Source organism: Maribacter halichondriae (genome assembly GCF_027474825.1).
Taxonomy (GTDB): Bacteria; Bacteroidota; Bacteroidia; order Flavobacteriales; family Flavobacteriaceae; genus Meishania; species Meishania halichondriae.
On sequence record NZ_CP107030.1, the window covers coordinates 115,344 to 230,686 of the forward strand.

Consider the following 115,343-nt stretch of genomic DNA (forward strand, 5'->3'; position numbering starts at 1 on the left):
TTATTCTGAGCGAAATGGCGGGCTCGGCCAATGAAATGAACGAATCGCTATTGATAAATCCGAATAATTTTGAACAGATTGCCGATGCACTTTTCGAGGCGATCAATATGCCCAAGGAAGAACAACAGGCGCGGAACGAACTATTACAAAAACGATTGGAACGTTACGACGTCGAGCGATGGGCCAATGATTTTATGAACTCCCTGAGAGGCCAAAAGGATAGGGATGCCGCCAATGTTTCAAAACGCATGACCGACAGCCGGCTGAGTACCGTTTTGGAAGAATATCGAAAGGCAAAAAAGCGATTATTATTCTTAGACTACGACGGCACATTGGCAGGTTTTCATAACGACCCCCAAAAGGCCGGGCCAGACGAAGAACTCTACAAATTGCTCGATGCTCTCAAAGAACAGCCAGGAACGGTCCTTTTTATAATCAGTGGCCGCGACAAGGATACGTTTACGAGATGGTTTCTACCCAAGAAATATAATATGATCGTTGAACATGGAGTATGGATTTCTCGGGATGGCGAAGATTTCAAACTGTTGGAAAATGTCAAAAATGATTGGATGGATAAAATACGCCCGGTTTTGGAGTCTTTCGTAGACCGAACACCTGGGAGTTTTATCGAAGAAAAAAACTACTCCCTTGCGTGGCATTATCGAAAGACCGATCCCGATTTCGGCAATTTGCGGGCAACAGAACTCTCCACCGTATTGACGAGCTTAATTGGTACCGATGACCTCAGCGTACTCAACGGAAATAAAGTCATGGAAGTCAAAAGCAGCAACGTGAACAAAGGTCGTGCCTCTATGCGTATGTTGGGAGAAAACGATTACGACTTCGTTTTTGCCATCGGTGATGATTGGACCGATGAATTTATGTTTCAAGAACTTCCGGAAAGTACAGTTACGGTCAAAGTCGGAAGACAGAAAACCTCGGCAAAATATTTTGTGGAAAACACTATGAAGGTTCGTGAGCTTTTTGAAATCGTTTATAAAAGCATAAATTTAGGGCAAACCCTGAACGATGAAAAAATTGCTCTACGTAAGTACCTTCTTTCTGGCCATAACGATGTATGCCCAACCGAACACTGAGGTCTATCTTCTTGATATCACTGAAGTGGATGGAAGAATTGAGCTTTCAAACCTTATAAATATCTCAAATAATGAGGGTTATGACAATCAGCCTTCATTTTATGATGACAATACCGTCCTTTTTTCGTCCACCCGTAATGGGCAGACCGATATTGCCAAATACAATATGGGTTCCATGGAAATTTCTTGGTTGACCGACACGCCAAGGGGCAGTGAATATTCCCCATTAAGAATTCCCGCATCTGATGATGTTTCCGCGATTCGTTTGGATACCAGCGGATTGCAACGCCTGTATCAATATGACATAAATACGGGTAAATCGGAAGCTATTCGCAAAGACGCGAAAGTCGGGTATCACTTGTGGTACTCAAAAAACATTCTTGTGAATACTATTTTAGTTGAAAATCGTATGGACCTGGTGGTTTCCAATTTTAAGGATGGCACCAATTATACGGTTCAGAAAAATGTTGGTCGTTCATTGCATAAGAATCCTAAGGCCGAGGAGATATACTATATCAGCACTGAAGCGGATATGACTGCGGTTAAATCACTTCATCCGGTAACGGGCGCTACGAAACCAATTACTTCCTTGCCCGCCGGAACAAATGATATTTGCATGTTGCCGGATGGAAACATACTTTTCCCCAGCGGCAAGACAATCGTTAGTATTAACCCTGATACAAAGGAAAGCCCAAAGGCCTTACATTTATTTCAAGAAGAGGAAATCAACAATATTTCCCGCATGGCGATTAGTTCCGATGGAAAACACATGGCAATCGTTTCCGAAGAATCTCCGGCAATAATTGTCCAAAAACAAGTGGAATCGTATAATGCAGGTAACCTTGACGCCTTTGTTAATTGCTATTCCGAAAACGTTGTGGTCCGAAATTTTCCAAACGATACACTTTATGTAGGCCATGAAAAAATGCGCAAGAATTACAGCAGTTTATCTCCGGATAAAAAAGTGTATGATGTAGAAGTTGTAAAACGTATCGTCATTGGCAATAAAGTGATCGATCAAGAAAAAGTTACAGGAAATGACAAGATTCAAATGCAAGTCGCACTCTATGAAGTAGCTGACGGAAAAATTTCGAGTATGACTTTTATCTTCGATGATGACAACGCGTCCAATCCCGAAACAATTGTCCAAAAACAACTTGATGCATATAATCAAAGGGATATTGAAGGCTTTTTAGAGACGTATACCGAAGATGTGGCATTGTATAATTTTCCCGCAGAAAAGAGGTCCCAGGGCCAAAGTGAAATGCGCAAAGGCTATACAGGCTTTTTTGAAACCACTCCCGATTTGAATTGCGATATCAAAAACCGCATTGTCATCGCCAACAAAGTGATTGACGAAGAGTTTATTACAGCCAACGGGAATAATTTTAGCGCTGTAGCCGTCTACGAAGTGGAAAATGGCAAGATCGCCAAGGTGACCTTTCTACGCTAAACGAAAGCATTGAAGCCAAAACCCCATATTCTTCCGATAATCATTTTTTCACAATTCGCCTGTACCTCGCTTTGGTTTTCGGGCAATGCGGTAGTCGATGAACTCGCCGCAAAAACAGGGTTCGGAAATGAGATTATCGGCTATATTCTCTCTTCCGTACAATTGGGCTTTATTGTCGGTACGCTGACCTTTGCGCTATTCATGGTGGCCGACCGTTTTTCGCCTTCAAAAGTGTTTTTGGTCTGTGCTTTTCTGGGAGCGTTATGCAATCTGACCTTGCTTTTGGAGAACAATTCCAAGGCACTACTTCTAATCTCACGTTTCGCCACAGGCTTCTTTCTGGCGGGAATCTATCCCGTTGGCATGAAGATTGCCGCGGACTATTATGAGCGGGGCCTTGGAAGGGCTTTAGGATTTTTGGTCGGCGCCTTGGTTTTCGGCAAATCCTTCCCCTATCTCATCAAGGCGATGCAATGGGGCGATGATTATACCATGGTCATTAAATCGGCTTCGGCCACTGCGGTTTTCGGGGGTGTACTTCTATGGTCTTTAGTGCCTGATGGGCCTTTTAGAAAACCAAGCCTCCGGTTGCAATTGCAATCGGGGCCCAGACTTTTCAGAAATACGGGATTTCGCAAGGCCGCTTTAGGCTATTTTGGCCATATGTGGGAGCTATATGCTTTTTGGGCATTTATCCCTTTTACTTTAGCGGCCTACAACACCTTGGGAAACCATTCCATTTCTATTCCACTGTGGACCGCTATCACCATTGCCCTTGGTGGATTTTCATGTATTCTAGGAGGTTATTTATCCCTGCGCTATGGGAGCAAAAAAGTAGCAGTGATCGCGTTATTTCTTTCAGGGCTGTGCTGTTTGTTGTCGCCGTTGCTGTTTCAATTTCCCACAATGATTTTTCTGATTGCTTTTTGCATTTGGGGTATGGCGGTAACGGCCGATTCACCCCAATTTTCATCATTGGTAGCATCTTCCATAGCTCCTGAACTCAAGGGAACCGGACTCACATTGGTCAATTGTATCGGTTTTGCCATTAGCATTGTCAGTATCGAATTGCTATCGGTTTTGGCAAACTCCATCCAACCAAATTATATATTTATCGTCCTTGCTATAGGGCCCGCTTTGGGATTATGGCAGCTGTTCAACAAATCCAATTAATTTTTAATACATTGTATCCTAAAGGAAAAACGTGCTGACAAGTTGAGCAAAACATGAAATTTCTCCATAACATTAGTCGAATTGAAGCTTTTAGCGATGCCGTATTTGCATTTGCGGCGACATTATTGGTGGTTTCCGTGGGATATGAGGAAAGCTCGTCTGTCATAAAAATTGATTGGTTGGTCTTTCTTGGTTTTGGGGTCAGTTTTTTTGTTCTGGTCGCGCTGTGGTGGCTTCATTATAATTTTTTTAGAAGAACGAACTATATGGATGGTTGGATTATTGCCGTAAACGCCATTCTACTTTTTGTGGTGCTTTACTATATTTTCCCGTTAAAATCGTTAATCAATTCCATGACGGGATTGCAACGATTGTCCTTTGACGAAATATCATCCTTATTTCAATTATATAGTTTGGGATTTTTGCTAATTTTTTCTTGCTTCTCCCTAATGTATTATCGAGCTTATAAAAAAACAAGGAATCCAATTTAAATATCGATTTGTTATTCTATGCCCGACACTTCGCGATTTATATTCTTGTTTCCTTGATTTCGATGCTAATCGCCAAATCTCAAATTGGAGTCAAATGGGCGTCGCCAGGTCTTATTTATATGCTTTTGGGGCCTTTATGTTATTGGCATGGTGTATCCTTTAATAAAAATTTCAAAACAGAAATCTCATGAAAAAATGTTTCACGGTAGTATTCTTCATTTTTTGTGTTTGCAGCTATGCACAAACCGACCAACGCATTTATGATATCATCGATTCGGTCTCCGCTGAACGCATTGAGGCGGATGTGACCCAACTGGCCAATTTTGGCACAAGACATACGCTAAGCGATACGGTATCGCAAACCCGGGGTATCGGGGCTGCACGTCGATGGATAAAATCCGAATTCGAAAAAACGTCCTCGGCATGCAATGGTTGCCTTGATGTATTTTATCAAAAAGATTTAGTGGAAAAAGGTACCAATGAACGCATTGTACATGATGTTTGGGTCGTCAATGTGGTCGCCGTTCAAAAAGGAACGAAATACCCGAATCGCTATATTATCATGAGTGGGGATATCGATTCACGGGTCAGCGATCCCACGGATTTTACTTCCGAATCCCCTGGTGCAAACGACAACGCGAGTGGAATGGCGGGTACGTTGGAAGCGGCCCGAGTTCTTTCAAAATACCAGTTCGAGAATAGCATTATCTATGTCGGGCTTTCTGGGGAAGAACAAGGACTCTTTGGCGGAAAGGGCCTAGCGGCGCATGCCAAGGAAAAAGGATGGGAAATCATCGGCATTCTCAACAACGATATGATCGGAAATATTACAGGGGTCGATGGCATCACAAGCAGTACCGATTTTAGAATTTTTTCCGAACCTATCCCACCCACCGAAACGGAAAAAGAACGAGCCGCACGCAGATTCTATGGTGGCGAAGTCGATGGCATATCACGCCAATTGGCTCGCTATGTGCATAAAACGACCAAAGAGTATATGCCCGAAATGAACCCCATGATGATCTATCGATTAGATCGTTTTGGCCGTGGTGGACATCACCGTCCATTCAATGATGCTGGTTTCCCAGGAATCCGTATCATGGAGGCTCATGAAAATTATACCCAACAGCATCAAGATATTCGAACCGAAGATGGTATCAACTATGGTGATGTCTTGGAGCATGTCAATTTCGATTATGCCAAAAAACTGACCGCCGTCAATGCCATTAGTCTGGCATCATTGGCATGGGCACCACCCGCCCCGAAAGAGGTAAAAATAGGAGGTATCGTAGAACCTTCTGCGAAGTTTCAATGGAGCAATGTCGATGGTGCCGTGGGCTACAAAATACACTGGAGGGACACCACCTCCCCCACTTGGGATCATAGTCGTTATGTCGGTGATGTCACTGAATATACCTTGGATGGCATCGTTATTGATAATTATTTCTTCGGGATTTCTTCGGTCGGAAAAGATGGGTTCGAAAGTCCCGTAGTATTTCCAAATGGAGTATTCAGGTAAAAAGCTCAAAATGACGAGTACTAAATTCCAATACATCTGTTGGAATTTGGGATTTGTCTATTGGAATTTTAAAATTTTGACTTCTAAAAATAGGATCGCAATGAAATATGTTTCCTTTTTGTTTCTAGTGCTAGTCTCAGCATCCGGGTTCACCCAAAATTTTACCGAACAAGACACCCTTCGTGGAAGCATCACTCCAGAACGTGCCTGGTGGGACCTCAATTACTATCATTTGGATATCGAGGTAAACCCCGACGAAAAATTTATCACGGGCAGCAATACCATTCGCTATAAGGTTTTGAATACAGAGCAGGAGCTACAGGTAGATCTGCAGCCACCGCTAAAAATTGAAAAAGTAACCCAAGACGGCAAGGAACTCGATTTCAAATCGAAAATCAATGCCCATTTCGTCAAGTTGGAAAAACCGCAAAAAGAAGGAGACTATAATGAAATCGTGGTGCACTATTCCGGTCAACCAAAAGAAGCGGTCAATGCGCCATGGGACGGGGGTTTCTCATGGAAAAAAGATGAAAACGGGAAACATTTTATCGCGACCTCTTGCCAAGGACTGGGCGCCAGCGTCTGGTGGCCTAATAAAGACCATATGTATGACGAGGTCGATAGTATGCTAATCAGTGTGAAAGTGCCCAAAGATTTGATGAACGTATCCAATGGGCGACTTCGTAAAATCGAGGAAACGACCGACACCAAAACCTATCATTGGTTTGTGGGCAATCCCATCAATAATTACGGGGTCAACGTGAACATCGCCGATTACGTGCATTTCGGGGAAACCTATCAAGGCGAACAAGGCCCTTTGACCTTGGATTACTACGTTTTAAAGTACAATCTTGAAAAAGCCAAGGAACAATTCAAACAAACCCCGATGCTGATGGAAGCCTTCGAACACTGGTTTGGCCCCTACCCTTTTTATAAAGATGGTTTTAAACTGGTCGAAGTACCCTATTTGGGCATGGAACACCAAAGCTCCGTCACCTATGGCAATCAATATGGAAACGGGTATTTGGGAAAAGATCTCTCAGGTTCGGGCTGGGGACTAAAATTTGATTTTATCATTATTCACGAAGCAGGTCATGAGTGGTTCGCCAATAACATTACTTATAAAGATGCCGCCGATATGTGGGTGCATGAAGGGTTTACTTCCTATTCCGAAAATCTATATCTAGACTTTCATTACGGCCAAGAAGCAGCCGAGGACTACGTCATCGGGCTTCGCCAAAATATTCGACACGATCGTCCGGTTATCGGGGCTTATGATGTGAACAATTCAGGGTCGGGCGATATGTACTATAAGGGTTCAAATCTTTTACACACCATTCGGCAATTGGTCGATGATGATACAACTTGGCGTCAAATTTTACGCGGACTCAACAAAGATTTTTATCACCAAACCGTTACCACCAAACAAATCGAAGACTACCTCAGCAAGAAATCAGGACTCGATCTCTCCAAAGTCTTCGACCAATATCTGCGAACCACCGACATACCTGTTTTTGAATATGAAATGCAAGACGGTAATGTCATCAAATACCGCTATACCAATGTGGTCGATGGCTTTGACATGCCGTTACGGGTTTTTGTGGATGGTGAACCGTTATGGCTGACTCCTACCACCGAATGGAAAACGGAAAAAGCAGACCCAAATGCCACTACTTTTAAAGTGGACCGGAATTTTTATGTGGAGAAGAAAGAGCTTTGATTCACAAAAAAAACAGCTACAATTGGGCAACTCATCAATAATGTAGTGATCATGTCATCAAAAAATACTAATTTTTAAGAATTAATAAAAGTCAAAAAAAATGAAAATCAAACCATTCATCCTCACCCTCGGTGCTATCGCAATCCTTAGCAGTTTCCAATCGACTACGCCAAAAGATAATTCCGAAATTAAAAAGGGAATGATCAAAGTAACGCTTCTCTATCCCAACGGGGAAGGGAAAACATTCGACATGGACTACTATTCCAATAAGCATATGCCAATGGTGGCAAGTTTATTGGGCGATTCATTAAAATTGTTAGCAATCGATAAGGGACTAGCCGGCAGGACGCCCGAGGAACAAATTCCATACCTGGCCATTGGGTATTTATACTTTGACAAACTTTCGGCCTATGAAAATTCTTTCGGCCCAAATGCGGAAAAAATCGTCGGTGATATTCCTAATTATACCAATATTCAACCTGTTGTACAAATTAGTGAGATAGTTGAATGACCGAGCAAATGACGGGGCTCATGCATGATTGCTGGTTAGTGGCCAAGGTGTAACCATAATTTTTTGAATCCACGTTCCCGTAGGTGAGATTTGACTTCAATCCAGTATTTAGAGGGCTCCTCCCTTGATATCAAGGGAGGTTGATTCGCTTTAGCGAAGACGGAGGGATTGACCCTCAAAGACTAGGCCGTGTTCATTCAAACTTTCTTCCTGGCGTATAAGGCGCCCCCGCTGCCTCAAGGGCGGCTTCAAAAGTTTCCAATTCCTTAAAATAATTCACTAGATCGCCACGAAACTTCCCAAAATCGGTTTCAGCAATTTCGATGTTCTTTATTTGGGTTTCTGTTGGGGCTTGGCGGGTTTCCCAATGGCCATAAGCGACCCCACCGACGCGCGATTGAATCGATGGCTCGGTTGCCTCGTTGAATTTTTGACGCATGGGATCACTATACAATTCCGCTCGCAAATCTGATAATTTTTTATCCAAGGTGCTCAATCGTTCAAAAAGCTCGGGCTTTGCATTTGGGGTTTCCAACAGGGCCGCTTTCATGTGTTTCAACCGATTGCCCGCTTCGCCGAGTTGCCTTCCGGCACTTGAAAGCCGCCGTAAGAGTTCACTTGTTTTTTGTTGAAATTCGGCTACGGCATTAAAATCCGTTCCCTCAACCGTATTCGGCACAGGTTTTACGGTAAACTCTTGAGCGGCTCCTTGTGATTGTAGGTTTCCATTTTGGGCAATAAAAAGTTCCACCGAGTATTTTCCGGGGGCGACCAATGGCCCTTCGGCCTCTCCAGCCCAAGGTGGCCTAAATTCAGGCTCTGTCAATTCAATGGGATTTGGTGCGGGAAGTTTTAAATCCCAATTCGTACGGTGCAATCCCTTTTTGGCGGTGCCTTTTACCCAACGAATCGCATTGCCATTGGCATTCTTGACCAACAACAATACCTGCGGTTCATTTTCTTTGGCTTCATCGTTCAATCGTTCCCATCCCGGGAAGGGTATACTCAGATTCTTTTCACGCAAGGCTTTTTCAGAATCTTTACGCTGGGCCTTCGTAGTCTTTGGAACCTCATTCAAATAGTAAGTGAACACAGCTCCAAACGGCGGATTTTCAGTCCTGAAACTCGTAGTCCCTTGCCCGGGCATTCCTTTGGCCTGCATGGGTGCGCTAGGCACATACCACCAAGCATCACGCACGGAAAAAAGCATGTTCGACTTTTCATTTATGGCGTTGCTTAGTTCCCGTAATGGAGAATAATCGTCTAAGACATAAAAACCGCGTCCAAAAGTGGCCCCGACCAAATCATTATCCCTTTGGTGTAATTGCAGATCCCGAAAGGCAATAGTAGGCACTCCGCCATCCAACTTGATCCAATTTGTTCCTTTATTGGGCGAAAAATAGATACCGTATTCTGTTCCGACAAAGAGTAGGTTTTCATTGATATGATCTTGTTTCAAGACCCATACGATGGTTCCGGCAGGCAAATCACCTGAAATCGATTTCCAAGTGCGACCGCGATCTATGCTCATAAAAACATAGGGGCTAAAATCGCCGAATTTATGCGAATCCGCAACGGCAAAAACGGTATTGGCATCGTGCTTTGAAGCCTCGATATCATTGATAAACGAACGTGCCCGTACTTTGGGAAGTGCTCCACTTTTTCGCCAATTTTGGCCACCATCTTCACTTACGTGAATCAGACCGTCATCGGATCCCGTATAAAGCAGCCCTTCGACCTTAGGCGATTCTTCGATGGAAGTCAAGGTCGCGTATTTCGACATGGCACCCGTATCATACAGCGCATCGGAGCTCCAGACCCGATTGTCCATGGTTTCCAATTCGTAGCGATTCGTATCTGTCGTAAGATCTTTGCTGATGGGGGTCCACGAATTTCCTTTATTCTCGCTGCCCCATACCCTTTGAGAACCAAAGTATAGGCGTTCATGGTTATGTGGACTGATCAACAGAGGACTATCCCAATTCCATCGTTCGGGCGCGTCACCGGGCGCGGCTTGGGGTTTGATGTTCAGCACCTCTTCACTGCGTCGATCCAAACGGTGCAGTTCGCCTTGTTGAATTTCCATATAGACAATATTAGGGTCCTCTGGATCAAAGGCGGAATTGTAACCGTCGGCTCCTAGCGGTACGTACCAATCTTGATTTCGTACGCCCTCGGTGTTCATGGTCCGTGACGGGCCTATCAAAGTGCCAAGATCCTGTGCTCCCCCGACAATGTTGTAAAACGGTTCGGCGTTGTCAAGTCCCAATTTGTAAAACTGTGAAATAGGGAGGTTCGGAAAATGCCGCCACGTAGTGCCCTCATCAAAAGTTTCATATAGTCCACCATCAGTACCTGCCAGCAAATGCTTGCCATTATCAGGATCGATCCACAAGGCGTGATTATCGCTATGCTTTTCGCGCCCGGTGCCCAAGACCTTGAACTGGTTCCCTCCATCACGAGTAACATGGATAAAAACATCCATCTGATACACCAAATCGGGATTTACAGGGGAAGCCTCAATTTCCTGATAGTAGTGAGGGCCCGTTCCTCCCGAGGTATAACTATTCTGTTTTTTCCAGCTTTCTCCTTTATCGATGGATTTGTAAAAACCTTTTTCATCATCCCCTGCTTCAATGGTGGCATATACCAGTTCAGGATCTGCCGGAGTTACGGCAAGACCTATTTTTCCAACATCGCCACTTGGCAAACCCGTCTTGATCTGACGCCAATTCTCTCCATTATCGGTTGATTTATAAATTCCGGATTTTGGTCCGCCCGCCAAGAGTGACCAGGTCTGCCGTCGGCGCTGGTAGGCAGCTGCATAAAGCACATCAGGATTTGAGGGCTCAAATTCGACATCGGTTATCCCTGTATTTTTATCGATTTCGAGAACTAGATTCCATGTTTTACCGCCATCCCTTGATTTGTACAATCCACGTTCACCACCAGCAGACCATAACGGTCCTTCCGCAGCAACAAATATGACGTCACTATTTCTAGGGTCGACCAAAATTTTACCGATATGTTCCGATTTTGCGAGCCCCATTTGTTGCCAAGTTGTTCCTCCATCATTACTTCGAGAAACTCCGTCGCCCCAGGCCACATGGCGACCACTCACATTTTCACCGGTGCCTACCCAGACCACGTTCGGATTGTTGGGGTCGAGGGTCACGGCGCCAATAGAATAAGAAGGTTGATCATCAAAAATAGGTTTCCATGTGATGCCGTTATTGGTCGTTTTCCATAAGCCCCCGGAACCGACGGCGACATACCATTCACTGCGATCGTTGGGATTGACCGCAATATCAGCGATACGCCCACCCATAAGTGCCGGACCAATCTCGCGCAGTTGTAAGCCAGATGCGGCTTCTGACAACGCTTTTGTATTTAGGTTCTGGGCATTTGCAAAAGGAAAATTGAAAAAATAGAAGACCGATATTGTCAAGATAGTGGCAATGAATTTTTTAGGCATTTCGAAATTTATTTGGTGGATTAGCATCTGTCAATTGTTGTATTCGAGGTAAATATTCTATGGAGTAATTTAGGGATAAAAAATAAAAAAATCCCTTCTAAAATTAGGAGGGATTTTTTGTTTCATTGAATGTTCGTATTAACTCCCAAAATTCACATGGGTCACTGCGAGAACTCCCTCTGCGCGAGGTTGCAAGGCATCGGGTTTGTGTACAAAATAGAGTTCTTCGGCCTTTACATCGTCCATCTGGACATCAAAAATAATCGGTATCATGCCCGATTGAAATCCACCAGGACTGGCATTCACTTGTTGTACCGAGCCTCCTTTGCCAATCAGTTGGCCATCCGGTGCGTTCAATCGTACTTCAAAGTTTATGGGTGCGGAAGGTTTTTCTTGAAACCCTACGATCAGGGTGGCCGCTTTGACCCCTTTAAGATCTATATCTTCCAAAACAAACCATCCCTCTTCCGCCGGAACTAGTAATAAATCCATCCCTCCGAATGCTACGGGCGAAAATTTTTCAACCTTGGTCGCTGGAGAAAAAGGCACCGTACTACCTTGCAAAGCGACCGATTTAACGGCGGTCAAGGGTCGAATTCCGTTCACGCCCTTATCGGTATAGCTGGCCGTCAATATCATGGCATTGTCGGTCGGAGATGGTTTAGGAACTATACTTCCCGCTAACGGAAGTGACTTTTGTTTGGTGCCGGTGTCAGCCAAGGATCTTATGTATAGGGCAATTTGCCGCGTTTCATTTTCGGTAATATTAGGGTGGGCGGCCATAGCCACTTCGCCCCAAACCCCTGAACCTCCGGAAACGATTTTCTTTTGCAAATAACCAGTCGCTCGACGATCGTTCTTATATTTTTGGGCAATATCCTTGTAACTTGGCCCAATGGATTTTTCTGCCTCCTTATGGCAAGCCTTACAATCCATGCCTTGGGTCAACGCTTTACCTGTAACAGCCGCTGACACTTGTTGATGTCCCATCGACTGGTTCACCTGGTCCATTCCTTCCATGTAATCCACGGAAACAAAAACATTGCTCGGATCTATATCATCATTTCCATCAGGGTCGGTCACCGTCACCTTATAATTGATCGGTGTACCGGCGATAAAGAAGGTAGAATTTCCCCCGGCCAAGTCAATATTGATTTCCGGTCGCGAATTTCCCGCCACGATACTGGTGGCCTCGCTTTTTGCACTGGCACCCGCGGCATCTTTTGCCTCGACCGATAATTTATATTCCCCTGCATCCACATAGCTATAGGAAAGTTCCGGTACGTTGGTCTCTTTGGTCTCTCCATTGCCCAAATCCCAGATATAGGAAACCGCATCGCCTTCGAGGTCCTCGGCCTGCACTTTTGCATTTATGGTCAAAGGAAGTTTTCCGGTATCGGCATCGACGATCAAATGGTCGATAACGGGAGGTCTGTTTCCGCCATTGAATTCCACAAAGCTCAACGCAGAATCATCATTTTTGGTAAACCAGCCACTGCCGTACTCCAAAAGATAGAGCCGCCCGTCTGGGCCGAGTTCCATATCGATCAGGTTGTTCACCTTGATATCGGAAGCAAAGGGTTCCATTTTATTGAAAGTACCATCCTCGAACAATGTTACGGCCATCATCCAACCGCGCATCCATTCATAAATAATGGTTTTGCCATCATAATAGGAAGGGAGTCCGCCCCCATCGGGATACATATCTGAATAATAGGTCGGGCCGGCCATCGCATTACGACCCCCTGTGCCTACTTGCGGAAAAGCAGGTGTTTCGGCATAGGGGTAATAAATATATGCCGGGGTCGCTGGCGGAAGTTCCGTCAAGCCCGTATTGTTCTTTGAATCATTGATGGGTTTCATCGGGTCGAAAGCCGGACCCGATTGGCCGGTTTCATAGTCGTAATCGTGATAAGCATAATTATCTCCAATGAAAAGTGGCCATCCGAAATTACCTGCTTTTAGGGCAAGATTCATCTCGTCATACCCCATTGGTCCGCGTGTTTCAAGGGAATCTGCGCGTGCATCGGGACCAACTTCGCCCCAGAACAAGTGTCCCTTTTTCGGGTCTACGGAAATGCGATATGGATTTCGATGCCCCATCGTGTAAATCTCTGGACGCGTTTTTTCAGTGCCAACAGCAAAAAGATTTCCTTCCGGAATATCATAACTACCATCTTCGTTCACTTTTATCCGAAGGATTTTACCCCTTAAATCATTGGTGTTTCCTGAAGAACGCCGTGCATCATATTGTTTTTTTCCTGACAAATCATTTAAGGGAGCATATCCACTATTCACGTACTTTACGTCTTTTTCATTAAATGGAGTAGAATTATCCCCTGTAGAAAGGTATAGCAGTCCGTCACCCCCAAAAGCTATGGAGCCACCCGTGTGGCAGCAGATTTCACGATCGGAGCCGACATCCATAATTTTCTGTTCAGAGGTGAGGTCGAAATTACCATCCTTGAATGTAAAGCGTGACAGACGGTTTACAGATTCATCTCCCGTAGGTGCATAATAGACATAGATCCAGTTATTCGTGGCATAGTTGGGATCTTTTTGAATTCCCATTACCCCTTCCTCAGCATTGACACCGGGCGTATTCAGCGTCTTGTGATAGACATCCAATTTGGCCACTTCCTTCAGCTCTTTGGTCGCATCGGAATACAAAACAATTTCGCCACGGCGCTGGGCGACCAACACATCATTATTTGGTAAAATGGTCATTTCGGTAGGTTCAAAAAACTCGCCATACGACATAGTCACTTTTGAAAAACGATTGACATCCGGCGGAATTTGTGAGATGGCCTTGCCATAATCCAGATTTTCATTGTCTCCAATGGCATATTGAATGCCCCCTAAAAGATGCTTTAAGAACAAATCTTCGGAAAAGCTTTCGTCAGTATGGCCGCCGCCTGTGTAAAAAGCACGTCCGCCATCAAAATTATGGTGCCAAGCTATTGGATGAAAATCGCCGTTCTCTCCACCTTCATAACTTGATTCGTCCAAAGTCATCAATACATTGACGCCGGGATTGATTCGCTTGTAATTGTACAGTTCATCTTTGCGATGCCAAATGGAATCCGTGAACATTTTTGTGGAAATATGGCTGTTATCCTTTACGATAAAATCCGCTTCGGGCGTTCCGGAAGGGTGGCTCAGAAATTGCGCTCCGGCCAATTTGTTGTACCAACCCCAATCGTATTCGGTATCGGCAGCCGCATGAATTCCGACATATCCACCTCCTGATTGAATGTACCGCTCAAAAGCCGCTTCTTGCTTGGCATCGAAAATATTTCCCGTGGTGCTTAAAAAAACGATGGTAGAATATTGTTTGAGATTGTCCTCGTTGAACTTTTCGGCATTCTTTGTGGTGTCGACTTCGAAACCATTTTCAGCACCCAATTTTTGAATTGCGGCTATTCCGGCAGGTATCGAGGCATGTTTAAAACCCATGGTTTTAGAAAATACCAATACCTTGGGTTTTCCTTCGCGTTTGTTGCCGCAAGAGCTGATCAGCAAAGCGCAGAACATTACCAATAGGGGAAATACTTTTTTCATACAATTTGTTATTGAGTTAATTAATCTTCTAAAGTAGTGATTCCCGACTTTAATTGCCAAGTTGATACTGCAGAAAGTACTATTTTTAGTGAAAATGTTTTTTTTTGATGGTCAAAGGGGAAAAAGTAAAACGAGTTCAACGTATGAATGCATTGGTCTTTGAAAAATTTCAGGGCAAATTTCAAATAAAACAGGTTGAGGACCCCACGCCAAAACCGGACGGCGTTGTTGTAAAGGTATCCGCCACCGGATTATGCCGTAGCGACTGGCACGGCTGGATGGGCCATGACCCCGATATCGTCTTGCCCCATGTACCAGGTCACGAATTGGCGGGTACGGTTGCGGCGACAGGAAAAAATGTCAAGGAATTTAAAATTGGGGACCGTATCACGGTTCCTTTTGTATGTGGCTGTGGCGCTTGCCCACAATGCAATTCAGGAAACCATCAAGTCTGCGACCATCAATCGCAACCGGGATTTACCCATTGGGGCTCTTTTGCGGAATATGTCGCGTTGGATTATGCCGATACTAATTTGGTAAAACTTCCCAAAGAAATCGATGATGTAACGGCTGCCACTTTGGGGTGTAGGTTCGTGACCTCATTTAGGGCGGTCGTTCATCAGGGTAAAGTCAACGAAGGACGATTTGTAGCCGTACATGGTTGTGGCGGGGTGGGCCTTTCAGCCATCATGATCGCAGAGGCTTTAGGTGCCAGAGTGATTGCCGTGGATATCAACAATGAATCTTTGAAATTGGCAAAATCGTTGGGTGCCGAAGCAGTCGTAAATGCCAGCGAAACTCAAAATGTGGTAGAAAACATCAAGGACATAACCCAAGGCGGAGCCCATGTTTCCATTGATGCGTTGGGCAGTGCGACCACTTGTTTCAATTCCATTTTAAACCTTCGTAAACGAGGGAAACATATTCAAGTGGGCTTGATGACGGAAGACCATAGCCCACCGAGAATACCTATGGACAAAGTAATCGCGAACGAGTGGGAAATCATTGGTAGTCATGGCATGCAGGCCTTCAAATATGAGGAAATGCTGGAAATGATAATCGAGGGGAAATTACATCCCGAAAAATTAATTGCCAGAACGATAACTTTGAAGGAAGCCGCTACCGCGCTACCCCAAATGAATACGTTTGAAAAAACCGGTGTTTCGGTAATCAATTCCTTTTAAAATACATGAATAAAATACCCGAGCTTTATTTTAAAAACGACACCGAATTTCGGGAATGGCTACATGAAAACCATGCTGAAATCGATGGTATTTATCTGATTTTCTACACCATCGCCCATGAAAACGATAGCATGCGTTGGGAAGAAGCGGTACAGGTAGCCATTTGTTATGGGTGGATCGACAGTACCGTAAAAAGTTTAGGCGATGGCAAACGGCGACAATATTTTTGTCCGAGAAAACCGAAAAGTGTTTGGAGCAAAGTCAATAAAAACTACATAAAAAATCTATCTAAAAAAGGATTAATGCACAAGAGCGGATTAGAAGCCATCAAAATCGCTAAGGAGAACGGGTCATGGACGGCTTTGGATGATGTTGAAAATGGTATGGTTCCCGAAGATTTACAAAAAGCCTTTGATTCCAATCCGAAAGCTTTTAAGAACTACAAAAAGTTTACCAGAGGGCAGCGAAAAAGCTATCTATATTGGCTAAACCAAGCGAAACGAGAAGAAACGAGACAGAAAAGAATTGAAGAAATAATTCGACTTTGCGAAGCAGGTATAAAGTCGAGAAATACTAGATAGAATAAAATTATTAAAATTACCGAGTAACTAGAATTATTCCATATTTATAACATAAAATCAAAACTTATGGACAAAGCATTAGAAACCATGATAGCCAATATGTCAGAAAAAACGGGGAAATCACTTCAAGAGTGGACAGCCATTCTCAAAAAGAAAAACTTTGCCAAGCATGGCGAAGCTTTGAAGTTCCTAAAAGGAGAACATGGGGTTACCCATGGCTTTGCCAATACCATTATTGTTTTGTCAAAAGAAGAAAAAGTGGATGATGATGATCTTGTAGCCAATCAATACAAGGGAAAGGAAAATCTAATTCCTATTTACGAAAAACTGATTGCTATTATTAAGACCTTTGGCAATGACGTAATTATCACTCCGAAAAAAACCAGCGTAAGCATTATCCGAAAATGGCAGTTCGCACTCATTAAACCGGCAACAAAAACACGAATCGATTTGGGGTTGAAATTAAAGGATAAGCCCGAAACTAAACGGTTAGGAAATTCGGGGCCATTCGGTACCATGTGCACCCATCGCGTGCAACTGACACAAGTGGACGAAGTGGATTCCGAATTAAAAGAATGGCTGAAGGAGGCTTACGCGAAGGCGAACTGATTGCTTGTTGCAAACAGCGATTTACTTACTTTCTTCCATAAAGTCTGTAATAAATAAGAGCGGCAATACCACCGATAACGGCAAATCCTGTCAACATCCAAAAGACATTTTGGAAACCAGGTTCCCCTGGATTGGAATCCAACAAATACCCAAAAGCGAGGCTTGCAAAAATATCGGGGGTAAATCCAACCAAAGAAATAAGACCTACTGCTGTTCCAGTGAGTACAATCGGAATCTTTCCGTCTTGCATCACTGCAAAATATAAAGCCCGTGCGGAATAAACTCCTATGGCTACTACAATTACCGATAAAAAGAACAAAGCTGTTGTAGACGGGCCAATGATGCCGGTAGCAAATAACAGCCCCCCGATTATAGAGGCTATAAAACTAAAAACCAGCCACAATGTAATTTTAAAGCGGTCTACGATCAAACCCACCAAAATACCGGTCGTAGGTCTTAAAAACTGTAAAAATGTACCAAGTTGGGCAGATTCAACTTGGTCGTACAACATCACTTCATTGGCATACTGTGAAACAATATCTGTGATTTTATAAGCGACATAGGCACAAAGAATAATGACCATAAGTAACCAAACCGCAGGAAGCTTTAAAACCGACCCAATTTGTTTGACAGATATCTTTTGAAGGAGAATTTCTTTTTCGTCCACTCCAGATTTCATGAAAAACCAGGTCAAGATACCTATAGCAATGATGACAAGGGAAAAGGAATAAATGACATAGGCAAAGGCATCTTTTCGATCTGCAAAAGAAGTTGATCCAACATCATCAGCAACGAACAATGAAAATACAAAGACCCCTAGCAATCCGAAAAGAAATCCTGTAAGTCCGCGACCTCCATCCAACAAGCCGAAAGCCTTACCTTGTGAAGCGGCACCTCCCCAGACACGGGTAGCTTTGATCATCGGCGCCCAAAATAGAAAAATAGTAGTAAAACCCCAGTAGCCGAATAACACTTGTAGCACTTCAAACTTTGGGAACGTAGCAAAAACCAGTCCGCCTACAGCGGTCATCCACAATGCAATCGCCATCAATTTTCTGGGTGGGTACTTATCAGCTAAAATTCCTCCAAATGGATATGAAATCATAGCTACAATACCATAAACGGCCGTATTTATGCCCCATTCCATATTGCTCATTTGAAAAACATCCAAAACAGTAGGCCTGAAAATACGGGGCAATACAAAAGGAAGAATGAATACGGCCTCACCAGCCAAAATCAACAAGACGAGATAATACCAAGTGGCGGTCTGCTTCATAAGCGAGAAAGATACTAAGAACAGATGAAATGTGGAACAGGCTTTACTTTACACGACCAATTTATAATTTTACCCTACTTTTGTGCTAAGCGATTCGACAGGTGTACCGAGCAAGCGTGTTTCCGTTATTGGTTTTCCTTTTAATCGCCATAGTGATGTCAAAATTGCCCCAGCAAAATCAATTCCTCGACCTATCGGACTATGGTAGGCCAATCGCAAGACTCATTGCACAATCCCTTAAAAATACAAGCTTTACCCCTATTCATGTTACGCTGATGTTCATTATCTCAGGGGGTATAGCTATTGCCTGTATCTTTAATGGATACCATTGGGGCACGGTATTTTTCTTAGTGTTAAAATCCATCTTGGATGCTGCTGACGGAGAATTGGCGCGCCTGAAGAAAACACCTTCTTATACAGGTCGGTATTTTGATTCCGTTTCTGACATCATTCTTAACTTGATGATTTTGCTGACCGTTTGGCATGTTACACAAGGTTCCCTGGTCTATACTTTATTCGCATTTTTTGGACTTCAACTTCAAGGTACTTTGTATAATTATTATCACGTCATCCTTAGAAATAAATACCATGGCGATACGACCAGTCGCGTTTTTGAAAACGAAACACCCAAAGCATTAAAAGGGGAAAAACAACGGGACGTCAATATATTATTTGGTATTTACACCCTGTTATATGGTGGTTTTGACCGCATTATTTATAAGATGGATGGTAATGCCGTAGAGTCGAAAAACCTCCCGAATTGGTTCATGACAGCCGTTTCGACTTTCGGGTTGGGCTTTCAACTGCTAATTATCGGCCTGCTGCTGGTCGCGGGATTCGAAGATTATATCATTCCCTTTTTTATAGTTTATTCCGTTTTTATCTTCATTTTTATTGCCATTCGCAAGATGATTAATCCATAATTATTTTTACTTTTCAAGGATGAAGAACAACATACATCCTTTACCCTACCTTTTATTTTTTACATTATTTTTTCTGGCCTGCACCGCCGAAAAAAAGAACACCTACGACATCGCCATCCTGAACGGTTCGACCATTGATCTGGAAACGGGAGCCATTGCCCTAAACGATATTTTTATTTCGGATGGAAGGATTCAAAAAGTTACCTCCTCGGAAACCCATGAAAATTTTGAGGCCGGACAAACCATCGATGCGACAGGAAAGTATATGCTACCTGGGTTCTGGGACAACCACGTCCATTTTCGTGGTGGTGACAGTCTCATTGAGGCCAACAAGAATTTCCTAAAACTATTCATAGCCAACGGAATCACCACAGTTCGCGATGCTGGTGGCGATTTGACACCTTCGGTCATGCAATGGAAAAAAGAATACGCGAATGAAGATTTGGTGGGCCCGACCATTTTCACTTCAGGGCCAAAAATCGATGGCCCGGGGGCCACGTGGGCGGGGTCTTTGGAAGTGGAAAAAGACGATGATATATTTAATGCTTTAGATTCTCTTCAAAAAATCCCAGTTGATTTCGTCAAACTTTATGATAGCCGAATTTCGGGCGATATGTACCTGAAAACCATCTCCGAAGCTGAAAACAGGAACATGATAACCTCGGGGCATATGCCCTTTACGGTCACACTCGATGAAACTATCGGTGCTGGTATCGATGCCATTGAACATCTTTATTATATTATGAAAGGCTGTTCATCAAAGGAATATGAGATTACGCAACGGCTCCAAAACAAAGAAATAGGCTTCTGGGATGCAATGCCTTTGTTGATGGAAAGCTTTTCGGATAGTACCGCACAAAACACATTTCGAACATTAAAAGAGAATAACGTTCATGTTGTGCCCACCTTGCACATCGGTAAAACCTTGAGCTATTTGGATGAAGTCGACCATTCAAAGGACGATTACCTTATTTACATGACTCCTGGAATCATCGAAACCTATCAAGGACGGATAAATCGTGCCAAAAACGCTTCAGAAAAAGCAGTAGCCGACCGGAAAGCCTTGGGTACGTTTTTTGGGAAATTGTCAAAATCCTTGAACGATGCAGGTGTCGGGTTATTGGCAGGTTCCGATAGTGGAGCGTACAATTCCTTTACCTACCCGGGTATTTCATTGCATGAAGAATTGGAAGAAATGGTCGCAAACGGAATATCGCCTTTAGATGCACTCCGCACTTCAGCCTATAATGGTTCGAAATTCCTGAAAAAAAATTTGGATTATGGCTCGATCACGGAGGGGAAAGTATCAGATTTAGTGATTTTGGATGCAAATCCGTTGGAGGATATTTCAAATACAAAGACTTTGAATAAAGTTATTAAAGGGAATGTCATTTTTGATAAAAAGCAACTTCAAGAGTTGTTGGATTCGACGGTGGCAAAATAAGGGAGAACGGCTCCTTCCCCTAGCAGGAGAAGGAACAAAATGATTTTCATTAGAAAAAAATGATACAAAAAATAGCCCATATCGCCCTGGTGGTAAAAGACTATGACGAAGCCATAGATTTCTACACGAAGAAACTGGACTTCAAATTAATCGAGGATACCGAATTGAGCAAAGAAAAACGTTGGGTTTTGGTGGCCCCTCCGGGGGCAAACGAATGTTCTTTGTTGTTGGCAAAAGCGGCAACATCAAAACAAGAAGCCTCTATTGGCAATCAAACCGGCGGCAGGGTTTTCCTATTTTTGTTCACCGATGATTTTTGGAGGGATTATAATAACATGATTGAAAGAGATATCTATTTTACAAGACCACCGAAACAAGAGAAATATGGCATGGTCGCGGTATTCGAAGATCTTTACGGAAATCAATGGGATTTGTTGGAACCCAACGAGAATAACAAAGGCCAATTGTAAATTTTTTAAGTCAATAAACAATCAGGTATTGAGTGTCTACCGATGATTATAAAAAACAATATCCTTTTTCGGTTTCTATTTCTGCTGTTTTGCTTGCTGATTTTTCCATGGCCGTTAGGTAAACTTCCGGGATTTGGAGTATTGGAAGAATTCCATTCCCGATTTTTTGAACCGTTAATTACTTGGTTCGGCAATGATCTTCTTGGTATTGAGTCAAAAATCAGTAATTCGGTAATAATTAGTGGAGATAAGCTTTACGATTATCTTCTACTGCTATTTTTTATAATTCTTGCCCTGCTCGGTTCGTTTATTTGGTCGTTTATCGAAAAACGAAACCGACCTTACGAAAAACTGAACTACATTTTTGAAATTATACTGCGGTATTTTCTGGCATACCAAATGATTTATTATGGGATTTTTAAAATCATCCCCGTTCAATTTTTCGAACCCTATTTTTCCACATTGTTGCAATCCTATGGCAAGGCATCGCCAATGGGGATTTTTTGGACCATGATGGCCGTTTCAAAGGGGTACGCACTATTTGCCGGACTGGCAGAATTTATAGGTGGAGTGTTTTTGTTTTTTAGAAAAACAAAGCTGTTGGGGAGTTTGATTTCCATAGGTGTTCTAATAAATGTGGTGGCCGTAAATTTTTTCTATGACATTCCAGTAAAACTATTTTCTATTGAACTTCTAATCATTGCGATACTTCTGATTGTTCCCTATTTATCTAGACTTTCAAAAGTAATCTTGTCAAACCGAGCTGTCGAAAAAATAATTTTGCCATCATATTATGACAAAGGTAAATGGAAAACTATTCGCCCTTTTTTGAAATGGGGTTTTGTGGCCATATTTTGCTACACAACCCTAAGTACTGCTTTGAAAGCCTATAGTTTTCATAGAGAAAAAGAAAAAACCATTCCACTTTACGGACTTTATGAAATATCGACCCTTATTACCAACAATGATTCGATTACAACACAAGTAAAATATGCCGATACGTGGCGGTACCTGATTATCGAACACGATAATTCTGCTCAAATTCTCCAGACCGATATGTCTAAAAGAGCCTATGAATTCGAAGTAGACAGCATCGCCAAAAAATTTAATATGAAAAATTTCAGGGATTCAGAGGATGTGTATACTTTCAATTATCAAAAAACGGATACCACCTTAACATTTTCCGGTATTGTCAAAAACGATACCCTTTTCTATGAAACAAAGCGTATTGAAAAAGAAGACTTCTTGCTCATGAACAGGGGTTTTCATTGGATAAACGAATACCCATATAATAGATAATAAATCTAATAACATGAAAAAAATAGTATTTGTTCCACTCTTGTTACTGTATTTATCATGCGGTCTCATCCAAAAAAATAATGTCGGAACCGCCACTTTAATTTCCAATGTGAATGTTGTAGATGTTGCCAATGGCAAAATATTAGAAAGTCAAAATGTGGTTATTGATTCAGGGCAAATAAAAAGTATCTCCACGGATATTATGGAGCGCGACACCTTTGCCCAGGTCATCGAAGGAAAAGAAAAATATCTGATGCCTGGTCTTGCTGAAATGCACGCGCACATTCCCCCTGCCTCGACAGATCCCGAACGTATCGAAGATGTGCTTTTTTTATACCTCTCCAACGGAATTACCACCATTCGTGGAATGCTCGGAGACCCAATACACTTGGGTTTACGCGAAAAAGTAACAAATGGCGAGATTTTGGGGCCACGAATTTTTACATCGAGTCCATCGTTGAACGGCAATTCGGTCAAAACCAAAGATGAAGCCATCGAAAAAGTAACGGCCTATCAAAAGTTAGGCTATGATTTTTTAAAAATCCATCCGGGAATCCAACGTGAAGTTTTTGACCAAGTCGTTGAAACCGCCAATGAAGTTGGTATCCCTTTTGCGGGTCATGTTCCCGTTGATGTCGGTATTCGTCATGCGTTGGAAAGCAAATATGCCTCCATTGACCACGTAGATGGATTTTTGGAAGGACTCGTTCCCGAATCGGCTAACGTAAAACCTGAAGAAAACGGATTCTTTGGTTATAATTTTACGCCACTAGCAGATGTTTCCAAAATTGATGAATTGGTAGCCCTGGCCAAACAAAACGAAGTCTGGATCGTACCGACCCAAAGCCTTTTTGAAAGATGGTTCGCACCAGTCCCTGCGAGTGTTTTGTTGAGGCAACCTGAAATGAAGTATATGCCTACCGAAACCTTAGAAAACTGGAAACAACGAAAAGAGGAATCCATGGCACCGGAATCCGGATTCAATGAAGCCCAATGGAAACGATTCAATACTATCCGAAAACAATTGATCAAAAAGCTTCAGGAAAATGGCCATGGTATGTTGTTAGGTTCCGATGCACCGCAACTCTTCAACGTCCCCGGATTTTCTATTCACCATGAAATCGACGGCATGCAGGCCGCAGGACTTTCCAATCTAGAAATCATCCAATCAGGAACGCTAAATCCGGCCATCTATTTTGATATGGAAGACGTTTTCGGGCAAGTAAAAGAAGGCCTCGAGGCCGATTTGATACTTTTGAACACTAATCCATTGGAAGACCTTGACGCACTTCAAAATCTTTCCGGAGTTATCAGGCAAGGCAAATGGCTACCGAAAGTGAGCATCAACAAAAGATTGAAACAGATTTCAAATAAGAATACCATAAGGTCAAGCAAGACCGCTGTCAATCCGACCTTAGCAAGTCAATTGCAGGGCACTTGGAAATATTATAGCGAAAAAGGAAAAAAACCTGCTCCCTCGAGCACTTTTGAACGTATCAAGGTACTTTCCGATGGGCATTGGAATCTTAATGAGACCAACACGCTTACCGATAAGTTAGCGCACAAGCATGGGGGCATTTATGAAATAAAAGGCAACATTTATTATGAAACCGTAACCTTTGCCAACCAGAGTTCCGCTTACTTGTTAAACGAGACTTTAGAATTCGATCTTGAAGTAAAAGGGGATACCCTCACACAGACCGGGCTGAACAATGAATATGACGAAATATGGGTTCGAATAGAGTAGCTCAAAAAACGAAATACTAAAGATGACTATGCGAATAATGAAAATTATACCCGTAATACTATTTCTGACGGTATTCAATAGTGCCGCCCAAACGTTACTCAAGCCCGACCGTGTTTTTGATGGGGCAGAAATAAATGAGAACTGGGTGGTTTTAGTCGAGGAAAATACCATAACCTATGTTGGAGAAATTACAGGAACAAAGCTTCCTAAAAAAACGAAAACAATCGAGTTAAAGGGTACAACGCTAATGCCCGGCATCATTGAGGGACATTCACATCTCTTATTACACCCCTACAATGAAACCGAATGGAACGATCAGGTGCTGAAAGAATCTCCTGTAGAACGTGCCATTCGAGGTACGGTTCATGCTAAAAATTCTTTGATGGCAGGCATTACCACCATGCGTGATTTAGGGGCCGAAGGAGCCGGGTATTCCGATGTTTATTTGAAAAAGACGATAGAAGAAGGAATAATTTCGGGGCCAAGGTTGTTGGTCGCTGGTCCTGCTATTGTAGCAACAGGTGCCTATGGCCCAAAAGGATTTCATGATGGGGTGACCGTTCCGTTAGGTGCGGAACCTGTAAGTGGTATCGACCAAGCGACCGAATCCGTGCGCCGCCAAATGGGTAATGGTGCCGATTTTATAAAAATTTATGCGGATTACCGATGGACTACCGGGGCACCCAGCGAACCCACATTTCTACAGACTGAAATCGATGCTATGGTGCAGACCGCGACGACCGCAGGAAAATATGTAGTCGCCCATGCCAGTACACCTGAAGGAATGCGCCGTGCTGTACAGGGCGGTGTGGAAACCATCGAACATGGCGATGGCGGTACTTTGGAAATTTTCAAACTCATGAAAGAAAAAGGAGTAGGTTTTTGCCCTACCCTGGCCGCCGGGGATGCCATTTTACGTTATGGTGGCTGGAAAAAAGGAAACGACCCCGAACCGGAGCGGATTACCCAAAAGAAAAAATCGTTCAAACTCGCTTTGGAATCAGGGGTTGATATCGTTTATGGCGGTGATGTGGGTGTATTTCCGCATGGCGAAAACTACCGCGAAATGGAAATGATGGTAGAATATGGCATGCAAACCTTGGAAGTTCTGAAATCAGCAACCTCATTGAACGCTAAGATTTTTCATTTAGATAAACTCGGAAAAGTTAAAATAGGTTTTTTGGCCGATATCATTGCAGTGGAAGGAAATCCCCTTACCGATATTAAAAAGATGCGCAACGTTAAATTTGTCATGAAGGATGGTAATATCTACAAAAACGAATAGCGACCATCGGGATAAAACTTAGAATTCCCCATTCAAAAATGAACAATCTGAAAGAACAGGAGTATTGGTCGCAACGTTATAAAGAAGCCCGAACCGGTTGGGATATTGGCTATCCCTCTACCCCTATAAAGGAATATATCGACCAACTGAAGGATAAAACTATTTCAATTTTGATTCCCGGAGCGGGAAATGCGTACGAAGCCGAGTACTTATGGAAGCAAGGTTTTACGAATGTTTTTATCATGGATATTTCGGAAATCCCGTTAGAGGAATTTAAAAGGAGAAATCCTGATTTTCCGGAAGAGCAAATCCTTCATAAAGACTTTTTTGAACATGAAGGACAATATAACCTGATCGTGGAGCAAACTTTTTTCTGCTCTCTAATCCCAACTGATGAAAATAGAAATGCCTATGCTAAGCATATGGCCTCACTTTTAAAACCCACTGGAAAATTGGTGGGTGTTTGGTTTGATTTTCCATTAACGGGCGATATGGAAAACCGGCCATTTGGCGGAAATCGTGAGCTATACCTTAAGTATTTAGAACCCTATTTTAAGGGACAAACCTTTGAAAGGTGTTATAATTCGATTCCGCCAAGGCAAGAAAACGAACTTTTCGGAATATTTAAAAAGATATAATAGACTCCTCTTTCATTTTCGACGAAAAAGACCGACAATCCCTTTCCTCAATTGATAAAACATAAAAAATATCAAGGCCAACAGACTGCCGAAACCTATTGGGATGATGGCTCCAAACGTAAATGCTGAACCCAATACCCACCCTAATAAATATTCAGATTTATATAGTGGAAAAAAGAAAGCCAAAATAAATATGCACCCCATAATGTAATCTATTAAATCAATACCGTTCATAAAACAAATTGCAATTAATATAGCGATTAAAACAGCTGCAAGAAATCGAAGCACAACAGCTCGAAGGCTTTCAGAAGCCACGGTTATTTTACGTCGATCTATTCTTTTATGAATGCGATAAAGTAAAAACCAAGTGAAAAATGGAAGTACTATACCACCCAACCAATTGGGTATTCCAGGCATATTGGGGTCTTGCAAAACATAGTGGACTGGGATTCCGCCATGAAAATAATCCCATGCGACATGGCCCCAAACTAAAAAGGTAACTGCAATAGTCAGGGTTGCGCGAAGCTTAAACGGTAGTTTCATGATTGTTGTTTTGATTGATTAACTGGTAAGACATGAACAGGAAGAAATTGTTACACTTAAGAAGACTAAATTTTTCATTCTACCCCCGTTAACACTCCTTTAAGAGTTCTCCCCTTTGTTTTTGGTATATTTAAGCGACTAATTAAACTACACTTAAAATTGATGAAAAAATTACTTCCCCTCGTGATGCTTTTCGCATCCTTTACCCTAATTGCCCAAGAGTTTAAAATGGATTTGGTTCAAGACCTGAAACCCAGAAATATCGGGCCTGGTGGTATGAGCGGTCGGGTTACGGCCATTGATGCGGTTAATGCGAATCCGGATATTATGTACGTTGGTACGGCTTCGGGCGGACTCTGGAAATCGACTTCCGGTGGTATTAAATGGGAGCCCATTTTCGACAAAGAGCTTACGGCATCTATCGGTGCTTTGGCAATCCAGCAATCGAACCCTTCCGTAATCTGGGTGGGTACAGGCGAAGGAAACCCAAGAAACAGTCTCAATGGCGGTTTTGGCGTCTACAAATCGTTGGATGGCGGTAAAAATTGGAAATCCATGGGTCTAGAAAAGACCCGTCACATCCACAGAATAAAAATAGACCCGACCGACCCGAATACGGTTTATGTTGGTGCTATCGGCTCCCCTTGGGGTGAACATGCCGAACGCGGGGTGTATAAAACGACCGACGGTGGGGAGACTTGGGAGAAAATCCTTTTTGTGAACAACAAAACAGGTGTGGCCGATATGGTCATGGACCCCACAAACCCTAACAAACTCTTCGTTGCTATGTGGGAACACAAACGCGACCCATGGTTCTTCAAATCTGGTGGGGAAGGCAGCGGAATGTATATGACCCATGACGGCGGTAAGAACTGGAAGAAATTGACCGATGAAGACGGACTACCTAAAGGGGAATTAGGGAGAATAGGAATTGCCATCGCTCCTGGAAAACCCAACATAGTGTATGCCTTGGTGGAAGCAAAAAAGAACGCGCTTTACAAATCGGAAGATGGTGGCTTCAAATGGAAGATGATTAATAACAAAGCGGATATCGGTAACCGTCCTTTTTACTATTCCGAAATCTATGTGGATCCTCAGAACGAGAATAGAGTGTATTCCGTATTTACATTTGTGAATGTTTCCGAAGACGGTGGTAAAAGTTTCAAACAGCTAATGAATGCCTATGGCCGAGAGGTGACCAATGGTGTACACCCTGACCATCATGCTTTATGGATACATCCTGAAAACGGACAATTTTTGCTCAACGGTAACGATGGCGGGTTCAATATTTCTAAAGACGGTGGTAAATCTTGGCGCTTTGTGGGCAATATTCCCGTAGCACAATTCTATCATATCAATGTTGATAATGAATTTCCGTACAATGTTTATGGAGGGCTACAGGATAACGGCTCATGGCGCGGTCCGGCCTACGTTTGGAAAGCGCAGGGCATCCGCAACAGCTATTGGCAAGAAATAAGTTTTGGCGATGGATTTGATGTCGTTCCCGATCCTGATGATTCCCGTTACGGCTATACTATGAGCCAACAGGGTTATGTACAGCGCTATGATCACATTACCGGTAATAATTATATCGTACGCCCTACTCCACCAGATGCCGAAACCAAACTTCGGTTCAACTGGAACGCCGCAATCGGGCAGGATCCTTTCGACAATAACACGGTTTATTTTGGTAGTCAGTTCGTACATAAAAGTTCTGATAAAGGCTTGACTTGGGAAGTCATTTCTCCCGATTTGACCACTAACGACCCTGAAAAACAAAAACAAAGTGAAAGTGGTGGCTTATCCATGGATGCTACCGGTGCCGAAAACCACACCACCATTTTGGTCGTTGAACCTTCCCCAGTGGAAAAAGATATGCTCTGGGTAGGTTCCGATGATGGTCGAGTGCATTACACTAAAAACGGGGGCGAAACATGGATCGAGGTTACTCAAAATCTAAAAGGCTTACCTGCCGGAAGTTGGATTCCCCAAATCAAAGCCTCCAACAAAAATATAGGGGAAGCACTTTTGATTGCCAATGATTATCGCAGGTTCAATTATACACCCTACGCCTACCGTACCAAAAACTATGGTAAAACTTGGGAACGTATCGTTGATGGAAACGATGTTCAGAGCTATACGCTTTCTATAGTTGAGGATATTGAAAATCCGAATTTAGTGTTCTTGGGCACCGATGACGGACTCTACATTTCCTTTGACGGTGCGACCAACTGGCAAAAATGGACAGAAGGCTACCCTACCGTTTCCACAAAAGATTTGGTCATCCACCCTAGGGAGCATGATCTGGTGTTGGGCACTTTCGGTCGCGCCGTTTGGGTTTTGGACGATATTCGTCCGCTCCGTGCTTTGGCTTCAGACAAATCCATTTTGAATAGGGATGCTAAAATCTTTACCCCTCCAACCGCCTATCAAGCGGCCTACCAGCAACCTACCGGCAGTCGTTTTGGAGGTGATGCAATATACAACGCGGAGAACCGGAAGGCCGGTGCAATGATTACCTATTTTATCAAGGAAGGGAAAAAGAAAGAAGACAAAAAGGATACTGACGATGCTAAAAAAGAATCTGTAGAAAAAGATTCGACCGCAATGAATGATAAAAAAGAATTAACCGGAGTTCAGAAAAAAGATTCCGTGCAGTTCGATTTTTATGATGGAAATAGACTTATTCGTACCTTGAAATACAAAACTCCAGAGAAAGCTGGTTTCCACAGAATTTATTGGAATATGGATGAAAAAGGTCCTGATCGCCCATCTCGAAAAATCAGCAAAGACAAAAATGAGCGTGGCGGCACCAGTGTTAAACCCGGTTCCTATAAAATAAAGATGAGCTTTGGTGAAACGACAGATGAAGCCATAATAGAAGTGAAATCAGATCCTCGTTTGGAGGTGTCCACCACAGCTATCAATGAGGCCTATGAGAATTCTAAAAAACTAGCTTCAATGACTCAAACCGCAGCCGATGCAGTAAAACAGTTGGTGGAAAGCAAGAACGTCGCCGAGAAATACCAAAAAGAACTTAAGGAATTGGACGAAAAAAAATACAAAGACCATATCAAGGCTTCTAAAGATATTGTAAAGCAAATTGATTCCGTAGTCGCCCTTTATATCGGTAAAGAGGATAAGCGGCAGGGCATTACGCGAAACCGGGAAACCACCGTTATGCAGCGGTTAGGTATGGCAGGAGGTTATATAGAAAGTCGCCCTAAGGGATTGACCGAAACGGAGCGAAACCTTATCAAATATGCCGAAAACGACCTAAAAGCGGCCTTGGACAAGACCAATACGTTCTTTGCTGATAAATGGAAGGCATATCGAGATTCGATTCAAGCGTTGGAGGTTTCGCCGTTCAAGGAGACGAAGACGTTTAGTTTGGAATAGGAAAAGGGCCGGAAGCTTGGTGCTCGAATTTTTTTACTGTCACTTCGAGCGGAGTCGAGAAACTTAGGAACACGGGTCTCGACTCCGCTCGACCTGACAGTTATTAAGATCCGTACTTTTTACACCTAGCACCGAGCAAATAAACATCGACATAAAAACAACACATCATGAAAAAACTAATTATTCCAGTACTCGCAATCGCCCTGATATGGGCCTGTAAAGAAGAACCCAAAGAAACCACACCGAGCATAGCGGAGACCATGAAAACCTATACCATCGAACAAATGATGGACAACGAGGCCATCGGGGGTGGCAGTTTCTCGCCCGACAAATCAAAACTATTGATTTCAAGCAACCGTTCGGGTATCTACAATATGTATACCGTGCCAATAACGGGCGGACAAATGGAGCCGCTGACACAATCGGACAGCACATCGATATTTGCGACTTCCTATTTTCCCAAGGATGAACGAATGTTATTCCGTATGGACGGAAACGGAGATGAAATCTATCATATCTATTTGCGCGATACAGACGGAAGCCAAAGAGATTTGACGCCTTTTAAAGGTGCCAGGGCTTCGTTCTATGGCTGGACGGATGACAAAACTGGATTCTATTTCTCTTCCAATAAAAGAGACGCCCGTTTCAACGACCTCTATGAAATGGACTTGGAGACTTATACTCCCAAAATGCTCTATCAGAACAATGACGGGTATTTTGTGGGCGGATTGTCCGATGATAAAAAACACCTTCCGTTAATAAAACCAATAAATACCAATGATTCAGACTTATTTCTTTATAATATGGAAGATAAATCATTGGTCAAGATAAACGAGAATCAAAGTGCCAATAGTCCAGCAGATTTTGCTCCTGACGGAAGCGCTCTATATTACACTACTGATAACGGCGGCGAATTTGCCAAATTGATGAAATTCAATATTGCCGATAAAACTTCAGAAACGGTCATGACCCGAAGTTGGGATATTGCCGGTTCCTATTTCACTGAAAATGGCACCTATCAAGTTACTTATATCAATGAAGATGCTAAAAATGTCATTGAAGTGATGGATGTCGCTTCGGGCAAGAATATCGATTTACCTTCTTTTGATGGGATGGATATTACGAACGTAGGTTTTTCAGATGATGAAAAGATGATGCGCTTTTACGCAGGTGGCTCCCATACCCCATCAAATCTATATGTCTATGATTTGGAAACAAAAAAACAGACCAAATTGACCGATGTATTGAACGATGAAATTCAGGCACAAGATTTGGTCAATGCCGAAGTAATCCGCTACAAATCCTTTGATGGACTTGAAATTCCTGCGATTTACTACAAACCTCATCAAGCTAGCGCAGAAAATAAAGTGCCTGCTATGGTTTGGGTACATGGCGGCCCAGGTGGGCAATCACGCCAGAATTTCAATTCATTACTTCAGTACATGGTCAACCACGGTTATGCTGTTCTGGCCGTCAACAACCGTGGTAGCAGTGGCTACGGAAAAACATTCTACCAAATGGACGACCTCAACCATGGCGATAAAGATTTAAAAGATTGTGTAGAAGGAAAAAATTGGCTCGCCCAACAACCCGAAATCGATGGGGAGAAAATCGGAATTATCGGAGGGTCTTATGGTGGATATATGACCATGGCAGCCCTTACGTTCACTCCAGAAGAATTTGACGTAGGCGTTAATCTTTTCGGAGTGACCAACTGGATCCGCACGCTTCGTAGCATTCCACCTTGGTGGGAAGCACAAAAAGAAGCGCTTTACTTAGAGTTGGGAGACCCCAATAGTGCAGACTCGGTTCGTTTGCGGGCAATCTCCCCACTATTCCATACAGATAAAGTTACGAAGCCACTTATTGTGCTACAGGGGTCTAAAGACCCTAGAGTACTACAAGTTGAGTCTGATGAAATTGTCGCTGGCGTACGTAAAAATGGAGTTCCTGTAGAGTATGTACTCTTTGAGGATGAAGGCCACGGTTTTGTAAAAAAAGAAAACCAGATTAAAGCCTACAGTGAGGCGTTGAAGTTTTTGGACGTGTATTTGAAAGGAGATAAAGGTATTCCCATTGAAGATGGGGATCCAATGTAAATAGAAACAGAATAACGAACGCGTAAAATTTATGAAAAAAAAGATAGCCCTACTATTACTTACATGTATGATCACGACGATAACTGCCCAAGAAACGGGTGAGGATAAATGGGGGTCTTGGCACATGTATTTCGGTACGAACCAAATTTCCGAAAAATGGAGCATTCATACCGAGGCGCAGTTACGTTATTATGAACAGGGTAAAAACTTTAATCAACTGTTGCTTCGTACCGGTGCGAACTATCATATCAACCCAAATACCGTTGCCACTATGGGTTATGGATATATAACCACAGACAGCACTTTTGAGGAGCCCACAGATGATCTCGATTCTCGAGAGCATCGAATTTTCGAACAGTTCATCCTCAAGAACAAGGTGGGCAAATTCGCCTTTGAACACCGCTACCGTCTAGAACAACGTTTTATCCAGACCGGTGACCCCGATGATCTCAATTTTTCAAAAAGCACCCAACATCGTGCTCGATATCGCTTGCAGGTTACCCTACCTTTGAACAAAAAGGTTTTCCTGAACTTTTATGATGAAATTTTCTTGAACCTTCAGAACAACGTGTTCGGGCAAAATCGATTGTATGGAGCAATCGGATTTCATGTATTCAAAAATACAAGTCTTCAGATAGGATATCTCAAAAATCATTTTCCTACAGCCCATTTTGATAGATTACAGATAGGGGTCTTCTTTAATCCCGATTTAAGGAAGAAAGCCATAGACTAGTACCATGTTAAAAAGTAAGGTTTTCGAGATAACGGTTACCAGTAGTTATTATTCGCTTTTACTTCCTGAAAGTATCATTAATCCTTTTTTAGAAAAGAAAATTCGTAGAGTAAAGGCTGTAGCCTCCTTCGAGGGTAAAGAATTGATATTCCATGCGGCCATTCAAAAAAGAAATGGGAACTACTACATGATGTTCGGAAAGCGCTATCAAAAAGAATTGGGCATTTTTCCAAACGATTATTTTCGGTTGCAGCTATTTGAAGATGATAGTAAATATGGTGTTGATATGCCCGATGAGATGAATGCCGTGCTATCAAGCGACCCAGAGGCCCAGCAAATCTTTGAGTCCTTCACTGCTGGAAAAAAACGAGGACTTATCTATGGTATCTCGCGTTACAAAAACTCGCAGATGCGAATCGACAAGTCAATTTTGATATGCGAAAACTTAAAAAGAGGTATTCGCGATAGCCGGATACTGTTAAAATCATTTTGAATAACTCTTGAAATGCCCTTCAATAATTGCTAACTTTGAGGGCAAATCTTAAAAAATAAAGAGACATGAAAAAAATAAAATTAATGTCATTGGCACTTGTACTTATTGCAGGTTACGGTTGCAAGGAGGTCAAGAAAGAGTCACAAGAAACGGTAGATGAAGTAGAAGATGCAGTCGAAGAAATCAAAGAAGAGGTATCTGCGGAGATCATAAAATTCTCCATGGAGCCAAAAAGTGACAGTAATGTCAAAGGTGATGTTACTTTTAACGAAGAAAATGGGGAGGTCAAAATGACCGCCATGCTTTCAGGACTGACCCCTGGAGAACATGCGATACATATTCATCAAAATGCGGACTGCTCCGCCGCAGATGGCAAGTCGGCTGGCGGGCATTGGAACCCGACCAACGAACCCCATGGCAAATGGCTTGCCTCAGAAGGATATCACAAAGGCGATATCGGAAACTTTACAGCGGATGAGGAAGGTAACGCTAGGGTAGAATTTGCTACCGACCAATGGTGTTTGGGATGTGACGATGAGAACAAGAATATCATAGGCAAGGCCGTAATCGTGCACCAAGGTCAAGATGATTTTACATCACAGCCCAGCGGCGATGCCGGCGCGCGCGTCAGTTGTACGGGAATTATCGAATAATGTTAAAATTAAATTGCATAAAAAGCTGCCCAATGGGCAGCTTTTTCTATTTTAGTGGGGCTATGGAAAAATTACAATGAACCTAGACCAACTAATCAAACGCTTTCAAAACAAAGATGTCACCGCTTTCGAGCGGCTTCATGGTATGTATGCCGAAAACATCTGCGGGGTCATCAACACGATAGTTCGGAATGATGCCTTGGCGCAAGAAATTTGCCAAGATGTATTCATCAAGGTCTGGAACAATGCCGAAAGTTACAACCCCTCAAAAGGTCGTTTTTTTACTTGGATTCTAAATATTGCCAGAAATGCGGCAATCGACCAAGTACGCTCAAAGTCCTATAAAAACAGTAAAAAGAACCTCTCCGCGGATTACTTCGTAGGTATTCTTGACCATGGAAGTTCGACCGAAAGCAAAGTCGATGCGATCGGGCTTAAAAAACTGGTCAAAAATTTGAAGGAGAAATGTATACGGGTCATCGAACTGCTATACTTCAAGGGATACACTCAAAAGGAAGCCGCGGAAGAACTGGATATTCCTGTAGGAACCATAAAAACAAGAAATAGAAGCTGTATTGCGCAATTGCGTAAAAATTTAAAGCTTTAACCATGGATGTTCAAGCATACATAGCATCAGGAATTTTGGAGCTCTACGTAGCTGGGCTGCTCTCCGAGGAGCAAAACTTGGAAGTGCACGGCCACGCTTTGGAACATCCTGAAATTATGGACGAAATAGAACAGATAGAAGCTGCCGTTCTGGCCCTTGGAAAAACCATATCACCAGGACTTCCTCATAATTTTGAGGTCATTCGAGAGATCATTGATATCCAAAAAGAGACCAAAGTGGTTGAATTGGGCAAAAAAGATATCAATTGGTCATGGTATATTGGCTGGGCTGCATCAGTTTTAATGGCTATCGGACTGGTTTGGATGTATGCACAGAACGAAGGTCTAAAATCACAGATTCAAGTGGTGGAGAACGAAAAACAGACCTTGGAAGAACAGATCAACGATGCAAATACTTCGCTGGAAAAATCCAAGGAATTGCTGAATACTATCAGGGATAAAAATATCACCGTAGTACCCTTGGGCGGACAGGAAGTTTCGCCCACCTCATACGCCAAGGCCTATTGGAACAAGCAAGAACAAAAAGTCTTTATCGACGCCAAAGGGCTCCCCGAACCTCCGGATGGTTTTGTATATCAAGTCTGGTCCCTAAAACTGAATCCGCTAACTCCTACGAGCATGGGTCTTTTGGAGGATTTTGATTTGGATGAGAATAAGATTTTTGCTTTGAACAATCCCAATGAATCGGAAGCCTTCGGAATTACTTTGGAACCGGCCGGAGGTAGTGAGTCTCCAACTTTGGAGCAGTTGTATACCTTGGGCGCTGTTTCTTCCTAGATTTTTAAGTTTACTTTCCCCAATCCTGGGCTATCGCTTGGGTACAGCACCCCATTTTTTAATCTGAACAAATCTTGAAAAGGGTCATCCACTATATCCAAATGACCATCTAGATCGGCATATTGAATATTTGGTCGCGAAAGTGCGAAGTGCAGTCCGGCAGCAATACCGAGGGCACATTCGTCGATACAACCAACCATGGCTTCAAGTCCTGCGGATTTGGCAACGGAATTGATATGCATTCCCTCAAGAATTCCTCCGACCTTCATCAGTTTGATATTGACCATATCGACCCGTTCGTTTTGCGCCAGGCGAAAGGCATCCTTCAAAGTCTTGATACTCTCATCGGCCATAACCGGAAGATGTACCTGTTCGGTAACTGCCCCCAATCGTGCCTCGTTCTCTATTTGGGTGGGCTGTTCGAAAATTTCGATGCCTATAGAACGTGTCCGTTCCACAAAAGTGATGGAGTCTTCAAGGGAATACCCTTGATTTCCATCAAACCGGAAAATAATCTCAGGAAATCTTTCCCGCAACTTCAACATTTTTTCAATGTCTTCTTCTACCGCGCTTCCTCCCTTTATTTTTAAAATAGTAAACCCTTGCGCTACAAATTTTGTAGCATGTTCCAGTGTTTCATCCAATGGCAATATTCCAATGGTAATGCTTGTTGGAATATTATTGCGATATCCTCCTAAAAAGCGATAGAGCGGAACATCCGCCTTTTTCGAAATAAGGTCGTGCAGGGCCAAGTCGACCATGGCCAATGCAGAGGACTTATTTTCTAGCAATAACTTCAGCTCTGCTATTAGCAAAGCATATGTGAAAGGGTCTTTCCCTTTGAGGTTAGGAACGATAATATCTCGTATCGCCGTTTCTACTTGCTCCGGGGTCTCTCCTGTTACCACCACATCTGGGGCGGCGCAACCATAGCCATCAATTGAGCTATCGGTTTCTACTTTTAGAATAAAGTTCGTGGTCTTAGAAATGGTTTCGTAGGCAATGGTATAGGGAACCGATAAATTAAGGTCAAATCGACTGTAGGAAACATTTGCTATCCTCATTTCAACTCCTCTTTTAGAATTGAAATAAGTTTTTCGGCTCCGAATCGCAAGACATCAAAAGCCGGCAACTTGGTTTCTATGGTTATATTTTTACAAGCGTCAATAATCTCTTCATCGCTTTTCATACCTTCATGGTTCACGGTCACGGCGATTACTTTTTTACCGGAAATAATTTCAACGGCATGGATCTGTTCTTTTAGGGAATGCATTTTGTAACCTGGAAAACCATCATATTCCACCCGTGTAGGAGCATGTTGCATGATTACAAAATCGGGTCGGCCCGCAGCCAAAATTTCGAATCCACCGGGGTATGCGGGATTCATCAGACTCCCCTGCCCCTCTATAACGATTACATCGGGATTTTCATTCTTATATGCGCTCACTACTGCGTTTTCTATTTCGCCGGAGACAAAGTCGTTGATACAACTGTCCATGACCATGCTGTACTTGGCGCCTTGCATCCAAGCCGTTTGTCCCGTGCCGACCATTTCGGCCTTCAGCCCGGCATTTCGAAATCCGTGTACAAGAATCCATGCCGTGGTTCGTTTTCCCAAAGCAGAATCGGTACCCAGAACGGCCAGTTTTAAACAATCGACCTTTTCGATATCGCCTGTAAAAAAATGAAGCTTATCACGATCGGGCGTTTTACGAACATCACGAATACGGCAATTTTTTTCCTTGGCCAATTGGACAAGTTCAGGATCATTGGACAAGAAATCGTGCAGGCCGCTATCGACGTTCCAGCCCAATTGGAGCGCTTTTTTTATCGTTCCCTTGGCTTCGGATGGCAATCGCCCACCATCGGGTGCCAAACCGATTACCAACGATTTTGGCTCGTTACCTGATTTTGAAAGCTCGCCGACAGCCTCTTCCAAAGTGGCATACGTAGGAATTCCATTGGATTTTCCGTCCAAAACTTCTCCGGCATCATGACCTGCATATTCTGCGTCCAAAACACCGACTATTTCATAGCGCTCGGTAAAACGGACGAGTCCGTGAGCGGTTTTTCCGTTTGGCGTGTTAAAGGCGCCTTCACAGTATACAAGGGCTTTTCCGTCTATTGTTTTTTTCATAGATATTCTATTTATTTTTCATTCCCGTGAAGACGGGAATCTGTATTTTTTTCATTTCTGCCCTTCGACTTCAAAAAAGGATAGATTCCGGTGTATTTCTTATTAATTTTTAGCAGTTAAAACAGCAACGAAGCGTCCTGGCTCAAAATCATGTTTTTCATCCATTTCCAACAAGGCGATTAGGCCTGCCGTGGCAGCGGGAAGGATTCGAAAGCCTTCCTTTTTCATTAACAAAGCGGTCATTTCTTTCATTTTTTGGTCACTAATATTATAGGCTTCTCCCTGCGATTCTTTTAAGGCATACAGGGCTTCTTCCCCATCAAAACTGTGCCAGTTGATCAACGGTTCATTGTATTTCGTTTCTTTTATGACTTCGGGGTTCAAATCTTTACAATGATCCAATCCTAAAAGAAAAGATTGTACAATCGGATTTTTACGGGTCGAAGATGCCGCGATCATTTTTGGAATTTGAGAGGTCTTTCCTCTTTTATATAAACTTACAAAACCTCTGTAAATACCGGCGAACAAGGTTCCGTTAGAAACTGGAACTGCGCAATATTTCGGGGCATCGCCCAGATCTTCATAAATTTCGATGGCAATCTGTGAATAGGCGCTAATCTGCAAAGGAGTGTTCGACCCTCCAGGATTGGCATCGTACCAACCGTTTACCTCCGCCAATTTGCTACTTTGCACGACTACATCTTCATAGCTTCCAGGCAATCGAATGATTTCGGACCCCAAAGCTTCCATTTCCAAAATGCGATCGGTATGATACGATTCAGGAATATAGATTTCACATTTCATCCCCGCCAAGTTCGCCGCTAGAGCCACTGCTACCCCATAGTTTCCACAGGTTGCCAAGGAAACCACATCAAACTCCCGGCGCAAGGCATCATAAATTTGGGCAAAGGCTATGCGGTCTTTCTGTGTGCCAGTGGGATTGTCCCCTTCATACTTTATGTACAATTGCCGAATATTGAACTCGCGCTCCAATGTCTTGGCACGGTTTAGGCCTGTATCGCCCACTTCCAAGTTGATTATATCCTCATAAGATTCCAATCGATCTACAAGCGATTTACTTTTGTCCTTGACAAGTGTACTCAAGTCTTTTGCCTCGTCGGAAACTTTATTTTCTGCGGTCTTGACTCCGTCTTTCAGGTTCATTTGCCAAAGTTTGTGCTTCTATGAATATAATACTTTCGAGAGGCAAATGTAAGATAGGATGCAATTACTTGATGATTTTAGAAAAATTTATTTTTAAAGGAAATAGACTTGTAAAATAATGAATTTCAGCATGTTATATAAAAATTATAGATTTTTTCGAATCCGATGTAAGCCAAGGACTTTGATCATTCAATTCTATCTGTTGAATTCCGTCAATGATTTTACCTTCCATCAAAATCAAGACGGATTTTGGTACGGGGTTCGAATCAATTTATTATGAAGCGATTTTAACTTGTGGGCGGGATACCCGAACTTGAATAAAGTAACTAGCAAAAGATTTGATAGATTAACGCGCATATACGAGTTATGCTCATATTTTCGGGCAGAGACAATCAAGTCGTTCTTGATAATTTTATACCGGACTTTGTCCTTTTTCATTCGCTCAAAAAATTCGAAATCTTCCATGACTACCTGATTTTCGTCAAATCCTTTCAAACGTTCGAAAATCGATTTCCTTATAAAAAGGCATTGATCCCCACCTCCGGTGAAGATACCGTTCCTGGCCGTAAACGAGGCGTTGATCTTTAATAGAAAATTCTCTTTATCATAACGATATGAAAAAAAACCTGCATCATACCCTTCAGCTATTGTTCTTTGTATATCCGCCAAAAAAGTCTTTGGGGGAATAACATCAGCATGCAAAAAAACCATCGTTTCTCCCCGGGCCAATTGGGCTGCTTCGTTCATTTGAAGTGCCCTTCCACAATCGGCACAATTTACATATTGAAATGGTATTGGCATTTTCAATTCATGTGACCCATCGTTCGTAGTACCGGATAACGCCACAATAATTTCCACATCTTTAAGTGCCACACCTCCCAAATGGCCTAAAAGTCTCTTTAGGTTCTTTTTTCGTTATGGGCAGGTATAATGATGGAAATCATAAAAAAGGTATGTCGATTATACAGTACTAAATTTTTAAAGCGATATCAGCTATCGATTGTATTCTATATACGTAATTTTAAAGGAAAGGTTCTGCTTTTTTAACGACCAAACCCCCGACCTATACTTTAAGTAGGTAACAATAAACATAAAACAAGTTATATGCAATCCGTTTACGTAAAATTTGTCTCTGTATCACTATTTGCAGTGCTTTTCTCAATGCCCTGCAAAGCCCTGAATACCCAAGAAAATGTTGATCTAAATGAGCTTTCCGAAGATTTTCTCAAGAACATCAAAAATGAGGTTACTACCAATAAGATTAGGTCGAAGCTCTATAGCTTATCGTTGGAGGATTTAGAAAGAGGACTAAAGACCGATGCACAAAAATTGGCTTTTTGGGTCAATGTCTATAACGCATATATTCAAGTTATTCTATCCGAAAACCCTAAACTCTATGATGACAAGAGAGCTTTTTTCAAGATGGAACAGATTCCGATTGCAGGTCGTCTACTTTCTTTTGAAAAAATCGAGCATGGCATTATCAGAAAATCGCAATGGCCCTTGGGACTGGGATTGATTCGAAAGTGGTTTCCGAATAAATTCGAACGCAAATTACGGGTCGACAAAAGAGATTATCGTGTTCATTTTGCCCTGAATTGCGGTGCAAAGGATTGCCCTCCAGTGGCTATATTTGACGCGGACCAGTTGGACGAACAGTTCGATAAGGGAACGGAACGATATTTGAAACGCACTTCGGAATATAAGGCCGATAAAAAAGAAGTCGCCGTAACCTCATTATTCAATTGGTTCCGCGGGGATTTTGGCTGTAAAAAAGGAGTGAAGAAAATTTTGAAGACACAGGAAATCATTCCGACCACCAAAGGAGTTGATATTACCTATCAAAATTACGATTGGACGCTGGATCTCGATAATTGGATTGAGCTTTAAAAGTTCGTTATTGCGATGAGCGTTAGCCACGAAGAAATTTGTTGAACTTTACCGAATATTCGACAGATTGCTTCCCCCGAATACTCGGGGTCGCAATGACGAATACTAAAATGCTTCTTTGATCGTAAAATAAAAATTACCGCCCTCATTGGTATGTCCGTAATCGACGCGTATTCTAACCCCGTCCCTTTTGTTTATAATATATCGAAGACCGGTACCGACGGCATTTTTATAGGAAGAAGAAAATGTCTTTCCCAAATCCGGTGCTACGGTACCTGTAGACCCAAAGAGTACGCCACCGAATCTTCCTGTAATCGGAAAACGGTATTCTAGGGCAAAACTTAATTCGGCATTGTCTTGAAAACGTCGGTTATCAAAACCCCTCGTGCGCTTAGAACCTAGATAGTTCAAATCGTAAAATGGAGTTCCTTCAGAACTATTGGCCAAATAGAGATTGGCCGCCAACACTTGTTTTTTGCCCACTTTTTGATAATATCTATTGTCCAGTTCAAATTTTGAATAGTTGAACGAAGCCCCTAATAATTTTGAAGAAGTAAAATATTTTCCTTGAATGTAAAATCCTTTTATGGGAACAAATTGGTGATCGCGTGTGTCATAAAATACTTGAAACCCGATATTAGATACGGTACCGTCTCTCTTGCCATTTACGTCTGACGCTTCCAAAATACCACCTTCGTTTATTTCAAGATTACCGAAAACGTCAAGTTCGTAGCTAAGCCCTATCAAAAAATTGGGGAATATCTCTCGTAATAGTGATAGCCGAACCCGAGGAAAAGTAACCCCATAGGTTTCTTCATCTTCTAGCCTAGAATCTATGCCTACACCATAGAAATTATAAAAGTACTTGTAAAAACCAAATTCTCCCTCGACTCGCCACCGCTCATCATCTTTATAAAAATCGAAAGGTGCATAAAGTAAGAATTGCCCTTTGGTGGTTTAGCTTATTCCCAGCTGTATCGAAGAAGGTCGCGTGTCTCTAGACTCATTTTGTAAATGGAAGGTTCCTATACCCACTCCCCCGAAGCCAAAAGCGGTCTCAGGAGTAAAAAATGCAACCGGGAAAGCCGCTACTTTCAGATTCTTAGTGGAGTCCCTGACTTGGGCCTGGGACCAAATCACATTCATAATAAAAAGCACAAAAGGCGCGAGTAAGAGGGATCTGAAATTCATTCTTATAATTTAAAACAATATGTGGACTATTTTGATTAATGATTTTCGATAGTCCACTATTGATTAACTTTGCAAAGAAGAAAATATTGAATTCCAGGCCACTTTATAGCCTCTTATGCGCAAAATACTTGTTCTAAAAAAGTTCATTGTCCCCTTATTTATCATTTTAGGCATTGGATCCATTTTTTTGTTGAAAGGATTAAAGTTTTCTTTCGATTTCAACCAATTTTTTCCAGAAGGCGATGACGACCTGATTTTCTATCAAGAATTTACAGAGGAATTTGGCACTGACGACAGTTTCTTGTTAATCGCCATTGAAAATGATGAAACCGTTTTCGAAGCCGATTTTCTCAGGCGATTCCACGAGTTTTCGCAAAAAGCCGACACATTACCCTATGTAAAATCGGCACAGTCGCTTACCACGCTTTTCTATCCGCTTAAAACATCCTTTGGATATACGCGCATACCGATAATCAACATCGAAGATTCCACTAAATATCAAAAAAAATGGGAGCGACTTCAGAAAGATAACTTCTTCTTGAATTCATTGATCAACAGAAAAAGTACTTCGCTAGTCGTCGCTCTGGAAACCGAAGATGAACTGGATTATTCGCAATCCGTAGAACTCTTGACTGAAGCCCGAAAGTCGTTAAAAGAAAGTAATCTTCAGGAACATCACTTTCTCGGACGTGCCTTTTTCTATGAGGCCCTAGTAGAAATGCAGATCAGGGAACTTATTGTGACCACCATTGCATCGATCATACTGGTTTTCATTATCCTATTTTTAGTGTATCGCCGTTTTACCATAGTGTTCATATCGTTAAGTTCCATTGCTTTGGCCCTTTTGCTATTTCTAGGCCTACTTTCTCTTTTAGGAAGGGAACTCAACGCTTTGGCTGCTTTTTATCCGGTTCTGATGTTGATTGTAGGCGCATCGGACGTTGTTCACATTATGGATAGTTTTTTAGGAAAGATTCGTCTGGGCGATACTAAAAAGACGGCCATTATTGCAATTTTAAAAGAAGTCGGACTTACCACACTGCTTACCTCGGCAACCACAGCAGTGGGTTTCGCCTCTCTGATGACATCGAGACTGAGAAGTATCACAGATTTCGGAATCAATTCGGCCATAGGAGTATTGGTCGCCTATTTTACTGTCATATTTTTTACTACTACACTGTTGCTTCTGACCAAAAAAGAAAAGTTGGTACCCAAAGGAAATCCAACTCCAAAATGGCCTTTATTTTTAGCTCGTATCAATACATTTACAAAAAGAAATCCAAAATCGATTCTAATAAGTAGCTTGGCATTTACCCTTCTTTGTTTTTGGGGGATTTCAAAAATACATACGGATTTTAAATTCAATGAGAACCTTCCGGAAGGAGGTCAAATTGCGAAAGACTTCCACTTTTTTCAAACCAATTTCACGGGTTTTAGACCATTGGAAGTAGCCGTAAGTACTACCGACGGACACAAGGTATCCGATTTTAAGCGAGTCAAGGAAATCAACCTCATTGAAAATAAACTGAAGTCTTTTGAAGCCATAGGAAATGTGCAATCATTGACACTTTTTTACAAAGGACTCCATAGGGCGAATCATCTGAACAGACAGGAATACTTTGTACTACCAAAGGACGAGAAAACCTTTGAAAAATATAAAAAAGAAATAAAAAAGCTGTCAAGAAAACAATATGCAAAATTTGTCAACGGCGATGAAAATAAGGCAAGAATCGCCACCAGAGTTTTGGATGTTGGAACGGACAACCTGAAAAACATCTATGACGAAATAAATACTTTCATAACAGCGAAAACAGATACCTCGGCCATCAAGTTCAGATTGACCGGCAAGGGCCTATTGCTCGATAAAAATTCAGTCTATATAAGGGACAGCCTCCTCGCCGGGCTTTTCATTGGGTTGCTACTGGTTTCTATCTTGATGGCATTGCTTTTTAAAAACTTCAAATTGTTACTGATTTCGTTGATACCCAACCTACTTCCTTTATTGTTTGCAGGGGCCTTGCTCGGCTTTTTGGACATTCCCTTGGAGGCATCGATTACGGTAGTTTTCGCCATAGTCTTCGGTATTGCCGTAGATGACACCATTCATTTTCTAGGGAAATTAAAAATTTGTACCGCCAGAGGCCTAGGTACCGAAGAGGCTCTCGAGCAAACCTTCAAAGAAACAGGAAGGGCCCTGATTATTACTACTATGGTACTGTTTTTTGGCTTTATGGTCTTATTATTCTCTATCTATCGACCCAGTGTAATAATAGGCTTGCTGATAAGCGCGACCTTGTTGACGGCCTTGGCATTAGACCTACTGCTCTTACCTGTTTTGATTCGAAAAATATTGAAAGACAGTGGTGATATAAACGCTAAGGGTTAGGCTCAATGAGACCTTATTTAGCGTTTATGTGATTTCATGGTCCTGCGCAACGCCCTTCGGGCCATTATCACACGGTAGACCAAAATAGAAATAATAGAAATCCACAGTAAAAACAGAAGATATTCCATATCATTGGAAGTTTATAGGTTAATGTTTAGTTTTTCGTAACACTTGGGGCGTTAAGAAGGGTATCCTAAAATTTTAGGACAGTAAACCTAATGAATTGCAGGGTAATTTCCTACAAAAAAGTTAAAAATATCATAATACGCTACCTCTTTTGGGTTAGAAAAGCACTATGACAGTAATGCCATAGTGCCTTTACACATCAATCAATCCAACCTAAAAACTGAAAATAGAGCGTGTCGTAAAATATCTCATTTATAAATTGGTAATATTACTTTCCATTGAAGGGCCCAGTTCATAAATAGCCCCCAAAAGCTCATTTTTAATTTCTTTCACCTTTTTTGTTTTCCCATTGGCCTTGTAAACTTCGGCGGCGTAATATAGAATACCGGGCTCAAATGTTTTTCCTTCGATATGATTTTCTACAAGCTGAAGTGCCTTTTCTATATTTCCTTGTTTTAGATTGCTATATGCCAATAAACTGTAGGTCTCAGGGGTCGGTCTATTCTCAACTTCTTTCTCGGATAGTTTCATGGCCTTATCGAATTGTTCGGTACGGTCCAAATAGAGCCCTACGTTGTAAACATTGTACATATCACCATATGCGGAATTTGAAACGGCCTTAAAATAACTATCCAGGTTTGAAAGGCTTTCAAGATCGTTGCCCATATATTCGGCTATCTCCGACTTTAGCAGATAATAATCTGGGGCTTGATAATTTTTAGTAACCGAGTCCAAAATTCGAAGTGCCTCTTCGGGGTTTTTTTCATAAGAAAATACGATCCACGCGATTCCCTTTTTGGCATAGGCGTTCGACGGGTCTAATTGAAGTGACTTGAGATAATGGTTGTATGAATCTTCAATTCTTCCGGCATGACCGTAATAATCGGCCAGATTGGTATAGGACCACAGCATCAAATCTTTGTTTTTGGAAGTTTCGGCGTTGGCTTTGGCCATTTCCATGAATTTGATGGTCGTGTCCAAATCGCCTTTATAGTCATTCCATTTTGCCAATCGGATTAAATACCCGAAGTCTGACATATTCTTTAAACTGTCCAGATAATTCTCGGCAGTTGTGTAGTTGCCCAATTCCATGTGAACATCAAAGAGCAAGGCTTGTGTATCGGCTTTGCCACTTCCTATTACCTGCGCTGAGTCTGCCAATTGCAATGCTTCCCTGAAACGATGTTGAGAAATATAATTTCTTACCAATGCCCGATAATATCCCGCCTTACCGATTGCAGCAATATCGACCGCTTTTTTTAGTGCTTGTTCTGATTTTTTGAGAAATTCAATATCACCGGTCTGTTGAAAGTATCGATTGTACTCGCCCCCAACGACCCCAAAACTTAGCAATTGTATACTATCCGGGCGGATTTTCGAATGCCAAAGTTCGAAATATTTAGAAGTGGTTTTTGGCGCTTCACTTGACAAATAGACATTATAGTCGCCTTTATTTGTGATTGTGTTATTACCCTTTTCCGTACAATTAAAGAAAAAAAGAACGGAAAGGAATATGAAAAAATTCTTCATTTTTAAAATACTTTTAGGTTAAAGAATTTGATGTTTTAAAATAAGGGAGGACTGTTACCATCCTCCCCAACGCTCCTTTTTCATAGACTTATTCAGGAGCTCCCAAATAAGGGAAACTTTCTTGTATGTCTGCGGTAAGACTTACACCATCGGACGTTAATCGTGGTAAATCCGCCATGCCGTCCATATCGGTATCTTGACCGCTGAAACGGTTACCTTCCATTCCTCCAAAAAGAAGAATCAAAGAAACATCGATTACATCATCTTGTAATGTTCTACCTGTCAACCCTATTATTGCAGGATCGTTCAATGGATTGCCATCCATATTGACATCAGGTCCGGGCAAGAAATACGTGGTCTGGGCATCAGGTGCGACCTCCAATACATCTGCGGCCAAATATCCGGTCAACGTAGCGGCGTCCAATCCTAAAATGTTGTTTTCATAATTAACAACGGCGGGGTCAAGGCCCAAAAGACCGGCATAAACATCATGGTACGCCTCCAAACGAGCTTCAAAACCGGCTTGAAAAGTGGCTCCCATTTCGGATGGGATGGAATTGTTATGTGCATCTTTAACACTTGGTTCGCCATCCATATCAAAACTCAGTACGGTATTGATGCCAGGTCTTCCCATGAAATCTACTTGTGCATAGGTGCCTGAAAAATCGATTTCCTCAGGCTCCATCGGGTCGGGATCCATTCCTTCGCCCCCACAAGGTATACATGCGGGGCCTCCACAATCTACAGCTGTTTCATTTCCGTTCATAACTCCATCACTACAGGTTGCTTGTAGGCCCGAAGCAATTTCGTCATCATTGTTACAGGCCGATAATGCGACCACAGCAAAAAGTGCCATGAACATATATTTGATTCTATATAATTTCATTTTAAATGTTTTTAAAGTTTATGTTATTGTTTTTTGTTCGTGGTTACCCAAGTTTTATAAACGGGCACACCTAAAGCATTCATGCCCGTGGTCGTACCCAACATACTATTAGGAATCTCAACAACAATAGACATGGTATTGGCGCCATCAAAAGTATCTTCGGCTTCGTCGGCAGTTTTAAAACCGCCAGGAGCCATTCCACCGATTACGGCATTGAACTGAAAAAAGTCAAAGTAAAAAGGGTCTTGACGTGGTCCGGCAAAGAGTGAAATCCCGTTGGCCGACGCGGTAATTGCGCTAGCGTCTGAAATTGCCACCTTACCTAAAGGACTATCGACCAGTACTTCACCACTTAGTCCAGTAGTGGAAGGTGCTGCAGGACCGAAGAAATACATGGTATCGCCTCTTGGCAATGCCTGTATGACTAAATCTTCGATCAAATCGTTATCGGTGTCGATATTGATTTCCGTAAGAATATCCTCATCAAAGGTTCCGTACGCCAAATCTGGTAATACATTAGATTGAAGATCCACGACAAATACGGTATTCTCGGAATTGGTCGTTGGTTCAAAGGCAAAAAAATCAGCAATGTCGGCGGTTGTCCCCATAGATGATGGTGCGTCGATATGGTCGGCCGCGACCAAAACAACACCAATGGCCGCCAAAATGGATAAGCCAAGTAAAAATTTTGTTTTTTTCATTTTAAAAGATTTTTAGATTAGAATTCGCCCTACCTACGACGTTTAAAAACGCAGGGTTTCGTTTTTAATGTTAAAAAAATGTTAATGGAATTTAATCCTTACCGACTCATATCGGCATGGGTGCGTAAAGTCCTATATTTTAGTTTACTTTGCCGTTCTAAATGGTGAAGCTATGAACCCATCAGGAGCGGGTTGGATCAATAAATTCGGTACTGTTGTCAAAGACGACCTGAATAGCTACAGCGATTTTCGAGACCTATACAACGGGCTAAAGAAAACGGGTTTCGTATATGGAATCAATACTAAAATTCCCCGTTTTATAATCCCTGAACATGACCTCTCTGAAGATGAAAAGGCAAAAATCAATCTACTTACCGCCCTCTATTTTACTTTTAAAACAGAAACTGGCAATCCGGACTTCCCTGCCTTTGTAGATAAGGTCTTGCTGTTTTATAAGGATTTGGAAGTCAACCACATATCGTTTTTTGGAAAGCTGTTTACGGGCAACAAGGCGTTATCACAATTGGAAAAACTCATCGATTCTCGGGTATATCTGGAAGATAATGTCATTAGTAAGACCTTCAACAGCATTATCACGAATTCTTTACTGTTCATCGATGCCCTTTTGTTCAAGCGATTTCTGAACAATTCTCTTAGGATAAAGGAACACGCCTATAATCTCGAATATTTGGCCATCAATATTACGTATCACGCTTTGAATTCAAAGGAAAAAAATAAGAGCGATGAGAAACTGGCCCAATTGTTCGCGGCATCGTTGACCTTTATCGACAGCAATATGGAAAACTTTGATGGCTCGTACCGCGAAAAGATATTGCTAAACGATGCCGTATGGGAAAACAAATATTTATTGGACATCGCTTGTTTGACCGTTTGGGAAGACCATTCTTTAGAGTATAAGGAATCGGAGTTTATCTTCGGAATAGGTAAAGATTTAGGTTTTGATAATAAAGTGATTGCCCGCTCTTTGGAAGAGATTACCTCCTTTTTCGATAAAAACATGGAAACCATTCCGTTTTTGAAGGATAGTAATTTGGCCATGCAGTTTTATGACAGTATGTCAAAAATTGTGAACCGATTGATTATACGGAATAGTAAACGCTTGCAAAAAGAAATTTCGGATAGTAAGGAATTGGTCGCCCTACTTTCAAAATCGACCGTCAAGGATTTGACATCGGAAGAGAAAAAAAAGGTCCAAAATCAACTCTTGGATATTTTTAAAAGTATACCATCCCTTGCCATTTTTTTACTACCGGGCGGGGCCGTTCTTCTGCCTATTTTTATCAAGCTCATTCCGAAGCTTTTACCATCGTCGTTCGACGATAATCGCATCGATAAAAAGTAAGATAAAACATATTTTTTATCAATATAAGAAAAATCTATGGCTATATTTAATCCATTTTAAATCAATTATTTAAAGTAATCTATTCCAACCATAACTTAAAATCACGGACTCGTTCTCGACTCACTATGATTTCTTGCTCGGAAAAGCGATTTAGCTTGATTTGAAGTCTAGAATTTGTATACGAAACGATGTCTTTTATGTGGTTGATATTCACATAGAATTTTCGACTGACCCTGAAGAATATTTTGGGTTCCAGTTCGTTTTCTAGATTTTCTAAAGTGGTTTCCAAAAGATAATTTCTTCCATCTAAAGTTGCTGCATAAGTACCTTTGTTTTCACTATAAAAACATTCCACTTCATCGGCATTGATAATTTTCAGGTGCTGCCCTACCCTAGCGGTGAATCGTTTTTTGTATTCCCGCTCCAGCGGATTGACCAATAATTTTTTGATATCCTCAAAATCCAAGGATATTTTTTGTGCGCTAGGCTTCAAGGACTTGAATTTCTTTACGGCAGTTTCGAGTTCTTCATCGTCAATGGGCTTTAATAAATAGTCAATACTATTTAATTTAAAAGCCTGAAGGGCATATTCATCATATGCCGTGGTGAAAATGATGGCACTATGCACCTCGACGTTCTCAAAAATTTCGAAGGAAAGACCATCGGACAACTGTATGTCCAGAAAAATAAGGTCGGGATGCTCGTTGTTCTGAAACCATTCTATCGACTCACGAACGGAGTGCAACATAACGGATACTTCGACACTTAGTTCTGCCAAAAGTCTTGATAATCGCCGCGCTGCGGGCTTTTCGTCTTCTATAATGAGTACGTTCATTGTGTGTTTGGTATTTCTTTGTAAACCTCTTTTTCCTCCTTGCGGCTCTGTGTAACGACACACGTGAGCTATTGCACAGAGGGATTATTCATAATTATTTGATTGAATTCGTTCGTTTTCTATGAATTTTTTGATCTTTCGTTCTTCCCATGTTTTATTGAATAGTGGGTTTCGGTCAAAAACCCGAATGTATTCCGTAAACAGTATAATTCCAAAAACTATAAGAGGAGATCCTATCAACCAAAGGACCATTTGAGGGGCATTTTGGGTATAAAGAAAATATATCAATGGCCCGATGCAAACAGCTATAAATAGAGTCGTCACGACAAACATTCTATATTTCTTGATTTCATCTACTTTCTTGTAGGCTCTTAGAAGTTTACTTTTTTCGTTTTCTTCCATAATCATAATTTTCGCTGTGAACCTCTGTGAATTTTCTCTGTGCAGCCCTGCCTCTCCGGCAGACAGGTCTGTGAAATAGCCCTCATATTTTTGTTTCGGATGACCACAGCGGGTTTATTCATTATTCTCTTCGATATACTTTGAAATCTGCCGCGCTTCCCAATCTTTGATAAACCTTGGCTTAAAGCCCTTGAGCGGTTTTGACTGAAATCTAAAAACATAAAGGGCGTGCACTACCAGACCTATTCCCCATAAAATAGGGGTGCCGAACACATTCAATACAAACCAATCATTGAAACCCGAATCCTGAATTGCTTCTTCCCCAAAAAACCCCAAACCCCGATATATCAAAAAAACCAGAATTATATTGATGATAAGATAAACCGTAAGATGCCTATAGAAATTTTTGATGTTTTCCACTTTTTTTCGGGCCTTTTCTAACCTTTTGATATATTCTTCCTTTGTTTCCATCTTGAATGTGTCTGAATCACTTCACTTAAAAATCATCCTTTTCGAGGTATTTCTGTATTTGTCTTTCCTCCCAGTTCCTTCCTAATACATAAGGTTTTCCGAAGACGCTTATGGCATGAATCAACAATGCCAAGCCCCACACGATGGGCGTTCCATAGACATCCCAATTTATATTTTCTAAAAATCCGGGGTTGCCGAAAACGCGTTTACTCAACAAAATAAAAGTCATTTGGTCACGTAACAAGAACAGTACAACGTTGACAACGAGATATACTGCCAAATGGTTATAGAAACCTCGTATCTCGGCCACTCTTTTCTTGGCCCTCCTTAGTTTTGTCAATTCTTCGTTCTTCGTGGTCATGAATTATCTATATTTCTCGATTTCCTCTTTCTCTCCCTCCATATACTTCTGGATCTGCCTTTCTTCCCAATTCTTGCCGAGTATAGGATTTAACGAAAAGACTTTTACAGCATGAAAGCCCAGGCCGATACCCCAAAATATCGGTGGGGCAAAGGTGCTGAAATGCCAAAAGGAGCCCATGAATGTTTCCCCATAATACATAGTTCCCGTCACTTTGACGACGATGAGCATGGTATTGATAATGACGTAGACCATAAGATGAACATAGAAGCCTTTGACCTCTCGGACTTTTTTCTTTGCCCGTCTTAATTTAAGTCGTTCTTCGTTTTTCATGAGAAAATAGATTACCTATATTTTTCGATTTCTTTTTTCTCTTCTTCGATATACTTCTGAATTTGTCTCTTTTCCCAATCCTTTCCGAAAATTGGGTTCAACGAAAAGACCTTTACAGCATGAAAGGCCAGGCCGATACCCCAGAAAAACCATATGGCGAAGGTGCCAAAGTCCCAAAATGCCTCTGCGAAAGTCTCGCCATTTCCGAGATTGTTACTAATCTTGGAAATCGTTATAAAAAGATTGACTCCCAAATAAGCGGCCAGATGCCAATAAAAACCTTTGAGTTCTTCCACGCGGCGCCTTGCCCGTCGTAGTTTCGACCTTTGGTCCGTGTCTCTAGTTTCTCTTATTTCCATCGGTTCTCGTTTTTATCGTCTTCCATGAACTCTTTGATTTTTCGTTCTTCCCATCCTCTTCCAAAAAATGGGTTTAAACTAAAGGCCTTAATCGCCTGAAAAATGAGTCCGATTCCCCAACCGAAGGCAGCCCACAAAAACCATGGGTAGCGCCACTGATCGGTATACCAATTTAATGCTGCCAAGGCACTGATAACAAATACATAAGCAATGAGACTCGAATAGAATTTCTTGATTTCCTCGACCTTCTCCTTGGCCCTAAAATATTTGTTTTCTTTATCTGAATATTCCATCTTGGATTTTTTTATTTACCTCAAAATTCAGGTATTTCAGGGGGAATGCTAAATTTCAGTTACTGAATTGTCGAAGGTTGGGGATGGATCGTCCTCTCACCCGCCCTCTCTACTTCGACTGCGCTCAGCACAAGCCGGAGAGGGAGCCAATTCTTTGATATTCTGCTAAACAACATCAATATGGTTCCCCATTTTGGGGGTTAGGGGGCTTTAAAAATTATCATCCTCCATATACTTTTTTATCCTTCGTTCCTCCCACCCTTTGCCCCAAAGAGGGTTGTAACCAAAAGCTTCCATACCATGGGCCGCTACACCGAACCCCCAGCCCAATATTGGAAATATGACCCAAGGAAAACTGGTCGTATTTACATTCAACACCACCAGAAAAGGAATGACAATACAATAGGACAAGAGATTGCCATAAAAACCTTTAAGCTTTTCAACGCGCTCTTTTGCCTTTTTATAGAGTTTATCATCGATATAGGCCTGTTGCGTTTCTATCGGCGTCACTTGTTGGGTCAACATCGGTAAGCGCACAACAAAATTTGCGCTATCTTTTTCAATTGCGATCTGTTTGTCGGTCAGTATGGCGTAACGCTGTTTTATATTCTGTAGGCCAACGCCACTACTTTTTTTGACCACCTGCTTTTCTTGAAAATTATTTTCGACGACTAGGCTGCCATCCTGCTCGAAAACCTTGATATGAAGCGGCCGTTCTGAAGTGACCACGTTGTGCTTTACGGCATTTTCCAATAGCAATTGTAGCGATAACGGAACGATTTTCGCTTCGGGATTACTACTTTGTTCGGGGATATCAAAAACGATACTGTCCTCAAACCGCATCTTCAACAATCGAACATAGGTTTTGGCAAACTGAAGCTCTTCGTCCACCGAAACCAAATCTTTATTTTTTTGTTCAAGTACGTATCGATACACCTTTGAAAGTGAAGTTGTAAACTTTTGTGCTTGATAGGGGTCTTCTTCTATAAGACTCGTCAATACGTTCAAGCTGTTGAACAAAAATGGGGATCGAGCTGGTTTTTTAGGGCATCGAATTTAGCCGATGCGGTACCAGCGATTATTTTTTGTTCTTTGACCTTTTTATCCTGTCTTTGCTTATAGTATAAGACAATATAAAAAATAGAGGCAACAACTAATCCGATTATCATGTAGGGCCCATAGCCTAAGAACGTTTCTTGAGCCCAAAAATCATTAAATGAAAAATCGTAGATTCCGACAAGGAGAATGATTCGGGCAATAAATGCTCCAACAAACGTAAAGACAATGTGACCCAGCAGCGCAATAATCAAACCTCTTATCGTAAATAGGCTCTTTTTATAATTGTGGGTATAATATTCGTACCAAAAGGAGTTTGTGGCGTACAGAACAATCGAGAAAATCATATTGTTTCTAACCTCTTTCCAAATATCATTGATTTCGCCACTTAAAGTACCATTGAAATACAATATGGTTACCAATATAATGGAAATGAGAACCCCGATTAGAAGGGCATTACCTATATGTTTCAGAATTCTTTGCATCAACGAATTTTATTTACCACAATTTTCCAAAGTGGCCTCTGCCTGATCTTTGCCCCAATTGGGATGAAAATCGGACTCAGGCTTAAAGTTATTGAAAAGTTCGATAGCGCGCTCGACATCTTTGCAATACGGAGTCACATCGCCGCCGAAGTATTGGGCCGAACCCATATCCCACTGCGCCTTTGAAAACACTACTCGTGGGTTATCAGGAGCCAACTCTGCGGCTTTTGCATAAATGGAGGTCACTTTTGGTGCCAATGTCATGCCGTATGTTTCCCCATCGAACGCCACCCAAGCCGTATGCACCATCGCCTGCTGCACCAATATTTCCGGATTATCGGGAGAGATAGCTTTCGCAATATCAACAGACTCTTGCGCTTTTTCCAATTGTTGGGTCAATTTCTCTTTGTCCTTTTCTCCGAAGGAAATCACTGTATTCACTTGTGCTACATAATAGTGCGGCAGCCAATTGTCCAATTCGACAGAGGCGATGCGCTCGAACATATTCGAAGCTTCAGCGGTCTTGCCCTCGCCCCAAAGCTGAAAGGCTTTTTGCATGCCTTTGGTGTATTGGTCTTGGGCCATCGACATTGAGGTCGCGACCAATGCAATAATCAGAATTACTTTTCTCATGGTTTTCAATTTTAAAGTTTAATAGTTTGTTTTTTAATTTTTTCCGTGATTTCGAATTTGGCATCCTCCCATGTTGGAGGGCCAAAATTAGCTGGCGCATTATTCGATGCACCGGTATCTTCTTTGGGAATTCCTAGAAAATTTGTGTCCAATTCCCCATTATCGTTCTCATCATGGTACAGTGATACAGCATAAACACCTTTAGGAACATCATCAAATCGTGCCTTGCTCTTGCCATTTTCAATTTTTACGGAAACCGCCTTAAAAGGCTTTTTTAACCAATTGTCATCAGAATCATAGAGTCCGACAAGTATTTTGCCTTCTGAACTTTCAATATTGGTTATTTCGATTTCAATGGTAACCCCATTGTTTTCCTGGGCCGTAGCGCCGACCGCCCAGAGTATCAAAAGTATCGTTACGATGTTTTTCATAGTAGTTCGATTTAAATTCGAGTATCGCACAAATTTGATGGGATTTCATGATAAAAAGGAAAAAGAAATACCGAGTTGTAGGTTTCAAGGGATGAATTGTACAAAGTCGAGACCAATAAAAAAGTCCAACAGTTTAACTGTTGGACGATTGTATTATATTTAAAGTCGATTTAGGAAAAAGTAAATTCAGGAAGCTTTATAATCTCCCCGCCTTTTAATGCCGATTCATGGGCCAAAATACCCACACAGGTAATATTCGCCGATTGTTTGGCATTTGGGTAAGGCGATTTACCGGTTATCAAAGCGTCAACAAAAGCATGCACCAAATGCGGATGCGAACCTCCATGACCCGCACCTTGGGTAAATGATAAATGCTGATTGTCATCAGTATCATAAACCCCTTGGGTTGTAAATGACTGGATTTCTTCAGGAAGTAGTTTGGCAAAATCAGGACTTTCAACTTCTTCAGGAATTTCGGGCTCGGGTTTTTTGGCTGTATGAACCACTAAGGGTTTTCCTTCTATCAATGGCCATTCTACTGATTTTTTTGAGCCATATACTTCGAAACTTTCACGATACTGTCGTGCCACGTCGAATAACGAACGATACACTTGTGCACTCAAATCGGAGTTTCGGAATTTAATGTGCGTAGTCTCCACGGCATAAGGGGAATTGTATTCGCCAATCAATTCCTCACGAATGGTTCCAGAGCCAAAACATGAAACATATTCCGCTTCGTCTCGGGTCAATGCCAAAATAGGCCCCACGCAATGTGTAGCGTAGTGCATGGGAGGAAGACCGGGCCAATAATTAGGCCAGCCATCCATATCTTGTTGGTGACTGGCTTTTAGAAATTGAATTTTTCCCAATTCACCATTTTCATATAATTCTTTCATGTACAGAAATTCGCGAGCATATACCACCGTTTCCATCATCATATAGGTCAGTCCGGTTTCTTTGGTCAAGCGAACGATTTCCTCACATTCTTCTACCGTTGTGGCCATGGGTACGGTACAGGCCACATGTTTACCCGCTTTCAATGCTTGAATGGACTGTTCGCCGTGATTGGGTATCGGGGTATTGATATGTACTGCATCGATATCAGGGTCTTTAAGTAGTTCCTCGTATGACGTATACCTTTTTTCAATACCAAAAGCATCGGCTATTTCATTTAGCTTTTCTTCGTTTCGTTGGCATAAGGCAACCAACTCGGCATTGGGGTATTTTTGATAAATGGGGATAAACTCGGCCCCAAAACCTAAACCGACAATCGCTACTCTGATTTTCTCGCTCATTTTATAAATCCTAATCGTTAAATGTATGTTTTAAAAATTCCAATCCTTTACGGGCAAATTCATCTTGACTTGGTGCCAATTTTTTCCAGATATTCACGGCTGCTGCCAGCTCTATATTTTCAGGGGTAAAACTCTCAATAACTATGGAACCGGAGTAATTTACCTCAGCTAGACCTTTTGCAAATTCGTTCCAAGGCGTTAGTCCCGTACCGGGAATTCCTCTATGGTTTTCAGAAACCTGAATATGGATTAATTTGTCTCCAGCAGTCTGAATGGCTTTACGAAAATCCTGTTCCTCAATGGTCATGTGAAAACTATCCAAAATAATTTTCATGTTATCTTCATCAATGTCATTCAGCAGACTGACCATATCTTCAGCCGTATTGATTAAATCGGACTCAAATCGATTCAAAGGCTCTAAAGCGATTTCTAGATTATATTTTCTTGCAATTTCCGCCAAGGCTCTCAAATTAGTGACCGCCCTGCCCCACTCCGCTTTTTTTCGGCTTCGGATGCCAATCTTGCCTTACCAACAGCGGCATAAAGCGGTCCGGCAACAAAGCTTACACCCAATCTTGCGGCAAGTTCAAAACATTTTTCAGCATGTTCAAAACAATTCTGATGTAGTGAGGCATCGGCAGAAGTTAAATCCTTATCATCGCCAAAAACAATACAGATTGATGGTTCGAGTCCATTTTCTTGCAATGCTTTTTTAACGACCGTAACATCTATAAAAGATGGGTCTTCAACAGGAATTTCCACCACATCAAAACCCATTTCCTTTATTTTTGGAAATAGATGTATGGATGCCGTTGTAAAGGGAGCTTCCCACAACCATGTACTCACCCCAAACTTTAGCTGTTTGCTCATTTAAATCGGATTGGCCACAACTTTCATTACTCCTCTCATGATTTTCCAATGCCCGGGAAATGTACAGACATAAGGATATTCACCGGGTTTGGACGGAACCGTAAAACGTAACCTCACCTTTTCGCCAGGGTTTACCATAGCGGTCGAATACAATACTTCAGGCATACTTGGAATGTAATTTCGAGCCTCACCATTTGGATCCTGAGCCATTTTATCCGCTACGGCACCTACCTTTTCAAGGCTCCCTTGTTCTAAAATCAAAATATTGTGCAACATGAAATCATTATTCTCGAATACTAAGGTTACCGTACTTCCTGCCGTTACTTCGAATTCGCTCAAATCATACTTCATTTCATTCTGAATCGTCTTAATGTTGATGACCGTGCCTTCATCCCCTACATTCATTGCCTCATCAACTTCAACCAAAGGTTTATCGTAGTTTTCTGCAAAAACAGCTGCGATAGAAGCGCCCCCAAAAGCGTTATTCGAAACTTCTGAAAAATCGGTTTCCACCTCATATTTCCAAGCACCAGCTAAAGAAACCTTGTTATCACCTGAACGAATGAATAGTTGTTTGGCTTCTCCATAGATACCACCTCCTTGGCCGGTATCCTCTACACGTATCGCTATGGTGTTTTCACCTTTGTTCAATATTCCTACAGGTACATTATAATAGCGATTTTTCGCGTGTTCGTTTTCCGTAAGTCCTATTTGAACTCCATTGATATAAGCAATATCCGAATCATCAATTGGACCTAAGGAAACGTATGTGGAAGCATTCGTGCTAAAATTAAAATCGCGCCGAAACCAAATAATGCCATCCATTTGCAGTCCAGCATCTTCAATGTATTGGGGTAAATCCATAGTCTTCCAAGAACCGTCATCATAATCCGTTGCCTGTCTTTTTACTTTGGCAACAGACGCCAGTTTAGCATCAGGATTTTCCGCAACATATTGCTTCATGAAACCTGCGCCATGACTACTCGCTGCGGCATACACGGCTTTTGAGAGCCAGTTATCTTCGGTAATAGTACTTTCCTTGCTTAATTGGTATAGTTGACTTCCTAAAGATTCAGTTGCTGGTCTTTCCACATAATACAGCAAAGCAGCCATTTTTACTGAGGCATCTTTATCATTTAAAATCTTGGCTTTGTTCAAAGCAGCATCTGTTTTCTCATTTCGAGGAAGCATCTGAATAGCAGCCTTTCGAACAGCTGCTGCTGGATGAAATAAGGCGCCTGCTACTGCATTGGTTGCATCTTCATCCACACCCAAAACACCTAAACCTTCAATCGTCCATAAGGCATGTAATGCACTAGGGTTCATTCCTTGAGCATCTACTTTGGTGTCATTTATCAATTTGTAAAGCGAACCCAACACATCGGTATTGGCACGCTCTACCAATAAGCGTTGAGCGGTCATGCGCCAGAACATGTTTTCATGGGATAAAGCTTCTACCAATTCATCTGGATTATCTTTACTTAAGACTAGAGGGTCTTGAGTTTCGACTGCTTTTGGTATAACACGCCAAATACGACCTCTAGATTTATCGCGTAAGGGATTTACATAGGCATTACCCTCTCCGTTTTCGCCTGTAAATCCACCAAAACTTTCCGTTGGTGTTGGGTTATGCTGTACGATAAAATTATACCAGTCGGCCACCCAAACGTTTCCATCGGGACCGACTTTAGCTTCTACCGGAGATACCCATTCATCGGAACTTGCAAAAAGATTACCCCCATCCTTTTCCACATAACCGGCGCCATTTTTTTCGATTTTCGCGATATGTACCAAGCCCCCTGTTGGCTCGCAAACAAAGGCTACTTTATTCCAATATGAACTTGGATACGTTCTAGCCGTATAAAAATGATGCCCTGCTGCGGCCGTAAATCCACCAAAAACGTCTACTTGCCTATAATTGGGTGTGATAGGTTTCATATCATAATGCCCATCAATTTTCATACTTCCCTGGGCCAGTATGCCATCCAAACCTTTCATGGCAGCATCGGTCATCCCCAAAAAGACGCTGTGGGTATTGTTCGCCGTTGAGGCAAAAATGGAATTGTCTTCGGTGATTCCCAGTCCCCAAGTATTGTTACTGGTTCCGGTCAAAACCTCAAAGTATTTTTTCTTCGGATTAAAACGATACACATCTTGACTGAAATCGTAGGTTTTATCATAAATAGTTCCTTCAAAACCCGAGTAACCCACAACTCCATACAGATTGTTATCCATGCCATATTGCAAGTTCGAAGGACCTGCATGCGTATCGGATACGCCCCAACCATCAATGATGGTTTCGCGGACATCAGCTTTATCATCACCATCCGTATCTTTTAAGAACAGAAAATGCGGGGCTTGTGAAACCACAATGCCACCATCATAGAATGAGAAACTGGTAGGAATATTCAATTGCTCTGCAAAAACAGTAACCTTATCAGCCTTTCCGTCGCCGTTGGTGTCCTCTAAAATCTTCACTTTATCATCACCGATTCCGTTTTCCTCACGCACCGTGTTCGGGTAATCAACGGTTTCAATCACCCAAAGGCGTCCTTTCTCATCCCAATTCATCGCAATAGGATTGATAATATCAGGTTCCGACGCGAACAACTCCAGCTTAAAACCTGCAGGTACTTGAATTAATTTTTCAGATTCTTGAGGAGTTAGCGGCAATTGGTATTTGGGAGCTGGATTCCGCTTTTCATAATTAGGAATTCCGGACCGCTCTTCATAAACCAATGTGGGCATATCGACCATAAAATCTGTCCAATTCTTTTTGGCAGTTTCGTCAACCGCCCAAAGAATTCCTTCTTTAACCAAATTCTGAAAACCTGCATTTTGCCAAGTGCGTTCGTCATGACCAAAAGCCGTGTAGAACACTTTTCCCTTTCCATAATTCTTTACCCAAGTATAGGGCTCATGGTGGTCACCTTCAACACGTTCCATTAATACAGTAATGTCTTCTGCTATTTTATCATGATTGTAGGTTTCATCCCAAGTTTCGAATTCGGCAACCGTTTTCATGATTGGATGCTTTTTATTTACTATGGAAGCTGTAAAAGTGCCGGTTCCGTGGTCCATAAATTGGGCGCCCACCAAATCGATGTATTTCGGGGAGTTCTTAAAACAGAAACTTGCGGAATGTAAGGGAATAAAAGCATGTCCGTCAGAAACAAAATTCATAAGGGCCTTTTCTTGCGAGGGATTTATCGATTCATGGTTGGCATAAATGATCAATCCATCATATATATTCAAATTTTTGGCATTTATGTCATTCACATCTTCTGTATAGGTAATGTTAATACCATCTTTGGTCAAAGCTGACGCGAGAATGGGAAAGTACGCCCGAGAATTATGATGCTCTTGTTCATATCCCAAGAAAAGGAGTTCAATGCGGCGTGGCATATCATCAACCACATATTTATGATCTGATTTACAAGCGAATAAAAAAAATAGGGGCAGTAAATAGGATAAAAATCCCTTAGATATAATCTTCATAGTTGTTGGTGGTTGCATATAACCAAGGTAATAAATTAATGGTTAGTTAATAAATATGGTAATTTCATAGACAAGCATGTTGGTTTTGTCTTTAAAAAAAACCAAATGTGTTCGCTATCTTCAATTTCATTAAATTCGGCAACTTAAAATATTACTCACTCATGATGAGGTCACAATTTTAGTCTATGACCAAAAAATTAAAACGAAACTTTGTATCGGGGCTTTTAAGAACACTTACCCGATGGAACCGCTATATACCTCTTAGCAAATTTCCGATGGGCTATTTTTACTCGCCCATTGTTTCAAAACACGATATCGACGGTTTTGAAAATCAGATTTGGGAAGAACAGAATGGTAATTTTATTTCAAGTATCGATTTAAATACCGATGCGCAACTTCAATTGGTAAAGGAGTTTAAAAATTACTATGCAGAGTTGCCATTTTCCGAGCAAAAGACCGATACTACGCGATATTATCTCGATAATTCGTCATACGCCTACACCGATGGCATCATGTTATATTCCATGATACGGCATTTTCAACCCAGACGTATCATCGAAATCGGTTCAGGGTATTCTAGTGCTATGATGTTGGATACCAAAGAATTATTTAATCCCAAGATGGAAATAACCTTTATCGACCCCTATCCTAAAAAATTATATAGCACTTTCAAGAAATCTGACACTTCGTCGTGTACCGTTTTGGATAAAAAAGTGCAATCTGTTTCTTTGGATGTTTTTAAAACATTGGAAGCCAACGATATTCTTTTTATCGATAGCAGCCATGTGAGTAAAACCGGAAGCGACGTAAACTATGAACTTTTCAAGATTCTTCCGGTATTACAATCTGGGGTTATCATTCATATTCACGATATATTTTATCCTTTTGAATATCCTAAAGAGTGGGTCTATGACGGTCGAAATTGGAACGAAGCCTATTTAATGCGTGCCTTTCTAAGTCACAATACGGATTATGAGATTTTGTTGTTTTCCCATTATTTACATACAAGACATCCTGAAGTTTTCAAGAATATGCCATTAGCCTACAAAAATCAAGGTGGTAATTTGTGGATTCGGAAGAAATAAGCTTTAACACTATGGAAGAGCCGTGCAGTATTGTGTGCCGATGTTCCTATTGATTTCCCTTAATTTTACAATATGGTCAAACATGTTCAAATCCGCCTGACCCTTGAAGAAGAGGCGCATGAGGGAAGCCTAAAGCAAAGGATTGCGAAATACCTCGGGCTCTCGCAAGAGGAATTTAGCTTTAAAATTCTCCGAAAATCCATCGATGCCAGAAAACCAGAAGTCGTTTTCAATTACAAATTGGCCGTCTTCATTGGAGAGAATCCCCCTAAAGAACAATACACCTTCGAGTACCGAGATATTTCCAAAGCCAAGCCCATACACATCATTGGATTCGGACCAGCGGGTATGTGGGCCGCCCTGCGCTGTTTGGAGCTTGGCTTCAAACCTATCGTTCTAGAACGCGGTAAGAATGTACAAGACCGACGACGTGACCTAAAAGCCATCAACCAAGACCATATCGTAAACGAAGATTCGAATTATTGCTTTGGGGAAGGTGGTGCAGGCACGTATTCCGACGGAAAACTCTACACCCGAAGCTTGAAACGCGGCGATGTTCGGCGCATTTTTGAGAGTTTGGTCCACCATGGCGCTACCGAACAAATTCTAATCGATGCCCACCCTCATATCGGCACGAACAAGCTGCCGAAAATTGTACAAAACATTAGGGAGACGATTTTGAAACATGGCGGCGAAGTCCATTTAAATACTAAAGTAACAGATTTCATAATACATAATAACCAATTGAAAACCATTGTTTTAAAAAATAAAATTGAAATGGAGGTCAATCGCGTTATCTTGGCAACGGGGCATTCGGCCCGTGATATTTTTTACCTGCTTGAAAAGAAGAAAATCACCTTAAAAGCAAAGTCGTTCGCCATGGGAGTTCGGGTGGAACATCCGCAGCATATCATCGATTCCATTCAATACCATTGTTCTGGTTCAAGAAACGAATTGCTTCCGGCGGCAGCTTACAGCTTGGTCCAGCAGGTTAAAGGTCGAGGCGTATATTCATTTTGTATGTGTCCCGGTGGATTCATCGTTCCAGCAGCAACTGCTCCAGGAGAGGTGGTCGTCAATGGCATGTCTCCTTCCAAAAGAAATAATCTATATGCCAATTCGGGTATAGTGGTAGAAATCAATGTGGATACCGATATCCCCAAATACGAGCGGTTCGGAACTTTGAAGGGCTTGGAATATCAAAAAGACTTGGAGCGTTTGGCTTTTACTTCCGGCGGACGAACACAAACGGCTCCCGCACAACGATTGACAGATTTTGTAGAAGGAAATATTTCAGAAGACCTCAACCCTACCTCCTATCAACCCGGGCTCAAATCAGCGCCCTTACATTCGCTCCTTCCGAAATTAATCGGAAGCCGTCTACGTGCCGGATTTACCGAATTCGGAAAGAAAATGAAGGGCTACTACACCTCGGAAGCCAATATTGTGGGCGTTGAGTCAAGAACCTCATCACCGGTCACCATCCCTAGAAATGAGCATTTGGAGCATCCTGAAATCAAAGGCCTTTTCCCGTGTGGTGAGGGTGGTGGTTATGCAGGGGGTATTGTGTCCGCCGCAATGGATGGTGAACGATGTGCAGAGGCGGCCGTTGCAAATCTATAATCTACTAGAACTTAGTTTCTATTGACCCGGTAGGTAATTCTTTTGTTTGTAATTACGTTGCAGAGACTAATATTCAAAGTGGTCGTGGCCGTAATATTAAGAGGGGGGTCTCCCACCATACCACCATATTCGACCACATAGCCTTGTGCCGAATAAGCGCCGCTTGTAGCTGTAACATTGGGTAGATCGTTCCAAGAACCTGGTGACGATGTAACCGAGGGATCGGTGATGTGGGCATAATTTTCCTGACCATCAATTCCATTATCCGGGTAATCATTGGGTTCACCTGAATTCCAAAAAGCAAAGGTCAGTTCGGTACCTCCCGCAGCCCCGCTCCAAAATTGAGTTCCGGCCTCGGGTCCGGTCACCCATCGCCATTCTCCTTCAACGGCGGCATCCGTTGCCCCTATCCAACCCACGCCTTGCGCCTGAGAACCCGAAAAATCAGCTTCCGCCTGCGAGGTCAAAGTGGCTAGATAGCCTTGCAAACCGAAATAGGTTCGATTGCTCGCAGCGATTTCGGCATCCGTCCAGCTAATATTGGGATCAGAAACAAACTCGTAATAATGGCTTGTCGAAGGCAAATAATTGGCCTCGCCAACGGTAATCGAAAATTGTCTGATACCCGACGGACTTGCCGAACTTGATGAAAATTCCGTTGCGAGTACGGCCGCTTCAAATTCGATATAAGTCGCAGGGCCTTGAAGTGTGAGCTCTCCTTGAACGGCATCCCAAGTTGGCGTTATACTGGGATGACTTCCCGTTAGGGTAAGTAAATCTTCCCCATTGACGTAACCTCCTGAAATTTGAATATAAACGGCAGTGGTAGAGGTATCGTCAGGATCCGTAATCGTAATGCTTTGGGCAACCGGCATAGAGGCCCCGGGACAATAGACTTGATTTCCAGAACCAACGACCAGTGGAGGCTGGTCAGGTATTTCTGCCGTGAACAGCACATTATCGATGTAATATCTATCGTTACTACCGTCCCAAACACCATCGGTTGCAACGAACCGTATGGCAGAACTAGCACTAATCTCGGCCGGAGCCAAGTCATAGCTTAAACTGTTCGTACCTGATATCGTCGCAATGGTGATAAAGCTAGAACCATTGAATAACTGCACATCCATTGATTCATCCCCTACATCACGGTCATAATCCAATGTTAAAGTCACATCGTTATAGGGCGACAAATCAAGGTTTCTGGTTATATATCGGGTATCAAGATTCTGAAAACGCAGACGATCGCCCACAATTCTCATACGTCCGTTACTTGGGTTTGTACCCTCCCCTGTTTCTGTCCAATTACCCAGAAAAAGCTCAGATCCATCACTATTCGCGTAACTGACACTTTGAAAGTTATCGGCAAAGGTATCCTGACCACGGAGTTGGCAGAAATATAAAAATGAAACGATATAAAGAAAGATTTGTAGAACTCTCATTATTGAAGTTGACAAAAAGTAAGGTAATCACTCTAGAAAAGGCAAAGTAAATACGTAAGTATTGGCTTACAAAATTTTTGTTGTAAGATGCCGTAAACACATGTTCAAAGGCCTTGATATTGTGGTGATAGGTTTTTCAAAGACTATCTTTCAAACGAATGATTTGCCTATTAAAATCGTTATCCATTGTTTAACTGTATCTTTGCGGCTTATTTGAAATTATGACTTTTAAAGACCTCGGCATTGCCGAACCCATACTTCGTGCTGTTGAGGCCGAAGGTTACACCACTCCCACTCCCATTCAAGAACAAGCAATTCCTATCTTACTGAAAGGAAAAGACCTTTTGGGTGTAGCCCAGACCGGTACTGGAAAGACAGCGGCTTTTGGCATTCCAATCCTACATCATTTATATGAAGGCATCAGCCTTCGCGACAATAAAAGAAAAAAATCAAGGCTTTGGTAGTGACGCCTACGCGCGAACTTGCCATTCAAATAGGCGAAAGTTTTACCGCCTACGGAAAGTTTACCGGACTTCGAAATACGGTAATCTTCGGTGGGATAAAACAAGGAAAACAGGTAAGTGCACTGCGCAATGGAGTCGATATACTCATAGCCACCCCCGGCAGACTCTTGGATCTCATGAATCAAGGCTTTATCACTTTTAGAGACCTTGAAGTCGTGGTGCTCGATGAGGCGGATCAGATGTTGGATATGGGCTTTATACATGACATCAAAAAAATCATCGCCAAACTACCGCCAAAACGACAATCACTTTTCTTTTCGGCGACCATGCCCAAGGATATCGTCGAACTTTCCAGAAAGATGTTAGGCGATTTTGAAAGGGTCACGATAAAACCGGAGCAAGCGACCGCCGAGAAGGTAGAACAAGGTGTTTATTTTGTTTCTAAACAAAACAAGCCGAAATTGTTGGCCTATCTTTTAAAGGAACGGCCGAATGACTCCGTGCTCGTTTTTTCGCGCACAAAACACGGTGCGAATAAAATCGTGAAGAAACTGGCACAAGCGGGAATAAAGTCCGCTGCCATTCACGGCAATAAATCCCAGACCGCCCGCCAAAAGGCCCTGGGCGATTTCAAGGATGGGAAACTACGGGTATTGATCGCCACCGATATCGCCGCCCGTGGTATAGATGTCGAGGAACTTTCCTTGGTCGTCAACTATGATCTTCCGAACGTTTCTGAAACTTATGTACACCGAATCGGGCGAACAGGTCGGGCCAGTGCAAGCGGCATCGCCCTTTCATTTTGTGATAAAGAGGAAAGGCCCTATTTACAAGATATAGAAAAACTCATAAAGCAAGAAGTACCCAGAATGCCGGAGCATCAATTTGTCGATGACGATGACGACGAACCGGAAACGCCACAACAACCCCAAAAGCCGAGAAATCCGAATTCATCGAGAAATCGAAATAGAAATCGAAACCGTTCGGGAAATTCCAATTATAGGGGCGGAAACAATCAAAATCGGAATCGAGGCAGCAATAAGTCTCGTGGGAGAGATTGATATCTTATGCCGAAAAGCCGAAAAAGTCGTTCCCCGACCCTAAAGGGTGGACTTTTTCTGGATTTTGCAAATAACAACAATTTCGTCAAAATCATACTAAAACCCAAAAAGGTTCTCCCATGACTGGATGGAGCCGATTTCCACTCCCTTCAGGGTTGGGGAAAGGAAATCGGCGGTGTAAAAAGAATAAATTCCCTATTTTGTCCAATATAAAGAAATGGAATTCCTTGGAAAAAGATTGGTCGAAAATAACAGGAATGCACGATGGGGCTTCTCCAGAAATCTTTAAAACGCGGAAAAGCTAAGGTCTAGGATGACCAAATCTGAAAAAAAGTTATGGGAATACCTAAAGGGAAAACCATTAGGATTCAAATTTCGAAGACAACATCCCATAAACACCTATATTTTAGACTTCTATTGTCATAAAAAAAGACTTTCCATAGAACTGGATGGTGAATATCATGATAGTCTTGAACAAACTGAGAAAGACTTCGACCGAACAAAATACTTAAATGGAATTGGCGTACAGGAACTTCGATTCAAAAACTCCGAGGTACTTAAAAATATTGAAACAGTAATTAGTTCTATTGAGGAAGAGCTACGCAAGGGTTCTATTTATGCTTGAAACAGGTGTTCGTAGCTTTGTAAAAACCACCATCACGCCGTCAATTCCAACTATCGGCGCGGAAACAACCAAAATCGGAACAGAAACAGCAATAAATCAAGGGGTCGGGATCAATTTTTTAGTCAAAAACCACTATAAGTCTTACATACATAAAAACCCTATGGCATTTTAGCCATAGGGCCAATGTAAAATTATCTTTGAAACTGTTTTAGGCTTTTTTGCTAACGCGCCATTCTAACCAATTCAGCCATATAAACATATTTCATATCCCTAGCCGCCATACCTTCTTGCATCAACTTTGTTTTTGCTGGAGTTGACCCCTCCTCCCAATCAATATTTTGATTTAACGCCTGCTTATAACCATCGAACATGCTAACGGTCATGTGCGAGGCATAGGTATCACTTCCTATAGGGCTCATAAACCTGATCAATCCCCAACTGGTCTTCTCACCTGCATCGACTGCCTTTTGATGTAAGGTCTGAAAGACTTCTTTTTCCGCTTTTTCGTAGGTGCCGTAATTCATAAGGTCTACCTTCATCATATCCAATTGGGCAACAGTACCTAGAACCATTTCGGATGGTGATGAACCTGTGGTTGTGGCGATTTCTTCGGCATATATCCGAACTGCCAAATCTCGATTTTTAGATGAACCATTGAGTTTGTCCATCAGGTCGGCTTCATTCATATTTGGATAGGCAGCTTTGGCTCTATCCATAAGATTACTCCAGCTACTACCATCCATCATTTTGACAGGGTCTTTGTATAGCGAGACTGTCAGATACTGAAAATCTTGCATTTCGCCACCTGGCTTTAATGTCCATAAGTCCCAACCCATGATGTCTCCTGCTTTTACGCGTTGTTCTTGGATCTTTTGCCAAAACTCCTCGGTTTCTCCATAGGCAGCTTCCTGTTCATTATCCACTTTCATGAATTCGAAAACCAGATATAATTTTTCCTGTGCATTGGCCATTACACCGAACAGCATCAATACGGCAATCAGTACTACTTTTTTCATGTTCTATTATTTTATTGGTTAGTAGAATTCGTTTGGGCCATGAACATGGACATTTTGTTAATATCCCAAATTCGAATTCCTAATTATGGTTCCCCCGAACCATATACTAATGGTAGTGGATTTAATCCGTAAAAGAATTGAAAACAGGACGAACATGTGCTTTAAGTGTCCCAAGCGGTACTTTGAGCTATCGAGCAGTACTTTTCTAGGGGTTTGAGCTTATCAAATGGTATGTAGGCGATTCAACAACGGTTCTTTGTGCGATTTTCCAATGGGGATTACCTTTCTTCCTACCTCTAAATGACCGTCGGCTAAAACATCCAACTTTGACAAATTAATTATAAAAGATCTGTGCACTCGAATAAACATTGGCTTTGGAAGCTTTTCTTCCATCGTTTTAAGCGTACTCGTCAGCACGTGATTGGTATTATCGGTAACCAAAGTGCAATAGTTACGATCTGCCTCGATATATAGAATGTTTTCCAAAAGTAACTTTTCCATCCTACCGTTGTGGCGAACAAAGATTCTGTCGTCAAGTACTTCAATATGTCGAACATTTTTCAGGGTTTCTTTCTTTTCCCTTACCTGCTCGACCACCAAGGCAACGGTGCGCTGCAAATCCAATTTATTAAAGGGTTTTGATATAAAGGCATACGGATGGGTTTCTTTAGCCTTTGAAAAAGTTGCCTCATCGCTATTGGCCGTAAGATAGATTACCGGAATGTCATGTTTTTTGTGAATGGCCGAAACCGTTTCTATACCGTTCAGGGCTCCTTTTAGATTGATATCCATTAAAATCACATCCGGTCCATAGTTTACGGCATGCGCAATGGCTTCTTCCCCTCGTGATTCAATACCTGTTACCTCATATCCTAAGTTCAATAGCTGTAACGATATATTCGCGGCGATGATCATATCATCCTCAACGATCAATATTCTAGTTCTTCCCTCCATTTTAAGCGGCCTTGTTCAGTTGAAATTCAAAGAAAACGGAAGTTCCGTTATCTACCGTCAGTTTCATGCTACCATCCAATTGCTTGGTCAAAAGTTCAATGAGCTGTGTACCAAAACCAGTACCCTTTTGTGGATCGCTTTCTATTCTACCTATGCCGTTGTCGGCTACTTTAAGGTGAACTTCGGATCCTACCTCGCTAAGACTGATTTCAATCCGTCCTGAGCCATCCTTTGTAAAAGCATACTTTAAAGAATTTGAAATTAATTCATTGACAATCAATCCAATAGGAATCGCGATATCAACATTAAGTTCAATTTCTTTCATGTCACAAATAAGTATAATTTGCTCTCGAGCCCCAAAGGAATCGATGATGAAATCACCCAGATTTTTGAAATATTCCTTCATTTCGATGGCGGCCAAACTCTTACCCTGATATAGTTTTTGATGTATTATGCTCATACTCTGAACCCGCTGTTGGCTCTTTTGTATGGCCTCGATAGTATCTGGGTCATCAATTTGAGCAGATTGTAACGACAAAAGGCTTGACACAATTTCAAGATTGTTCTTTACACGGTGATGGATTTCTTTTAATAAAAACTCCTTTTCTTTGTTCTGCTTCTGCAAAAGTTGGTTGATCTTGAACTTGTTCTGCATGGCCTTAATAGCTAACACAAGCAATAGTAATAGTAAAACGGCTATGATCAAGAACAAGTTTTGTCGTGTTCGCTGTTTTATTATTTGGGTTTCCTGCAACTCGATCGTACTCTCTTTTTGCGCCACATCGAACTCCGTGCGAAGCCTTGAGATGCGTTGGTCGGCCTCAGCTGTAAAAACCGCACTTTTATACTTGTCATATTCGGCGAGGGCCTGATAAGCCTCCTGATATTGATAGTTTCCCGCATATGCCTTCCCCAGGGCCTCATAAGCCTGGCTCAGGAAAAAATTGTCCCCAAATTCGTCGGTGGCAATGGTAATGCATTTTTGAAGGCTTTCAATGGCACCAGAATATTTTCCCTGCAGGTTATACAGTTTTCCAATGGATAACCAACTGCGCATGGTCATAAAATTATTGTCCAGTAATTCGGCATATTTTAGTGCATCGGCACCGGCCTCCTCAGCTTTTTCGAATTCGTTTTGATATGCGTACAAGTCGAGCAAATAAATGTACGCGTCGCTTAAATTATTATAAAAGCCGTAGCGCTCACCAATAGCTACGGAGTGTTGGAAATAGTTTAGGGCCTTGTCGAATTCATTCAAAGACACATAGTTATTGCCGACGACGAACAAGGTGAAATCATAGTCCAAATCATTGATACCACGTTCCTCAAAGAGCGCCAGTGATTTAAGTCCATATTCCAATCCTGCTTCAAATTTGGACTGTTTCCAAAACAAATTGCTCAGATCGCTATAGGCCATGGCCATGGCCCTTTTGTCGTTCAATTTCTGGCCCAGAGAAAGGGTTTCAAGAGCAAAGTCCGCGGCACTACCCAATTTTCCACGCCGCTCGTGCACATAACCCAATTGCGTGATGAGATGGGCCAAATCGGTTTCACGAACTTTGGTCTTTGCGTTTTCAAGCACCCGCTCGGCCTCATCGAGTTTTTCCATTCGCAGCAATATGGCCCCTTGGGTTATCTGAAATCGACCTTGCCATAAGATGTTTTTTTTGGCCGAAGTCAATTGCAATCCAATTTCGGTGAAATCCATCGCTTTTGGCAAATTGCGGGTGTGCCAATAATATGCCAAATCATTTAGTATAGAGAATTTTAGGGAGTCGGGTCTTGCTTTCGGATAGGCTTGCTCCAAAGTATCCAAATAGGAAGTTCCAAAATTATCGGTATCCACAAAGACCTTTTTGTAAGGCTTTTCGCTTTCAAAATCGATAATCTGGGCAAGAGTAAGACCGCAATTCAAAAAAGAAAGGATGCAAAAACAGATGGCTTTATAAAAAAAGCTTTGCATGCAAGGGTCCGGTTGTCTACGGGGGGAACGGTTGAATGTTAAATATACAACAATTATGGCATATATCGTTCGATAAATAATAGTGTGCATTCGGACAAGGAAACCATACGTTCGTCCTAAATCGGTTCAAAAGGCTTTAGTAATTGACTTTATTTAAGTTGTCTTAGTATCAGTGCTATGAGCGTTCCCCCAGAATGAACAAGCAATCTTGCCTAAAATGGGAACCATGAAAATTATAGGCCTTACTTACCTTTTATTTCTTGCGTTAAACGTTTCCTGCAAAGGCGATGTTCAAAGTACTCCTAACATGAAGGAGCAAATCAGCCAAAATCAAATTTCCTCAAATCTAAATTGCTTTGTGGATCATGCATGGAATGGCCAAAACGTCGACTCCCTTAGGTCGATATCCACCGAAAATGTCATCAGAAACCAAAACGGAATCGAGGTGGCAAGCAACCAAAACGAGCTGGAGGCCAATATGAACATCTTTTTTACCGCTTTCCCAGACCTGCACCTACAATTGGAACACAGCGATATACAAAACGACGATGTTTACCTGCAATGGACTTCAACGGGCACTAATACCGGGATTTTCGGCGAATCGGCACCTACTGGGAAAAAAGTAAAGCTCCAAGGTATCTCGCATTTACATTTTAATGCCGAAGGAAAATTGGTGCAAGAAGATGTCTATTACAACGAGCTAGAACTGTTGCAGCAATTGGGCTATACCCTGAACCCACCAGTATTGGAATAACCAGTAAACATAAATAATAACAAAAACCGAGAAATTATGAAAACACTGAAAACAACACTTTTAATGGCATTTGCATTTTTACTAATACCAAGTTTGACCTATGCCCAAGACAGCAAAACCCAGTCGTTTTGGGTTCACGAAGATGTAGTAAAGCCTTCGATGGTCACCGCTTACGAAAAAGTCTGCAAAGACTTGACGTCCAATTTGAAAAAGCATAGTATTCAAGGGATAGGTATGATTGTTACCAATACTGTTGACCATCGCTACCTATGGGTCAGTCCAATAGCATCAATGGCCGATATCAATTATGACGCTTTTAATACCTTATCTGAAAAAATGGGTTCGGGAGCAATGAGTGCTTTATTCGATGAAATGGACAAAAGCTATAATATCGAACATGACTACGTCATTCATTTAGATGAAGAACTAAGTTATATGCCTGACGGCATGACACAAACGCCAGAAGGGCAAGACTACCGAAAGTTCCACTATTTCCATTATACCCCTGCCAATGAAGATATGGTGAGAGAAAAGGCGATGGCTATCAAAAAGCTTTTTGAGAGTAATGGCTCAAATGTTCATTATCGTTCGTACAAAAGTGGTTTTGGTGCACGTGGCGCCTTTTACATGGTGGCAATAGCGGCGAAAGATGCTGTAGACTATGCAACTAAAATTGCAGAGAACAATAAGCTTTTGGGAGAGGAATGGGCCAAAACCTTTGGAGACTTTCAAGCTAGTCTTTTGGAGTATGAAATAATCGAAGGTCAAATGCGACCTGATATGGCGTATTCGTCTTCAAACTAATATTTGGAAACCCTGATAATAATCGTCTGGATTTCATTCTAACCAACTTAAATCAAAAACAATGAAAAAAGTATTCATAATGGGGCTTGCAATAGTCCTTTTTACAGCTTGTAACCAAAAACAGCGGTACACGCAGAATTCGCCGGAAATTGACACTTTTAAGTCGGTCATCAAAAGTTATAACGACCAAGATTGGGAAGGTATGACTTCGCAATATGCCGATACCGCAAAAACATTCAACAATAGTTCGGATGTTGGCCTATCACTGGAGGAAATGGTTGCCTACCACAAAGAGAGTCTATCCAACCTTTCAAATCGAGGTTTTTTGGATAAGGACCAAGAATATGAAATGGTAATAACCGACAAAGGTGATACTTGGGTCAACTTTTGGGGCGATTGGGAAGGAACACTAAAGGCAAATGGCAAGAAAATCAAGATTCCCATCCATTTGACGGGGCAATTTAAAGACGGGAAAATTGTCCGCACCAGCGGTAATTGGGACAATGCCCCTATGGTTTTGGCCTTACAGGAAATTGAGGCCAATAACAACTTCCCCCCAGGAGATAATAGGGCCATCGTAAACGGCATGTACCAATCTTTTTCAACAGGTGATATTCCTGCGGTTCTTGCCTCGCTCGACCAAAAGGTCATATGGATGGAAGCCGAAGGAAATTCCTTAGCTGATGGCAACCCCTACAAAGGTCCGGATGCGGTGCTGAACGGTATATTCAACAAGATTGGGGAAAACTATGAATCTTTCACTCTTGAAAAAATCAAATTGCACGAAATGGTCAATGATGAAGTATTCGCCACGCTACGATACAACGGCAAACTAAAAGCAAACGGGGCTACAATCGATGCACAGGCAGCCCATCTATGGACACTCAGAAATGGTAAAGTAATCGGTTTTCAACAGTATGTTGATACAAAACAGCTCGCCGAGGCGGAAAGTAAATAATAGAGAACCAATTGGATCATTCGATTAATCGTCCAAAATAGATGAACAACTATACCTAGCAGGGCAATCTATCTGTATTTCGGGGGAACTATGGGTGGATCCTGTTAGGTTTCCTAAAACCCTTAATAGGTATAAAAAACAAGTACAACCAAAATGAACACAAAAGAATTCGTCGAAGATTTGAACAGTCGCTTTTTTAACGGAGAATTATCGCTACAGTTTAAAGAAAAACTATCGCACCTACCAGTTGATAGACCCGATGTCTTTGTCTTTGTGGAAAGAATGTTCGGATTTATGCATAGTTCGGGTATGCCGGCCAAAGACGTTTCCGTGGTCCATGGAGAAATTCTCGGATCACTTCTTGCGCGTATCCTGCCAGGTGCATGGGAAGGTAGGGTGCCTCCCATAACCGTTCAGGGCCGACATGCGATAATCGATCGATATATTAAAACCAACCCATGGATTACCCCAGGCAATAAATCCATGTTGGATATTGGTTGCGGATTTCCCCCTTACACCACTATCGAAACAGCGAACTATTTTCCCGAATGGAGCATTACAGGCGTTGATCCGTCATTGCCCGTTTACCTTATCTATGATGCGGAGGAGAACTATGCCACACTAGACGAAAACAAATCCACCGTATACTTCCAGCCGGCAATACCTTCAATCGAAAACTGGAATGCCCTTTTAAACGATTCGGCGGCTACGAAAAACCGTTTTGAGAATTTATTGGAGGAGTTACTTGTGAAACCGACCAACAAAGGCTATCCCAGATTGGAGATCGATCCAATCAAGAAATATGAGACCGATAGACTATCATTTAAAAAAGGTGGAATCGGGCAAATGGATATCGGATCGAAGGATGTCATTCGCTGTTTTAACGTGCTGTTTTACTTTAAAGATGACTTCTATGAGAACGCGTTAGAATGGTTTGCCGAAAGCACGAATGAGGGGGCACTTGTCTTGATCGGGGCTAATTGGGCAGAGTCAACGGAATGCTATTACAATGTATATCAAAAAAGCGACGACCACCTTGAAACCAAAGAGTTTGCCTTTAGCTTGGATAGCATTTGCCCAATAGGCATTGTTACTTGGTACGCGAATCATGGCGATGACCGCCATAAGGCCGAACTGATCAAGTACATAGGTATGCTACGAAAGGACCATTCATTTATGGATGCTTTTTATGGTTTTCATGATGCGCAAAGAAATAAATACGGAATATGCCCTCGAGACGACCAAGGGTATTATGGAGTTATCGACCCATCAATACAGCCACAAGACCTATGGGTTTTTACTCGTAAAATGCTCGATGAACTGAATGATGCGGGCCTTAATCAAAAAGCCGTCGATGTGCTCAACAATACGGGATTAAAAGCTAGGGTAAATGAGGTCGGTCATATTGCCATTGCGCCATAAGCAATATGCAAATACCAAGCAACTTTATGGTGCAATGAGTTACTATAGAATATAAAAGGGGCAGCCGAAAACCGTATAGAGTAGGCATATTAAATAAATACACTAAAAATGACAAAAACAATAGTAACACGACACAAGGTTGGGGATTTTGACACTTGGATCAAAGGCCACCAAGACAGACTTGATGTATTTGGCCCGGCAATATCGGATCTTAAAACCTTTCAGGACGCGGACGATCCCAATTCGGTGGTTCTAGTGATGGAGGTTACCGATATGGATAAGTTTAAAACAATCTTAAATGACCCAGCAACTGAGCCTTTAAAAGCCAAGCATAAGGTATTGGAACCAATCACGGTATCTATGCCGGTAGAAGTTTGAGCTTTTGAAATCTAAAAACAAGCAATCCTAAATACAATTCATTATGAAAACAGTACTCATCACAGGAACAAGCAAAGGCATTGGTCTTGAAACCGCATTGGCATTTGGGCGCGCAGACTATAAAGTGTTCGCGACGATGCGAAATCCGGAAAACGCAACGGCCTTTAAGCAGAAAATCAAGGATGAATCTTTGGATATTATTATTTCCAAAATGGATGTGGATTCCGATGCATCGGTTCACCAATGTATCGATGCCATACTCCATGAACATAGTTCGATAGATGTACTCGTAAACAATGCAGGCATTGAACGGCATGGATCCGTCGAGGAATTGAAAATGGAAGATTTCAAGGCCACTATGGAGACCAATTATTTTGGGGTCGTTCGCTGTATCCATAGCGTGCTGCCCGAAATGCGTAAAAATCAAAAGGGATGTATCATCAATGTGGCCTCCGTGGCCGGACATATTTCCAGTAGTCCATTAGGGGCCTATTCTGCCAGCAAATTTGCGCTGGAGGCCGTGAGCGAAGCTCTCGCTCAAGAGGTAAAACCATTTAATATTAGAGTGGCCATCGTGGAACCTGGCATTATCAATACGCAAATGGCCAACGATATTGCAGTGGATGACAAGTCCATTTATCCACATTCAAAACGCTTTGCGGGTTTGTTTTCGGCATCCCTTCAAACCCCGACATCGCCAACATTAGTTGCAGATAAGATTTTGGAAATAGCCGAAAGCATGAGTTGGAAATTGAGGCATCCTGTTGGCCCTGATGCACAACCCTTTTTGGATTGGCGAAAATCTATGAACGATGAGAAATGGGTGGATTGGAACGCCGCCAACGATGATGATTGGTACGAGGTGGTGGAAAATACATTTGGCTTGAATGCCAGACAAGATGAACAGATTATCAAACTTTAGAATAATAACCCTTTAAACATAGAACCGATGAAAAAATTAATGTGTACCCTATTGCTACTGCCAATTTTGGCTATGGCACAAACCAACGATGCTTTGGTTATTGAAAATGTAATGCTAACGGTAAACCCGGAAAAAATTATGGAATTCGAGGCGGGCATTGCCGCTCATAACAAAAAATTCCATGCCGAAGGACCCTATGGTGCCAGAGTATATGGTATCGAAAACGGTAAAAATGCTGGTAAATATATGTTGATCATGGGGCCCTTGCCATGGAGCGCTATGGATGCTAGACCCTCCAGTCAAGAACATACCGATGACAACAATAAAAACATCAATAAATTTTTGATGCCCGATGTTGAAGTCAACTATATGCGAATGCATCCTGAACTATCCAATTTTTCGAAAGATTTTGAAATCAACAAAGTTTCGGTAATGATGGTCGACGTTAAGCGAAATAAGCAAATGGAATTTATGGACAAGGTCGTAAGCAAAGTAGTCAAGGTCTATAAAGAGAAAATGCCCGACCAGATCTACGGCATTTATACGAACGAAATGAGCAATATGGATGGAATGGATTTCGGTTGGGTCGATTTCTTTGAAAATTCATCTTGGCTGGGAAGAGAGGACAAATTTGTCCAAAATTACGAAGCTGTACATGGGGCGGGAAGCTTTGCAAAATTTTTGGCCGATGTCGATGCCATGACCGATGGTGACCGAACCGAAATATGGACGCTCAGAAAAGACCTTAGTGGCCCAAATGCCAAGGTTATAGCTGCAACTCGTCAGTAGTTGAATTTGAATTAGCGATATCCCTAAACTGACCGATGCTTGTAGAACCCGGGGAAACTCGGGTTTTACCTTTGACTTGGTTAAGGGAATGATTTACAATTTTTACATGTACAAAAACAACTAAAATTGAAAAAAATACATCAAATTATTTAATTATTAATCTAAAATTCAAACGTTATGCCATTTTTCCCATCACTTGATGCTGAGGACAAAGTACCTCATGCCTTTGCAAAATTTAATATCGGAATTGATAGACCAATGATTGATTTACATCAAATCTTAATGAGGGGGGATGAATCTCCTTTTTCCATCGCTCAAAGAGAATTATTAGCAGCTTTTGTATCAGGCACAAATGCATGTAAATATTGTACAGGGGCACATACTGCTACCGCTATGGAGTTTGGGGTTGAGGAGGCCCTTATTTCGAATCTTATCGACGATGTTGACACTGCAGATGTGGATGAAAACATGAAGCCCATATTCAAATATCTTAAAAAACTGACTCTTACCCCTACTAAAATGGTGCAATCCGATACCGACGATGTTTTCAATGCGGGTTGGTCGGAAAGGGCATTGTACGATGCTATAATTATCAGCTGCACGTGGAGCTTTATGAATCGTTTTGTTGAAGGCCTTGGTCTAAGTGTCATACCAGAGCAATTTGGTATGGAAGGAAAAATGCTACACGCCGGCTATGATACGATTTATGAGCATTTTGAACTGAAATAAGAGTCACTGACAAGACATAATCAACTTTTATAATGACCAACCAATTTGATAATGATAAAATTCTTTCGGAAAATTCGCCAAAAACTACTAGCTGAAAACAAGTTCAGCAAATACCTCCTTTATGCAATTGGAGAAATTGTACTTGTGGTTGTTGGTATTCTTATAGCATTACAAGTAAACAACTGGAATACAAAAAGAGTAGAACAAAAAGAAGAAATATACCACTGTTCCCTTCATGACTATGTTCTAAGCTACATCACGCTTAAAGAAACATATTGAATTAACAAAAAATCAACAATATGTACCCTATGAAAATTCCAACGCTCGTTTTAATAGTGCTACTATGTCTGGCTTTTTGCATGATGTCCGAAAAGAAACCAAAGCGTAATGCAACTTATTTAGAAACGGAAGAATTCTCCAGATTAAACCTTCCGTTTTCACAGGCTGTAATCTATGGAAATATCATTTATGTGTCAGGTCAACTTGCAGAGGATGGGCTTACAGAAGAAGCTACACTCGTTGAAGGCGGGATTGGGCCAGAAACGCGACAAACAATGCTTTATATCAAGAAAATTTTGGAAGCGAACGGGTCGTCAATTGAAAATATCATCAAATGCACTTGTATGCTGGCAGCTATTGAAGAATGGGCAGAAATGAATGTAGAATACATTAAGTTCTTTCCTGAAAACAAACCGGCCAGAAGTGCATTCGCGACAAATGGATTATTGTTTAACGCCCGGGTGGAAATTGAATGTATGGCCTATCTGAATGATTAGCGATGGCGTATGAAACAACATATCAGAAAAATGAACTAGATTATATGAACACGTAATAAATCGATATTATGAAAACAAGCAAAAAAGATTGGTCAAAAACAGAACTTCAAATTTATATTTTGTTGCTCTGTGCAAATGCGGATTCAAATGAAACTGGAAAAGAACTAAAATTAATAAAATCAAAAACCAATCTAAAAACCTTCGTTAAAATATACAAGGAGTTTAGTGACGATTCGGAGGATGAAAGTCTGGAAAAAATCGAACAAAATGTACGTTTGCACTTTTTTACCAATATGGAACTTATGGAGTTTCGTAAAGAAGTAAATGCGGTTTTCTTTACGGACAAAAAGTTCACTATGATGGAACGCTACCTAGATCGAATTTTGGACAACATAATTTATTAAAGACATCTCGCTAGAAGTTACCCCAAAAATTCAAATTAATAGATGATAAATTTCTTTAATATTACTAACCAAAATTAAATAAACAAACCACTACTGTTTAAAGCAAATAAATAGCCAGAATCGATAAAGATGAACAAAAAAAATGGGATTTGAACGTGACTGATCTAAAAGCATTATGCTGTGGAATACTTTTTATAGCCGTTCCGCTTTTCGTTTATGGGCAGGAGGAAAATAAAGTAGTAAGCCCATCGGAACAAGTACAAATTCTTCAAACCACATTGGACTCACTTTACATCATTTGGGAAGATGTAAAGGAGCCAGATTCTACCCGCGCTATGGCCCTGTTTGATTACATTTATGAAGGCCCTTTTTATAGTGAGCCGGATAGTGCCCTGGTACTCGCTGATCAATTGTATGCCTTCACAAAAGGGAATAACTATGACAAGGGAACTGTAAATGCACTTAATCTGAAAGGATACATTTCTTTTAGAACTGGAAATTATACCAAGGCATTAGCCTCATATAGGGAAGGACTTTCCATTTCTGAGAAAATCAACTACAAATTAGGCACAGCGGATATTTTATTGAGAACAGGATTTATATATCATGATAATGAAGATGTGATAAATGCCTTAAAATATTATCAGAGGAGTCTAAAGATTTATCAAGAAATAGACGATTTAGATGGCGTAGGGTCTATTTATAATGAGTTTGGGAGTATTTATAATGTTAAAGGCGATTTTGAGAAAGCACTAGACTACTATTTAAAGAGTATTGCCATAAACGAGGGGCTTAATGATGAAATGGCGAATTCAGCACAGTATATTAATATTGGGAGCCTTTATCTGAATAATAACGACTATGAAAAAGCACTGGAGTACTTTCAAAAAGGATTGGCTATTGAAAAAAAGAAAAACGATAAATTGGGTATGGCTTCAGCCCTCTCTGGTATTGGAAATGTTTATCTAGAGCAACAAAATTATACCGAGGCATTAGACTACTTGGAAAGCAGTCTAGAAATTAGTGAAAGCGTAAACGACGTTCAAGGGAGTGCCTCCATCTTATTAAGTATAGGAGATCTATATCTAGATCAAGGCAATAATGAAAAAGCCATAGAATATTGTAAAAAAGGCCTGGCTCTGGCAAAGACAGTTGGGGACTTGGGAGGTCAAGAATATTCATGCGAATGTCTTTACGAGGGTTACAGGGCAATTGGGAATATAAATGAGGCATTGGTTTATCATGAAGAAATGATTCTCATAGCAGATAGTATACAAACGGAAGAAACAGCCATAAAACTGCAGCAGATAGAATTTTCAAAACAAGTATTGAAAGACAGTTTGGTACAAGTAGAGAAAGATATGGAGGTGCAAATGAAGCATCAAGCAGAGGTTCAAAAAAAGGATAAGAACCGAAATCTCGCCATCGGTATCGGTGTTATCTGTTTTTTATTGGCTATTGGCTTTTTTACAAGATGGAGATATGTGAGAAAATCCCGCGCAATCATCGAAAAAGAAAAAAACCGTTCGGAAAATTTATTGTTGAACATCTTGCCAGCGGAAATCGCGGAAGAACTCAAAGAGAAAGGAGAGGCATCTGCTCGTGATTTTGAATTGGTTTCTATTTTATTTACTGATTTTAAAGGCTTTACAGAGAAATCGGCAGAACAATCCGCGGCAGACCTAATTGGAGAAATCAACCATTGTTTTAAGGCTTTCGACCACATCTGTGAAAAGTATGGAATAGAAAAAATAAAAACTATAGGAGATGCATATATGGCAGCTGGTGGGCTGCCAGTTCCTTCTGAAAATTCCGTTCTTAATACCATTTTGGCAGCTCTAGAAATGCAGTCCTACATCACAAGGAGAATTAAAGAAAAAGAGTCTTCTGATGGGTTTACATTTGAAATGCGGTTAGGTGTACATACAGGACCTGTTGTTGCAGGAATAGTAGGAGTTAAGAAATTTCAATATGATATTTGGGGAGACACCGTAAATACTGCTTCTAGAATGGAGAGTAGTGGTGCGGTAGGTAAGGTAAATATCTCTCAGGACACTTATGAGCTGATCAAGGAGAATCCCGCATTTAGATTTAGCCATAGGGGCAAGATAAACGCAAAGGGAAAAGGAGAAATAGATATGTGGTTTGTAGAAAAAATCTAGGTTTTTTCTTGCTACTTCTAATTGTCTCAAAATCAATAAAGAACTTGATTAACTATGATAAAATTCTTCTGAAAGATCCGCCAACAACTTCTATCTAAAAACAAGTACAGTAAATACCTCATCTATGCTATTGGTGAGATTGTGCTTTTGTTAGTTGGAATTTTGAATGTACCATGTTTAATAACATCAACGAATCTTTCCTATCCTTAAAGGGGGATAAAGCAGTGGTTCACACGATGGAAAAATTGTATATTGTTCAATGCTCAAAAAATTGAGGAAAATCAACTAACGAAAAGACTAAAACCAAAAAAATAGAATGAAAAAACTATCATCCCTCATTATATACCTGTTGCTATTAGCCGGGTGTACCTCATCGGAAACCTTTGACATCCTTATTAAAAACGGACAAATCCTCGATGGCTTAGGCCAACCCGCATATGTAGGTGGTATCGGTATAAATGCCGACACCATTGCGGCCATCGGACAGCTGGAAAACGCAAAAGGATTACAAGAAATCGATGCCACCGGTTTGGCAGTAGCCCCGGGCTTTATCAATATGTTGAGCTGGGCCACTGAATCTTTGATAGAAGACGGAAAATCACAAAGTGACATTCGTCAAGGGGTTACGCTAGAGGTTTTTGGAGAAGGATGGTCGATGGGCCCATTGACCGAGCAATCAAAAGAGGCAATGCAGCGCATATCCGATGGCGGTATTGAATATGATATTACTTGGGAAACCTTGGGCGAATATCTTGAATTTTTAGAAACCAAAGGCATCGCTCCGAATGTGGCCTCATTTGTTGGTGCAACTACACTGCGGATCAATACGGTTGGTTTTGAGGACCGCGCCCCTACTCCCGCAGAAATGGACACCATGAAAACCATGGTCAGAAAAGCCATGGAAGAAGGGGCTGTGGGTATTGGCTCATCATTGATCTATGCTCCCGCCTTTTATTCCAGTACCGAAGAACTTATTGAACTCTGCAAAGTCGCTTCGGAATATGACGGCATGTATATTTCGCATATGCGTAGTGAGGGCAATCGATTTTTGGAAAGTTTGGATGAACTGATCCGGATCGCCGATGAGGCCGATATCAGAGCGGAAGTCTATCATTTAAAGCAAGGTGGAAAAGACAATTGGAACAAATTGGAACCCGCCATTGCCAAAATAGATTCTGCACGTTCCGCAGGCCTCCATATTACCACGAACATGTATAACTATACCGCGGGGGCAACAGGTTTAGATGCCTCCATGCCGCCTTGGGTACAAGAAGGTGGTTATGATAAGTGGGCCGAACGTTTGCAAGATCCGTCAATCCGAAAAAAATTAATGACCGAAATGACGACACCCACGAATGCATGGGAAAGCTTGATGATGGGTGTCGAATCCTATGATGATATGCTTTTGATTGGCTTTAAAAACGATAGCCTAAAGTATTTAACTGGGAAGTCGCTGGCGGAAGTAGCCGCTATGCGTAAAACATCTCCTGTGGAAACGGCTATGGACTTGGTAATACAAGATGGCAGTCGCGTGGGTACCGTTTATTTTTTGATGTCCGAAGAGAATGTAAAAAAACAGCTAACCCTTCCCTATATGAGCTTTGGCTCCGATGCGGAATCTTCCGCTCCTGAAGGCGTTTTTCTTGAATCGAGTACACATCCACGGGCTTATGGAAATGTTGCCCGGTTATTGGGCAAATATGTAAGGGAAGAAAAAGTAATCCCCTTGGAAGAAGCCATCTACAAATTGACGACACTACCTGCCACAAATCTCAAAATCAAGAAACGTGGTGCTTTAAAAGAAGGTTATTTTGCCGATTTGGCCATCTTTGACCCGAACACGATTCAAGACCATGCAACTTTCGAAAAACCGATGCAATATGCGACCGGTATGCAACATGTCTTTGTAAACGGCCAGCAAGTATTAAAAGATGGGGAACATACAGGAACGACTCCAGGTCGAGTCGTACGCGGACCTGGATGGAAAAAAAATAACAACCAATAGAAAATCATATGAAACGATTACCCATTGTGCTTATCGCCATACTTCTTATGGCATTGAGTTGTAGAAATGAAAAAGCCTATGTTGAACCCAAGCAGTCCAGTCTGGATGTATATGTAGACTCGCTCTTTAAGTCCAGTCTTGATAGTGCCAAAATAGCGGGCGGGGCAATTCTCGTGCATCAAAAAGGCAAGACACTCCTAAAAAAATCCTATGGTTTGGCCAGCTTGGAATTAGAGGTACCCATGCCCAAGAACGCCCAATTCGAAATCGGCTCGGTAACCAAACAATTTACGGCAGTTGCCATTCTTAAACTGGTGGAAGACGGTAAGCTTTCTCTGGAAGATGACTTTACCAAATATTTGGAGTTCGACACCAAAGGAAGAAAAATTACGATAGACCAATTGCTCAACCATACCTCAGGAATTGCCAGTTATACTGAAATCGAGGAATTTGGCAGTCTTATTCCTCAAGAATTACCACGCGACTCGCTAGTCCGAATTCTCGAAACCAAAGACTTTCTCTTTGAACCCGGGGAGGCTCTTATTTACAATAATTCCGCTTACTTTTTTTTGGGACTCATTATTGAAAAACTTTCCGGTAAAACCTATGAGGACTATCTCAAAGAAGTCATCTTTGAGCCTCTGGGTATGGAGAACACCTATTACTGTTCCACGAGCAAGGTCGTGAAAAACAAGGCGTACGGATACGATTATTCCCCTGAGGGATTACAACAAAAACAATTTCTGAGCCATAACTGGCCTTATGCTGCAGGATCCTTATGCAGTACCACCGAAGATCTATTGATTTGGATGACCGCTTTACATGGAGGTAAAATACTAACCGAAGCGCAGTACCAACAATTGATCACCCCCAAAACTTTGAACGATGGTAGTCCATTGCGATATGCTATGGGCCTTGCAAATTTTTCCAATTATGGGAATCAAGAAATCAGTCATGGGGGCGGTATTCCCGGATTCTTATCAGAAACCAAATATTTTCCGGAACATGACCTGTACATTATCGGTTTGACGAATACCGCTGGTCCACATGGAGGTAGCTTTTTCGTGGATAATGTGATGTGGAAACTTTTGGACAAACAGGATCATGAATCCATAGCCTTGGATTTCGATCCTAAGGAAATAGAAGGAACATATTTAGGTCAGACCCGAGGGAGACTGCAAAATGTTGAAGTAAAATCCATTACCGATGCCATAACGATTGAGTTTAACAAAGATGGAAAAATCGATACGCTCAAAACGTATATCGGAAATCATACCTGGATGGATCGGAATACTACGGTTAAAATGAAAGATGGCATTTCCCATACAGATCAAATTTATGGGCACTTTATACTAAAAAAGCAATAACATATCTCATTGAACTATGAAAAAACTAATATTCCTTCTTTTTACAATACTGATTTGTTCCTCAATAACGGCCCAACAAAAATCGAACAACAAAAAACTGGATGCCATGATCGTTCAGGGCATGACCGATTGGAAAATCCCCGGACTGGCAACCATCGTGGTCAAAGATGGCCAAGTAGTTTTTCAAAAAACATACGGGGTCAAAAATTTAGTTTCGAACGAACCTGTAGACGAGAACACACTATTCAACATGGCCTCGACCACCAAGGCGATTGTGGCCATTGCCATGGGTATGTTGGTCGATGATGGAAAATTGAATTGGGATGATAAAGTAGTAGACCACCTACCCTATTTTCAGTTATCCGATCCCTATATCACGGCAGATGCCCGTGTAAAAGACTTGTTTACCCATAATCTGGGTATTGTTAATGCCGATGTGTTGTGGACCCTCGACAGCGTTTCAACTCGTGAAACAGTAAAAGATTTCGATTTGCTGAAAAAAGGGTATCCACTTCGTGGAGGGTTTACCTATCAGAACATTATGTATGCGGTTGCCGGTGAGGTTATTGAAGCAGTCAGCGGAAAGCCATGGAACCAATTTGTAAAGGAACGAATATTTAATCCGCTGGGAATGACCCGAACACAAGCTATTGCCAACGACATTTTCAAAGTAGGGAACTATGTAACACCTTATTTTGATGACCCCGAAGATGGCATGGTGGAAGTCGATTATGGTTTTTCGGATCAAATCGGTCCTGCGGGTATGATTTGCGCTACCCCAAATGACATTGCCAAGTATTTGACTTTCGTTGTCAACGACGGCATACATAAGTCTGATACGTTGATTAGACCAAAGACTTTCAAGTACTTGTTCGAGCCCCATTCTTTTTAGGTACGAATGGAACATACCCGACTAACGCGTTGACCAGACCTGATTGGAATACTTATGGCATGGGTTGGTTTCAGCAAGACTATAAAGGTCATAAACTAGATTTTCATACAGGAAGCTTATTCGGCCTCGTAGCCATTGCCGGTGTAATGCATGATAAAAATATGGCAGTATATGTCTTTGCCAATCTGGATCATGCCGAACTACGACACGCCATTCTATATAAGGCAATAGATCTATATGCATTCAATGACGATAGTCGTGATTGGAATACCGAAGTTTTCAAACTCTATGAGGGATTTAAAAAAGAGAGCTTGGAACAATCAAAAAAGAAAATCGCCGAACGTGTGAAAAACACCAAAACAAGTTTACCAGTGAGCGCCTATGCTGGCACCTATGTGAATGAAATGTTGGGAACCGCCAAGGTCGTAATTAAGGAGAATGGGCCGATGATCAATTTTAATGATTTCATAACATACGATATGGAGCACTGGCATTATGACACTTTTATGACCAACAAGGATAAGCGATTTAGGGAAAAACTGGAGGTTCGTTTTCAACTCGATACTAGTGGCAAGGTCAATGATCTCTATTTGATGGGCGAGATTTTTACTAAAACCGATTGAAATTCTATAACATTATCACCTAAGCCTTACATGCTTTGTTGGTTAGAAAAACTAAAAACTTATGAAGTTCCATTTTCCGTTAGCCCTTGTTCTTTTAGCCCTCATCATAAATTGTAAATCAGGGGCCATTGAAAAGAGAACTCCGAAATTCGAGCATGATATTACCTCCGGCCCTAACCCATGGACGAGCAATGTCTTTGAACCGGAGGAAAAAGATTTCACTTTTGCCATTATCTCCGATTTAAATGGAGGTGAGCGGGAAGGAGTTTACAGTACAGCCGTTGCCCAACTGAATCGCTTGGATCCAACCTTTGTGGTCAGCCTAGGCGACTTAATCGATGGGGGTACAGAAGATTCCCTACAACTAGCGAAAGAATGGAATTCGTTCGACGCTCGAACTTCAAAACTAAATATGCCCTTCTTCTACCTCGGCGGAAATCATGATTTGACCAACCCGGCGATGCGTAAATTTTGGAAGCAACGATTTGGCCCCATATATTATCATTTTGTATATGAAGATGTACTTTTTCTAATGATGGATTCCGAAGATTATGAAGAACAGCGCATGCTCGATATTTATCATGCCCGGGCAAAAGCTCTAAAAATCATCGCGGGAGAAATCGAAGGAACTTATGAAGATTCGGAATATTACAGCATGCAAGAGCGAAAAGTAGGGGGCATGAGTGATGATCAATTCAACTATTTTAAAGATGTACTTGAAAAATACCCTAAAGTCAAATGGACTTTTGTGCTGATGCAAAAACCCCTTTGGCAGCGTGAAGATGATAAAGGCCTTGGCAAATTGGAAGCTTTATTGGCTGAACGGCCTTATACCGTTATCAATGGCCACATACATTCGTTTTCACACCGAATACGAAACAATCGTGATTATATAATTTTAGGAACGACCGGTGGTGGGCAACGAGCACAAGATTCTATGGCGTTTGACCATATATCACTTGTACGAATGGATAAAGAACCCATCATCACCCATCTGAAAATGAATGGTATTTTAGATAAAACGGGTAAAGTACCTGAAGGTGATGATTCAAGGCAAAATTAAAATCCAATAAGACTATGGAAAAGCAAAAAACAATTTTCGTAACCGGCATCACCGGAAATCAAGGTGGTGCCGTCGCTAGGCATTTATTGAGGGAAAATCAGGCTGTTATCGGGTTAACACGCAATTCCAACTCTGAAAAAGCAAAACAATTGAAAGCACAAGGGGCAACTATTGTAGAAGGCAACCTTGATGATCCGAGTACATTTCAATCTGATTTAGATAAGGTAGATGCTATATTCTTGGTACAGGCCCTTCAAGGCAAGGATAATGAGATACGCCAAGGCAAAGGGTTCATCGATAATCTAAAACCTCAAAATAATATACATCTGGTATATGCTTCAGTGCTTGGTGCTGATCTAGATACAGGTGTACCCCATTTTGAAAGCAAATTCGAATTGGAAAAATATATAAAGTCCAAAGACCTCAAATATACCATCCTAAGACCAGCATCATTTTATGAGAACCATTTGTTTCCAAGGGTTGCGAGCGACATAAGAAAAGGCAAGTACATTTCCCCTTTGATCAAATCATGCAAGCAACAAATGATCGGTGTCGATGTCATTGGTAAAATAGCGGCAAAAGTCATTTCAAATAGTGAAAACTACATGGGCAAAACACTCTCGCTTGCAACTGATGAATGGTCAATAGAAGAAATTCCACAATTATTTTCGGAAGCCATAAATAAGCCGGTAAAATATAAAAAGCTACCAAGTATAATTACACGATTGGCCATGGGGAAAGACCTGGCAAAAATGTTCAAATATATGAACAAGCAAAATTTTAGCGGGGTCGAAAACATTGATACGGTTAGAGACGAATTTGAAATCAAGGAAAATTTCAAAAGCTGGGTTTTAGAGCATTTCAAAATTGATTAAGGTCATGATCAAGTTCTTTAGAAAAATCCGTCAAAGACTTCTCACTGAAAACAAATTCAGCAAATACCTGCTCTATGCTATTGGTGAGATTGTATTAGTGATGATTGGTATACTCTTAGCACTTCAGGTCAATAATTGGAATGAAAATAGGATAGCCAAAACAACTGTAAATCGGTATTTGGTTTCATTGGTAGAGGATTTAAAAGAAGACCAAACACTTCTTGAACAGATACAAAACATTCATTCTTTCCGTGTCCATTCCCTAATATACCTTCGAAGGCAATCTGGAGATCCATCATTCTCTTTTGGTCCTCAGCAAATGAAGGTTGTACCTTTTGAGCCTAATTCTGATTGGGACGGTCCTATCCCGACAACCTATAATTTACCATTTATTGAGGAGGCTTTCAGTTCAGCCGGAAGATATCTGCCCATGACCGTCAGCAGTAGTTCAATCAATGAGTTAAAAAATACTGGGATGTTTTCAAACATTCAAAATCTGAGTCTGAAAAAAGATATAGACCAATACTATAGAAATATGGAGTGGGTATTTTTCGATGAAATACATAATGAATCCATTACAAAATGGAATAATTCACTTCTGGATTCAGGCATATACTATTTGCAAATTGCTGAATTACCAGATCCGTTGGATCTTATTACGAAGAACCCGGAAAGGGCCGCTTACCTGAAGAATATAATCGCGGAAGCAAACTACCGAAGTAAAGCGGCAAGTAACTATTACAATAAAATTGATAGTCTCATTATAGAAATTGAACAAGAAGTAATCCAAAGATGATCAAATTCTTTCGAAAAATCCGCTAAAAATGTCATTTGCAGATGTAATACATACAAACTGTTTTGGTTGCGATACAACGTATGAATACATTACCGTTTAGAATCGAAACACGAACTTAAAACCATAGAAATGTTAAACCTAGCTACCTTATTGGAAAATAGTGCTCATAAATATGCCGATAAAGCTGCATTTACTTTTATGGATACTATTCTCAGTTTTTCGCAAGTTAATAGAGCCGCCAATCAAGTTGCAAATGCCCTAGTTGACTTGGGCATCGAACCAGGTGATAAAGTCGCAATGAGTTGTTTCAACCTCCCCTATTTTCCTATTATTTACAACGGGATATTAAGAGCAGGAGCTATCGTCGTGCCCTTAAGTGTTTTACTGAAATCGGATGAAATCCAGTTCCATTTGGAAGATAGCGATGCAAAGGCGTATTTCTGTTTTGTAGGGACCGAAGATTTACCCATGGGAAAAATGGGTCATGAAGGTTTTCAAAAAGCGAAGAACTGTGCTAATTTTATCATGATAATGCCAAAAGAAGATATGCCCTCTCCGATATAAGGAACGAGCACTTTAGGAAGTTTTGTAGCTGGAAAGTCGTACAGCTTCGATACCATAGAAACCAAGGCTTCTGATACAGCTGTTATTATTTATACTTCTGGTACTACAGGCAGACCCAAAGGTGCAGAGTTAACTCATTCCAATCTGTTTACAAATGCCGTAGTAAGTGCTGATTTATTCAATGGTACTTCCGAAGACATTCACCTGATCGTGCTTCCCCTATTTCACATTTTTGCCATGACCGTGATGATGAATTCTGCGCTATATAGAGGAGCATCATCCATATTACTGGCACGTTTTGATGCCGAAGCAGTTTTAAATTCACTTCATAAGCACAAGGTTACCGTTTTTGCCGGGGTACCTACGATGTATTGGGGGCTCAATAATTACCTAGACACTAACGATTTTGATATCTCAGGCATACGATCGAATTTGAAAAGTTGTTTGTCGGGTGGGGCTTCTTTACCCGTTACCGTACTTGAGAAGTTCGAAAAACGCTTTGACATTAACATTCTTGAGGGTTACGGCATGTCTGAGGGTTCTCCTGTGGTAACATTCAATCAAAAAGATATTGGAAGAAAAATAGGATCCGTAGGTACGCCCGCATGGGGCATAAAAGTAAAGTTGGTCAATGAAAAAGGTGAAATTGTCCCCGTCGGTGAGAAAGGAGAATTATTGTACAAAGGGCATAATGTAACGAAAGGGTATTATAAAAATCCTGAAGCTACGGCAAATACCATTAAAAATGGCTGGTTGCATTCAGGTGATATTGCTGTTCAAGATGAAGATGGCTTTTACTATATCGTAGATCGGACAAAGGATATGATTATACGTGGGGGGCTCAACGTCTATCCACGAGAAGTAGAAGAAGTAATAATGAAACACACGGCAGTCTCTATGGCGGCCGTAATTGGAGTTCCGCACTTAGAAAAGGGAGAAGAAATAAAGGCTTTTATCGTCCTCAAAGATGGAGAGAACGTTTCTCAAGAAGAATTGATGGAATTTACAAAAGCACATATTGCAGCTTATAAATATCCAAGAATAATAGAGATAACGCAAGCGCTACCGATGAGTGCTACCGGTAAAATATTAAAAAAAGAACTTCGAAAACGTTAATAATTTCCAACAAACTAATGATAAAATTCTTTCGTCAAATCAACCAAAAAACCTCCCTTCTTGGGAGGGTATTGAGGGGTGGGTAAACACATGAGAGAAATCATTCCATATAAACCAGAATTGATGGCCTATGCCAAAGAGCTTCGCAAGAATATGACGCTTGGAGAAATAACACTATGGCGTGAGATAAAAGGTAAAAAGCTTGGTTTTAGGTTTAGTAGACAGATTCCTATTGATCGATATATTGTAGATTTCTATTGTAAAGATTTAAAATTGGCAATAGAGGTAGACGGATCCATTCATTTTGAGGAAGGGCAGCAAGAGAAAGATAAAATAAGACAAGACAGATTAGAGTCTTTGGGAGTTCATGTAATACGATTTAGCGACCTGGATGTGAAGAACAATCTGGGCTGGGTATTGAATGAGATTAAGAATAAAATTGAACAAATAAAACCCACCCCTAGCCCCTCCCAGGAGGGGAATAAAACCGCGCAAAACTCGAAAAGGTAAAAGTAAAATGTCGTGATCAAATTTTTTTGAAAAATCTACAAAAACACTAAATGTATCCTCCCCTCCTTGGAGGGGATTGAGGGGTGGGTCAAATACTTAGATTGGAACTAAGTTCAAACTCTTTGATAAAAACCCTCTAACAAGTTTCATTTTTTCAATCAAAGCCTGCTAGCACTTCTTCAAGGGACTACAAACCATGATACGCTTTCAGTACATTCTCAATTTGTGCCTCCGTTTCAGGATTGATAAATTTCCGTTCCGGATTCTCATCCAACCATTTTAAGGTACGTTTTATTCCTTCTGTAAAGGGTATCGTAGCCTTAAATGCAGGCACGAAGGTTTTTATTTTGGTATTATCGAAGATTACGCTTTCTGCCTTATCCGCCAACAAGGTTCCTGTGAAATCTGGTTCGATTTTACAAATAAAGTCTGAGGCGATATGTACGATATTGGCTTCCTTGCCCAAACTTTCCGCCAAAATTTTATAAATCATGTTCCAGGTCAAAACCTCATCCGAAGTAATGTGAAAAGCATGACCAATGGCCTGTGTCAATCCCAGTAGACCGACAAAACCCTCTGCAAAATCATCGGCATGGGTCACCGTCCATAACGAAGTGCCATCACCATGAATTATAATTTCCTTTCCTTTTAAAATACGATCTGCGGTAGTGTACTCATTAAACCCCCCAATCGCAATGGGGATGACGATATCGTAGGTCAGCGAGGGTCGGACAATCGTAATGGGAAATCCATCCTCACGATAGGCTTTCATTAACCGGTCCTCACATTTAATCTTATCGTTCGAATAATCCCAAAGGTTATTGTATAGCGGAGTAGATTCCGTAATAACGGGATAACTCAAGGGTGTTTGATAGCAAGATGCCGAGCTGATGAAAATATATTGTTTGGTCTTGCCTTTGAATAAAGCAATATCGCGTTCAATATCTTCGGCCGTAAAAGCGATCCAATTGACCACGACATCCCATTCGTGTTTTTTAAGTTCTGTAAGTTCCTCAGGTCTATTGATATCACCAAGAATGGTTTTCGCCCCAGCGATTTCAACATTGGCCTTGCCCCTATTCAATAGATAAAGATCTATACCTTTTTCTAGGGCCAATCGACTTGAAGGAGCACTGATATTTCCTGTGCCTCCTATGAACAATATTTTCATGCTTCCCGTTATTTGCTACAAAATAACATAATTATCCGAGGTTATGGTTTACCGAACATTGGAAATTTCCAATCCTCAAGACACAAGGGATTTAAACCATATTATTGTTATCTTGGAAGGCATTCGAAATAACTATTCAAATACACCAAAATGAAAAATATATTGACATTTCTTTTTGTATTTACCGCAACTTTGGCACTCGCCCAAGAAAAATCAAACCTAGAATTGATCGATATTTTTGATATGGAATATGTTTCCGATCCGCAAATTTCTCCAGATGGGAGCAAAATAGTCTACATCAGAAATTCAAAGGACGTCATGACCGACAAAAACCTCTCGAACTTATGGATAATTAATTTCGACGGAAGCAACAATCGCCCTCTGACTACCGGAAATCACAACAATGTTTCGCCAAGATGGTCCCGCGACGGTAAAAAACTGGTTTACCGCTCAAATGGTGAAGACAGTAAGACCAAGCTCTATATGATGTGGTTGGACACCAAGGAGAGTGTACCCTTGACCAACACACCACAAGCCCCTTCAAATGTTTCATGGTCGTATGATAATCGCCATTTGGCCTTTACCATGTTCGTACCTGAAAATCACGAATCCATCGTGAAACTTCCCCAAAAACCAGAAGGTGCCAAATGGAACGATCCTCCAAAATATATCGACGACATGACCTACCGCGCCGATGGCGCCGGTTACTTAAAAAGCGGACACAATCAAATTTTTATCCTCTCCACGGATGGTGGCACCCCACGCCAGTTGACTTCTTCGCAAAATAACCATGGCGGGCCGGTTTGGTCAAAAGACAATTCGAGCCTGTACTTTTCCGCCAACCTCCACAAGAATAAGGAGTTCGAACCGGCCAATAGTGAAATCTATAAACTTGAGGTAAAGTCCGGTAAAATTGATACGCTGACCAATCGGTTCGGTCCCGATGACGGTATTACCCTTTCCCCCGACGGAAAGAAAATCGCCTACACCGGTTTTGACGATACCTTTCAAGGCTATCAGGTATCGAAACTATATCTGATGAATGCTGATGGAACCAAAGTGCAAGAGCTTTCCAAAGATTTTGATAGGGATGTGCAAAACGTACAATGGGCCGCCGACGGCAAAGGGCTCTATTTTCAATACGATGACAAAGGGGATACCAAAATAGGGTCTATCACCTTGAACGGAAAAGTTTCTACGATTACAGAGAATTTAGGCGGACTCTCATTGGGAAGGCCCTATAACCAAGCGGAATTTACAGTTTCGAGGAACGGTAAGTTCACCTATACTTTGGGAGGAACAACGCATCCTTCCGATTTGGGCACCCATTATAAAGGAAACGACAATCGCCTTACCCATCTCAATGATGATCTATTTTCATTCCGAAATGTCGCCGAAGTCGAGGAACTTTGGTGGGAATCTTCTTTTGATCAACGAAAAATACAGGGATGGATCGTTAAACCGCCCAATTTTGACGCCTCGAAAAAATATCCAATGATCTTGGAAATCCACGGCGGACCGTTTACCAGCTATGGTTCGGTGTTTTCGGCGGAAGTCCAAGCGTATGCTGCCGCAGGTTATGTCGTGCTGTATACCAATCCACGGGGTAGTACGAGTTACGGACAAGAATTCGGAAACCTCATCCATCACGATTATCCCAATCATGATTATGACGACCTGATGTCTGGCGTGGATGCCCTTTTGGCAAAAGGATACGTCGACGATAAAAACCTTTTCGTTACCGGCGGTAGTGGTGGTGGCGTTCTGTCTGCATGGATCGTAGGGAAAACAGATCGCTTTAAAGCCGCCGTAGTCGCGAAGCCTGTAATCAACTGGTACAGTTTTGTGTTGTATTCCGATAATCCGGGGTTCTTTTATAAATATTGGTTTCCGAACAAGCCATGGGAAAATCCTGAAAATTATCTGAAGCGTTCCCCAATATCGCTGGTGGGCAATGTGACCACACCAACTATGTTATTGACCGGTGAGGAAGATTATCGTACTCCGATTGCAGAGTCGGAACAATATTATGCCGCGCTTAAACTTCAAAAGGTAGAAACAGCGATGGTCCGAATTCCTGGTGCCTCGCACGGTATCGCTAACCGACCAAGCAATTTGATCGCGAAAATAGCCAGTGTGTTGGCATGGTTCGATAAATATAAAGACAAATAATTCATGATTAATTCAAGTAAACTAGTACCAAAAGATCTTATTATGGTTTTTCTCATGTTGCCCATACTGCTTTCTTCACAATCGATAAAAGTGATGACCTATAACATCAAATATGACAATGTCAACGATACGGTCAATAATTGGAACGACCGCAAAGAAGCTATGGTAGAACTTCTAAAAAAGCATAATCCAAGCATCATCGGCATGCAGGAAGTACTATTTAGGCAATTGGAATTTTTGGACGAATCACTTCCAAGTTATAAATATGTGGGAGTTGGCCGCGACGATGGGCAGCAAAAAGGAGAGTTCTCCCCTATTCTATATAATTCGGTAAAATATAAGTTGTTGCAATCGAATACATTTTGGCTTTCAAAAACTCCCAATAAAATATCGGTAGGTTGGGATGCCGCTTTGGAACGCATCTGCACCTATGGACTTTTCGAGGATAAAAGTTCTGGGCAAAAATTTTGGGTCTTTAATACCCATTTTGACCATGTCGGAGTAAAGGCACGGAAAAAATCGGTCAAACTCATCCAAAAGAAAATTAGGGATATCAATTCGGACAAACTGCCTGTAGTAGTGATGGGAGACCTTAACTTGACTCCAGACCAAAAACCTATTCAGCTTCTACAGCGAAAGATGAACGATGGGCTTTCAATAACAAAAACTCCATTAACAGGACCAACCGGAACGTTCAATGGTTTTGATGTCTTGGATCCGATGCTTCGGCGCATAGATTATATATTCTTGGACAAATTTGACGTCGATAGTTACATTCACTTAGATGAACGTTTGCAAAATGGCAAGCATGTATCCGATCATTTGCCAGTGAAGGCGGATTTAAAGTTTAAAATCATGTCTAACTAAAGAATCTAAAAAAATAACAGATCTGATATGGCATATGACGAATTTTTGGCCGACCGAATTCGGCACGTTTTAAAACAAAAGTCGGTTTTTGCAGAGGAAAAGAAAATGATGGGCGGACTTTGTTTTATGGTCGATGACAAAATGTGTTTCGGAATGCACATTGATAAAAAAACCGATTCATCATTATTTATGGCCAGAGTTGGTACCGACCAATATGAAAAGGCCCTCTCAAAGCCACATTGCATGGAAATGAATTTTACGGGCCGTACAATGAAGGGTTATGTTTTCGTTTCTGTCGAAGGAATCGATTCTGACAAAGATTTGGAATCTTGGATCCAAATGTGTTTGGATTTCAATCCTTTGGCGAAAAGCAGTAAAAAAAAAAGCTAAAAAGAGTTAGATAATAGCTCGTCGAGCGTAATAACATCATCACTGTTCATCATCTCAATACTGTTCTTATTGTCTTTTATAGCAACGGCGGCCCCATTCCAACTATGCCATTGTAGAAAATAGGCCGCCTTACCCTTTAACGCATTGACATGCTGCATCATATCCCAATTTCCGTACCCTGAATCGATAGGTCCAGATTCACTCATTACGATGGTTTTTCCCAATGATTTTAAGGCATCATAATCGGGAAAATCAGGATTCACCCCATAATAATCCATCCCTACCAAATCGACGTAATCGGAACCTGGATAAAACGAAGTAACATCGGCGTTCCATCCACGATCCGGCACTACGGAGTATGTCCAAATCAGATTGTCCAAACCATAATCAAAAATTAGGGTATTGTAAAGGTCCATCCATAGTTCTTTATAATCAGCTTCGTTCGTTTGTTGGTTGTTATAGGTGTCGATACCCCACCAAAAAAAGTCGCCGTTCATCTCATGAAAGGGTCTCCAAATTACGGTAACCCCGGCATCACGGAGTTTTTGCAGACCTCCCGCAACATTATCAAGCTCGGTACGATAGCTGGTTCTTGCAGTCGACGGAGCTGCATCTTTCAGAAGTGACCTCAAATCGATGTTATCCTTGTTTTCTACGGTATTCCAATATATATCGATTCCCGCTTCAAACGGATTATCGGCATGCCAGCTCACGGTGACCAATCCCCCTTCGTTCCAATGATCAGCTAGAGTCTGTACAGGATATTCGGTGCCCGAGTACCAACCAAAATCCGCTCCTATAATTCCAACATGTCTTCCTGTGATATCAGCTAGCATATCAACATAAGTATTGTAAAAGGAAGCTGTAGTATTTGGGGCATCACCGCAATGCTGACCTACAATGACCTGTTCATTGGCTATCAACGTATCGAAATAAGCGAGTATGTCTTCTTTGCCAAGACCTTCCAATCCGGTATTTTCAAGAGATTCTTCGGAAGATTCTTGCGAAGTTGCATTGTCCTCGTTCGGGGATTGGTCGGCACCTATAACTTGTTGTTTATCACAAGAAACAAAGAGAAATACCATAAAAAGGGGAAGCAATAATCGCATTATACAAGATTTGTTGACTTTTAAAACAGGTATCAATAATCATTCCGAAAAATTTAACAAAAAAAGGCCGTCCACAATGGAACGGCCTTTTCAGAATTGGTTATTTGGTCTTCTTACTCGATAATAATCTGCTTGCTATCGGACCAACCCGTACCATCAACTTTTAGAATGTAGTTTCCAGTCGGTAAGTTACCAAGGGTATAAGCAATTTTTACCTTGCCTTTTTCCACTTCATATGAAATAGGATTACCAACCTGTTGACCACCAAAATTATAGAGGGTCAACCAAATAGTCTCTTTGCTGGAAACGAGTTCGGCTTTTAGGCTTGCAGTTCCCTTCGCATCGGTACTTACGGACTTGCTGATCGTATTTACCTCTACCGTAATGTTCGAACCGCTTTTGGCGGGCGAAGGATAAACGGAAGCTACCATATTCATCTCGCTCGACCTTGTACCATTGGCACCACAACCCACATCGGGGAAGTTTAAGGTCATTACGGTTGACCCTTTCACATCCTTCGGGCGATACCCAAGAGATGATGTACTCGCCAAAATCTTCAGCGGTCAGATTCAATTTTTCCGTTCGGTTGTTTCCAGGGTATTGGGGTTCGTTTTCCTGTACGATGACATCGCCATTCGGGAATTCGAAAATGAATTTCCAATCGGTAAAGTCTTCGGCGTACGAATCCCCTAACTTATTGCCATCGATATACATCCAAATATAGAAATCATCACCGATACATGCTGCCGTCTCATCACCGGGAATATAGACTCCCGGGGTATCCCTTGGCAATATCTTAAAACTCGGATTGATATTACAGGGGTTGTTCACCGTTACCGTAACTTCATCTTCAGCAATACAGAACAATTCATTGGTCACCATGACCGAATAGGTCGTTGTAGTTTCCGGGGAAACCGTTATGGACTGGGTAGTCTCACCTGTCGACCAATAAATTTCATCGCCTGCATTCGTACCTGTTACGGTCAATGTGGTGCTTTCGCCGTAAATAATGGCGATATCCATACCCGCATTAATATCAATAGTACTGACTTCTACCTCGAAACTCAAGGTTTCCTCACAATCTGGAATAGTACTATCGGAAATTGTCACCGTATAGGTCGTGGTAACTTCAGGAGTCACTAGTATTGAGGCCGTCGTAGCTCCCGTACTCCAGAGAAACGTATCTCCACCACCAGCGGAAATTACAATTTCCTCTCCCTTACAAATTACGTCATCGCCCTGAATCGCGGGTTCAAGCATACACTGCTTGACAAGACCGGCATCGATACTATAGTTATCGGTATCGGTTATGGTAAAACATGGTGTTTTTCCGTCGGCACCCGCATCTGAATCCATCATATCATCATTACCGGCATTGGCCGAGGTAAAATCATAGCCAGCGGGTACATTTTCAAAAACAATATAATAATCCCCGGGACAGACATCGAAGGAGTAAAAACCTCCATTTTCAGTAACCATATCGGCTACGAAAGTATCATTACAATCGTATAAGGAAACGGTCAATCCGTCAACTCCAGTTTCGTTGTTATCTTGTATTCCGTTGCGATTGGTATCGTCCCAGACAAAATCACCGATTGTTACTTTATCCAAATTATTGACCACGACTTCGTCCATAGCCTCACAACCATTACAGTTGGTAACTTCGACTTGGTATGTTCCGGATGTGGATACTTCAATGGTCTGTTGGTCACTAGCACCTACGATAGTACCGTCTTGGGTAGTCCATTGAAAGATAACTTCGTTACCTCCTTGTACATCACATTCACCCAATGGAAGATTGATATCCCCTGTGGTATAATAGCCGTCACCACCAGAAATCGTAAACCAACCGGAAGCTCCGAAACCAGCACGGGTTACATCGGCACCCATACCGATTTGAAAGGATGGGCCCATCGAGGTCGTATAAAACGTACCGTGGTTCTGGGAAGTGATCGTACCGTTCAAGGTTGTATAATATTCAAAACCAGAAGTATCTTGGGGAAGATTACAAGAATGTTCTTTGGGGCTATTGGCAGGGGCTACCGTAGTATGCCCACTGTATTGCATGTCTACTTCGATTATATCGACCCCGTTCGTGGCGGTCGCCGTATACCGGGCGGTACCATTGTCAAAGGTTTCGAAACGTTGTACCGAGGCATTGAACCTACGAGAATCGCTAGCCGAACCCGGCACGAGGTAAATCTCTTCAGAATCGGGATTATTCCCGGTACATTTCAACATATCAAGTACGGGATACACACACCCTGAAACACAATCGTTGGTGCCATCATAGGTGGCAGTCAATTCGATATTCTCTTCGGTGCATACTTCCACATCATCACCTGCATCGACTTCTAGGTCGCAAATAGGTTCGTAGGACAAACAGATACTACTCGGCACGACAGAATTTGCACTAGGTTCGTAACCGGTACCCAAGGTAGGGTCTTCATAATGTACGATACAGATACGGTCGATTCCGTTCGGAAAAACAATATCTTGGTTCAAAGGACCTTTCCACTGTGCGGAGGTTACGCCATCTTCCAAATCTTGGGTGTAATCGGATACGAATTGTATCACATTTTCTTTTAGAAAGACCAATTTCCATCGCTCGAACTGTTGTGCGTTGGTATCTTGTCGGTTCGGATATCCATCCCAGGAGACTACCTCGTTAATATCGACACGGATTCCTTGAGAGAAGTCGGATGGATACGGTCCCGGAATTTCATAGATCAAAGCAGTACCGCCCTGTACAAAACGTATATCGGCGTTTACCCATCCCGTATTTGTCATTTGCAGGTTGTTGACCCAGCTATAGGTACCGATGCCCGTGGTACACGAGGGTGCATCCGGTAGTGTTACCGTGCCGAACATAGCGGATTCCTCAATTGTAGAAGTTTTAGCCTCTTTGGGACTCGTTTCTTCGATGTTTCCATCGATCGGGTTCCCGAGCATAAAGAAGGGAACCAGCATTAAAAATGTAAATAGGTTTTTGGCCGTGATCGGCCGAGCGTAGTTTTTTGCCATAATAGCTTAAGTTTAAGGTTACTGTTTTTATAAGACTTTGGGAAATCTTCACATCCTATTTGAACATCAAACGACGTTCAGGCATGCGGTTCATTAAGTAAGGATTTGGGAGCGTAGATTTCTATATCATCAATTTTAATTTAAGATTATATCCAACAAAGAAACGACGATATGGAGAGAGGCGGTAAAATTTTCGGCAAACCGTAAGTTTATCCATACAAGTTGAAAGCTACTGATACCCAGACCGATAAAACATCCATTTTAACGAGTATAGCTGTAAAGTGTGTCGCAAAAACAATCACCACAGAATACGCACCAAATGATTACCGTTAGATGGGAAATCTTGATATTCCGTTTATTCGTAATAATTTCTCCTTTCGTCGAAAGCGGACATGACTTATAAAGGGTTACTCTTTATTTTTGCTACTTTTATGAACAAAAGGTGATGAACCGTTTTAACAAATGGTTTGAAGAACCCTGCACCACTATGAAAAGAAGTCTTGATTACACAGTATTTAGAATTGTCTTTCTATGGCTTTTTTTGGTCATTGCAGCTTCTTGTGGAAGCAAAAGTGACGATTCCGTACCGCCCATAGAAGTAATCGAAGAGGAAGAAGTTGAGGAAAGTATACCGCCCGTCGTGTTCACTGCCATAGGGGATGTACCCTATGATGATGAACAGCGAACAGACCTCATCAATATGGTTACGGCCCATAATGCGCAAAATAAATCTGAATTCATTATTCATGTAGGTGATATCAAACGTGGAGCCGACCCTTGCGATGAAACTGTCTATGAGGATGTTAGCACAATTTTAAAAGGCTTCGATATGCCAACTTTCGTCGTATTGGGTGATAATGAATTCAATACATGTGCCGACCCCGATCAAGGTCTCGAATTTTGGAACCAGTATTTTCTGCACTTCAATGAAAATTGGCAGTTTGCCCACACGGTTCTATATCAGACCGAGCGCGCGGAGAATTTTAGTTGGGTCGAAAATAAGGTACTTTTCGTCGGCATTAACCTGGTGGGCATACCCGTTCACGACCAAGAAGAATGGGACGAAAGACTTGCAGACGACGCCAAATGGGTCTCGCAGCTATTGGAAGAACATAAGGAAGATACTGAGGCCACCGTCATATTTGCTCAGGCCAATATTGTCAACCTTGAGCCCGATAAATTCAACATATTCACCGACGTCTTTCGTGCGGCTTCTGCGACTTATGCCAAACCAATACTTTATCTACATGGTGACGGGCATTTTTGGATAGAAAACAGGCCTTGGGCCGAAAAAAACATTCTAAGGGTACAGATTGTAGGCGGTTCGGAAGCTGCACAGGTAACAGTGGACACTTCAAAAGAGAATCCGTTTAGTTTCGACAGCAGTTTTTTGGAATAAAAATCTGCGATATCTTATTGGGAATTCCATTATACTTTTTGGTGGTAACTACTTCAGCTCTATATATCCCTAGACTAAAAAATCTAAGAATAAGGCCAAGGTTTTCCATAGTTATAATGTAAATCTTAAGCCTCCAAGGCCTTTTTCACCATGACCTTCGCCAAATGCGATCGGTATTCCTCACCGGCAAAATGATCGCTCATCACATCGACATCATCAACTGCATGAGAGGCTGCACTACTAGTACCATCGTAGGCGTTTTCAACCGCTGTCGCCCTATACGGAGTACCTGAAACGCCCGTCACACCGACCTTTACAGAATCTCCTTCTTTTACAGCGGCAACTCCGACCACGGCAAATCGAGACGCGGACTGAAAGAATTTGTGATAAGATCCATTCACAACTTTTGGAAAACGAATTGCGGTAATCAATTCATCTTCAGTCAAAGCGGTTGTAAAAATCCCCAAAAAGAAATCGGTGGCATCGATGGTGCGTTTTCCACTTTTTCCTTCGACTTCGATTTTTGCATCACAAGCCAAAATAGTCGCGGGATAATCAGAAGCAGGATCGGCATGGGCCAAACTTCCACCAATTGTTCCTCGATTTCGCACTTGAATATCTCCAATACATTTTGCCGTTTGTGCAAGAATATTGAGCTGTGAATTCACCAATTCAGAACTGGCAATAGCACTATGAGTGCAGTTCGCTCCGACAACAATTTCATCATCATCTTCTGAAATAGTGTCCATCCCCGAAATTCCGCTGATATCGATAAGCATCTCAGGTCGGCTCAATCGTAACTTCATTGCAGGAATCAGGCTATGTCCGCCTGCCAATATTTTAGCTTCATCGCCATGCTTCTCAAGCATGTTTATCGCTTCGCTGACCGAACCTACTTTTATATAATCAAATTTTGCTGGTATCATGTTTATGTTGTTTGTTCAAACTTTTTCCTTGTTATTTACTATTCTTGATGCTTCAACTCAACTGTTTCCGAAGGTTGGAAGTTGGAAGCAAGAGGCTCGAAGTCTCAAGTTTTGATTCTTCTGTCTTCGTACTCCTTATTTAACATTTCAAGATTTGTGCTTGATGCTTCCCGCTTCAAACTTCGCGCTTCCTTCCTCCATCAATTCTGCATGGCCTTCCAAACCCGCTGCGGAGTCAATGGCATTTGTATATCGGCTACCCCTAAATGCGCCAATGCATCGACTACAGCACTCACGACTGCCGGAGTGGATCCAATGGCACCGGCCTCACCTGCTCCTTTTACGCCCAATGGATTATGGGGGCAAGGTGTAACCGTTCTGTCGGTTTCAATGCTTGGCACATCATCTGCACGCGGCATGGCATAGTCCATATAGGATCCGGAAATCATTTGTCCGCCTTCATCGTAGACTACCTCTTCCAGCAATGCCTGACCGATACCCTGTACTACTCCTCCATGAATTTGCCCGTCAACGATCATCGGGTTCATTACGTTGCCCACATCGTCGCAGGCAACAAAACGTTGCAAATCCACTTTACCGGTATCTGGGCAAACTTCGACAACCGCGATATGCGTTCCGAACGGATAGGTGAAATTGGTAGGGTCGTAGAAACTTGAAAAATCAAGTCCAGGTTCCAAACCTTCGGGATAATCGTGAGGTACATAGGCAGTCAATGAAACATCCCCAAATGAAATGGATTTATCCGTTCCTTTGACCGTCCATTTTCCTTCGGCATATTCCAAGTCGCCTTCTGCGGCTTCCAATTTATGGGCTGCGATCTTTGCTCCTTTTTCCAGAACTTTTTCCACACTTTTTACAATGGCGCTACCACCAACTGCAAGACTTCGCGATCCATAGGTACCCATTCCGAAGGCCACTTGATCCGTATCTCCGTGTTCGATTTGAATATCATCCATAGGGATCCCCAATTTATCCGCCACAAATTGTGCGAATACCGTTTCATGACCTTGTCCGTGTGAATGAGAACCTGTTAAAACCTGCACTTTCCCAGTTGGTTGTACGCGTACATGGCCTACTTCGAAAAGTCCGGCCCTGGCTCCTAGAGAACCTACAACGGCAGATGGCGCAATGCCACATCCTTCTATATAAGTAGAAATTCCTACTCCTAGTAATTTTCCATTTTTTCGAGCTTCTTCCTGTTCTTTCCTAAAATCTTCATAGCCCAGCATTTCCAATCCCCTTTTGAGAACTCCCTCATAATTACCACTATCATATTGCAACGCAACTTGGGTTTGGTACCCGGGTTCAGTAGTTCCGTTAAAAGGTGTTATAAAATTCTTGAAGCGTATTTCCGCAGGATCCATATCCATTTCCTTGGCAGCCTTTGAAATAATTCGCTCTAACAAATAGGTAGCCTCGGGTCGACCTGCGCCTCTATAAGCATCCACACAAACGGTATGGGTAAACGGAGCTGTAACGTTCAAATGAATCAAGGGTGTCGTATAAACTCCCTGAAATAAAGTGCCATGTAAATAGGTAGGCACCGCCGGAGCAAAGGTGGAAAGATAAGCTCCCATCGCACAAAATTCATCGGTAAGGTGGGCCACAATTTTTCCGTCTTTGTCAAAACCCATTTTCGATTTCACATGATGATCCCGACCATGTGCATCGGTCAAAAATGCTTCGCTTCTGTCAGATGTCCATTTGACCGGCCTTCCTATTTCCTTAGATATCCATGTTAATAGTGCTTCTTCTGTATAGTGATAAACTTTACTTCCGAAACCGCCGCCAACATCATAGGATACGACCCGGACTTTATGTTCAGGAATTCCTAACACAAAAGCACAAAGTAACAATCGTATCAAATGCGGGTTTTGTGTACTCGTATACAACGTCCATTTATCGCCATTGACATCATAGTCCGCAATATAACTTCTAGGCTCAATGGCATTTGGTGCCAATCGTTGATTGCGATATACCATTTCGGTTACATGATGTGCAGAGGCCAAAGCAGCCTCAACTTCTGCCCTATCGTTACCGATACACCAATCGAAAGCGGCATTGTCATCCCATTCGTCATGTACTTTGGGTGCACCGGCCTCCATTGCTTTTTTAGGACAAGTAACTGCTGGCAAATCCTCATAATCCACAACCACCAACTCCACGGCATCTCGTGCTTGTTCCAAAGTTTCTGCAACCACAATCGCGACTGCTTCGCCCAAATGCCTTATTTTATTGCTGGCCAAAAGTGGATGTTTAGGCTCCCGCATCGTATCGCCATTCTTAAAATCGACCTGCCATCCGCAAGGCACACCATATTCCCCGCAGCCGTCTTTAGCTGTGTAAACCGCTACTACGCCATCAGCTTTTTCAGCTTCAGAAGTATCAATTGAATTAATTTTCGCATGTGCATACGGACTACGAACAAAAGCCGCCTGTGTCATTTTGGGCAATTTGATATCATCAGTATATTTCCCTGCCCCTTTTAGAAAACGGGCATCCTCTCTTCTCTTAATCGGTTTTCCTATAAATGTTTCCATAATTACCCGTTTATTTTCTCAGCGGCATGCTGAATTGATTTGACAATATTGTGGTATCCGGTACAGCGGCAAAAATTACCTTCAAGCCCATGACGAATTTCTTCTTCGGATGGATTCGGATTGTTCTTCAAAATATCTACTGCGGTCATTACCATTCCCGGTGTGCAGAATCCACATTGAAGTCCGTGGTTTTCTTTGAACGCTTCCTGAATCGGATGCATTTGACCATTTTGGGCCATACCCTCGATCGTGGTCACTTCGCAACCATCGACCTGAACTGCCAAAAGTGTACAGGCTTTTGCGGCAGCACCATCGACAGTTACCGTGCACGCACCGCATCCGCTGGTATCGCAGCCGATGTGCGTTCCCGTCAAATCGAGTGTCTCTCTCAGGTATTGCGCAAGGCTGATTCTCGGTTCGACATCATGGGAGTGTTCTTCCCCATTGATCGTTACTGTAATGTTCATATATGTATGATTTAAGTGTTAATCAAAATTTGCAAAAAGAAGATTTTATTGGGACATTCAAGATAAAGAAAATGCGCAGATAAGTTTGATGATTTAAGAACTTTATTTTGAAATTCTTAATCCCTGTTGCTCGAAATTGAAAAATAGATGGAAATTTTCTAAATTAACTGTCGATTCAACAAGTTTCTCTTTTTTTGAATTTGGGAAATGGCCAGTTTCAAACTCTCGAGATTATGGGCCGATGCCAGCACGTCGATATAGGGCAAGGCAGTTTTTAGACCCAGCGCTTCAGGAGAAAAATCGCTACTACCTGCCAAAGGATTTAGCCAAATAACCTTTTTCGATTTTTTGTAAATGGTCTGCATGGCGGTTTGTATTATCTCTGGGCCACCAGTATCCCAACCATCACTGAGAACTAACACGATTGTTTTTTTGTCCAACATACCGTAGCCATGTTCTTGTGTAAAATCGTTGAGACAAGAACCTATGGTCGTTCCCCCAGACCACTGCGGAACCCTGTCCGAAATAATTTCAAAGGCCTTATCAAATTCATGATTATCAAGTATCTCACTAACGCGGTGCAGAGCGGTACTGAAAATGAAGGTCTCGATCTTATCATAGGCATTTTGAAACGCATAGATCAAATGGACAAAAAATCGACTATAGAGTTCCATTGATTTACTAACATCGCAAAGCAATACCAATTTCAATTTCTTTTCCTTTTTTCGCTAAAGCGGATTTCGGTTATCTCGCCCCCTCTGCGCATGTTCGTTCGAATGGTACTTTTAAGATCAATATTTCTATGTCTTTTCGAACTCTTTTTTAAACGGCTTTTTTGATGAGCGATTTTCTTTGCTACTTTTTCAAAAGGCGCATCATCAATTGCATTTCTTCTTGGCTCAAATCGGAAAAATCCTTTCGGGCCAATAGCTCGATATCACTATAGGAGGCAATTTCCTTTTCCTCATCGGAAGCACTAAGGTTCAACCAATTCTTTAGCGATTCGAATTGCGCATCTTTTTTTTGGGCTTCGGATTTTTTGTCCTTTTTTTCTAGTTTGTCTTTTATTTTTGAATCGGTGGCTTTAGCAAGTTCGTATTTGAACTCGGAATAGTATTCGTCAAAATTCGTTCTTTGGAAGGCATTTTTAGATAGAACGGCTTTTAGAGCTTCCCGGAAATAATTTTCAGAATTTATGGGCAAAAAAGAAATAGCTTGTAATGCATCGGCCTCCTCGGCAGGACTTATAGAAAAGCTTTTCTTTCTAAGGAAACGACAAAGCATAACAACATTTCCTGAAATCGAAGTCTGATGTTGGATTAGGTTGGACGGCATGTCTTTATGGTTACTTAAACGCAAAGGACGCAAGGAAAAAAGTGCTTTGGACGCAAGGAATTTTAATTTGCTATAAATTATTTACTACTCTTCTTATTCCGTTTTTGATTAGGGTTACATTGAAATTGATGAGCAATCCTAATTTACAATTTGATAATTTTAGATAAGTTAGTACCAGTGCTAGATGCACATCATTTAATGCTTCTACTGCTTTTACCTCTATAATTACTTTGTTTTCAACAATTAAATCAATTCTATAGCCTACTTCTAATTTTACCTCTTCATAAACTAATGGTAACGGTTTTTGTTTTTCAATACTCAAACCTGTTTTCTTCAACTCATAAAACAAACATTCTTCATAAGCACTTTCCAAAAGTCCAGGACCAAGAGATTTATGAACTTTTAAGGCACAGTCAAAAATTACTTTCGAAATTTCATTTTCAGTCATACATATGAATTTATCTGAAAATTCGTTGCGCCCCTAGCGCCTTCCTAGCGAACTTTGCGGTTAAGTTCAGATGTTTACTTAACCGCAAAGTTCGCAAAGAACTAGTTCATAATTTCCCCTATACGATTCTAGAACTTACCCCCGTCTTCTCCAACAATTCCGAAAGCGCATCCTGCGTATGCCGCATATCTTGCCAATCCTTTAGCACCACGCCCAAGGTTTCCTCGACGATTTTTTTATCCAAATGTTTTAGGTGCATGCTCGATAAGGCTTTTGCCCAATCGATGGTTTCTGAAATTCCGGGAGTCTTTTCTAAACGGAGTTGACGCAGTTCTTTCATAAAAACGCAAATTTGCCTTCCGAGCTCGGCATCGACCTCCGGGACTTTAGTTTTAACGATCGCCAATTCTTTTTCAAACTCGGGATAGTCTATCCACAGATACAGACATCTTCTGCGCAGGGCTTCGGAGAGTTCACGCGTACGATTTCCCGTCAAGATAATCTGGGGTTTATGGGTGGCTTTTATGGTTCCTATTTCAGGGATGGTTACTTGCCAATCAGAAAGAACTTCCAATAAAAAACTTTCGAATTCCTCATCGGCTCGATCCACCTCATCGATTAAAAGAACAGTTTTTTCAGGACTCGTTATCGCCTGAAGAACAGGTCTTTTCAAAAGAAATTTATCCGAAAAAATAGTTTGTTCGAGCGCCTCAATATCCTTCCCTTTTTCTTCCTGCATTTTTAAATACAGCAATTGGTGCTGATAATTCCATTCGTAAAGTGCATGGGTACTGTCTAATCCTTCATAACATTGCAGACGAATCAAATCGGTTTTCAGGGCATTAGCCATCACTTTGGCAATTTCGGTTTTTCCCACTCCGGCAGGACCTTCAACCAGCAAGGGTTTTCCAATTTCATTGCGAGGAATATCGACATGGCGATTCCACCGTCATCAATATAGCCTTGATCTTGCAACATTTTTTGGATTTGGGAAAGCTCGTGGGTTTTCATAAATCTGCAACTTATCATTTACAGTAAAGTTAACGATTAATGCCAAACCGCAAAGGGTGCAAGGGGTTACGCAAGGTTCGCTAAGAATTTTAGCCAACAAGCCCTTGCGCCCTTTTCGCCTTCATTGCGAACCCTGCCTGCCGACAGGCAGGCTTGCGGTTAAACTCTTACGTAACGTGAATTCCAATACTTAAAAAACGAGTATATTTCCATCAAATCAATCTTCAAAGAGCATTTTATGAGTTGGATAAGGACAATTGATTATGATGATGCCAAAGGAAAATTAAAAAGTTTATATAAAAGAGTAAAAGGACCTGATAATAATATAGATAATGTTTTGAAAATTCACAGTCTTCGCCCACATACGCTTGAGGGACATATGGTTTTGTACAAAGCGGTATTGCACCATTCAGGAAACACCTTGTCCAAATGGTATCTGGAAGCTTTGGGGTGCTACGTAGGCCACCTTAACAACTGCGAATATTGCTTTGACCACCATTTTGCAGGACTCCAACGTCTTCTAAATGATGATACGAAATCAAAACAATTTTTAGTAGCTGTTAAGAGAGATGCATTAGATACTTTCTTTGATACAAAATATGCCCGTGGAAGTTCTTATGCTAAAATACTGACGCTGGATGTTCAATCGGTTATCGAAGAAGATTTCAATAGTCTAAAAGAATCAGGATTCTCAGAAGGCGAGATATTAGAAATAAACCAAGTCGTCAGCTATTTCAATTATGTAAATCGAAGTGTAATCGGTTTGGGCGCCAATACAAAAGGAGACATTTTAGGGCTATCCCCAAATCAAAATGATGACCCTGATAATTGGGGGCACTCATAACACCTCCCTTAATCCTTCCTTATTAGGAGGGAAACCGATACTTTTAACTTCGTACCTAAAACTTCGTGCTTCGTACTTCTTAGAGATTATCCAACTGGTTACTGCTTTTATCGTCGCTAATCGTCCAAAAGAAGCCTACGACGAAGAATGCATCGGCAGTAGGCCGTATGGCTCGTCGGTCGAAAATACCATCCACATTAGGGGTATTGGCATATTGATAGCCATTGACGTTCTTAAAGTCGGTGATATTGCTGACGGAAAAAAACAATATTTTCTGTTGTGATATCAAATAGGCCCAATTCACGTTCAGACTGTTGAACGGTTTCGTTTTTTCCGCCAAAAATTCCGGTTTATTCGGATTATCATAAGGTCTGCCCGAACCGTAGTTATAGGAAACCCCGATTTGTGAACGCCAATCGTCGACCCAGTACTTGGTAACGAGTGAAAGGCTATGTGTAGGAGCAAAATTCGGGGTGGCCCTTTCTTGAAAATCACGATAGTCACGTTCTGTGTTCAAATAAGAATACGATGCCCAATAATCAAGATTCTTGATGCTTTTATTATCACGCCAGAAGATATCGATACCTGATGCGTAGCCACCTCCCAAATTGTTGAATTCCGAATTGAATTGGGGCATTTCGGTATCGAATTTTACGAGTGCATCATAGTCCTTATAATAGGCTTCTGCGCGAAATGTCTTTCCATTGGATAAATACTGATAGTTCAAGATATAATGCGATGTCTTTTCAAAATCCAAGCTTTGGTCAAACTTCAGGGACTCACCCAACGGGTTTTGATAAAAATCTCCGTAGGCCAACGAAAATTGCCCGTTTTCACTGCTCTTATACGCCAACGATACCCTTGGTGCCACATTATAATCGGCCAGAAAACTGGAATACTCGCCTCTCACACCCAGCTTCATGGCAAATTTGTTGCTAAAGAAAATATCCCCCTCGGCAAAAGCCGAGCTAAGATTGTCTTGAAAACCGGTATCAAACGAAAAGCCATCAGGAGCAACAAAATTCTCTTGGTAATCCGTTATAAAATGTTCGGCCCCGAAATTCAGTTGAAATCGACTGCTGAAACCTTTCTTGACCTTCACTTTTAAATGTCCGGCAGTTTCATTGGCATTAATGTCATTGGCCTCAAAACCGATGTCATTTCTATCTGATGAAATACTGGCTCCGGCACTTACAGTCCATTCCTTGTCAAAGAAATATTTATACGAAGTATTTGCGTACAGATTACTGTTTTTCAAGCGGAAATTGACAAAATCCTCAAAATTGATATCCTCTTGGTCCAAATCCAGATTTGCTTGATTGAATCCCGTATAGAATTTAAAAATACCCTTGTCCGTGATGCTTCGATAAACCGCCTCCCCTGAAATGGACTCGTAGGGCTTGTTCCAACGGGCACCTTGTTCATTGGGGATAATCCATTGATACGGCGCCAAATTGATGTACTGCGCATTAACACTAAGTGATTTGTTGTCCCAGATTTCCGTTCTTCCGAGACCGGCACCTACGGAAAGTACTGAGATATCGGTCTTTTCTTGGTCGGGTTCATCGGTAGTGTTCAACAACAATACGCTGGAAAGTGCTTGGCCGTATTCCGCAGAATATCCGCCCGTGCTAAAGGTAATCCCTTTAAACAAGAAGGGCGAAAATCGACCTCGGGTGGGAATGTTATTGGCCGTGGCATTAAACGGTTGAAAAACGCGGAGTCCATCAATAAAAACCTGCGTCTCCCCGGCTTGGCCGCCTCGAACAAAGAGCCGGCCATCTTCACTTACCGTTGATGTACCAGGTAGTGTTTGCAAAGCACCCACAAAGTCACCAGCCGCACCAGCGGTGGTAACGATGTCCAAAGGTTTTAAAACGGATACCTTGGAGTTATCCCCCGCTTCAAAAGTTCCGGCGGTGAGCGTTACACCTGACAATTGATTGATAGCCTCCCGGAGTTCGATTTTTAAATCCTTTAAATACGAAATATCGCCAGCCTGCATATAGGTTTCGTAAGAAAGCATCGATACCACCAACGTCTGTGTACCCGTTTCGGTGGTTTCAAAAGAGAAATTACCTTGGTCATCCGAGGAGGCACCATCATAATAACCGTCTAAATAAATGTTGGCACCGATAACGGGGTTTCCATTTTGATCCGAAACCGTTCCGGAGATGGTGGATTGCGCAAAGCATACTAAAGAAGAAAATAAGGCGGTTAAAAGGATTAGTTGTTTATACATGACTGTTCGTTTTTCAAAAGATTGATGCCGCAAATTTGCATCGGTTTGAACGGCCATCATAAAGAAGCCTACCGAACTGTTCAATTTTAGTGATGAATTGCAACGGAGTTTTTAGATTACGGTTCAGTCGCAAAATTGTACGGTTGGGTATGTTGAATTTCAAAGAAGGATAAAAAAGGTGGAGTTTTGACCCATCATAAATAATTAAAACAAAATATCATGAAAAAATTTGCACTATTACTAGGATTAGCTTTTATAGGATTCACGACCAACGCACAAGACGCTTCTGGGTCAACCATCACCGTAACAGTTGAAAACGTATTATCAGATGGCGGCACCATTCTAGCCGGACTGCACACTACAGACACCTTTATGAAAGGTGCAGGGGTTTCAAATGCCATGGCACCGGCCAAAGCGGGTGAGGTCACCTTGACCTTTGAAAACGTGCAACCTGGCGATTATGCCATTATGGTCATGCACGACAAAAACGATAACAAACAAATGGATATGGATACCAACGGCATGCCCCAAGAAAGCTATGCAGCAACCGGCGAAATGAATATGTACGGACCTCCAACCTTTGAGGGTGCCAAGTTCGAAGTGAACGGCGAAGATCAAGAATTCAGGATTCGGTTTTAAGGCCTCCCCAAACCCCTCTGAAGGAGGGGCTTTTTAAAAAGTATTCATCAATCAGAAAATAGAAGGCTCGCCGTTTTACGAGCCTTTTTTGTTTACCGCTTTTGAATACGTTTGCTCATTCGGATTCCAAAGTTGGTGGACCTGTCCGCCTACTGGCGGAAATAGAAAAGAGGGCTTTCGCCCCTTTTCATTTTAAAAATACGTAGACGCTAAGAAAACCGTATGAGTCTTAAGGCAGTATGCCTTCGGTGATTTCTCCAACTCTCGTGACGGGTTAATTGTTTGTCACTAGTGGCACCGCTACCTTTGTGTTTTTGCTTTATATGTTTCATTATTACTTCTTTAGTCAATTCTTGTGATGGGCGCAATAAACGCCCTTATGTACACACTCCCTTAGACGTAAAAAAAGCCAAAATATTACCTTGTTGTGAGAAGTTTAACACTCCGCTAAACCCCATAAAAAAAACCTATAAACTATTTTATATTCTTAGGCCTTAATTCGGCTTTGCTACCGAATGCACCCATCTAAAAAACTATAATGCCAGACCCATAGTACCTGCTCTTAGAATGAATCTTTTGTAGTACTTTGTCAGAATCGGTTGGTTGGAACGATATCGGTCAATTCGTCAAAACGTTTATTGAAGAACACCCAGAACCTGAACCCGAATTGTTAAATGAGATAGACGTTTGACTTTACGGCAATGGCGCTTGGGTTACTTATGAACAACAAGATTCCCTACGTGGCCTAAAATGCGAAACACGACTGATGGAAAAAATACATGGCGAATGGAAAATCGCAGGCATGCAGACGACTATTTATAGGTTTGTGAAGATGAGAAATGAAAAAATCAGTTGCCAGCAATGGTTAAAATTCACCAATGAAAAAGTCGCATTGACTTAATCTACAATCTACCATAACTAAATTGTCAACAACAATTGACTTACACAGCTACCTATTGCTAAAGACTTCATTTGCTTCCTGCCATAGTGGTTTGTTCCATAATCTGTAAATCATCGGTAATTCTAGTTAAAAATACTCCAAAATCATTTTGGCTGATGACACTATTAGAGGAATTTGGAAAAAGTTCCTCCACCGGAAACCTATGATTAAGGTCAATGGTAAATTGATAAAAATCGGTTAGTAACTCCCCCTTGCTATTTAAAATAGGCACCTCTAAAACAACAGGATTTGCAATGGTATTTGCCTGATCAGGAACTATCCAAGGTCGGGCTGAATTAAGAACATCTGGATCGCGCTTTAGGGTAACATCGGTACGAGGTATCCGTTTTTTATTCGTGTACCATTTATTATGAACGGCATTATAGGCGTCATAGGTTTCCTTTGCCGTCTTTACAACGGCTAAACTATCCAATGTTGAACCAATTAGTTTTGTAGCCGCCTCGTTAAAAGGGAGCTTAGAGCGCAATGATTTCATCCCTACGTGAATACCCAGTAAGTTCGAGTACACATCCTCAACCGAAAAACTCGAAAATTTTTCCTTTACAAAAGGAATGGTCGATGCACCGAACCAAGTAGAAATTTCATGCCATAACGAAAAATCGTATGTTATTTTTCCCGCTAAAAGAATACAATCATTATCATCAAACTGTGCCGGTACATTCAAATATAAAGTCTTACGGCCTGCTTCTTTACGCAAATGCAGCACTACTTCACCTTTTCCCCTACTATTTAAAATGACGGCGTATAAATAGCGCGTCCAATCAATATGATCTCGTACGTGACCAATATCGATAAAACCACCTTTGTTGGTATAAATAGTTCCGATGCCTTCACTCTGCTTACCCATATAGCGATGTTCGCCCAAATCATCAACACTGATAACCTGATCAATCTTAACAAATGGCACACCCCATAATTTCAGGTCATAACCAAAAGCACAACATGCTCGAATAATGCGAGGTGGAATTTTGTCTAGATCAACAGCGTCAACATGCTTACTTTGAGCCCGTAGCGTCATAGGGGTAACAAAACCCAATAACATACAGCCTATTACGCTAGTTAATGTTGTTTTATAGCTATTAAATTTCATAGTGCCGGCCGATAACTATTTTAGGTTGTGACGCTTCAGCAAATCAGGATAGAGTTCATCTTCAACCCACATAAAGTTGGGGAATACGTTAATTATTTTTTCATAGCATAATTTGGCCAGCTGTATTTGATCGGTTGCTTCGTATGCTTGCCCTAAAGCGGTCATTGTGTTTATGTACATCCAATTATTGACAACCAGTTCTTGTTTTTCAAAGCTTTCCACCGCCTTTATGTAGTATTGAATTGCCTCTGTCTTATCACCACCAAAAGCTGATGGACGATAATACATTGAGTTTCCTTTTTCAATATTACCTTGAATATTCTCCGGATCCAGTTCGAGAGATTTGTTGATATACTTCATGCTTTTCGGACCTAAGTAAATAGCCTTTAATTTTGAGATACCAATGGTAAACGCAATGTAAGCTCCTTTGTATGCCTGTAGGGTTGCGTTTTCAGGGGATTCCTTTAACAACTTATCAATAATTACCTCTGATTTATCGATGTATTCTTCAGCGGTATCATATTTTTCAGCACCAATTAACCATGCCGTATAACCGTAGTAATAACTGATCAGCTCAAATTGCTCGTCTAAATTATGCTGACTTACATTTTTTTCGCAATTGTTCATTATTTTAAGCCACTTGTCCATTTTACCACGTGAATAGGCTTTGTAAATTGAATCGCGGTAGACAGTTTGAGAAAAACCCCATTGCATTGAAAACAACAAAGTGAACGTTACAAGTACTAATCTTGTAATATGTTGCGTCCTTTCCATATTAACTTTCGCTGTTTATTATTAACGAGACCTTTAATTATTATTATAAGAAATACAATGTGTTGTGGAATTGCCAATACTAAGTTTTGAACAACTGATTGTTGGCTCGCCAAACTTACAAATAATCGAATTGATAAGATGCCAACGGTATATGCGGTTAACCACCATACACCCATATTAAAATAGACGACTAAAGGAGCCATTGTAGTTAAAATTCCAAAAAAAACAGTTGCCAACTTACTATTGCCAAAGAATTGAAATATATTTTTTGTGAATCCGGTAATGGCGGCATCCAACCCAACATACATTCTGCAAGTAATATCGTTATCTCCTAAGCGTGTATCACAGGCGAAGCCTCTTTGTTTAAACAATCTCATAATAGCGATATCTTCTACCCTATGGGATTTACATTTTTCATGAGGCCATATGGCCTTATACGTAACGGATTTAAACATCATGAATTGCCCGTTGGCCGCCGAAAATCTTTCGTTCTTCGACTTTCGAATTAATGAAAGTGGTAGTAAACTCAACAAAATCCAGTTCATTAGGGGTACTGAAATTTTTTCTCCCAAAGATTTGACAATTTGCTTGGGAAATATCGATAACAAGTGAAGGTCGTATTTCTGAAGATGACCAATGCTACGTTTAATCAAGTCTTTTTTGACGCTTACATCTGCATCTAAAAAGAGTACTATATCACCTGTAGCAGCTTTTGCCAATTGATGACATGCATGATTCTTTCCCAACCAACCTTGCGGAAGTTGCTGGCCATTAATTATTTTAATTGTAGGATTAAGTGTTGCCCAATGTTTGACGATACTCTCCGTTTCATCATTGGAATGGTCGTTATAAACAATGATTTCAAGGATCCTGTATTCCAAGGTTGCTAGTTGCTCCAGTAGGGTTCCAATGTTTTCTTCCTCATTACGAGCAGGTATTAAAATTGAAACGGAAGGGGTTGACGTTAAAGAATTTACTTTTGGCAAATAAGCAAACGAAAGATAATTGACAAACGCAACAAGTAACCTAATAATCAGTAAGCTTAAAAGAAAAAAACAGAAATAAATCATGTAGACCCTTGTTTTGTAAAACACACTTCCGCAAAACGATTAAACGCTCGCTCTACATCTTCGGCATTGGTATCGGCGTTTATAGACTGCGTTTCGTAATACACACACAGATCAGGTCTTAGATTGGTTCCATAATTAATAAGGTTGACATTGAACACCAATTGGAAATCATTTTTTGCGTTCTTTAAAAAATATGAAAGTAGGCCTTTTTCAAAAGTAAACTCT

General features: G+C 41.6%; 101 protein-coding genes and 6 pseudogenes (2 of these 107 cut by a window edge). 60 read left to right on the forward strand and 47 right to left on the reverse strand.

The window, feature by feature from the left end:
- The 7 genes from N8A86_RS00540 to N8A86_RS00570 form a co-directional block, all read left to right on the forward strand.
- Positions 1-1,097 carry the final stretch of a bifunctional alpha,alpha-trehalose-phosphate synthase (UDP-forming)/trehalose-phosphatase gene (locus N8A86_RS00540; protein ID WP_273567285.1) on the forward strand. The gene continues 1,204 nt to the left of window position 1, outside the view, so 1,097 of the gene's 2,301 nt are visible here — the last part of the coding sequence; its start codon lies off the left edge, out of view; it ends in the stop codon at positions 1,095-1,097.
- Positions 1,030-2,550 (forward strand): nuclear transport factor 2 family protein, encoded by a 1,521-nt coding sequence (locus tag N8A86_RS00545; RefSeq protein ID WP_273567286.1) that lies wholly within the window; start codon positions 1,030-1,032, stop codon positions 2,548-2,550. Before N8A86_RS00540 ends, N8A86_RS00545 begins: the two co-directional genes overlap by 68 nt.
- Positions 2,551-2,559: 9 nt before the next feature.
- The gene (locus N8A86_RS00550) at positions 2,560-3,723 is read left to right on the forward strand and encodes an MFS transporter (protein WP_273567287.1); all 1,164 of its coding nucleotides are present in this window, start codon (positions 2,560-2,562) and stop codon (positions 3,721-3,723) included.
- 53 nt (positions 3,724-3,776) lie between these two features.
- Complete coding sequence (locus tag N8A86_RS00555; protein ID WP_273567288.1) at positions 3,777-4,214, forward strand: TMEM175 family protein; 438 nt, start codon at positions 3,777-3,779, stop codon at positions 4,212-4,214.
- 187 nt (positions 4,215-4,401) lie between these two features.
- Positions 4,402-5,733 (forward strand): M28 family peptidase, encoded by a 1,332-nt coding sequence (locus N8A86_RS00560; RefSeq protein ID WP_273567289.1) that lies wholly within the window; start codon positions 4,402-4,404, stop codon positions 5,731-5,733.
- Positions 5,734-5,833: 100 nt separating this feature from the next.
- A complete protein-coding gene (locus N8A86_RS00565; protein WP_273567290.1) occupies positions 5,834-7,453 on the forward strand; it encodes a M1 family metallopeptidase in 1,620 nt (539 codons plus the stop codon).
- A 100-nt stretch (positions 7,454-7,553) separates the two neighbouring features.
- Positions 7,554-7,964, forward strand: a complete 411-nt coding sequence (locus N8A86_RS00570) for an EthD family reductase (protein WP_273567291.1) — start codon at positions 7,554-7,556, stop codon at positions 7,962-7,964.
- A gap of 193 nt (positions 7,965-8,157) precedes the next feature.
- On the opposite strand, the gene N8A86_RS00575 is transcribed toward N8A86_RS00570, so the two are convergent.
- Positions 8,158-11,439, reverse strand: coding sequence for a WD40/YVTN/BNR-like repeat-containing protein (locus tag N8A86_RS00575; RefSeq protein ID WP_273567292.1), 3,282 nt, complete (start codon positions 11,437-11,439; stop codon positions 8,158-8,160).
- A 138-nt stretch (positions 11,440-11,577) separates the two neighbouring features.
- Positions 11,578-15,000: a ThuA domain-containing protein gene (locus N8A86_RS00580; protein WP_273567293.1), complete on the reverse strand. Its 3,423-nt coding sequence runs from the start codon at positions 14,998-15,000 to the stop codon at positions 11,578-11,580.
- Between the two features lie 107 nt (positions 15,001-15,107).
- On the opposite strand from N8A86_RS00580, the gene N8A86_RS00585 reads away from it, so the two are divergent.
- The 3 genes from N8A86_RS00585 to N8A86_RS00595 all read left to right on the forward strand — a co-directional run bounded on the left by N8A86_RS00585 (position 15,108) and on the right by N8A86_RS00595 (position 17,374).
- Complete coding sequence (locus N8A86_RS00585; RefSeq protein ID WP_273567294.1) at positions 15,108-16,184, forward strand: zinc-dependent alcohol dehydrogenase family protein; 1,077 nt, start codon at positions 15,108-15,110, stop codon at positions 16,182-16,184.
- Between the two features lie 5 nt (positions 16,185-16,189).
- Positions 16,190-16,765, forward strand: coding sequence for a YdeI/OmpD-associated family protein (locus N8A86_RS00590; protein WP_273567295.1), 576 nt, complete (start codon positions 16,190-16,192; stop codon positions 16,763-16,765).
- 66 nt (positions 16,766-16,831) lie between these two features.
- Positions 16,832-17,374: a DUF5655 domain-containing protein gene (locus N8A86_RS00595; protein ID WP_273567296.1), complete on the forward strand. Its 543-nt coding sequence runs from the start codon at positions 16,832-16,834 to the stop codon at positions 17,372-17,374.
- A gap of 25 nt (positions 17,375-17,399) precedes the next feature.
- Here the strand turns inward: N8A86_RS00595 and N8A86_RS00600 are convergent, their stop codons facing one another.
- The gene (locus N8A86_RS00600; protein WP_273567297.1) at positions 17,400-18,650 is read right to left on the reverse strand and encodes an MFS transporter; all 1,251 of its coding nucleotides are present in this window, start codon (positions 18,648-18,650) and stop codon (positions 17,400-17,402) included.
- A gap of 155 nt (positions 18,651-18,805) precedes the next feature.
- Between N8A86_RS00600 and N8A86_RS00605 the strand changes: the two genes are divergently transcribed.
- The 7 genes from N8A86_RS00605 to N8A86_RS00635 all read left to right on the forward strand — a co-directional run bounded on the left by N8A86_RS00605 (position 18,806) and on the right by N8A86_RS00635 (position 26,456).
- Complete coding sequence (locus N8A86_RS00605) at positions 18,806-19,573, forward strand: CDP-alcohol phosphatidyltransferase family protein (protein ID WP_273567298.1); 768 nt, start codon at positions 18,806-18,808, stop codon at positions 19,571-19,573.
- 19 nt (positions 19,574-19,592) lie between these two features.
- Positions 19,593-21,017, forward strand: coding sequence for an amidohydrolase family protein (locus N8A86_RS00610; RefSeq protein ID WP_273567299.1), 1,425 nt, complete (start codon positions 19,593-19,595; stop codon positions 21,015-21,017).
- A gap of 59 nt (positions 21,018-21,076) precedes the next feature.
- Entirely contained in the window at positions 21,077-21,487 is a 411-nt protein-coding gene (locus tag N8A86_RS00615) for a VOC family protein (RefSeq protein ID WP_273567300.1), read from the forward strand.
- A 93-nt stretch (positions 21,488-21,580) separates the two neighbouring features.
- Positions 21,581-22,786, forward strand: a complete 1,206-nt coding sequence (locus N8A86_RS00620; protein WP_273567301.1) for a hypothetical protein — start codon at positions 21,581-21,583, stop codon at positions 22,784-22,786.
- A 13-nt stretch (positions 22,787-22,799) separates the two neighbouring features.
- Positions 22,800-24,533 (forward strand): amidohydrolase family protein, encoded by a 1,734-nt coding sequence (locus N8A86_RS00625; protein WP_273567302.1) that lies wholly within the window; start codon positions 22,800-22,802, stop codon positions 24,531-24,533.
- Between the two features lie 37 nt (positions 24,534-24,570).
- Entirely contained in the window at positions 24,571-25,818 is a 1,248-nt protein-coding gene (locus N8A86_RS00630) for a metal-dependent hydrolase family protein (RefSeq protein WP_273567303.1), read from the forward strand.
- Positions 25,819-25,856: 38 nt separating this feature from the next.
- The gene (locus N8A86_RS00635) at positions 25,857-26,456 is read left to right on the forward strand and encodes a methyltransferase domain-containing protein (protein WP_273567304.1); all 600 of its coding nucleotides are present in this window, start codon (positions 25,857-25,859) and stop codon (positions 26,454-26,456) included.
- A gap of 12 nt (positions 26,457-26,468) precedes the next feature.
- On the opposite strand, the gene N8A86_RS00640 is transcribed toward N8A86_RS00635, so the two are convergent.
- Positions 26,469-26,999 (reverse strand): hypothetical protein, encoded by a 531-nt coding sequence (locus N8A86_RS00640; RefSeq protein WP_273567305.1) that lies wholly within the window; start codon positions 26,997-26,999, stop codon positions 26,469-26,471.
- Positions 27,000-27,161: 162 nt separating this feature from the next.
- On the opposite strand from N8A86_RS00640, the gene N8A86_RS00645 reads away from it, so the two are divergent.
- The 7 genes from N8A86_RS00645 to N8A86_RS00675 all read left to right on the forward strand — a co-directional run bounded on the left by N8A86_RS00645 (position 27,162) and on the right by N8A86_RS00675 (position 35,780).
- The gene (locus tag N8A86_RS00645; protein WP_273567306.1) at positions 27,162-30,398 is read left to right on the forward strand and encodes a WD40/YVTN/BNR-like repeat-containing protein; all 3,237 of its coding nucleotides are present in this window, start codon (positions 27,162-27,164) and stop codon (positions 30,396-30,398) included.
- A 167-nt stretch (positions 30,399-30,565) separates the two neighbouring features.
- Positions 30,566-32,497 (forward strand): S9 family peptidase, encoded by a 1,932-nt coding sequence (locus N8A86_RS00650; protein WP_273567307.1) that lies wholly within the window; start codon positions 30,566-30,568, stop codon positions 32,495-32,497.
- A 31-nt stretch (positions 32,498-32,528) separates the two neighbouring features.
- On the forward strand, positions 32,529-33,230 hold the full coding sequence (locus N8A86_RS00655) for a DUF2490 domain-containing protein (RefSeq protein WP_273567308.1): 702 nt from the start codon (positions 32,529-32,531) through the stop codon (positions 33,228-33,230).
- Between the two features lie 4 nt (positions 33,231-33,234).
- A complete protein-coding gene (locus N8A86_RS00660; RefSeq protein ID WP_273567309.1) occupies positions 33,235-33,723 on the forward strand; it encodes a YdeI/OmpD-associated family protein in 489 nt (162 codons plus the stop codon).
- Positions 33,724-33,788: 65 nt separating this feature from the next.
- The gene (locus N8A86_RS00665; RefSeq protein WP_273567310.1) at positions 33,789-34,376 is read left to right on the forward strand and encodes a superoxide dismutase family protein; all 588 of its coding nucleotides are present in this window, start codon (positions 33,789-33,791) and stop codon (positions 34,374-34,376) included.
- Positions 34,377-34,452: 76 nt separating this feature from the next.
- Positions 34,453-34,983 (forward strand): RNA polymerase sigma factor, encoded by a 531-nt coding sequence (locus N8A86_RS00670; RefSeq protein ID WP_273567311.1) that lies wholly within the window; start codon positions 34,453-34,455, stop codon positions 34,981-34,983.
- A gap of 2 nt (positions 34,984-34,985) precedes the next feature.
- Positions 34,986-35,780, forward strand: a complete 795-nt coding sequence (locus N8A86_RS00675) for an anti-sigma factor (RefSeq protein ID WP_273567312.1) — start codon at positions 34,986-34,988, stop codon at positions 35,778-35,780.
- Here the strand turns inward: N8A86_RS00675 and N8A86_RS00680 are convergent.
- The 4 genes from N8A86_RS00680 to N8A86_RS00695 form a co-directional block, all read right to left on the reverse strand.
- Positions 35,777-36,844, reverse strand: coding sequence for a mandelate racemase/muconate lactonizing enzyme family protein (locus tag N8A86_RS00680; protein WP_273567313.1), 1,068 nt, complete (start codon positions 36,842-36,844; stop codon positions 35,777-35,779). The genes N8A86_RS00675 and N8A86_RS00680 overlap by 4 nt on opposite strands.
- Complete coding sequence (locus N8A86_RS00685; RefSeq protein WP_273567314.1) at positions 36,841-37,917, reverse strand: N-acetyltransferase DgcN family protein; 1,077 nt, start codon at positions 37,915-37,917, stop codon at positions 36,841-36,843. Before N8A86_RS00685 ends, N8A86_RS00680 begins: the two co-directional genes overlap by 4 nt.
- Before the next feature lie 102 nt (positions 37,918-38,019).
- Positions 38,020-39,081, reverse strand: coding sequence for a pyridoxal-phosphate dependent enzyme (locus N8A86_RS00690; RefSeq protein ID WP_273567315.1), 1,062 nt, complete (start codon positions 39,079-39,081; stop codon positions 38,020-38,022).
- A 237-nt stretch (positions 39,082-39,318) separates the two neighbouring features.
- A complete protein-coding gene (locus N8A86_RS00695) occupies positions 39,319-39,954 on the reverse strand; it encodes a glycosyltransferase (protein ID WP_273567316.1) in 636 nt (211 codons plus the stop codon).
- 231 nt (positions 39,955-40,185) lie between these two features.
- Between N8A86_RS00695 and N8A86_RS00700 the strand changes: the two genes are divergently transcribed.
- Positions 40,186-40,971 (forward strand): DUF547 domain-containing protein, encoded by a 786-nt coding sequence (locus N8A86_RS00700; protein ID WP_273567317.1) that lies wholly within the window; start codon positions 40,186-40,188, stop codon positions 40,969-40,971.
- Between the two features lie 105 nt (positions 40,972-41,076).
- Here the strand turns inward: N8A86_RS00700 and N8A86_RS00705 are convergent.
- Positions 41,077-41,886, reverse strand: a pseudogene (locus N8A86_RS00705) (BamA/TamA family outer membrane protein); the annotation flags it as partial.
- 42 nt (positions 41,887-41,928) lie between these two features.
- The gene (locus N8A86_RS00710) at positions 41,929-42,162 is read right to left on the reverse strand and encodes a hypothetical protein (protein WP_273567319.1); all 234 of its coding nucleotides are present in this window, start codon (positions 42,160-42,162) and stop codon (positions 41,929-41,931) included.
- A gap of 115 nt (positions 42,163-42,277) precedes the next feature.
- Here N8A86_RS00710 and N8A86_RS00715 point away from each other — a divergent pair, with 115 nt between their 5' ends.
- Positions 42,278-44,548: an efflux RND transporter permease subunit gene (locus tag N8A86_RS00715; RefSeq protein WP_273567320.1), complete on the forward strand. Its 2,271-nt coding sequence runs from the start codon at positions 42,278-42,280 to the stop codon at positions 44,546-44,548.
- Positions 44,549-44,926: 378 nt separating this feature from the next.
- On the opposite strand, the gene N8A86_RS00720 is transcribed toward N8A86_RS00715, so the two are convergent.
- From N8A86_RS00720 to N8A86_RS00730, 3 genes are all read right to left on the reverse strand, one after another.
- Positions 44,927-46,204, reverse strand: a complete 1,278-nt coding sequence (locus N8A86_RS00720) for a tetratricopeptide repeat protein (protein ID WP_273567321.1) — start codon at positions 46,202-46,204, stop codon at positions 44,927-44,929.
- A gap of 88 nt (positions 46,205-46,292) precedes the next feature.
- Complete coding sequence (locus N8A86_RS00725) at positions 46,293-47,090, reverse strand: hypothetical protein (protein WP_273567322.1); 798 nt, start codon at positions 47,088-47,090, stop codon at positions 46,293-46,295.
- A 23-nt stretch (positions 47,091-47,113) separates the two neighbouring features.
- On the reverse strand, positions 47,114-47,791 hold the full coding sequence (locus N8A86_RS00730) for a DUF4331 family protein (RefSeq protein ID WP_273567323.1): 678 nt from the start codon (positions 47,789-47,791) through the stop codon (positions 47,114-47,116).
- Between the two features lie 172 nt (positions 47,792-47,963).
- Between N8A86_RS00730 and N8A86_RS00735 the strand changes: the two genes are divergently transcribed.
- Complete coding sequence (locus N8A86_RS00735) at positions 47,964-49,154, forward strand: LETM1-related biofilm-associated protein (protein WP_273567324.1); 1,191 nt, start codon at positions 47,964-47,966, stop codon at positions 49,152-49,154.
- Between the two features lie 79 nt (positions 49,155-49,233).
- Here the strand turns inward: N8A86_RS00735 and N8A86_RS00740 are convergent, their stop codons facing one another.
- From N8A86_RS00740 to N8A86_RS00805, 14 genes and pseudogenes are all read right to left on the reverse strand, one after another.
- Positions 49,234-49,989 (reverse strand): LytR/AlgR family response regulator transcription factor, encoded by a 756-nt coding sequence (locus N8A86_RS00740; RefSeq protein WP_273567325.1) that lies wholly within the window; start codon positions 49,987-49,989, stop codon positions 49,234-49,236.
- An 84-nt stretch (positions 49,990-50,073) separates the two neighbouring features.
- Entirely contained in the window at positions 50,074-50,391 is a 318-nt protein-coding gene (locus N8A86_RS00745; RefSeq protein ID WP_273567326.1) for a 2TM domain-containing protein, read from the reverse strand.
- Between the two features lie 114 nt (positions 50,392-50,505).
- Positions 50,506-50,862 (reverse strand): 2TM domain-containing protein, encoded by a 357-nt coding sequence (locus N8A86_RS00750; protein WP_273567327.1) that lies wholly within the window; start codon positions 50,860-50,862, stop codon positions 50,506-50,508.
- Between the two features lie 25 nt (positions 50,863-50,887).
- Positions 50,888-51,223 (reverse strand): 2TM domain-containing protein, encoded by a 336-nt coding sequence (locus tag N8A86_RS00755; RefSeq protein ID WP_273567328.1) that lies wholly within the window; start codon positions 51,221-51,223, stop codon positions 50,888-50,890.
- A 3-nt stretch (positions 51,224-51,226) separates the two neighbouring features.
- The gene (locus tag N8A86_RS00760; protein ID WP_273567329.1) at positions 51,227-51,556 is read right to left on the reverse strand and encodes a 2TM domain-containing protein; all 330 of its coding nucleotides are present in this window, start codon (positions 51,554-51,556) and stop codon (positions 51,227-51,229) included.
- 11 nt (positions 51,557-51,567) lie between these two features.
- The gene (locus tag N8A86_RS00765; RefSeq protein ID WP_273567330.1) at positions 51,568-51,915 is read right to left on the reverse strand and encodes a 2TM domain-containing protein; all 348 of its coding nucleotides are present in this window, start codon (positions 51,913-51,915) and stop codon (positions 51,568-51,570) included.
- Complete coding sequence (locus N8A86_RS00770; RefSeq protein WP_273567331.1) at positions 51,906-52,208, reverse strand: 2TM domain-containing protein; 303 nt, start codon at positions 52,206-52,208, stop codon at positions 51,906-51,908. Before N8A86_RS00770 ends, N8A86_RS00765 begins: the two co-directional genes overlap by 10 nt.
- 210 nt (positions 52,209-52,418) lie before the next feature.
- Positions 52,419-53,749: pseudogene (locus N8A86_RS21920) on the reverse strand (2TM domain-containing protein).
- A gap of 9 nt (positions 53,750-53,758) precedes the next feature.
- Positions 53,759-54,382 carry a hypothetical protein gene (locus N8A86_RS00780; RefSeq protein ID WP_273567332.1) on the reverse strand — a complete coding sequence of 208 codons (624 nt, stop codon included), beginning with the start codon at positions 54,380-54,382 and terminating at the stop codon, positions 53,759-53,761.
- Positions 54,383-54,393: 11 nt separating this feature from the next.
- Positions 54,394-54,813 (reverse strand): DUF2141 domain-containing protein, encoded by a 420-nt coding sequence (locus N8A86_RS00785; protein ID WP_273567333.1) that lies wholly within the window; start codon positions 54,811-54,813, stop codon positions 54,394-54,396.
- A 170-nt stretch (positions 54,814-54,983) separates the two neighbouring features.
- Positions 54,984-56,108 carry a Gfo/Idh/MocA family protein gene (locus N8A86_RS00790; RefSeq protein WP_273567334.1) on the reverse strand — a complete coding sequence of 375 codons (1,125 nt, stop codon included), beginning with the start codon at positions 56,106-56,108 and terminating at the stop codon, positions 54,984-54,986.
- Positions 56,109-56,118: 10 nt separating this feature from the next.
- The gene (locus tag N8A86_RS00795; RefSeq protein WP_273567335.1) at positions 56,119-56,568 is read right to left on the reverse strand and encodes a sugar phosphate isomerase/epimerase family protein; all 450 of its coding nucleotides are present in this window, start codon (positions 56,566-56,568) and stop codon (positions 56,119-56,121) included.
- Positions 56,569-56,573: 5 nt separating this feature from the next.
- A complete protein-coding gene (locus tag N8A86_RS00800) occupies positions 56,574-56,978 on the reverse strand; it encodes a sugar phosphate isomerase/epimerase family protein (RefSeq protein ID WP_273567336.1) in 405 nt (134 codons plus the stop codon).
- Positions 56,979-60,476 carry a PVC-type heme-binding CxxCH protein gene (locus N8A86_RS00805; protein ID WP_273567337.1) on the reverse strand — a complete coding sequence of 1,166 codons (3,498 nt, stop codon included), beginning with the start codon at positions 60,474-60,476 and terminating at the stop codon, positions 56,979-56,981. It lies immediately after the preceding gene.
- A gap of 185 nt (positions 60,477-60,661) precedes the next feature.
- On the opposite strand from N8A86_RS00805, the gene N8A86_RS00810 reads away from it, so the two are divergent.
- Both N8A86_RS00810 and N8A86_RS00815 read left to right on the forward strand, forming a co-directional pair.
- The gene (locus N8A86_RS00810; protein WP_273567338.1) at positions 60,662-61,561 is read left to right on the forward strand and encodes a class I SAM-dependent methyltransferase; all 900 of its coding nucleotides are present in this window, start codon (positions 60,662-60,664) and stop codon (positions 61,559-61,561) included.
- Positions 61,562-61,633: 72 nt separating this feature from the next.
- The gene (locus N8A86_RS00815; protein ID WP_273567339.1) at positions 61,634-63,184 is read left to right on the forward strand and encodes an NAD(P)/FAD-dependent oxidoreductase; all 1,551 of its coding nucleotides are present in this window, start codon (positions 61,634-61,636) and stop codon (positions 63,182-63,184) included.
- An 11-nt stretch (positions 63,185-63,195) separates the two neighbouring features.
- On the opposite strand, the gene N8A86_RS00820 is transcribed toward N8A86_RS00815, so the two are convergent.
- A complete protein-coding gene (locus N8A86_RS00820) occupies positions 63,196-64,626 on the reverse strand; it encodes a C-type lectin domain-containing protein (RefSeq protein ID WP_273567340.1) in 1,431 nt (476 codons plus the stop codon).
- Between the two features lie 221 nt (positions 64,627-64,847).
- Between N8A86_RS00820 and N8A86_RS00830 the strand changes: the two are divergent.
- Both N8A86_RS00830 and N8A86_RS00835 read left to right on the forward strand, forming a co-directional pair.
- A pseudogene (locus tag N8A86_RS00830) lies at positions 64,848-66,151 on the forward strand (DEAD/DEAH box helicase).
- Between the two features lie 301 nt (positions 66,152-66,452).
- Positions 66,453-66,776: pseudogene (locus N8A86_RS00835) on the forward strand (endonuclease domain-containing protein); the annotation flags it as partial.
- Between the two features lie 221 nt (positions 66,777-66,997).
- Here the strand turns inward: N8A86_RS00835 and N8A86_RS00840 are convergent.
- The 3 genes from N8A86_RS00840 to N8A86_RS00850 form a co-directional block, all read right to left on the reverse strand.
- On the reverse strand, positions 66,998-67,792 hold the full coding sequence (locus N8A86_RS00840) for a hypothetical protein (RefSeq protein ID WP_273567342.1): 795 nt from the start codon (positions 67,790-67,792) through the stop codon (positions 66,998-67,000).
- A gap of 222 nt (positions 67,793-68,014) precedes the next feature.
- Positions 68,015-68,746, reverse strand: coding sequence for a response regulator (locus tag N8A86_RS00845; protein ID WP_273567343.1), 732 nt, complete (start codon positions 68,744-68,746; stop codon positions 68,015-68,017).
- Position 68,747: 1 nt separating this feature from the next.
- Positions 68,748-70,709, reverse strand: coding sequence for a sensor histidine kinase (locus N8A86_RS00850; protein ID WP_273567344.1), 1,962 nt, complete (start codon positions 70,707-70,709; stop codon positions 68,748-68,750).
- Between the two features lie 226 nt (positions 70,710-70,935).
- Between N8A86_RS00850 and N8A86_RS00855 the strand changes: the two genes are divergently transcribed.
- The 22 genes and pseudogenes from N8A86_RS00855 to N8A86_RS00960 all read left to right on the forward strand — a co-directional run bounded on the left by N8A86_RS00855 (position 70,936) and on the right by N8A86_RS00960 (position 90,618).
- Complete coding sequence (locus N8A86_RS00855) at positions 70,936-71,463, forward strand: ester cyclase (RefSeq protein WP_273567345.1); 528 nt, start codon at positions 70,936-70,938, stop codon at positions 71,461-71,463.
- A gap of 36 nt (positions 71,464-71,499) precedes the next feature.
- On the forward strand, positions 71,500-72,267 hold the full coding sequence (locus N8A86_RS00860; RefSeq protein ID WP_273567346.1) for a hypothetical protein: 768 nt from the start codon (positions 71,500-71,502) through the stop codon (positions 72,265-72,267).
- A 61-nt stretch (positions 72,268-72,328) separates the two neighbouring features.
- The gene (locus N8A86_RS00865) at positions 72,329-73,225 is read left to right on the forward strand and encodes a nuclear transport factor 2 family protein (protein WP_273567347.1); all 897 of its coding nucleotides are present in this window, start codon (positions 72,329-72,331) and stop codon (positions 73,223-73,225) included.
- Positions 73,226-73,378: 153 nt separating this feature from the next.
- Positions 73,379-74,647 (forward strand): hypothetical protein, encoded by a 1,269-nt coding sequence (locus N8A86_RS00870; RefSeq protein ID WP_273567348.1) that lies wholly within the window; start codon positions 73,379-73,381, stop codon positions 74,645-74,647.
- A gap of 108 nt (positions 74,648-74,755) precedes the next feature.
- The gene (locus N8A86_RS00875; RefSeq protein ID WP_273567349.1) at positions 74,756-75,025 is read left to right on the forward strand and encodes a hypothetical protein; all 270 of its coding nucleotides are present in this window, start codon (positions 74,756-74,758) and stop codon (positions 75,023-75,025) included.
- 43 nt (positions 75,026-75,068) lie between these two features.
- A complete protein-coding gene (locus N8A86_RS00880; RefSeq protein WP_273567350.1) occupies positions 75,069-75,947 on the forward strand; it encodes an SDR family oxidoreductase in 879 nt (292 codons plus the stop codon).
- Between the two features lie 27 nt (positions 75,948-75,974).
- Entirely contained in the window at positions 75,975-76,736 is a 762-nt protein-coding gene (locus tag N8A86_RS00885) for a hypothetical protein (RefSeq protein WP_273567351.1), read from the forward strand.
- Between the two features lie 177 nt (positions 76,737-76,913).
- Positions 76,914-77,465 (forward strand): carboxymuconolactone decarboxylase family protein, encoded by a 552-nt coding sequence (locus N8A86_RS00890; protein WP_273567352.1) that lies wholly within the window; start codon positions 76,914-76,916, stop codon positions 77,463-77,465.
- 51 nt (positions 77,466-77,516) lie between these two features.
- Positions 77,517-77,678, forward strand: a pseudogene (locus N8A86_RS00895) (DUF6090 family protein); the annotation flags it as partial.
- 95 nt (positions 77,679-77,773) lie between these two features.
- The gene (locus N8A86_RS00900; RefSeq protein WP_273567353.1) at positions 77,774-78,241 is read left to right on the forward strand and encodes a RidA family protein; all 468 of its coding nucleotides are present in this window, start codon (positions 77,774-77,776) and stop codon (positions 78,239-78,241) included.
- Between the two features lie 68 nt (positions 78,242-78,309).
- Positions 78,310-78,645, forward strand: a complete 336-nt coding sequence (locus N8A86_RS00905; RefSeq protein ID WP_273567354.1) for a hypothetical protein — start codon at positions 78,310-78,312, stop codon at positions 78,643-78,645.
- 155 nt (positions 78,646-78,800) lie between these two features.
- The gene (locus N8A86_RS00910; RefSeq protein WP_273568995.1) at positions 78,801-80,807 is read left to right on the forward strand and encodes an adenylate/guanylate cyclase domain-containing protein; all 2,007 of its coding nucleotides are present in this window, start codon (positions 78,801-78,803) and stop codon (positions 80,805-80,807) included.
- Between the two features lie 316 nt (positions 80,808-81,123).
- A complete protein-coding gene (locus tag N8A86_RS00915) occupies positions 81,124-82,812 on the forward strand; it encodes an N-acyl-D-amino-acid deacylase family protein (protein ID WP_273567355.1) in 1,689 nt (562 codons plus the stop codon).
- A gap of 8 nt (positions 82,813-82,820) precedes the next feature.
- Complete coding sequence (locus tag N8A86_RS00920) at positions 82,821-84,179, forward strand: serine hydrolase domain-containing protein (RefSeq protein WP_273567356.1); 1,359 nt, start codon at positions 82,821-82,823, stop codon at positions 84,177-84,179.
- 16 nt (positions 84,180-84,195) lie between these two features.
- Positions 84,196-85,071, forward strand: coding sequence for a serine hydrolase domain-containing protein (locus N8A86_RS00925; protein WP_273567357.1), 876 nt, complete (start codon positions 84,196-84,198; stop codon positions 85,069-85,071).
- Positions 85,072-85,100: 29 nt separating this feature from the next.
- The gene (locus N8A86_RS00930) at positions 85,101-85,694 is read left to right on the forward strand and encodes a DUF3471 domain-containing protein (RefSeq protein ID WP_273567358.1); all 594 of its coding nucleotides are present in this window, start codon (positions 85,101-85,103) and stop codon (positions 85,692-85,694) included.
- 61 nt (positions 85,695-85,755) lie between these two features.
- The gene (locus tag N8A86_RS00935) at positions 85,756-86,757 is read left to right on the forward strand and encodes a metallophosphoesterase family protein (RefSeq protein WP_273567359.1); all 1,002 of its coding nucleotides are present in this window, start codon (positions 85,756-85,758) and stop codon (positions 86,755-86,757) included.
- Between the two features lie 14 nt (positions 86,758-86,771).
- Positions 86,772-87,632 carry an NmrA/HSCARG family protein gene (locus tag N8A86_RS00940; protein ID WP_273567360.1) on the forward strand — a complete coding sequence of 287 codons (861 nt, stop codon included), beginning with the start codon at positions 86,772-86,774 and terminating at the stop codon, positions 87,630-87,632.
- 4 nt (positions 87,633-87,636) lie between these two features.
- Complete coding sequence (locus N8A86_RS00945; protein WP_273567361.1) at positions 87,637-88,428, forward strand: DUF6090 family protein; 792 nt, start codon at positions 87,637-87,639, stop codon at positions 88,426-88,428.
- A gap of 129 nt (positions 88,429-88,557) precedes the next feature.
- On the forward strand, positions 88,558-88,992 hold the full coding sequence (locus N8A86_RS00950; protein WP_273567362.1) for an AMP-binding protein: 435 nt from the start codon (positions 88,558-88,560) through the stop codon (positions 88,990-88,992).
- A 54-nt stretch (positions 88,993-89,046) separates the two neighbouring features.
- Positions 89,047-90,108 (forward strand): AMP-binding protein, encoded by a 1,062-nt coding sequence (locus N8A86_RS00955; protein WP_273568996.1) that lies wholly within the window; start codon positions 89,047-89,049, stop codon positions 90,106-90,108.
- Positions 90,109-90,198: 90 nt separating this feature from the next.
- The gene (locus tag N8A86_RS00960; protein ID WP_273567363.1) at positions 90,199-90,618 is read left to right on the forward strand and encodes an endonuclease domain-containing protein; all 420 of its coding nucleotides are present in this window, start codon (positions 90,199-90,201) and stop codon (positions 90,616-90,618) included.
- A 187-nt stretch (positions 90,619-90,805) separates the two neighbouring features.
- Here the strand turns inward: N8A86_RS00960 and N8A86_RS00965 are convergent, their stop codons facing one another.
- On the reverse strand, positions 90,806-91,789 hold the full coding sequence (locus N8A86_RS00965; protein ID WP_273567364.1) for an NAD-dependent epimerase/dehydratase family protein: 984 nt from the start codon (positions 91,787-91,789) through the stop codon (positions 90,806-90,808).
- A 150-nt stretch (positions 91,790-91,939) separates the two neighbouring features.
- Here N8A86_RS00965 and N8A86_RS00970 point away from each other — a divergent pair, with 150 nt between their 5' ends.
- The 3 genes from N8A86_RS00970 to N8A86_RS00980 are packed head-to-tail and all read left to right on the forward strand — an operon-like array spanning position 91,940 to position 95,218.
- A complete protein-coding gene (locus N8A86_RS00970) occupies positions 91,940-93,961 on the forward strand; it encodes a S9 family peptidase (protein ID WP_273567365.1) in 2,022 nt (673 codons plus the stop codon).
- A 42-nt stretch (positions 93,962-94,003) separates the two neighbouring features.
- A complete protein-coding gene (locus tag N8A86_RS00975; RefSeq protein WP_273567366.1) occupies positions 94,004-94,828 on the forward strand; it encodes an endonuclease/exonuclease/phosphatase family protein in 825 nt (274 codons plus the stop codon).
- 27 nt (positions 94,829-94,855) lie between these two features.
- Complete coding sequence (locus N8A86_RS00980; protein ID WP_273567367.1) at positions 94,856-95,218, forward strand: TfoX/Sxy family protein; 363 nt, start codon at positions 94,856-94,858, stop codon at positions 95,216-95,218.
- Here the strand turns inward: N8A86_RS00980 and N8A86_RS00985 are convergent.
- The 3 genes from N8A86_RS00985 to N8A86_RS00995 form a co-directional block, all read right to left on the reverse strand.
- Positions 95,215-96,327, reverse strand: coding sequence for a glycosyl hydrolase (locus N8A86_RS00985; RefSeq protein ID WP_273567368.1), 1,113 nt, complete (start codon positions 96,325-96,327; stop codon positions 95,215-95,217). The two genes, N8A86_RS00980 and N8A86_RS00985, sit on opposite strands and share 4 nt — an antisense overlap.
- 113 nt (positions 96,328-96,440) lie before the next feature.
- Positions 96,441-96,611: a T9SS type A sorting domain-containing protein gene (locus tag N8A86_RS22110; RefSeq protein WP_488226198.1), complete on the reverse strand. Its 171-nt coding sequence runs from the start codon at positions 96,609-96,611 to the stop codon at positions 96,441-96,443.
- Positions 96,598-99,351 carry an SdrD B-like domain-containing protein gene (locus N8A86_RS00995; RefSeq protein ID WP_273567369.1) on the reverse strand — a complete coding sequence of 918 codons (2,754 nt, stop codon included), beginning with the start codon at positions 99,349-99,351 and terminating at the stop codon, positions 96,598-96,600. The genes N8A86_RS22110 and N8A86_RS00995 overlap by 14 nt, the downstream gene beginning before the upstream one ends.
- A 487-nt stretch (positions 99,352-99,838) precedes the next feature.
- Here N8A86_RS00995 and N8A86_RS01000 point away from each other — a divergent pair, with 487 nt between their 5' ends.
- On the forward strand, positions 99,839-100,750 hold the full coding sequence (locus N8A86_RS01000; RefSeq protein ID WP_273567370.1) for a metallophosphoesterase: 912 nt from the start codon (positions 99,839-99,841) through the stop codon (positions 100,748-100,750).
- A 125-nt stretch (positions 100,751-100,875) separates the two neighbouring features.
- Here N8A86_RS01000 and N8A86_RS01005 read toward each other — a convergent pair whose 3' ends face one another.
- The 7 genes and pseudogenes from N8A86_RS01005 to N8A86_RS01035 all read right to left on the reverse strand — a co-directional run bounded on the left by N8A86_RS01005 (position 100,876) and on the right by N8A86_RS01035 (position 107,388).
- Positions 100,876-101,676, reverse strand: a complete 801-nt coding sequence (locus tag N8A86_RS01005; protein WP_273567371.1) for an FAD binding domain-containing protein — start codon at positions 101,674-101,676, stop codon at positions 100,876-100,878.
- 200 nt (positions 101,677-101,876) lie between these two features.
- Positions 101,877-104,237, reverse strand: coding sequence for a xanthine dehydrogenase family protein molybdopterin-binding subunit (locus N8A86_RS01010; RefSeq protein WP_273567372.1), 2,361 nt, complete (start codon positions 104,235-104,237; stop codon positions 101,877-101,879).
- A 2-nt stretch (positions 104,238-104,239) separates the two neighbouring features.
- Positions 104,240-104,704 (reverse strand): (2Fe-2S)-binding protein, encoded by a 465-nt coding sequence (locus N8A86_RS01015; RefSeq protein ID WP_273567373.1) that lies wholly within the window; start codon positions 104,702-104,704, stop codon positions 104,240-104,242.
- A 158-nt stretch (positions 104,705-104,862) separates the two neighbouring features.
- A pseudogene (locus N8A86_RS01020) lies at positions 104,863-105,632 on the reverse strand (vWA domain-containing protein).
- The gene (locus tag N8A86_RS01025; protein ID WP_273567375.1) at positions 105,560-106,039 is read right to left on the reverse strand and encodes a hypothetical protein; all 480 of its coding nucleotides are present in this window, start codon (positions 106,037-106,039) and stop codon (positions 105,560-105,562) included. The pseudogene N8A86_RS01020 and the gene N8A86_RS01025 overlap by 73 nt, the downstream one beginning before the upstream one ends.
- A gap of 70 nt (positions 106,040-106,109) precedes the next feature.
- The gene (locus N8A86_RS01030; protein ID WP_273567376.1) at positions 106,110-106,487 is read right to left on the reverse strand and encodes a GxxExxY protein; all 378 of its coding nucleotides are present in this window, start codon (positions 106,485-106,487) and stop codon (positions 106,110-106,112) included.
- 118 nt (positions 106,488-106,605) lie between these two features.
- A complete protein-coding gene (locus N8A86_RS01035; protein ID WP_273567377.1) occupies positions 106,606-107,388 on the reverse strand; it encodes an AAA family ATPase in 783 nt (260 codons plus the stop codon).
- 348 nt (positions 107,389-107,736) lie between these two features.
- On the opposite strand from N8A86_RS01035, the gene N8A86_RS01040 reads away from it, so the two are divergent.
- A complete protein-coding gene (locus tag N8A86_RS01040) occupies positions 107,737-108,342 on the forward strand; it encodes a carboxymuconolactone decarboxylase family protein (protein WP_273567378.1) in 606 nt (201 codons plus the stop codon).
- Positions 108,343-108,421: 79 nt separating this feature from the next.
- Here N8A86_RS01040 and N8A86_RS01045 read toward each other — a convergent pair whose 3' ends face one another.
- Complete coding sequence (locus tag N8A86_RS01045) at positions 108,422-110,584, reverse strand: TonB-dependent receptor (RefSeq protein ID WP_273567379.1); 2,163 nt, start codon at positions 110,582-110,584, stop codon at positions 108,422-108,424.
- Between the two features lie 219 nt (positions 110,585-110,803).
- On the opposite strand from N8A86_RS01045, the gene N8A86_RS01050 reads away from it, so the two are divergent.
- Together N8A86_RS01050 and N8A86_RS01055 are read left to right on the forward strand one after the other, a co-directional pair.
- Complete coding sequence (locus N8A86_RS01050) at positions 110,804-111,223, forward strand: DUF2141 domain-containing protein (RefSeq protein ID WP_273567380.1); 420 nt, start codon at positions 110,804-110,806, stop codon at positions 111,221-111,223.
- Between the two features lie 766 nt (positions 111,224-111,989).
- Positions 111,990-112,124 (forward strand): hypothetical protein, encoded by a 135-nt coding sequence (locus tag N8A86_RS01055; protein ID WP_273567381.1) that lies wholly within the window; start codon positions 111,990-111,992, stop codon positions 112,122-112,124.
- A 67-nt stretch (positions 112,125-112,191) separates the two neighbouring features.
- On the opposite strand, the gene N8A86_RS01060 is transcribed toward N8A86_RS01055, so the two are convergent.
- The 4 genes in view from N8A86_RS01060 to N8A86_RS01075 are tightly spaced (at most 17 nt apart) and all read right to left on the reverse strand, a layout consistent with a single transcriptional unit that may run on beyond the window.
- Positions 112,192-113,274: a DUF4056 domain-containing protein gene (locus tag N8A86_RS01060; protein WP_337251711.1), complete on the reverse strand. Its 1,083-nt coding sequence runs from the start codon at positions 113,272-113,274 to the stop codon at positions 112,192-112,194.
- 15 nt (positions 113,275-113,289) lie between these two features.
- A complete protein-coding gene (locus tag N8A86_RS01065) occupies positions 113,290-114,000 on the reverse strand; it encodes a tetratricopeptide repeat protein (RefSeq protein ID WP_273567382.1) in 711 nt (236 codons plus the stop codon).
- A gap of 17 nt (positions 114,001-114,017) precedes the next feature.
- Positions 114,018-115,118: a glycosyltransferase family 2 protein gene (locus tag N8A86_RS01070; RefSeq protein ID WP_273567383.1), complete on the reverse strand. Its 1,101-nt coding sequence runs from the start codon at positions 115,116-115,118 to the stop codon at positions 114,018-114,020.
- Positions 115,115-115,343 carry the 3' end of a 1-acyl-sn-glycerol-3-phosphate acyltransferase gene (locus N8A86_RS01075; RefSeq protein WP_273568999.1) on the reverse strand. The gene runs 332 nt beyond the window's last position, so 229 of the gene's 561 nt are visible here — the last part of the coding sequence; its start codon lies beyond the right edge, outside the window; the stop codon is at positions 115,115-115,117. The genes N8A86_RS01070 and N8A86_RS01075 overlap by 4 nt, the downstream gene beginning before the upstream one ends.

What these genes read in the sequence shown, in the direction of transcription:
- N8A86_RS00545 (WP_273567286.1), top strand. Translation starts at nt 1,030, where the DNA reads ATGAAAAAATTGCTCTACGTAAGTACCTTCTTTCTGGCCATAACGATG.
- N8A86_RS00555 (WP_273567288.1), top strand. Translation starts at nt 3,777, where the DNA reads ATGAAATTTCTCCATAACATTAGTCGAATTGAAGCTTTTAGCGATGCC.
- N8A86_RS00560 (WP_273567289.1), top strand. Translation starts at nt 4,402, where the DNA reads ATGAAAAAATGTTTCACGGTAGTATTCTTCATTTTTTGTGTTTGCAGC.
- N8A86_RS00565 (WP_273567290.1), top strand. Translation starts at nt 5,834, where the DNA reads ATGAAATATGTTTCCTTTTTGTTTCTAGTGCTAGTCTCAGCATCCGGG.
- N8A86_RS00570 (WP_273567291.1), top strand. Translation starts at nt 7,554, where the DNA reads ATGAAAATCAAACCATTCATCCTCACCCTCGGTGCTATCGCAATCCTT.
- N8A86_RS00575 (WP_273567292.1), bottom strand. Translation starts at nt 11,439, where the DNA reads ATGCCTAAAAAATTCATTGCCACTATCTTGACAATATCGGTCTTCTAT.
- N8A86_RS00580 (WP_273567293.1), bottom strand. Translation starts at nt 15,000, where the DNA reads ATGAAAAAAGTATTTCCCCTATTGGTAATGTTCTGCGCTTTGCTGATC.
- N8A86_RS00585 (WP_273567294.1), top strand. Translation starts at nt 15,108, where the DNA reads ATGGTCAAAGGGGAAAAAGTAAAACGAGTTCAACGTATGAATGCATTG.
- N8A86_RS00590 (WP_273567295.1), top strand. Translation starts at nt 16,190, where the DNA reads ATGAATAAAATACCCGAGCTTTATTTTAAAAACGACACCGAATTTCGG.
- N8A86_RS00595 (WP_273567296.1), top strand. Translation starts at nt 16,832, where the DNA reads ATGGACAAAGCATTAGAAACCATGATAGCCAATATGTCAGAAAAAACG.
- N8A86_RS00600 (WP_273567297.1), bottom strand. Translation starts at nt 18,650, where the DNA reads ATGAAGCAGACCGCCACTTGGTATTATCTCGTCTTGTTGATTTTGGCT.
- N8A86_RS00605 (WP_273567298.1), top strand. Translation starts at nt 18,806, where the DNA reads ATGTCAAAATTGCCCCAGCAAAATCAATTCCTCGACCTATCGGACTAT.
- N8A86_RS00610 (WP_273567299.1), top strand. Translation starts at nt 19,593, where the DNA reads ATGAAGAACAACATACATCCTTTACCCTACCTTTTATTTTTTACATTA.
- N8A86_RS00615 (WP_273567300.1), top strand. Translation starts at nt 21,077, where the DNA reads ATGATACAAAAAATAGCCCATATCGCCCTGGTGGTAAAAGACTATGAC.
- N8A86_RS00625 (WP_273567302.1), top strand. Translation starts at nt 22,800, where the DNA reads ATGAAAAAAATAGTATTTGTTCCACTCTTGTTACTGTATTTATCATGC.
- N8A86_RS00630 (WP_273567303.1), top strand. Translation starts at nt 24,571, where the DNA reads ATGAAAATTATACCCGTAATACTATTTCTGACGGTATTCAATAGTGCC.
- N8A86_RS00635 (WP_273567304.1), top strand. Translation starts at nt 25,857, where the DNA reads ATGAACAATCTGAAAGAACAGGAGTATTGGTCGCAACGTTATAAAGAA.
- N8A86_RS00640 (WP_273567305.1), bottom strand. Translation starts at nt 26,999, where the DNA reads ATGAAACTACCGTTTAAGCTTCGCGCAACCCTGACTATTGCAGTTACC.
- N8A86_RS00645 (WP_273567306.1), top strand. Translation starts at nt 27,162, where the DNA reads ATGAAAAAATTACTTCCCCTCGTGATGCTTTTCGCATCCTTTACCCTA.
- N8A86_RS00650 (WP_273567307.1), top strand. Translation starts at nt 30,566, where the DNA reads ATGAAAAAACTAATTATTCCAGTACTCGCAATCGCCCTGATATGGGCC.
- N8A86_RS00655 (WP_273567308.1), top strand. Translation starts at nt 32,529, where the DNA reads ATGAAAAAAAAGATAGCCCTACTATTACTTACATGTATGATCACGACG.
- N8A86_RS00660 (WP_273567309.1), top strand. Translation starts at nt 33,235, where the DNA reads ATGTTAAAAAGTAAGGTTTTCGAGATAACGGTTACCAGTAGTTATTAT.
- N8A86_RS00665 (WP_273567310.1), top strand. Translation starts at nt 33,789, where the DNA reads ATGAAAAAAATAAAATTAATGTCATTGGCACTTGTACTTATTGCAGGT.
- N8A86_RS00670 (WP_273567311.1), top strand. Translation starts at nt 34,453, where the DNA reads ATGAACCTAGACCAACTAATCAAACGCTTTCAAAACAAAGATGTCACC.
- N8A86_RS00675 (WP_273567312.1), top strand. Translation starts at nt 34,986, where the DNA reads ATGGATGTTCAAGCATACATAGCATCAGGAATTTTGGAGCTCTACGTA.
- N8A86_RS00680 (WP_273567313.1), bottom strand. Translation starts at nt 36,844, where the DNA reads ATGAGGATAGCAAATGTTTCCTACAGTCGATTTGACCTTAATTTATCG.
- N8A86_RS00685 (WP_273567314.1), bottom strand. Translation starts at nt 37,917, where the DNA reads ATGAAAAAAACAATAGACGGAAAAGCCCTTGTATACTGTGAAGGCGCC.
- N8A86_RS00690 (WP_273567315.1), bottom strand. Translation starts at nt 39,081, where the DNA reads ATGAACCTGAAAGACGGAGTCAAGACCGCAGAAAATAAAGTTTCCGAC.
- N8A86_RS00700 (WP_273567317.1), top strand. Translation starts at nt 40,186, where the DNA reads ATGCAATCCGTTTACGTAAAATTTGTCTCTGTATCACTATTTGCAGTG.
- N8A86_RS00710 (WP_273567319.1), bottom strand. Translation starts at nt 42,162, where the DNA reads ATGAATTTCAGATCCCTCTTACTCGCGCCTTTTGTGCTTTTTATTATG.
- N8A86_RS00715 (WP_273567320.1), top strand. Translation starts at nt 42,278, where the DNA reads ATGCGCAAAATACTTGTTCTAAAAAAGTTCATTGTCCCCTTATTTATC.
- N8A86_RS00720 (WP_273567321.1), bottom strand. Translation starts at nt 46,204, where the DNA reads ATGAAGAATTTTTTCATATTCCTTTCCGTTCTTTTTTTCTTTAATTGT.
- N8A86_RS00725 (WP_273567322.1), bottom strand. Translation starts at nt 47,090, where the DNA reads ATGAAATTATATAGAATCAAATATATGTTCATGGCACTTTTTGCTGTG.
- N8A86_RS00730 (WP_273567323.1), bottom strand. Translation starts at nt 47,791, where the DNA reads ATGAAAAAAACAAAATTTTTACTTGGCTTATCCATTTTGGCGGCCATT.
- N8A86_RS00735 (WP_273567324.1), top strand. Translation starts at nt 47,964, where the DNA reads ATGAACCCATCAGGAGCGGGTTGGATCAATAAATTCGGTACTGTTGTC.
- N8A86_RS00740 (WP_273567325.1), bottom strand. Translation starts at nt 49,989, where the DNA reads ATGAACGTACTCATTATAGAAGACGAAAAGCCCGCAGCGCGGCGATTA.
- N8A86_RS00745 (WP_273567326.1), bottom strand. Translation starts at nt 50,391, where the DNA reads ATGGAAGAAAACGAAAAAAGTAAACTTCTAAGAGCCTACAAGAAAGTA.
- N8A86_RS00750 (WP_273567327.1), bottom strand. Translation starts at nt 50,862, where the DNA reads ATGGAAACAAAGGAAGAATATATCAAAAGGTTAGAAAAGGCCCGAAAA.
- N8A86_RS00755 (WP_273567328.1), bottom strand. Translation starts at nt 51,223, where the DNA reads ATGACCACGAAGAACGAAGAATTGACAAAACTAAGGAGGGCCAAGAAA.
- N8A86_RS00760 (WP_273567329.1), bottom strand. Translation starts at nt 51,556, where the DNA reads ATGAAAAACGAAGAACGACTTAAATTAAGACGGGCAAAGAAAAAAGTC.
- N8A86_RS00765 (WP_273567330.1), bottom strand. Translation starts at nt 51,915, where the DNA reads ATGGAAATAAGAGAAACTAGAGACACGGACCAAAGGTCGAAACTACGA.
- N8A86_RS00770 (WP_273567331.1), bottom strand. Translation starts at nt 52,208, where the DNA reads ATGGAATATTCAGATAAAGAAAACAAATATTTTAGGGCCAAGGAGAAG.
- N8A86_RS00780 (WP_273567332.1), bottom strand. Translation starts at nt 54,382, where the DNA reads ATGAGAAAAGTAATTCTGATTATTGCATTGGTCGCGACCTCAATGTCG.
- N8A86_RS00785 (WP_273567333.1), bottom strand. Translation starts at nt 54,813, where the DNA reads ATGAAAAACATCGTAACGATACTTTTGATACTCTGGGCGGTCGGCGCT.
- N8A86_RS00790 (WP_273567334.1), bottom strand. Translation starts at nt 56,108, where the DNA reads ATGAGCGAGAAAATCAGAGTAGCGATTGTCGGTTTAGGTTTTGGGGCC.
- N8A86_RS00800 (WP_273567336.1), bottom strand. Translation starts at nt 56,978, where the DNA reads ATGAGCAAACAGCTAAAGTTTGGGGTGAGTACATGGTTGTGGGAAGCT.
- N8A86_RS00805 (WP_273567337.1), bottom strand. Translation starts at nt 60,476, where the DNA reads ATGAAGATTATATCTAAGGGATTTTTATCCTATTTACTGCCCCTATTT.
- N8A86_RS00810 (WP_273567338.1), top strand. Translation starts at nt 60,662, where the DNA reads ATGACCAAAAAATTAAAACGAAACTTTGTATCGGGGCTTTTAAGAACA.
- N8A86_RS00815 (WP_273567339.1), top strand. Translation starts at nt 61,634, where the DNA reads ATGGTCAAACATGTTCAAATCCGCCTGACCCTTGAAGAAGAGGCGCAT.
- N8A86_RS00820 (WP_273567340.1), bottom strand. Translation starts at nt 64,626, where the DNA reads ATGAGAGTTCTACAAATCTTTCTTTATATCGTTTCATTTTTATATTTC.
- N8A86_RS00840 (WP_273567342.1), bottom strand. Translation starts at nt 67,792, where the DNA reads ATGAAAAAAGTAGTACTGATTGCCGTATTGATGCTGTTCGGTGTAATG.
- N8A86_RS00845 (WP_273567343.1), bottom strand. Translation starts at nt 68,746, where the DNA reads ATGGAGGGAAGAACTAGAATATTGATCGTTGAGGATGATATGATCATC.
- N8A86_RS00850 (WP_273567344.1), bottom strand. Translation starts at nt 70,709, where the DNA reads ATGCAAAGCTTTTTTTATAAAGCCATCTGTTTTTGCATCCTTTCTTTT.
- N8A86_RS00855 (WP_273567345.1), top strand. Translation starts at nt 70,936, where the DNA reads ATGAAAATTATAGGCCTTACTTACCTTTTATTTCTTGCGTTAAACGTT.
- N8A86_RS00860 (WP_273567346.1), top strand. Translation starts at nt 71,500, where the DNA reads ATGAAAACACTGAAAACAACACTTTTAATGGCATTTGCATTTTTACTA.
- N8A86_RS00865 (WP_273567347.1), top strand. Translation starts at nt 72,329, where the DNA reads ATGAAAAAAGTATTCATAATGGGGCTTGCAATAGTCCTTTTTACAGCT.
- N8A86_RS00870 (WP_273567348.1), top strand. Translation starts at nt 73,379, where the DNA reads ATGAACACAAAAGAATTCGTCGAAGATTTGAACAGTCGCTTTTTTAAC.
- N8A86_RS00875 (WP_273567349.1), top strand. Translation starts at nt 74,756, where the DNA reads ATGACAAAAACAATAGTAACACGACACAAGGTTGGGGATTTTGACACT.
- N8A86_RS00880 (WP_273567350.1), top strand. Translation starts at nt 75,069, where the DNA reads ATGAAAACAGTACTCATCACAGGAACAAGCAAAGGCATTGGTCTTGAA.
- N8A86_RS00885 (WP_273567351.1), top strand. Translation starts at nt 75,975, where the DNA reads ATGAAAAAATTAATGTGTACCCTATTGCTACTGCCAATTTTGGCTATG.
- N8A86_RS00890 (WP_273567352.1), top strand. Translation starts at nt 76,914, where the DNA reads ATGCCATTTTTCCCATCACTTGATGCTGAGGACAAAGTACCTCATGCC.
- N8A86_RS00900 (WP_273567353.1), top strand. Translation starts at nt 77,774, where the DNA reads ATGAAAATTCCAACGCTCGTTTTAATAGTGCTACTATGTCTGGCTTTT.
- N8A86_RS00905 (WP_273567354.1), top strand. Translation starts at nt 78,310, where the DNA reads ATGAAAACAAGCAAAAAAGATTGGTCAAAAACAGAACTTCAAATTTAT.
- N8A86_RS00915 (WP_273567355.1), top strand. Translation starts at nt 81,124, where the DNA reads ATGAAAAAACTATCATCCCTCATTATATACCTGTTGCTATTAGCCGGG.
- N8A86_RS00920 (WP_273567356.1), top strand. Translation starts at nt 82,821, where the DNA reads ATGAAACGATTACCCATTGTGCTTATCGCCATACTTCTTATGGCATTG.
- N8A86_RS00925 (WP_273567357.1), top strand. Translation starts at nt 84,196, where the DNA reads ATGAAAAAACTAATATTCCTTCTTTTTACAATACTGATTTGTTCCTCA.
- N8A86_RS00935 (WP_273567359.1), top strand. Translation starts at nt 85,756, where the DNA reads ATGAAGTTCCATTTTCCGTTAGCCCTTGTTCTTTTAGCCCTCATCATA.
- N8A86_RS00940 (WP_273567360.1), top strand. Translation starts at nt 86,772, where the DNA reads ATGGAAAAGCAAAAAACAATTTTCGTAACCGGCATCACCGGAAATCAA.
- N8A86_RS00945 (WP_273567361.1), top strand. Translation starts at nt 87,637, where the DNA reads ATGATCAAGTTCTTTAGAAAAATCCGTCAAAGACTTCTCACTGAAAAC.
- N8A86_RS00950 (WP_273567362.1), top strand. Translation starts at nt 88,558, where the DNA reads ATGTTAAACCTAGCTACCTTATTGGAAAATAGTGCTCATAAATATGCC.
- N8A86_RS00960 (WP_273567363.1), top strand. Translation starts at nt 90,199, where the DNA reads ATGAGAGAAATCATTCCATATAAACCAGAATTGATGGCCTATGCCAAA.
- N8A86_RS00965 (WP_273567364.1), bottom strand. Translation starts at nt 91,789, where the DNA reads ATGAAAATATTGTTCATAGGAGGCACAGGAAATATCAGTGCTCCTTCA.
- N8A86_RS00970 (WP_273567365.1), top strand. Translation starts at nt 91,940, where the DNA reads ATGAAAAATATATTGACATTTCTTTTTGTATTTACCGCAACTTTGGCA.
- N8A86_RS00975 (WP_273567366.1), top strand. Translation starts at nt 94,004, where the DNA reads ATGGTTTTTCTCATGTTGCCCATACTGCTTTCTTCACAATCGATAAAA.
- N8A86_RS00980 (WP_273567367.1), top strand. Translation starts at nt 94,856, where the DNA reads ATGGCATATGACGAATTTTTGGCCGACCGAATTCGGCACGTTTTAAAA.
- N8A86_RS00985 (WP_273567368.1), bottom strand. Translation starts at nt 96,327, where the DNA reads ATGCGATTATTGCTTCCCCTTTTTATGGTATTTCTCTTTGTTTCTTGT.
- N8A86_RS00995 (WP_273567369.1), bottom strand. Translation starts at nt 99,351, where the DNA reads ATGGCAAAAAACTACGCTCGGCCGATCACGGCCAAAAACCTATTTACA.
- N8A86_RS01000 (WP_273567370.1), top strand. Translation starts at nt 99,839, where the DNA reads ATGAAAAGAAGTCTTGATTACACAGTATTTAGAATTGTCTTTCTATGG.
- N8A86_RS01005 (WP_273567371.1), bottom strand. Translation starts at nt 101,676, where the DNA reads ATGATACCAGCAAAATTTGATTATATAAAAGTAGGTTCGGTCAGCGAA.
- N8A86_RS01010 (WP_273567372.1), bottom strand. Translation starts at nt 104,237, where the DNA reads ATGGAAACATTTATAGGAAAACCGATTAAGAGAAGAGAGGATGCCCGT.
- N8A86_RS01015 (WP_273567373.1), bottom strand. Translation starts at nt 104,704, where the DNA reads ATGAACATTACAGTAACGATCAATGGGGAAGAACACTCCCATGATGTC.
- N8A86_RS01025 (WP_273567375.1), bottom strand. Translation starts at nt 106,039, where the DNA reads ATGCCGTCCAACCTAATCCAACATCAGACTTCGATTTCAGGAAATGTT.
- N8A86_RS01030 (WP_273567376.1), bottom strand. Translation starts at nt 106,487, where the DNA reads ATGACTGAAAATGAAATTTCGAAAGTAATTTTTGACTGTGCCTTAAAA.
- N8A86_RS01040 (WP_273567378.1), top strand. Translation starts at nt 107,737, where the DNA reads ATGAGTTGGATAAGGACAATTGATTATGATGATGCCAAAGGAAAATTA.
- N8A86_RS01045 (WP_273567379.1), bottom strand. Translation starts at nt 110,584, where the DNA reads ATGTATAAACAACTAATCCTTTTAACCGCCTTATTTTCTTCTTTAGTA.
- N8A86_RS01050 (WP_273567380.1), top strand. Translation starts at nt 110,804, where the DNA reads ATGAAAAAATTTGCACTATTACTAGGATTAGCTTTTATAGGATTCACG.
- N8A86_RS01055 (WP_273567381.1), top strand. Translation starts at nt 111,990, where the DNA reads ATGGAAAAAATACATGGCGAATGGAAAATCGCAGGCATGCAGACGACT.
- N8A86_RS01060 (WP_337251711.1), bottom strand. Translation starts at nt 113,274, where the DNA reads ATGAAATTTAATAGCTATAAAACAACATTAACTAGCGTAATAGGCTGT.
- N8A86_RS01070 (WP_273567383.1), bottom strand. Translation starts at nt 115,118, where the DNA reads ATGATTTATTTCTGTTTTTTTCTTTTAAGCTTACTGATTATTAGGTTA.